This window comes from Chitinophaga caeni, assembly GCF_002557795.1.
In the GTDB taxonomy this organism is placed as follows: Bacteria; Bacteroidota; Bacteroidia; order Chitinophagales; family Chitinophagaceae; genus Chitinophaga; species Chitinophaga caeni.
The window spans coordinates 2804730-2920072 of the sequence record NZ_CP023777.1 but is presented as its reverse complement, the minus strand read 5'-3'; the positions used below and the strand labels follow the sequence as shown (position 1 = coordinate 2920072).

The 115343-nt window shown below is 42.4% G+C and carries 94 protein-coding genes, 2 tRNA genes and 1 pseudogene (2 of these 97 cut by a window edge); 48 read left to right on the top strand and 49 right to left on the bottom strand.

Features of this window, described 5'->3' with window-relative positions:
- The 7 genes from COR50_RS12375 to COR50_RS12345 form a co-directional block, all read right to left on the bottom strand.
- Window positions 1-2254: the 5' portion of an RHS repeat domain-containing protein gene (locus COR50_RS12375; protein WP_098194274.1), read on the bottom strand. The gene continues 881 nt to the left of window position 1, outside the view; 2254 of the gene's 3135 nt are visible here — the first part of the coding sequence; it begins with the start codon at window positions 2252-2254; its stop codon lies beyond the left edge, outside the window.
- Window positions 2255-2624: 370 nt separating this feature from the next.
- Window positions 2625-5072, bottom strand: coding sequence for a TonB-dependent receptor domain-containing protein (locus COR50_RS12370; protein WP_198405640.1), 2448 nt, complete (start codon window positions 5070-5072; stop codon window positions 2625-2627).
- Window positions 5073-5402: 330 nt separating this feature from the next.
- Window positions 5403-7856, bottom strand: coding sequence for a TonB-dependent receptor (locus tag COR50_RS12365; protein ID WP_098194272.1), 2454 nt, complete (start codon window positions 7854-7856; stop codon window positions 5403-5405).
- 426 nt (window positions 7857-8282) lie between these two features.
- Window positions 8283-9767: an arylsulfatase gene (locus COR50_RS12360; protein WP_098194271.1), complete on the bottom strand. Its 1485-nt coding sequence runs from the start codon at window positions 9765-9767 to the stop codon at window positions 8283-8285.
- An 83-nt stretch (window positions 9768-9850) separates the two neighbouring features.
- Window positions 9851-10273, bottom strand: coding sequence for a hemerythrin domain-containing protein (locus COR50_RS12355; protein ID WP_098194270.1), 423 nt, complete (start codon window positions 10271-10273; stop codon window positions 9851-9853).
- Between the two features lie 9 nt (window positions 10274-10282).
- Window positions 10283-11581 carry a prolipoprotein diacylglyceryl transferase gene (locus COR50_RS12350; protein ID WP_098194269.1) on the bottom strand — a complete coding sequence of 433 codons (1299 nt, stop codon included), beginning with the start codon at window positions 11579-11581 and terminating at the stop codon, window positions 10283-10285.
- Between the two features lie 190 nt (window positions 11582-11771).
- Window positions 11772-12185: a BrxA/BrxB family bacilliredoxin gene (locus tag COR50_RS12345; protein WP_098194268.1), complete on the bottom strand. Its 414-nt coding sequence runs from the start codon at window positions 12183-12185 to the stop codon at window positions 11772-11774.
- A gap of 211 nt (window positions 12186-12396) precedes the next feature.
- Between COR50_RS12345 and COR50_RS12340 the strand changes: the two genes are divergently transcribed.
- Together COR50_RS12340 and COR50_RS12335 are read left to right on the top strand one after the other, a co-directional pair.
- On the top strand, window positions 12397-12843 hold the full coding sequence (locus COR50_RS12340; protein WP_098194267.1) for an Hsp20/alpha crystallin family protein: 447 nt from the start codon (window positions 12397-12399) through the stop codon (window positions 12841-12843).
- 189 nt (window positions 12844-13032) lie between these two features.
- The gene (locus COR50_RS12335) at window positions 13033-13890 is read left to right on the top strand and encodes a hypothetical protein (protein ID WP_098194266.1); all 858 of its coding nucleotides are present in this window, start codon (window positions 13033-13035) and stop codon (window positions 13888-13890) included.
- Between the two features lie 18 nt (window positions 13891-13908).
- On the opposite strand, the gene COR50_RS12330 is transcribed toward COR50_RS12335, so the two are convergent.
- Complete coding sequence (locus tag COR50_RS12330) at window positions 13909-14373, bottom strand: nuclear transport factor 2 family protein (RefSeq protein WP_098194265.1); 465 nt, start codon at window positions 14371-14373, stop codon at window positions 13909-13911.
- 273 nt (window positions 14374-14646) lie between these two features.
- Here COR50_RS12330 and COR50_RS22315 point away from each other — a divergent pair, with 273 nt between their 5' ends.
- The gene (locus COR50_RS22315) at window positions 14647-14817 is read left to right on the top strand and encodes a hypothetical protein (RefSeq protein WP_157760799.1); all 171 of its coding nucleotides are present in this window, start codon (window positions 14647-14649) and stop codon (window positions 14815-14817) included.
- Window positions 14818-15617: 800 nt separating this feature from the next.
- Here the strand turns inward: COR50_RS22315 and COR50_RS12325 are convergent.
- Together COR50_RS12325 and COR50_RS12320 are read right to left on the bottom strand one after the other, a co-directional pair.
- Window positions 15618-17012, bottom strand: a complete 1395-nt coding sequence (locus COR50_RS12325) for a type III PLP-dependent enzyme domain-containing protein (RefSeq protein ID WP_098194264.1) — start codon at window positions 17010-17012, stop codon at window positions 15618-15620.
- Between the two features lie 316 nt (window positions 17013-17328).
- On the bottom strand, window positions 17329-17967 hold the full coding sequence (locus tag COR50_RS12320) for a WbqC family protein (protein ID WP_098194263.1): 639 nt from the start codon (window positions 17965-17967) through the stop codon (window positions 17329-17331).
- A gap of 689 nt (window positions 17968-18656) precedes the next feature.
- Between COR50_RS12320 and COR50_RS12310 the strand changes: the two genes are divergently transcribed.
- Both COR50_RS12310 and COR50_RS12305 read left to right on the top strand, forming a co-directional pair.
- Window positions 18657-19589, top strand: coding sequence for a TolB family protein (locus tag COR50_RS12310; protein WP_098194261.1), 933 nt, complete (start codon window positions 18657-18659; stop codon window positions 19587-19589).
- 123 nt (window positions 19590-19712) lie between these two features.
- Entirely contained in the window at window positions 19713-20168 is a 456-nt protein-coding gene (locus COR50_RS12305; RefSeq protein WP_157760797.1) for an LEA type 2 family protein, read from the top strand.
- A gap of 79 nt (window positions 20169-20247) precedes the next feature.
- On the opposite strand, the gene COR50_RS12300 is transcribed toward COR50_RS12305, so the two are convergent.
- Both COR50_RS12300 and pyrE read right to left on the bottom strand, forming a co-directional pair.
- Window positions 20248-20625 carry a heavy-metal-associated domain-containing protein gene (locus tag COR50_RS12300; RefSeq protein ID WP_098194259.1) on the bottom strand — a complete coding sequence of 126 codons (378 nt, stop codon included), beginning with the start codon at window positions 20623-20625 and terminating at the stop codon, window positions 20248-20250.
- Between the two features lie 50 nt (window positions 20626-20675).
- Entirely contained in the window at window positions 20676-21314 is a 639-nt protein-coding gene (pyrE, locus tag COR50_RS12295) for an orotate phosphoribosyltransferase (protein ID WP_098194258.1), read from the bottom strand.
- A gap of 91 nt (window positions 21315-21405) precedes the next feature.
- Between pyrE and COR50_RS12290 the strand changes: the two genes are divergently transcribed.
- On the top strand, window positions 21406-22032 hold the full coding sequence (locus COR50_RS12290) for an NUDIX hydrolase (protein ID WP_098194257.1): 627 nt from the start codon (window positions 21406-21408) through the stop codon (window positions 22030-22032).
- A 58-nt stretch (window positions 22033-22090) separates the two neighbouring features.
- Here the strand turns inward: COR50_RS12290 and COR50_RS12285 are convergent, their stop codons facing one another.
- From COR50_RS12285 to COR50_RS12270, 4 genes are read right to left on the bottom strand one after another with little or no spacing between them, the layout of a single operon-like run.
- Window positions 22091-22522, bottom strand: a complete 432-nt coding sequence (locus COR50_RS12285) for a hotdog fold thioesterase (protein ID WP_098194256.1) — start codon at window positions 22520-22522, stop codon at window positions 22091-22093.
- A gap of 52 nt (window positions 22523-22574) precedes the next feature.
- Window positions 22575-23057, bottom strand: a complete 483-nt coding sequence (gene coaD / locus COR50_RS12280) for a pantetheine-phosphate adenylyltransferase (RefSeq protein WP_098194255.1) — start codon at window positions 23055-23057, stop codon at window positions 22575-22577.
- Window positions 23058-23075: 18 nt separating this feature from the next.
- Window positions 23076-23630 carry an RsmD family RNA methyltransferase gene (locus tag COR50_RS12275; protein ID WP_098194254.1) on the bottom strand — a complete coding sequence of 185 codons (555 nt, stop codon included), beginning with the start codon at window positions 23628-23630 and terminating at the stop codon, window positions 23076-23078.
- Window positions 23621-24490, bottom strand: coding sequence for a DUF3822 family protein (locus tag COR50_RS12270; protein ID WP_098194253.1), 870 nt, complete (start codon window positions 24488-24490; stop codon window positions 23621-23623). Before COR50_RS12270 ends, COR50_RS12275 begins: the two co-directional genes overlap by 10 nt.
- 146 nt (window positions 24491-24636) lie before the next feature.
- On the opposite strand from COR50_RS12270, the gene COR50_RS12265 reads away from it, so the two are divergent.
- Window positions 24637-25968 (top strand): MATE family efflux transporter, encoded by a 1332-nt coding sequence (locus COR50_RS12265; protein ID WP_157760795.1) that lies wholly within the window; start codon window positions 24637-24639, stop codon window positions 25966-25968.
- Here COR50_RS12265 and COR50_RS12260 read toward each other — a convergent pair whose 3' ends face one another.
- From COR50_RS12260 to COR50_RS12245, 4 genes are all read right to left on the bottom strand, one after another.
- Entirely contained in the window at window positions 25969-26724 is a 756-nt protein-coding gene (locus COR50_RS12260) for a hypothetical protein (protein WP_098194251.1), read from the bottom strand.
- Between the two features lie 76 nt (window positions 26725-26800).
- Complete coding sequence (locus COR50_RS12255) at window positions 26801-27160, bottom strand: dihydroneopterin aldolase (protein ID WP_098194250.1); 360 nt, start codon at window positions 27158-27160, stop codon at window positions 26801-26803.
- Window positions 27161-27237: 77 nt separating this feature from the next.
- Entirely contained in the window at window positions 27238-28188 is a 951-nt protein-coding gene (gene trxB, locus COR50_RS12250; protein ID WP_098194249.1) for a thioredoxin-disulfide reductase, read from the bottom strand.
- A 335-nt stretch (window positions 28189-28523) separates the two neighbouring features.
- Window positions 28524-29381 (bottom strand): sigma-70 family RNA polymerase sigma factor, encoded by an 858-nt coding sequence (locus COR50_RS12245; protein ID WP_098194248.1) that lies wholly within the window; start codon window positions 29379-29381, stop codon window positions 28524-28526.
- Between the two features lie 327 nt (window positions 29382-29708).
- Between COR50_RS12245 and COR50_RS12240 the strand changes: the two genes are divergently transcribed.
- The 3 genes from COR50_RS12240 to COR50_RS12230 all read left to right on the top strand — a co-directional run bounded on the left by COR50_RS12240 (window position 29709) and on the right by COR50_RS12230 (window position 34560).
- Window positions 29709-30734: a threonine aldolase family protein gene (locus COR50_RS12240; RefSeq protein ID WP_098194247.1), complete on the top strand. Its 1026-nt coding sequence runs from the start codon at window positions 29709-29711 to the stop codon at window positions 30732-30734.
- A gap of 108 nt (window positions 30735-30842) precedes the next feature.
- Entirely contained in the window at window positions 30843-33461 is a 2619-nt protein-coding gene (locus COR50_RS12235; protein WP_098194246.1) for a valine--tRNA ligase, read from the top strand.
- 637 nt (window positions 33462-34098) lie between these two features.
- A complete protein-coding gene (locus tag COR50_RS12230) occupies window positions 34099-34560 on the top strand; it encodes a hypothetical protein (RefSeq protein WP_098194245.1) in 462 nt (153 codons plus the stop codon).
- A gap of 26 nt (window positions 34561-34586) precedes the next feature.
- Here COR50_RS12230 and COR50_RS12225 read toward each other — a convergent pair whose 3' ends face one another.
- A complete protein-coding gene (locus COR50_RS12225; protein WP_098194244.1) occupies window positions 34587-37400 on the bottom strand; it encodes a TolB family protein in 2814 nt (937 codons plus the stop codon).
- Between the two features lie 202 nt (window positions 37401-37602).
- Between COR50_RS12225 and COR50_RS12220 the strand changes: the two genes are divergently transcribed.
- Together COR50_RS12220 and COR50_RS12215 are read left to right on the top strand one after the other, a co-directional pair.
- The gene (locus COR50_RS12220; RefSeq protein WP_098194243.1) at window positions 37603-37941 is read left to right on the top strand and encodes a HesB/IscA family protein; all 339 of its coding nucleotides are present in this window, start codon (window positions 37603-37605) and stop codon (window positions 37939-37941) included.
- Between the two features lie 162 nt (window positions 37942-38103).
- Window positions 38104-40485, top strand: a complete 2382-nt coding sequence (locus tag COR50_RS12215) for an ABC transporter permease (protein WP_098194242.1) — start codon at window positions 38104-38106, stop codon at window positions 40483-40485.
- Window positions 40486-40806: 321 nt separating this feature from the next.
- Here the strand turns inward: COR50_RS12215 and secDF are convergent, their stop codons facing one another.
- The gene (gene secDF, locus COR50_RS12210; RefSeq protein ID WP_098194241.1) at window positions 40807-43968 is read right to left on the bottom strand and encodes a protein translocase subunit SecDF; all 3162 of its coding nucleotides are present in this window, start codon (window positions 43966-43968) and stop codon (window positions 40807-40809) included.
- Between the two features lie 210 nt (window positions 43969-44178).
- On the opposite strand from secDF, the gene COR50_RS12205 reads away from it, so the two are divergent.
- From COR50_RS12205 to COR50_RS12190, 3 genes are all read left to right on the top strand, one after another.
- Window positions 44179-45381, top strand: a complete 1203-nt coding sequence (locus COR50_RS12205; protein ID WP_157760793.1) for a serine hydrolase — start codon at window positions 44179-44181, stop codon at window positions 45379-45381.
- 34 nt (window positions 45382-45415) lie between these two features.
- The gene (locus COR50_RS12200; RefSeq protein WP_098194239.1) at window positions 45416-46126 is read left to right on the top strand and encodes a DUF4397 domain-containing protein; all 711 of its coding nucleotides are present in this window, start codon (window positions 45416-45418) and stop codon (window positions 46124-46126) included.
- 222 nt (window positions 46127-46348) lie between these two features.
- Window positions 46349-47539, top strand: a complete 1191-nt coding sequence (locus tag COR50_RS12190) for a pyridoxal phosphate-dependent aminotransferase (protein WP_098194237.1) — start codon at window positions 46349-46351, stop codon at window positions 47537-47539.
- A gap of 41 nt (window positions 47540-47580) precedes the next feature.
- On the opposite strand, the gene COR50_RS12185 is transcribed toward COR50_RS12190, so the two are convergent.
- From COR50_RS12185 to nusB, 5 genes are all read right to left on the bottom strand, one after another.
- Entirely contained in the window at window positions 47581-48324 is a 744-nt protein-coding gene (locus COR50_RS12185; protein WP_157760791.1) for a hypothetical protein, read from the bottom strand.
- A gap of 44 nt (window positions 48325-48368) precedes the next feature.
- On the bottom strand, window positions 48369-48956 hold the full coding sequence (gene coaE / locus COR50_RS12180) for a dephospho-CoA kinase (RefSeq protein WP_098194235.1): 588 nt from the start codon (window positions 48954-48956) through the stop codon (window positions 48369-48371).
- A gap of 101 nt (window positions 48957-49057) precedes the next feature.
- Window positions 49058-49399 (bottom strand): preprotein translocase subunit YajC, encoded by a 342-nt coding sequence (gene yajC, locus COR50_RS12175; RefSeq protein WP_232516158.1) that lies wholly within the window; start codon window positions 49397-49399, stop codon window positions 49058-49060.
- 79 nt (window positions 49400-49478) lie between these two features.
- Window positions 49479-49919, bottom strand: coding sequence for a DUF1573 domain-containing protein (locus COR50_RS12170; RefSeq protein ID WP_098194233.1), 441 nt, complete (start codon window positions 49917-49919; stop codon window positions 49479-49481).
- 55 nt (window positions 49920-49974) lie between these two features.
- On the bottom strand, window positions 49975-50904 hold the full coding sequence (nusB, locus tag COR50_RS12165; RefSeq protein WP_098194232.1) for a transcription antitermination factor NusB: 930 nt from the start codon (window positions 50902-50904) through the stop codon (window positions 49975-49977).
- Between the two features lie 302 nt (window positions 50905-51206).
- Between nusB and COR50_RS12160 the strand changes: the two genes are divergently transcribed.
- The 7 genes from COR50_RS12160 (at window position 51207) to COR50_RS12130 (ending at window position 59639) form a co-directional block, all read left to right on the top strand.
- The gene (locus COR50_RS12160; protein ID WP_098194231.1) at window positions 51207-51488 is read left to right on the top strand and encodes a co-chaperone GroES; all 282 of its coding nucleotides are present in this window, start codon (window positions 51207-51209) and stop codon (window positions 51486-51488) included.
- Window positions 51489-51550: 62 nt separating this feature from the next.
- The gene (gene groL, locus COR50_RS12155) at window positions 51551-53185 is read left to right on the top strand and encodes a chaperonin GroEL (RefSeq protein WP_098194230.1); all 1635 of its coding nucleotides are present in this window, start codon (window positions 51551-51553) and stop codon (window positions 53183-53185) included.
- Window positions 53186-53341: 156 nt separating this feature from the next.
- Window positions 53342-53836: an FKBP-type peptidyl-prolyl cis-trans isomerase gene (locus COR50_RS12150; protein WP_157760789.1), complete on the top strand. Its 495-nt coding sequence runs from the start codon at window positions 53342-53344 to the stop codon at window positions 53834-53836.
- Between the two features lie 33 nt (window positions 53837-53869).
- Complete coding sequence (locus COR50_RS12145) at window positions 53870-54724, top strand: FKBP-type peptidyl-prolyl cis-trans isomerase (RefSeq protein WP_098194228.1); 855 nt, start codon at window positions 53870-53872, stop codon at window positions 54722-54724.
- 321 nt (window positions 54725-55045) lie between these two features.
- On the top strand, window positions 55046-56473 hold the full coding sequence (locus COR50_RS12140; RefSeq protein WP_098194227.1) for an L-serine ammonia-lyase: 1428 nt from the start codon (window positions 55046-55048) through the stop codon (window positions 56471-56473).
- Between the two features lie 87 nt (window positions 56474-56560).
- Entirely contained in the window at window positions 56561-57100 is a 540-nt protein-coding gene (locus COR50_RS12135) for a DUF7935 family protein (protein ID WP_098194226.1), read from the top strand.
- Between the two features lie 91 nt (window positions 57101-57191).
- Window positions 57192-59639, top strand: a complete 2448-nt coding sequence (locus COR50_RS12130) for an ATP-dependent DNA helicase (RefSeq protein WP_098194225.1) — start codon at window positions 57192-57194, stop codon at window positions 59637-59639.
- On the opposite strand, the gene COR50_RS12125 is transcribed toward COR50_RS12130, so the two are convergent.
- Window positions 59623-60534 (bottom strand): M23 family metallopeptidase, encoded by a 912-nt coding sequence (locus tag COR50_RS12125; protein ID WP_098194224.1) that lies wholly within the window; start codon window positions 60532-60534, stop codon window positions 59623-59625. The two genes, COR50_RS12130 and COR50_RS12125, sit on opposite strands and share 17 nt — an antisense overlap.
- A 158-nt stretch (window positions 60535-60692) precedes the next feature.
- Here COR50_RS12125 and COR50_RS12120 point away from each other — a divergent pair, with 158 nt between their 5' ends.
- From COR50_RS12120 to COR50_RS12105, 4 genes are all read left to right on the top strand, one after another.
- Entirely contained in the window at window positions 60693-62240 is a 1548-nt protein-coding gene (locus COR50_RS12120) for an acyl-CoA mutase large subunit family protein (protein ID WP_098194223.1), read from the top strand.
- A 104-nt stretch (window positions 62241-62344) separates the two neighbouring features.
- Window positions 62345-63247: a methyltransferase domain-containing protein gene (locus COR50_RS12115; RefSeq protein ID WP_098194222.1), complete on the top strand. Its 903-nt coding sequence runs from the start codon at window positions 62345-62347 to the stop codon at window positions 63245-63247.
- An 83-nt stretch (window positions 63248-63330) separates the two neighbouring features.
- Window positions 63331-63687, top strand: coding sequence for a hypothetical protein (locus COR50_RS12110; protein ID WP_098194221.1), 357 nt, complete (start codon window positions 63331-63333; stop codon window positions 63685-63687).
- 133 nt (window positions 63688-63820) lie between these two features.
- Window positions 63821-66067 (top strand): cation:proton antiporter, encoded by a 2247-nt coding sequence (locus COR50_RS12105; RefSeq protein ID WP_098194220.1) that lies wholly within the window; start codon window positions 63821-63823, stop codon window positions 66065-66067.
- 206 nt (window positions 66068-66273) lie between these two features.
- Here the strand turns inward: COR50_RS12105 and COR50_RS12100 are convergent, their stop codons facing one another.
- Window positions 66274-68478 carry a S46 family peptidase gene (locus tag COR50_RS12100; RefSeq protein WP_098196212.1) on the bottom strand — a complete coding sequence of 735 codons (2205 nt, stop codon included), beginning with the start codon at window positions 68476-68478 and terminating at the stop codon, window positions 66274-66276.
- A gap of 123 nt (window positions 68479-68601) precedes the next feature.
- Window positions 68602-69429 carry a M57 family metalloprotease gene (locus tag COR50_RS12095; RefSeq protein WP_098194219.1) on the bottom strand — a complete coding sequence of 276 codons (828 nt, stop codon included), beginning with the start codon at window positions 69427-69429 and terminating at the stop codon, window positions 68602-68604.
- An 839-nt stretch (window positions 69430-70268) separates the two neighbouring features.
- Between COR50_RS12095 and COR50_RS12090 the strand changes: the two genes are divergently transcribed.
- The 5 genes from COR50_RS12090 to COR50_RS12070 all read left to right on the top strand — a co-directional run bounded on the left by COR50_RS12090 (window position 70269) and on the right by COR50_RS12070 (window position 75676).
- A complete protein-coding gene (locus COR50_RS12090; protein WP_098194218.1) occupies window positions 70269-73118 on the top strand; it encodes a S8 family serine peptidase in 2850 nt (949 codons plus the stop codon).
- 66 nt (window positions 73119-73184) lie between these two features.
- Window positions 73185-73484: a nucleotidyltransferase family protein gene (locus COR50_RS22750; RefSeq protein WP_098194217.1), complete on the top strand. Its 300-nt coding sequence runs from the start codon at window positions 73185-73187 to the stop codon at window positions 73482-73484.
- The gene (locus COR50_RS22745) at window positions 73477-73686 is read left to right on the top strand and encodes a HepT-like ribonuclease domain-containing protein (RefSeq protein WP_394336712.1); all 210 of its coding nucleotides are present in this window, start codon (window positions 73477-73479) and stop codon (window positions 73684-73686) included. Before COR50_RS22750 ends, COR50_RS22745 begins: the two co-directional genes overlap by 8 nt.
- A gap of 451 nt (window positions 73687-74137) precedes the next feature.
- Window positions 74138-74995 (top strand): helix-turn-helix domain-containing protein, encoded by an 858-nt coding sequence (locus tag COR50_RS12075; protein ID WP_098194216.1) that lies wholly within the window; start codon window positions 74138-74140, stop codon window positions 74993-74995.
- 78 nt (window positions 74996-75073) lie between these two features.
- Window positions 75074-75676: a short chain dehydrogenase gene (locus COR50_RS12070; RefSeq protein ID WP_098194215.1), complete on the top strand. Its 603-nt coding sequence runs from the start codon at window positions 75074-75076 to the stop codon at window positions 75674-75676.
- A gap of 74 nt (window positions 75677-75750) precedes the next feature.
- Here the strand turns inward: COR50_RS12070 and lpdA are convergent, their stop codons facing one another.
- The 7 genes from lpdA to COR50_RS12035 all read right to left on the bottom strand — a co-directional run bounded on the left by lpdA (window position 75751) and on the right by COR50_RS12035 (window position 83866).
- On the bottom strand, window positions 75751-77157 hold the full coding sequence (gene lpdA, locus COR50_RS12065) for a dihydrolipoyl dehydrogenase (protein WP_098194214.1): 1407 nt from the start codon (window positions 77155-77157) through the stop codon (window positions 75751-75753).
- A gap of 208 nt (window positions 77158-77365) precedes the next feature.
- The gene (gene lolA / locus COR50_RS12060; RefSeq protein ID WP_098194213.1) at window positions 77366-78040 is read right to left on the bottom strand and encodes an outer membrane lipoprotein chaperone LolA; all 675 of its coding nucleotides are present in this window, start codon (window positions 78038-78040) and stop codon (window positions 77366-77368) included.
- Window positions 78041-78172: 132 nt separating this feature from the next.
- Window positions 78173-80794, bottom strand: coding sequence for an FtsK/SpoIIIE family DNA translocase (locus COR50_RS12055; RefSeq protein WP_098194212.1), 2622 nt, complete (start codon window positions 80792-80794; stop codon window positions 78173-78175).
- Between the two features lie 45 nt (window positions 80795-80839).
- Window positions 80840-82279, bottom strand: a complete 1440-nt coding sequence (locus COR50_RS12050) for an alpha/beta hydrolase family protein (protein WP_098194211.1) — start codon at window positions 82277-82279, stop codon at window positions 80840-80842.
- Window positions 82280-82289: 10 nt separating this feature from the next.
- Window positions 82290-82676, bottom strand: a complete 387-nt coding sequence (locus COR50_RS12045) for a DUF423 domain-containing protein (protein ID WP_098194210.1) — start codon at window positions 82674-82676, stop codon at window positions 82290-82292.
- Complete coding sequence (locus tag COR50_RS12040) at window positions 82669-83205, bottom strand: shikimate kinase (RefSeq protein ID WP_232516157.1); 537 nt, start codon at window positions 83203-83205, stop codon at window positions 82669-82671. Before COR50_RS12040 ends, COR50_RS12045 begins: the two co-directional genes overlap by 8 nt.
- Before the next feature lie 43 nt (window positions 83206-83248).
- Window positions 83249-83866, bottom strand: coding sequence for a 4'-phosphopantetheinyl transferase family protein (locus COR50_RS12035; RefSeq protein ID WP_098196210.1), 618 nt, complete (start codon window positions 83864-83866; stop codon window positions 83249-83251).
- Between the two features lie 166 nt (window positions 83867-84032).
- Here COR50_RS12035 and dcd point away from each other — a divergent pair, with 166 nt between their 5' ends.
- Window positions 84033-84569 carry a dCTP deaminase gene (dcd, locus tag COR50_RS12030; protein ID WP_098194209.1) on the top strand — a complete coding sequence of 179 codons (537 nt, stop codon included), beginning with the start codon at window positions 84033-84035 and terminating at the stop codon, window positions 84567-84569.
- 90 nt (window positions 84570-84659) lie between these two features.
- On the opposite strand, the gene COR50_RS12025 is transcribed toward dcd, so the two are convergent.
- Together COR50_RS12025 and COR50_RS12020 are read right to left on the bottom strand one after the other, a co-directional pair.
- Window positions 84660-85889, bottom strand: coding sequence for a TlpA disulfide reductase family protein (locus COR50_RS12025; RefSeq protein ID WP_098196209.1), 1230 nt, complete (start codon window positions 85887-85889; stop codon window positions 84660-84662).
- Between the two features lie 68 nt (window positions 85890-85957).
- Complete coding sequence (locus COR50_RS12020) at window positions 85958-86641, bottom strand: YggS family pyridoxal phosphate-dependent enzyme (RefSeq protein WP_098196208.1); 684 nt, start codon at window positions 86639-86641, stop codon at window positions 85958-85960.
- Between the two features lie 298 nt (window positions 86642-86939).
- Between COR50_RS12020 and COR50_RS12015 the strand changes: the two genes are divergently transcribed.
- Together COR50_RS12015 and COR50_RS12010 are read left to right on the top strand one after the other, a co-directional pair.
- On the top strand, window positions 86940-88082 hold the full coding sequence (locus COR50_RS12015; RefSeq protein WP_098194208.1) for an acyl-CoA dehydrogenase: 1143 nt from the start codon (window positions 86940-86942) through the stop codon (window positions 88080-88082).
- Between the two features lie 115 nt (window positions 88083-88197).
- On the top strand, window positions 88198-89145 hold the full coding sequence (locus tag COR50_RS12010) for an arginase (protein ID WP_198405639.1): 948 nt from the start codon (window positions 88198-88200) through the stop codon (window positions 89143-89145).
- Here COR50_RS12010 and COR50_RS12005 read toward each other — a convergent pair.
- On the bottom strand, window positions 89110-90261 hold the full coding sequence (locus COR50_RS12005) for a DUF3810 domain-containing protein (RefSeq protein ID WP_098194206.1): 1152 nt from the start codon (window positions 90259-90261) through the stop codon (window positions 89110-89112). The genes COR50_RS12010 and COR50_RS12005 overlap by 36 nt on opposite strands.
- 15 nt (window positions 90262-90276) lie before the next feature.
- On the opposite strand from COR50_RS12005, the gene COR50_RS12000 reads away from it, so the two are divergent.
- Window positions 90277-91155 (top strand): fructosamine kinase family protein, encoded by an 879-nt coding sequence (locus tag COR50_RS12000; RefSeq protein ID WP_098194205.1) that lies wholly within the window; start codon window positions 90277-90279, stop codon window positions 91153-91155.
- A gap of 3 nt (window positions 91156-91158) precedes the next feature.
- Here the strand turns inward: COR50_RS12000 and COR50_RS11995 are convergent, their stop codons facing one another.
- A complete protein-coding gene (locus tag COR50_RS11995; RefSeq protein ID WP_098194204.1) occupies window positions 91159-93588 on the bottom strand; it encodes a PAS domain-containing hybrid sensor histidine kinase/response regulator in 2430 nt (809 codons plus the stop codon).
- A gap of 232 nt (window positions 93589-93820) precedes the next feature.
- Here COR50_RS11995 and COR50_RS11990 point away from each other — a divergent pair, with 232 nt between their 5' ends.
- Genes COR50_RS11990 through plsX form a run of 3 tightly spaced genes read left to right on the top strand, consistent with a single transcriptional unit; the run spans window position 93821 to window position 95579 of the window.
- A complete protein-coding gene (locus COR50_RS11990; RefSeq protein WP_098194203.1) occupies window positions 93821-94357 on the top strand; it encodes a YceD family protein in 537 nt (178 codons plus the stop codon).
- 31 nt (window positions 94358-94388) lie between these two features.
- Entirely contained in the window at window positions 94389-94583 is a 195-nt protein-coding gene (gene rpmF / locus COR50_RS11985; protein WP_098194202.1) for a 50S ribosomal protein L32, read from the top strand.
- Window positions 94584-94628: 45 nt separating this feature from the next.
- On the top strand, window positions 94629-95579 hold the full coding sequence (gene plsX, locus COR50_RS11980; protein WP_098194201.1) for a phosphate acyltransferase PlsX: 951 nt from the start codon (window positions 94629-94631) through the stop codon (window positions 95577-95579).
- A gap of 137 nt (window positions 95580-95716) precedes the next feature.
- Here plsX and COR50_RS11975 read toward each other — a convergent pair whose 3' ends face one another.
- The 3 genes from COR50_RS11975 to COR50_RS11965 all read right to left on the bottom strand — a co-directional run bounded on the left by COR50_RS11975 (window position 95717) and on the right by COR50_RS11965 (window position 101218).
- Window positions 95717-99301 carry a sensor histidine kinase gene (locus COR50_RS11975; RefSeq protein ID WP_098194200.1) on the bottom strand — a complete coding sequence of 1195 codons (3585 nt, stop codon included), beginning with the start codon at window positions 99299-99301 and terminating at the stop codon, window positions 95717-95719.
- Window positions 99302-99565: 264 nt separating this feature from the next.
- On the bottom strand, window positions 99566-100360 hold the full coding sequence (mazG, locus tag COR50_RS11970; protein ID WP_098194199.1) for a nucleoside triphosphate pyrophosphohydrolase: 795 nt from the start codon (window positions 100358-100360) through the stop codon (window positions 99566-99568).
- A 24-nt stretch (window positions 100361-100384) separates the two neighbouring features.
- A complete protein-coding gene (locus tag COR50_RS11965; RefSeq protein WP_098194198.1) occupies window positions 100385-101218 on the bottom strand; it encodes an AraC family transcriptional regulator in 834 nt (277 codons plus the stop codon).
- Window positions 101219-101458: 240 nt separating this feature from the next.
- On the opposite strand from COR50_RS11965, the gene COR50_RS11960 reads away from it, so the two are divergent.
- The 6 genes from COR50_RS11960 to COR50_RS11935 all read left to right on the top strand — a co-directional run bounded on the left by COR50_RS11960 (window position 101459) and on the right by COR50_RS11935 (window position 108947).
- Complete coding sequence (locus tag COR50_RS11960; RefSeq protein ID WP_098194197.1) at window positions 101459-102790, top strand: TolC family protein; 1332 nt, start codon at window positions 101459-101461, stop codon at window positions 102788-102790.
- 28 nt (window positions 102791-102818) lie between these two features.
- Window positions 102819-103877, top strand: a complete 1059-nt coding sequence (locus COR50_RS11955) for an HlyD family secretion protein (protein WP_098194196.1) — start codon at window positions 102819-102821, stop codon at window positions 103875-103877.
- A 3-nt stretch (window positions 103878-103880) separates the two neighbouring features.
- Complete coding sequence (locus COR50_RS11950; RefSeq protein WP_098194195.1) at window positions 103881-105467, top strand: MFS transporter; 1587 nt, start codon at window positions 103881-103883, stop codon at window positions 105465-105467.
- A gap of 251 nt (window positions 105468-105718) precedes the next feature.
- Entirely contained in the window at window positions 105719-107974 is a 2256-nt protein-coding gene (locus COR50_RS11945; RefSeq protein WP_098194194.1) for a Tex family protein, read from the top strand.
- Between the two features lie 358 nt (window positions 107975-108332).
- Window positions 108333-108608: an RNA recognition motif domain-containing protein gene (locus COR50_RS11940; protein WP_098194193.1), complete on the top strand. Its 276-nt coding sequence runs from the start codon at window positions 108333-108335 to the stop codon at window positions 108606-108608.
- 147 nt (window positions 108609-108755) lie between these two features.
- Window positions 108756-108947 (top strand): cold-shock protein, encoded by a 192-nt coding sequence (locus COR50_RS11935; RefSeq protein ID WP_098194192.1) that lies wholly within the window; start codon window positions 108756-108758, stop codon window positions 108945-108947.
- A 75-nt stretch (window positions 108948-109022) separates the two neighbouring features.
- On the opposite strand, the gene COR50_RS11930 is transcribed toward COR50_RS11935, so the two are convergent.
- The 4 genes from COR50_RS11930 to COR50_RS11915 all read right to left on the bottom strand — a co-directional run bounded on the left by COR50_RS11930 (window position 109023) and on the right by COR50_RS11915 (window position 112127).
- Complete coding sequence (locus COR50_RS11930) at window positions 109023-109559, bottom strand: hypothetical protein (RefSeq protein WP_157760787.1); 537 nt, start codon at window positions 109557-109559, stop codon at window positions 109023-109025.
- A gap of 93 nt (window positions 109560-109652) precedes the next feature.
- Window positions 109653-110297, bottom strand: coding sequence for a carbonic anhydrase (locus tag COR50_RS11925; protein ID WP_232516156.1), 645 nt, complete (start codon window positions 110295-110297; stop codon window positions 109653-109655).
- 49 nt (window positions 110298-110346) lie between these two features.
- A complete protein-coding gene (locus COR50_RS11920; protein ID WP_098194190.1) occupies window positions 110347-111129 on the bottom strand; it encodes an enoyl-CoA hydratase-related protein in 783 nt (260 codons plus the stop codon).
- A 17-nt stretch (window positions 111130-111146) separates the two neighbouring features.
- Window positions 111147-112127 (bottom strand): DUF3667 domain-containing protein, encoded by a 981-nt coding sequence (locus COR50_RS11915; protein WP_157760785.1) that lies wholly within the window; start codon window positions 112125-112127, stop codon window positions 111147-111149.
- Window positions 112128-112266: 139 nt separating this feature from the next.
- On the opposite strand from COR50_RS11915, the gene COR50_RS11910 reads away from it, so the two are divergent.
- The 3 genes from COR50_RS11910 to COR50_RS11900 all read left to right on the top strand — a co-directional run bounded on the left by COR50_RS11910 (window position 112267) and on the right by COR50_RS11900 (window position 113486).
- Complete coding sequence (locus COR50_RS11910) at window positions 112267-113127, top strand: hypothetical protein (protein WP_098194188.1); 861 nt, start codon at window positions 112267-112269, stop codon at window positions 113125-113127.
- Window positions 113128-113316: 189 nt separating this feature from the next.
- A tRNA-Gly gene (locus COR50_RS11905) sits at window positions 113317-113389 on the top strand.
- An 11-nt stretch (window positions 113390-113400) separates the two neighbouring features.
- Window positions 113401-113486, top strand: a tRNA-Leu gene (locus tag COR50_RS11900).
- A gap of 131 nt (window positions 113487-113617) precedes the next feature.
- On the opposite strand, the pseudogene COR50_RS11895 reads toward COR50_RS11900, so the two are convergent.
- A pseudogene (locus tag COR50_RS11895) lies at window positions 113618-114282 on the bottom strand (RteC domain-containing protein).
- Between the two features lie 290 nt (window positions 114283-114572).
- On the opposite strand from COR50_RS11895, the gene COR50_RS11890 reads away from it, so the two are divergent.
- A protein-coding gene (locus tag COR50_RS11890) for a hypothetical protein (RefSeq protein WP_157760783.1) crosses the window boundary here: on the top strand, window positions 114573-115343 show its 5' portion. The gene runs 198 nt beyond the window's last position; only the first 771 of its 969 coding nucleotides appear in the window; it begins with the start codon at window positions 114573-114575; its stop codon lies beyond the right edge, outside the window.

Genomic DNA, 115343 nt, shown 5'->3' with positions numbered 1-115343 from the left:
TATCAAGAGGTCCCAGATTACTGTAGGTATGATAATACTTCATATATGTTTGCGCAGCGGTAACCGTATCTGTAAAAATATCTTTATATTGATATGCAGTACGGGAAAAGAGGTCGTATTCTCCATCTTTATAGCGGTACTGAGCCACTTCTCTTAAGGAAGTTTCTTTCCAATCTGTTCGGTCATCGGCTTGCAGCGGTGTATTATAAATCCATGTTTCATTTTTTGAATTGATGTTGTACCGATATACTGTTTTACCTATTGATATACTATCAGGTAAGGAAATCGAATACTCAGCTACTTCAGGATATATAATTGCAGCTCCCCCCGCAAATGACATATCCAGTGTCGGCTTAGAATTAACTGTTGTTACAATGGTACGAAATTCGGTAGTTACAGATCCATCGGTGTACGGAATAATTTGAATTTGCTCCGATTTAAAATTGGCATCATAATTTTGATACCTCGTACGACCAGTTCCATCTTCATTTACCCCGTATTTATACAGCCGCATCAACGAATCCCTTCCATCCCCGGTTGTATATTTAATCTGTTTGACTCTAATGCCGCCTCCATAGTTAGGAACTGAATTATAAGAAGCCAAATACATGTTATGCTCCCATGTAAATTCTGCATAGCCCCCTGTTGGATAATTAACACGACTTAATACCCCAGGGATAATTGGATAATTAAAATTATTATCAATTCCAGGTTCTTGCCTATCCCCAATCGCCAACCATGCAGGGGTAGTATTTGAATTACCTGAAGGACTATTACTATCTGTGTTTAATAAAGCGGTATGCCAAGTGTAATAATTCATGTGATGTAAAAGCCTAGGTACAGTGCTTACTAAATGTCCATTATAAAACCCCCAAAAATCTGTATTAAAACCTCCATAAATACCTATAGACTCCTTACTACCTTGCTTATCATAATTCATTTTATACAGGAGGCCGTCAACATTAACAGAATCTAACCCCCACCGATTAAAGTTCTGATCATAATAAGCAATAGGTTGATCTGGATAATGATTAAGTTCATGCTGATATAAAGTAGCCTTCTTTACCAGTTGAAAACTGTTATTTGTTGGGTTGTTATACAGCATTACTGATACTAGCTGGGTACCATCGTATTCTAGTGCCACAACCCCACCTCTAAACGTAATATAGCTTAAAGGCAAACAATCTGTATAATTGACACGGAATACCTCATCTGCATTATTCTTATCATCTCCATAATTAATTGACCATGCTGCTTCCAACCGAGGTGTTTGCGGAGTACCACTACCATTTACAAGCATAACCCAGTCTTGAGTACTAAGTAGCGGTGGAGTAAAGTCACAGCCCTCTGGAAAATCTTGATAATAGTTTTGAGTAGCTGCCGTCGGTTTCTGTGCTTGCAATTTAGGAGTTGCGTCATAATAATAACTCATATATACATGCCCCGGGTAAGCATAGGCTCTATCCAAGGGCTGAGCATCTGGGTATTCAGTAATCTTATACTTAATGTCATAGTAAGGAACCTCATCTGTTCTACTATTTTCGTAGTGGAAAGTTATCGTATCCGATTTATCAAATGGTATTATCTCCGTGATTTTCCATGCTGTCAAAACAGTACCCGCCCATTCGGTAGCTAACCTAGTTCCGGAAGAGTATTTTCCATATTTATATATAGTCCCATCATCATCCGTGATTGAAAAACTATTAGACTCAGAGTGTGTAATTTTTATAGAAGCAAAAGGAATTGTAATGAATTCACCCTCATGATTATAAATAAAACGCCCGCTCTTCGATAATAATGAATAAAAAAAATCATCCGGCTGCTCATCTAAGGTATTCGAAGAAGCAGATTGCAAGTAAGTCAAGTCGGTACTACCAAATAAATTATTTGCAGGGAATCCCGAATTTACCCCATCTATTCCCCCCTTCACCGATCTTGTAATACCAAGATTAGGTGATAAAGTCCACCCCCAACCTACAATACCGTTGGCATTTGAAGGCTTTAAACTGCCCGGATGGTAGCTCAATTTAAACGGTAAAACACCGGCTTTGGTAGGTACTTCAAACAAGGGAATTTCAATCGAAGGAGCTCCGGAACTATAGTCAACAGGGTAAGTTTGATAAGTTGCGATAGCTGCAGCATCAGGCGAAGCGTTTATTACCCGTGTTAATGATTGTTCACCAGGTGAGATGGTTTGAGCCTGAATTCTTAACATGGCTAACAGGGTTACCGATAATAATAAATAATATCTCATAGTCTCAAGAATGTCTTTTAGGGAATTTTTAATCTGCTGAAGAGATGACACCAAAGCTTAGCTCCGATGCATAAGTTAGGTAAATCGATTATCCGTTTTGTTTGTCAATTACAAGGATAGGCTTGTTACGAATAGTGTTAATATTTCATTGGTAATAGGTTTTTAATTCAAACTGATTCTAACAGGAAGAATACAGGTTAACAGTACTAAATTACCTACAAGTCTAATAAAAAATTCTCATAAATAAAACCCTACTGAAAGAATCAATTTCCCCACCAAAAACAAAGCGCGACCTAGAAAGATCACGCTTATTATCCATCCTTATATATACCTAAAACTGTTAAATGCAGTTTTATGGGTAGCTAAAATTTTATAACCGGCTTTGCTCTTCTTCTGCCCCACCTTTACGTTTGCGGCTCTCTTTCACATTCATATTGCCAAACCGGTAAGAGAAACTTAGGGTAATAACGCGGCTCTCCCACTTGTTATTGATCTCCAGGTGTTGGTTCTCTAACTCGTAAGTGCCCCTAAATTTCCTCGTGTTGAATACATCCTGTACATTCAGGCTCAATGTTCCTTTCTTATCAAGGACTTGCTTCCGTACACCAAAGTCAACACCATGCATTGCCGACATCCTGAACAAGCCTTCGTCTGCAATCTGCGGGGAAATATAGTTGTACGATAGTTGTAAGGAGAAATGCTTAGGCAGGTCGAATGAGTTTTGAATCTGCCCGTAAAAGCCGGCCGATCCGCGATCTACTAATTGCTTTCCTACAAATGTCTTGTAATGATTATAATATAATGAGGTCGTTACAAAGGCGCTCCACCATTTCGTGAAAGGCACCTGTGCCGATATGTTCAAACTAAAATTGTCACGGTTATCTACGTTCATTACCTTGTAGCGTACAAAGGTTGTATCGCCGGTAGCCGGGTCAATATCCGGTTCAACGATCCGCATAATGGTATTATTCGTATGTGCGTAACCGATAGACGAGGTTAGAAACTTCCTGAAGGTGTGTGTTAACTCGAAATTATTGGAATATTGCGGCTTCAGGTAAGGGTTGCCGGCTTCCTTGGTATAACGATCCAAATAAAACTCAAACGGGTTTAATTGATCGTAGTTCGGCCTTCTCAAACGCCTGCTATAAGAAACTGCTAACTGGTTATTCTCGTTGGCATTCCAGCTCACGGCTAAGCTTGGGAACAGGTTTATATAGGATGTATCCGCAAATGTGTTTTTAACGGCGTAAGAGGAAGTTTCAATATTCGTTTGTTCCGCGCGAAGACCGGCCTGGATTCCCCACTTCTTGATTTGCCGGATGTAATTGATATAGGCTGCGTTGATGTTCTCCTTATAAATAAAATGATTCGTACGATTAAGGTCCACCTTCCAATCACTTTGCTTCAAGCTATCGAACACGGCATTATTATCGGAGGTAACGAAACTGGATTTTACTCCAAGTTCAAACTTGCTACCGTCCTTCAAGGGGTGTACATAATCTATTTTTGCAGATTTCAGCCTGATATCGGAAGGTTGCATGGAGCGGGTGGTATCTGCACCCGTGATGGCCTTTTCATTGCCATCCCAAACGGCGGCATGAAATAGTGAAGTCACGTCTGCCCTATGCTTGGAATAATCGATATCCACGTTAATCTCGCGACCGAGGGTATCGAGTTTCCCACGGTAGTTCAGGTTATAATTGAACCTGTCTCCCGTTGGTTTATTATATGCTATCGTACGTAAAACACTATCCACGACAACATTATCCCCGATATACGACACGGCCTTGTTATCAATATTCAAATTCCTGATAAAACCATCCACCATGAAGCCGACCGTATGATTTTTACCGATAAAATAATCGGCACCTGCCTTGAAGCTCTGGAAACGCGAAACTTTGCTCATCCTGGTGCGTTGATCAAAGCGGATGGGATGATCACCCTCTGTACCTGCACGGTCGATATGCAAATCCTGGTAATTTTGGCGGAAGGAGTAGTTATATGAACCGTACAGGTTGACATTTTTATTGCGATAATTTAAATTGATCCCGGTATTCACCTTCGGATATATGCCCATACCACCCGAAAGATTGATGTTCCCGTTGGCGCCGTAATTTTTATTTTTCTTAAGCTTTAAGTTGATAATACCCGCATTACCGGCTGCATCATACTTTGCTGAAGGATTGGAGATGAGCTCAATCTGATCAAGATTTGAGCTGGGCATGCTCCTCAACAATTGCGCGAGATCCTGCGAACTCATATTCGTAATCTTACCGTCGATCATGATGATTACACCTGATTTCCCTTTTAAACTGATATTGTCGTCTTTATCAACCAAAATGGACGGAGATTTTTCCAAAACATCCATGGCGGTACCACCGGGGCCAACGATGCTGCTTTCAACGTTCACCACGAGTTTATCGGCATGTTGTTCTATAAAAGGACGTTTGGCTACGACTTCAACAGCATTCAATTGTTGAGCTTTTTCAACCAGGGTGATTGCATCGAGTGACAAGCCTTTCTGCGCAGTCCATTGAAATGGCAAGCCAAAAACTTTTGGCATCCCTGCATGGTAACCCGCTACCAAGTATTTGCCGGGAGCTACCTTATCAAATTCGTATTTCCCTTCAATGGTAGCAATTGCTCCTTTTACAAGGCTGGAGTCTTTAGCATTTAACAAGATAACGGTCGCAAATTCAACCGGACTTTTGTCGGTACGGATAACGGTACCTGTGATTTTGGGGGCTACTTGAGCCTTTGTTTTCATAGCAAAACTGACTAATCCTATGATTGTCAATATTTTAATAAACGATTTCATACAAGGCGGAGTTATAGTATTATTAGGTATATAGTTCCTTTCTTTAACAACTACAATGCAAAAGTAGGTATTATGCATTACATAGTACATAACAATACACGAATGGTAAGTTATTAGTGATAATTGGTAGGTTTTGCCGGGATAAAATGCGGTAAAGGGTCAATAAAATGATGATTTTGAGGCTATTTCAAGCGGGATTTGCTTTGTACAATACTTATCAAAATGAAAAACGCGGCCCACGAAGGACCGCGACTTCATCCATCCTTGTATACCCCAAATAAATGATCCGGGTAACAGTTGGAACTGTTAGCGTTAGTAATTATTGCAATCTTATTGGGCGCGGTTCAATTCCGCTTGGGCACCTGTACTACGTTGCCTGGCTTCTTTCACATTCTTATTCCCGAATCGGTAGGTGAAAGAGGCGCGTACCATCCTGCTATCCCAGGTATTACTGAGAATTACGTGACGGTTCCCGTTTTTAAAATCACCTGTAAAGCGATAAGTTCTAAATATATCCTGCACGTTCAAGGTAATGGTAGCCTTTTTATCCCAGAGCTGCTTTTTAAAACCCAACTCTACCCCGCCCATGGCATGCATGCGCATCAATCCTTCGTCTGTAACTTGCGGCGAAATGTATTCCCCGCTCAACTGGATGGAATAATCTTTCGGGAGGCTGAAAGTATGTTGCATCTGTGCATAAAATGCCGCGGAAGATACTTCCAAGGGATCGCCGGAAACATTTGTTTTAAAGCTATTATAATACAATGACATCGTCGTATAGACATTCCACCACTTCTTAATTTCGTAAGGAGCGGACACGTTGAAGCTATAATTATGACGCACGGCCACATTCTGATATTTATACCTCAAGATCAAGGTGTCTCCTGAAACAGGATCAATACCAGGTTCAATAATCCTCGTGATACCATCCTTCGTATGCCCATAACTAATGGATGTAGTCAGGAAAGAGTGAAATGTGTGGGAGATCTCGAAATTGTCCATATACTGCGGTTTCAAGCCTGGATTACCCGCAGTAGTGGTATAATTATCGAGAAATAACTCGAATGGGTTTAAATTCTCGTAACTCGGTCTCTGTAATCTCCTGCTGTAAGAAAATCCGAAGGTGTTCTTCTCGCTGGGATTGTAGCTGATGAATATGCTAGGAAATAAGTTGATATAAGAAGAATCATTTTCCTGGTGTTGTTTATGCGCTGTTGACACACCTGAAATATTGGTTTGCTCCATCCGTAAACCTGCTTGCAAAGACCATTTCTTCCAGTTTTTCGAAAAATTCAGGTAAGCTGCATTCACATTTTCTTTATAGACAAAATGATTAGAACGGATCGTGTCATAAACCCAACTTTCTTTTCTTAACGAATCGAAACGAACATCGTTATCACTGGTTACCCAACTTAACTTTACACCCGCTTCAAATTTTGCCCCGTTTTTCAAAGGATGTGTATAATCCAGCTTAGCCGTCCTGATATCGATGGTTGCCGGTTGATAATTTCTCACGAATGTCGGGTCGCTTACCATTTGCCCCTTTTCATACAATGAATAAATATGAGATTTCATATCATTCTTATTCCGCGCGATGTCTAAATCGATGTTCAACTCTTTTCCCAAAGTATCTAACTTTCCTTTATAGTTTACATTTACGGTATAGCGATCCCAATTAGCCTTATTGTCGGTTGTTGTTAATAAAGTAGAGTCGAAAGAATTGAGATCCCCGATCTTGGTTGATCCATCACCATTGCCGATCCAATTACTCAATGTCCCGTCTGCCATAAAACCCAGGGTATGATTTTTATTGATAAAATAATCCATACCGATTTTTCCGCTGTAGTTATCATACTTTTTATCCAGGTCGTTGATTTGTTTCATATGGATGGTACGATCCTTTTCCTCGTTATCCCTAGATAACCTTAAATGTTCGTACTGGGTTTGATAATAACGGCTCAAGTTCCCGAAGATGTTAAAGTTTTTGTTGCGGTGGTTCAGGAAGAGGGCAGCATTATATCTTTCCTTAACCCCTTTACCACCGGAGAGGGTAAAATTCCCGTTCGTGCCGTAGTTCTTATTCTTCTTCAGTTTAATATTGATAATACCCGCCGTGCCGGAAGCATCGTATTTTGAAGAAGGATTGGAGATAAGCTCGATTTGCTCCACATTACTGCTAGGCATAGATTTGAGGTATTGCGCCAAGTCTTGCGATGTCATATTGACCATCTTTCCATCAATCATTACGTTGACGCCTGATTTGCCTTTCAGGGAGATGTTATCATCTTTGTCGACCACTACGCCGGGAGCTTTCTGTAATACTTCCATGGCGGTACTGCCGGCGCCAACAATACTTTTCTCAACATTTACAATCGTTTTATCGGCCCTTTGTTCTATAAATGGTTTCTTCTTAATGATCTCCACGGTAGACAACTTCTTAGTATCAGCATGAAGTAATATATCCGGTACCGCGATATGCTTGTTACCATCCACAACCAGTACAGCAGAATAGTTCTTTGCCATTCCCATGTTGATAGCAGCGATAATGTATTTTCCGGGTATAATATTCTCAAAGCTATAAACGCCGTTTAAATCGGCAATGGCGCCTTTAACCAAGCTAGAATCTTGCGCTTTTAATAAGGTTGCCGTAGCAAAAGGAACCGGGGCTTTCGCCGCATCGGTAATCTTGCCTGAAATATGACTGGATTTGGTTTGGGCATTAACAATGCTCGTGAATGTCATGGCAATAAAAGTCACTACCAATATTTTCATATTCGTTTTCATACAAGGGGGATGCTTTAAATTTTCTTTATAGAATTCTTTGGATAACTAAATACAAGTTGTTACAACATTTTATCACATAACAATATTATACACAACTACTATGCACAATTATTATATACAGCATTTAAACAGCAATAATACATCCTGATTATTGATCAGCAATGATGCATGGTCAAAATAAAGACGCACGAAATTGCAAATGGTTACAATAATTCTCAAAAAAATCCATCACCTCCTACAAAACTAGCGCCAGCAAAGAGTTTCAAGCAAAAAATAAAATCCCAGGTAAACAAACAATAACAAAATAAAATGGGGCATAACCCAAGTTATGCCCCAACAACAATAAAAAAATAAAATTATCAAGTAATTAAAAACAATCGCCCGACCCCTACATATAATTCGTTAAACCTGCGGAACCCCTAAAAATCATTGACCCGTCTTGGGATCGATAAATTCCCATTCCGTGATATGTGCCCTTAAATGTTCCCGCTTCACGATATCATCCAGTTGTTTAATAAATTGCGGATTTTGACTCGCGATATCATTTTTCTCATCCGGATCCTTTGACAAATCATACACTTGCCAAGGCGCGTCATGATTCTTCTTCATCCCTGTCTTGATACCTTTCATGTCCCCGACACGGATTGCTAATTGGCCACCGCGCTCGGGAAACTCGAAATACATAAAATCGTGATGTTCCTTTTGTTTCTTGCCTTCCAAAGTAGGCAAGATATTAATACCGTCATTTTCCGGCGCTTTTATGCCTGCAATAGCAGCAAAGGTTGCCATCATATCGAACTGGTTTGATAATAAATCGCTGGTTGTTCCTGCCTTAACATGCCCCGGCCAACGAACGATAAACGGCGCACGGATGCCTCCTTCGTATAATTGACCTTTATATCCCCTCATACCTAGCTTGCTATTGAAATCATCCACGTTAATGCCGCCGGTGTGGAAAGTGGGGCCATTATCGCTCGAAAACATTACGACGGTGTTATCATCTAAACCTAACTGCTGCAGCAATTCCATGATAGCGCCTACGTTATGATCGAAATAAGAAATCATTGCCGCGTAAGTAGATTTGGGATGCAAGGTTGATGCATAACCTTGGTTACCACGGTAAGGTTGTTCATCGAAAGTGCCGATATATTTGGCTACAGCTTCCTTCGGCGCCTGCAAAGAGACATGCGGCCCGGTATAAGGAAGGTATAAGAAAAAAGGTTGGTCTTTATGTTGCTTAATAAACTGCACCGATTTCTCCAGCAACTTATCCATACTATACTCTTTCCCTATAAAATGATCGTAAGCAGCCTGCCCCGTATCCGAAGGCTTCAAAGGACTGTGCACCAAGAAGAATTCATTCTCCAAAGTATCCCAATGCCCATTTTCCCAAAGATGTGTAGGATAATAATTATGAGCCTGCTTTTGATCGAGGTACCCGTAGAAGTAATCAAAGCCCTGCTTATTAGGATTGCCTGAATTATCAAACATCCCTAATCCCCATTTCCCTATAGCACCTGTAACATAGCCTGCATTTTGCAACATGTGCCCAATGGTATACGTCCCTTCCGGTAAAGGCATTTGTCCACCCTCGGTAGCATCGGTAAAGCCTCCCAGCTCATAGTTGCCGCGGATATAAGAATGCCCGCTATGCCTACCGGTAAGTAACATACACCGGGAAGGTGCACATACGGCCGTACCGCTGTAGTGCTTTGTAAACTTCATGCCTTCCGATGCGAGTTGATCGAGATGGGGCGTTTTAATCTGTTGCTGACCGTAACAGCCCAATTCCCCGATACCCATATCATCAGCATAGATGTAAATAATATTAGGTTTACGCTGGTTATTAGCCTTTTGAGCGAAGGCGATGATTGGTAGCGTGGAACATAAAAGTAGCAATAACTTCCGCATAATAACTTGTTATAGTAATGATTACGAAAGTTTGAAAATAAAAAGTTATCCGCTAAATTTTAAATGTATTTTTTACACCTAATTTAATATTTCACGTTATCGAGGATGAATGGTAACCTTTCTTGGATCATCAGGTATATTTTATCATTCTCCTTATTAATATGTTCTTCCAAGCTGGTGGCAAGATTATGGAGATCTTCATCGAGCTGGTTGCTATCCATCAGGCGGCTGTACATTTTGGATATATGGTGATGTTCTTCCATTAGTGCTTTTATACAATGGTCGATTTCAGGATCGTGGCCCATGCAAAGTTCAAAAACGTGGTCTTCCTTTTGCAAATGCGGTACCATAACGGCTTTAAAAACCGTTACCACGAAATCCAATTTCTCTTGCTCACTCATAACGTGCTGCGAAGCACCGGCCGCGTCTTTCTTAGATTTACGGCATGCTTCAAGCAAGCGCTGGTGCTCTTCTATCAAGGGCACGAGGCTGGAATGTAATTGCATAATAAATGGTTAGGATGCTAATTCTTTTTGATAGCGTTTCTTACAGTAAATAATAAATAAGGTTCCGCCGATAACCATTCCTAGGGAGATTAACTCTGCCTGTGTCGGTTGCAATGGCAAAAACTCGTACTTCGTATTCACCCTGATCAATTCCACGAAGAAACGTTCGATTCCTACCAAAATTAAGTAAAAGCCGAACATGACTCCCGGGGTCGTAATTTTTTTGCGCAATGCCATCAGCAAGATGAACATGAGCATGCAAGTAATTATTTCGTATAAAGGTGTAGGAAAAACCGGGATCGGTAATACGCTGCAATACTGCCCTTCGCAACCGGGAATAGGCGCCCCCTCATTAATTACGTTGTGGGGATAGCTATACGCGAAAAACCAGTCGGGCAAAAAGCCCAAGGCATCAGGTTTCGCGAAGGAAGCATGCGGTACGTTATCAAAAGATTGATATTGATGTAAAAAGAAATCCTTATTCTTTTCCAGCGCCGATTGGAACTCCGCTTTCGGTACTTCTACCACCGTGCCTTTTACATCGGTAACATAAGCGCTATTGTAAATACCCCAATCGCCGTCACCGGAAAAATGGCAGCCCATTCTTCCCACGGCATATGCCAACATCAATGCCGGCGCAGCGCTGTCTATTAAATGACGGGTACTGATCTTTCGCTTTTTCGCATAGCGGATAATTACGTATGAAGCGAGGATCAAGCCACCGTAAAATGTAAAACCTCCACGGGAAAACAATGATCCCATCGGGTCACTTAAAAATTCTCCGAAGTTTTCGAGGTTATGGAAAATCTTCGCCCCGATGAATCCTACTATCGCCGCCAAAACCGTAAAATCCGGTACACGTTGGTGCGGCATTATCATCACTTCTGACTCCTTAGTTCCACCGGCAGCTTCCTTTTTCTTACTGTTATAACGCAGGAAAGCCATTAAACCTCCCAATGCGATACCGCCCAGCAAGTTCCCCTTGGAAGAAAGTAAGAAATCTACATAAGCCGTATCCTGGTTGGTGGCATTGATAGAAAATAAACCGAAAATTTTATACCCGAAGATAAACCAAACTAGCCCTACCCCGATTAATTCAAGCGGCGTAGCCGGTTTACCGACCAATTGCTTTTCTTTCACCCCTTGCATCAAACCGAGCCTCTCCCTGCGTTTCAATTCGGTGGTCAATACATACGCTGCGGCAAGGAATGCCATGGCAACAAAGAACCCAAAGGTCTGGACTACTTTTAAAAATGGTAATTCTATACCGAACAAATCCTGGAAGGCGTAATATAAATTAGGATACATAGGCGAAAAAAAATGGTGATTTGTATTCTCCTATGAACAAAGCCGAATTTATCATGAAGAATATCAAACCACCAAAGTAAGTTCGTTCCATTCGAAAAACAATAGGCATCAATAAATTTTATATGAATTTAGCATTTCATATAGGAATTTGCTCCGCCTTATCGAGGAAACTCTTGTTAAAAATTAATTATTAGCAATATTCTTCGAAAGCATCCACTAAAGAAGCCGCGATCAATTGTGCCGGGCGACCTTCAATCATATGTCTCTCGATGAAATGTACTAATTGTCCATCTTTAAATAAAGCAATTGAAGGAGAAGATGGCGGGTAAGGCATCAAATGCGTACGGATTTGTTGCACGGCCGCGCTATCAAAACCTGCAAAGCTAGTCGTAAGACGATCCGGTTTCTTCTCGCTGTTAGCTACAGCCAACAATACACCAGGACGGGCAGTACCAGCAGAACAACCGCAAACAGAATTGATTACTACCAAGGTAGTACCTTCTTGTTTTAACGCTTCATCTACTGCTCCGGGTGTCAATAACTCTGTAAAACCATTATCTGTTAATTCAGCCTTCATGGGCATCACTAATTCCGCAGGATACATATTTTAATTCTTTTTTGCAAAGTTAACAATATAAACGATCGATTTCAAAGTTACAGTTAAGACTTTTTGTCATTTAATATTCATTTATATAGACATATTGTCATTAAAATTTCAGAAAAACGTACAGTTTTGCAGTTTTTGAGGCTTGGTATCTAGTTTGATTTATACCGGTTACAAAAGCAAATTTTAAAAAACAAAAAACTTAAGAGATATGACACTGGTAAAATTTAATCAACATCCTGCAAAATCATTTAACGGCTTATTTAATGATTTATTCGGCAATCACCCGCTGAACAGGTTTTGGAATGAAGACGCCAACCAATTCTTCAGCGCTTTGCCCCCTGTAAATATCGTGGAAAGCAAGGATGCTTATAAATTGGATGTAGTGGCTCCCGGATTTGAAAAGTCAGATTTCAAGATCAACCTCGAAGGTGATCAGTTGACTATCAGCGTTGAAAAGAAAGAAAATGCCATCCAGGAAGGTGACAAACAAGTGCGCCGCGAGTTCTCTTTCAAGAGCTTTAAACGTAGTTTTAGCCTTGATGAATCCGTTGACATTGAAAAGATCAACGCGAAATATGAAAATGGCGTTTTAGCCTTGGTTTTACCTAAAAAAGAGGAAAAACAAGTCGCTAACAAAGAAATTACAATTGCGTAAGCAAAAGCATATAGTGGGAATATAGTAAATAGGGTAACAGCGGCCCCCCGTTTCCGGGGGGTCTTTTTGTTAATCATTTCCCAAGCCATACCATTTATCTGCCCCGGCTGTATAATTGTATAATTCACACAAAAGTTGTGTAACAGTCCTTTCAAATTAATATACCTTTCCTTTAGAACCAGCAAATTTATGCTTGCCCTATTGAAACGCTTGAGATCATTTGCCTACAACTCTTACACGACGGCTGAACAGCGCGCCTTGAAGAGTTATATGTTTTTAGGGGCCAATGCTTACGAATTAGCAAAAGCAAAGCTGCTGTTCGATTACATCTTCTTCGTACTCTTAACATCGATAACTATATTCATTCTCGTAATTGCGAGGCAAGATTATTATAACTTAATTAATTGCTCATTTTTCACGGCTATCTTCTTCGGTTGCTTCATATCCTTACATATAGGTAAAAAACTGGTTCACATTGGTATGCTAACAGCATACAATACGGTACTCTACACCGTTGCCGCTTCCATTATCAACAACCTGGATATAGGGCCGATGTTTACCGTGCCGATGTTACTCGGTATATTATTAGCGCATATCACGAATCCCGGAAAGCATACGTTCATATTGGTAGGAATTGTTTTTCTCTACTTATCGGCCGTTTCGTATGCAGAATTTAAAGGGATATCACTGAACTTAACCCGCTTGGAGGATTCCCAGGTAATCAATAACGCGCGACCGTTTTTCAGCGCCGTATATATATTATTACTTCTGCGGGTTTTCGGCCTTCATTACAGGGATGTGATAATACTGTCCCAGCAAGAATCAACCGAACACCAGAAACAATTTTCAGCATTGGTTAACCAAAATCTCATCAAGCAATTTATCATCGTAAAGGGATTGTCCCGCTCGGGAAAATCTAAATACCTGGATGGTACCATGGAGCTGGATGAATGTTTCACCGAGATTGAAAGACAATGCGATTCCGCGATCCAATACCTAGACCATCAAGGCTACGATGATCCCGGGCATAATCAACATACTTCGTAAAAGTCCGTCCTAATAGATTTAGCGGCATGGCCCAGGGTGCCTCGAATCTACCAGGTAAATGATTTTCCACAGGCCGTTTAACCGGGCTAATTGGAATGAGTTAGCCCCGCAATGCCAAAACCGCTCCCCTATGTAAAATTCATACGGCGTCCAAACACTGGCCAGATCACCGTCAATATGAATTCCGTCAAAACGGATCCTTTCATCGTACACTTCGGGATGATCAGCCGCGACTGCTATCAAAAATTCCCGGACAGAGCCGGAGCGTACAACGTTCATACCATCTTTTCTTGAAGCAACCGTTTGCATGATTGCCCCACTGGAGAAACAAGCTGATACTAACGTGCTATCTTTCTCCTTCATCCCTTTAAACAGTTGATTAATAACCGCTTTAATACTATCAGCAGTAGTTTGTTGCGCTTTCAAGGAAGGCGAAAACGTCAGGAGCAGGGTAATTATTGCGGGGAGAAAATATTTAATCATATGAATTTTATTGTGTCCGATTCGTTAAAAAGTCGTTAATAAGGACAAAAATTACAACTATTGGGGGTATTTCAATTCAATAAGTCCTATTACTTTTGACACTGAGCAGAAATTCATAACCTATTGCCTCTATGCCTAGAAAATTATTTATCCCTAATCTATGATTTCTCGCACATACGCTTAACCTATGAAATTGGGCTCTCGAAACGGGGGCCTTTTATATTTACAGGCTAGCCCGATTTTTGTACTTTTGCCGACTTAAAAGTATAAATAATGTTGCAGAGAAATTGTAAGGCACTGGCATTCTCGCTTACTGTCGCCGTGATCTTGATAGCCTCCTCTTGCACTACCTCCAAGGAATATACGAAGCCTTACCCGGCAGGTAGCGTTTACCCCTTCCCTGTTCCAGATTCTGTCCATACGGATCGGGTTTCACCACGCTAGTTATTAGACCCAGGACGGTTCAAGTCTGCCCATGGAAGCGATGGAAAAGAAGTTGCGGGTACTAAAGCTTGCCGTTCGAAACGGAATCGAAAGGGTAATTACTCAATGAGCCAAGAATTGCAAATTGTTGGATTCCTAATGCTGTAGAACTAGATACCCTTACAGTTGAACGTTTTCCTTGCGGGAGTCCGAGCTTGGAAGCTCGAACTAGCGGGGGGGGGCAAGTAATTTCAAAATAAAACTTGCAGGTCAAAACAAGGAATACTGGTTTCCAGTAAGGGTTGCTGGAAGATCCAACCTGCGGGGGGAAACCTGGATTCGGATTGCTGGTTCGAGCTTCCAAGCTCGGACCCACGCACTATTGAGGCCATTTACAATTGTAACGGAATCGAAAAGGTAATTACTCGTTGCACCAAGAATTGCAAATTGCTGGATTCCTAATGCTGTAGAACTAGATACCCTTACAGTTGAACGTTTTCCTTGCGGGAGTCCGAGCTTGGAAGCTCGAACTAGCCGCGGTTTCAAGTAATTTCAAAATAAAACTTGCAGGTCAAAACAGGGAAAACTGGTTTCCAGTACGGGTAGCTGGAAGCTCGAACTAGCCGCGGTTTCAAGTAATTTCAAAATAAAACTCGCAGGCCCCAACAGGGAAAACTGGTTTCCTGTACGGGTAGCTGGAAGTACCAAAAATATTTTCATTGAATTTTACCCCCCAACGAAACTTAGGTTCTAGCGATATGGGCGCAAATAAAAAGCCTCCCAAAACTGGGAGGCTCGGAGTGGATTACTAACCCATTTTTTTAATAACCCAAAATCTTTAACATGCTTTGAGCGCTCTGCTCTTTAGCGTATAACCAATCTTTTAGTTGTCCGTTCTTATCATAACCAACGATCACGTGCTTAGGCGATGGGATCAGGCAATGTTTAATACCACCGTATCCGCTAAGCTGATCTTGATAGGCCCCGGTATGGAAGAAACCGATATATAATGGTTCCCCTTTACCTTGCTTGGGTAAAAACACCGCGTTGATATGTTCCTCGGAAGTATAAAAATCGTAACCGTCACAGGTCAACCCTCCTAAATGCACTTCCTGGTATTCATTATCCCATTTATTGATGGGCAGCATCAGGAATTTCTCCCCGATCCCCCATGTGTCGGGCAAGGTGGTAATGAAAGAACTATCGATCATATACCAAATCTCGCGGTCGTTCTGCATCTTTTCACCAACAACGCTGTATATAACGGAACCGCTTTCTCCCACTGTGAAGGAGCCGAACTCGGTATAAATATCCGGCACAGGCACCTTGTTCTTTTTACAAACACTCTTAATATTTGCTACGAGCTCGTTAATGATGTACTTATAATCATAATCGAAACCTAGCGAGTGCTTGATCGGGAATCCTCCACCGATGTTGATGCTGGTCAACTCGGGACTGATCTTTTTCAGTTGGCAGTAAAGGCTCAATACTTTATTGAATTGGCTCCAATAGTAAATATCATCCTTAATACCTTTATTCATAAAGAAGTGGAGCATTTTCAGCTCGAACTTCGGATTATCTTTCAGCTTATCGATATAAAACTCCAGTACATCGCGGGAGCGGATACCGAGCCGGGAAGTATAGAAATCAAATGTAGGCTCTTCTTCCGCGGCGATCCTGATCCCGATCTTTACCGGGTTACCTGATCTCACCCTGGTATAATGGTCCAGCTCTTCCTTATTATCCAAAACCGGGATAACATTTTCGAAGCCGGAATTGATCAATTTGCCGATAGCGCGGGTGTAAGGTTTTGTTTTATACCCGTTACAAATTATATAAGTGCTTTTGCTGAGCTTCTTCTTCTCATGGAGCTTATTAATAATATCCACATCGTAAGCAGAAGAAGTTTCAATATGCACATCATGCTTCAGGACCTCCTCCATGATAAAAGAGAAGTGGGAGCTTTTCGTACAATAGCAATAATAATATTTGCCATCGTATCGATTTTTCTTGATCGCTTCCTTAAACATCTCTTTAGCCCGGTTAATCTGCATACCAATTTTAGGTAAGTAGGTTAACTTGAAGGGGGTGCCATACTTATCGATGAGCGCCTTAATGTCCAACCCATTGTACTGGAGGTAATTGTCTTTTACCTCGAAGCCATCCTGGGGAAACTCGAACGTTTGATTGACGAGATCCGTGTAGGTGTTGTTCATTTAATACTGAGAATGAATTTTAGAGTTAGAAATAAAATTTAAACTTCAGGATTAATGTCCTTGATTTTCCTGGCTGGAAAACTCCTGGTTTACACACCTACGTAAGTTAATTTCTCCAGCAAAACAGGCTGCAAATCTAAGCATTTGTTTTGGCCCTTTGCCAATTTTTTTAAACTTTTTTACAAATTCAATGCAAATGCAATCACAATCTGTAAATCAATCGGTTACGCAGCTTAATTTGCAAATAATAGTTATATATCCCGGCTAATGAATTGTAAGGCTGTAAAGGCCCGGTTCCCTGCCCATACATATAATATTATTTTAAATGTGCCAGGCAGTTTTTCCCTTCGTTAAATAGCAAATCAAGGATGGATAGGTTCGGTAAAAAACCGGTTCTTTCCCCGAATACCTGCGTATATCCGGGCAGCTGTTCCCCGTAGCTTTCCATGTTGGCCGGTAGCAATGTACCCCGCATATCAGTGATACCTGCTTCTAGCTCGGAGGCTCCGCGGTATGATTCGGTTAATGAAACCGGGGTTGTAACATTTATTCTTTTATTGACCCATTCGAAGCAGGCCATGTTCCAATCCAAGAGGTATGTAAACTTTTGGGAAAACAATGCTGCCAACTGGTCTTCGAAATATTCAAACCAAGGGGAACGTCTATATGCCGATAATAACGTCTTGAAATGTAAATCCTGCCATTTCTCATCATAACTAATCTTTACATCCTTCACAACGGTTCGCTGGTTCTTCCCGTGGGTCAGCGGAACGCTCAGCAATATCCTGCCATTTGGTCCGGCAACATAGCAGCGGTTCCTAAAACTCATTTTTTGGTAGTGTTCATATCTCTCAATTAACAATATATCGCTGTTAATTAAAGTTTTATAGTAAAAAATATTCGGAAAGTATTGACTTTCAATCAATATTGCATTTTCAAACTGATGACCTGCCATATAGTCTGCATTGAGTTCTTAATATGAGTAATAGTATAAAAACCAACCAGTTGAAATTAAATATTAAATAACAATATCTAAGTGCTATTTTATTGTAATACAGATCATAGAACAATTATAAATATGCTATTAATTTTAGCATTTAAAAATTCTAATTTCAAAACTGGAAAATGCAAAAATACTAAAGATATTAGTAAGAAAAGACAAGAATTTTAGACCGTTTTTTGCCCATTTTCCAAGTAGGGAAAAGACTGACAAAACTACAGTTACAATGGTTGCTCCTATCCTTAATCCGGGGTTGTTTTACTCCTGTGAAATGGGTTGCTTCAAACCGTGTAAAGATCCCTTCCGCCTAAAAGATGCTTTCGAAAGCGGGCGCAATTTATAAATATTAATCAAAATATTTAAATTTTTATGTATTTATTTTTATTAAATATAAATTTTAATGCTGGGGCGGAATGATGAAATCCAGATTCATTTGATACTTGTAAAAATGATGAATTTAAAATTTCAAGCCGCCAACCTGTAAATGCATTTGGAGGGCAAAAGCCAAAAATATATGATATTTTATCGTTATATATTTTCGGGTAATCCCCCCTATTTCCCTTCGGCGCATTTCCATTCATCAAGCAATTTTGGGAGTAGCTCGCATAATAATTATTTTTATTGTACCTCAAAATTCCGCGTTTATGAAACATCTTTTATTTTCAGTTGCCTGCATAATGTCCTGCTCCCTGCCCCTACAATTTTTAATGGCCCAACAAAAAATTATCAGCATCCTGGAGACCGTGGAAGTTAGCAGTGGCCAGAGGACAGTTTTATGCAGGGATACGTCACATTTCGAAGCACCTAATTGGTCCAGGGACGGCAAGTACTTATTGCTGAATAAAGCGGGGAAATTGTATCAATTTCAGATCGATTCTAAACAATGGAATACCCTACCTTTCGGGGCCGGCTTGAAAGCGAATAACGATCATGGATTTTCGCCTAACGGCGAACTATTAGCCATCAGCTCCGGGATCGTTGAAAAAGATGACCCCGCTTTTGGAAAAGGCTCCGTGATTTATATTGCGGATGCCCAAGGGGGCAATTTACGGCGTATCACGTCATTATCACCCTCTTACTGGCATGGCTGGAGCCCGGATGGGAAAACCTTGGCTTTCGTCGGCCAGCGGAACGGGGAGTTCGATATTTACTCAATTCCTGCCTCCGGGGGGACAGAAAAGCGCTTAACCAACACTCCCGGCTTAGATGATGGTCCCGATTATTCTCCCGATGGTAAATACATCTATTACAATTCCTACCGGTCCGGCAAAATGGAAATCTGGCGCATGGAAGCCGATGGCAGCAATGCAGAGCAGCTAACGGATGACGGCTACGCCAACTGGTTCCCACATCCGTCGCCGGATGGGAAACAACTCGTTTTCCTCAGTTTCATGGAGGACCAGGGGCAAGATCACCCTTTCGGGAAAGATGTACGGTTAAGGATCATCGATCTTGAGACGGGTGAAACCAGGAACCTGACCGGCATTTTCTTCGGTGGACAGGGCAGTATTAACGTGCCGTCCTGGTCTCCAGATAGCAGATATGTAGCTTTCGTCAGATACGAAGTCATTAAATAAATATATGTACTTGTCTATAAATCATAATTAGCACGTTAATTTTTTCCCAATTAGCGCGTTGCCTGTTTGACAATTGGGCTGGAACTTGTAGGTTTGATGTTCTTTAAATGCAGTATGATTTCCATGAAACTAGTTAAGACCAGCTTATTAATTGTGCTCATCTGGGCGGGAGCGACCGCTTGCGGAGGGATAAAAGACCTGGAATTTGTCCGGATAGCGGATGTTACCCTAGGGCAAATGGGTTTTACGAAATCCACCGTTAAGATGAACATCGCCTATTACAATCCCAACGGTTTTGCCCTGAAAATGAAGGATGCGGCATTCGATATTTTCATTGATGATGCCAAGGTTGGTCATTCGATGCAGGATACTTTGCTTTACATCCCCGCGAGAGATACTTTTTATTTCCCTGTAAAAATTGATCTCAACATGGCAAACCTGATGAAAAATGCTGCGAATATCCTGGCCAACAAGGAAGTTACTTTAAAGGCCATGGGCAATTGCAAGGTGGGAAAAAGCGGGGTCTTCGTTCCATTCCCGATCAAGGTAGAATCTAAGCAGAAGTTCGATTTATTTTAATTTAAAACATTGGTTATCAATAAAAAAATCCCCGCAAGTATTTTGCGGGGATTTGTATTTTGGAGTTACTTACTAACCATTAATGTTTCTTTTTGGTCTCTCCGCCACCGCCACCGTCTTCCGGTTTCTTACAGCATTTCGGTAAAGCGTTGTAAGAATCGGGGTTAGCAGTTACGTTATCAGCGTCATAGCCTGCATTGGCAATAGCTGTTTTGACATATTCAATATTGGTACGATCCGCGTAAAACTTCACCGTGGTAATCTTCTTTTTATAGTCAACTTTTGAAGAGATAACTCCTTCTTCCCTTTTCAGGTAACGCTCGATCGTGTTTTTACACATCTCGCATTGAACGGTTGGTGTTTTAATTTTCGCGGTAACGATACCTTTCTTGGCTTGTGCCATGGTTACACCCGTGCCTACAAGTAACAACAGCACGATCAGTTTCAAAATACGCATTACTTATGAGTTTAGAGATCGAATATACAAAAGATTTTTTGAATATATGACTATCTACCCCATTGACCCGGGTTATCTCTCCAAGATTCCAGGATATTCATATCAGCTTCGCTCACGATCCCCTTTTCCACTGCTAATTCGATCATCGCGTTATAGTTACTCATAGACTTGAAGCCCACATCCGCTGTTGCAAATGCTTGCAAAGCTGCATCAAATCCGTAGTTAAATACGGAAACCATGCCAATTACATTGCCACCCGCGGCCCTGATCGCCTGTACAGCTTCGAGACTACTCTTACCGGTTGAAATCAAATCCTCGATCACGACTACTTCTTGCCCTTCCTGTAATACACCTTCAATTTGGTTGCCCATCCCGTGTTCCTTCGGCTTGGAGCGAACATAAATGAACGGCAGCTTCAATTGATCTGCCACCAAGGCGCCCAAGGGAATACCTCCCGTGGCTACTCCTGCAATCACGGCGGCATCCGGGTAAGTTTCAAATACCAGGTTGCACATCTCCGACTTCATAAAATCCCGTACGTACGGGTATGACAGGATCTTGCGGTTGTCGCAATAGATAGGTGATTTCCAACCCGAAGCCCAGGTAAAAGGAGCGTTGGGGCTTAACTTAACCGCTTGAATTTGCAGCAATTTCTCAGCAACTTGCTTTTCTCGAATATTTGTGTTCATAACGCGGCAAAATTATTCATTTCAGCCGAGGAAAATCAAAATTTCTAAAAATGTACAGGGTTGTATGAAATAGTATCATTTATTTTGTGTTATGAATACAGTTTTTACAATTTATATAAATGAAAGGCCCCTGTACATTGCACGAAGCGCCATGGAAGCCCTTGCCAATTACCATCAAGGCAATGTTTTCGATGTTCCATCGCAGCAAGACATTGAAGCTGTAATAGCCCGGTTGGAAAAAGGGGACCTGCCCGGAGCCGTCTTAACAAGCCCAAACCCGCAATCGCTTTTGGACCAAGTCAAAAAACTTTATACCGAATTTTTAGCTGCCGGCGGCCTCGTTCTTAAAGAGCCGGGGGGAGAAATCCTGTTAATGTTCCGCCGGGGCAAATGGGACCTACCCAAGGGAAAATTGGACGATGGCGAGGATTTACCCACCTGCGCATTAAGGGAAGTACAGGAAGAAACAGGGTTACAAAATGTAAGGATTGATTCCCCGTTGATGGAAACCTACCATTATTACCCGTTGGAAGGAAAAAAAATATTAAAACATACCTATTGGTACAAGATGAAGTTTACCGGGAACGAGTTGACCATCCCCCAAATCGAAGAAGATATCCTCGATATCCAATGGGTTAAGCCGGAAAATATCACCAAGTATATCCCTTATACTTACTTGAATATTGCCGCGGTATTGGAACAGGGATTGGGATTATAACGGAAGTAAAAATTATTATGACATACTAGCAACAAAAGGGATCCCGGGATCCCTTTTATTATTTCTTTAATAATATGGCCACGGTGAGCCTGCTTGCACAGACCAACTTATGATCATCATCTAAGATCCTGATATCCCAAACATGGGTCGAGCTTCCAAGGTGTAATGGCTTGGCAATGCCGTGTACGTAACCTACTTTAACACCCCTGATATGGTTGGCATTAATCTCCAAGCCTACGCAAATTTGTTTGGCCGGATCAATTATTAAAGCCGAAGCTACGCTTCCCAGCGTCTCTGCCAATGCAGCGGAAGCGCCGCCATGCAGGAGGCCGTAAGGCTGTGTCGTTCTTTTATCTACCGGCATAATTGCCCGCAGGTAATCGGGGCCGATCTCTGTAAACTCGATCCCGATATGCTCCCCCATCGTACCGGTATTATATTCGTTAATTTGATCCAAGGATATATCCAACGAATGCCATATAGGTTTCATAAAATCAGATTATATGCATTAAAACATTCTTGTTCGCAGCTTGTTCAATTTATCAACCAAAGTGTTTCTTAAAAGTAGCGGCAACAGCTCCCGGAACGAAACGGGACACATCTCCACCGTTTTTCAATACATCGCGCACCAAGGTAGAAGCCATCGTGGCGTGCTCTGCCGATGCAGTTAAGAAAAAGGTTTCAACATCATGATCGAGCATGCGGTTCATATCGGCAATCGCCTTTTCATATTCAAAGTCACTCACGTACCGGATTCCCCTCAAGATGTATCTAGCGCCTACTTCCTTGCAGAAATTCACCGTCAAACCTTCGTAAGCAGCAGCTTTAATTTTAGGATCGTCCTTGTATATCTCCTGGAACCAGGCAACCCGTTGTTCAACGGAGAACATGGGAACCTTACCGGAATTTATGCCGATGCCAATAATCAATTCATCAAATAAATCCTTGGCCCGGTTGATCACATCGGTATGCCCTAAAGTTACAGGGTCAAATGTGCCGGGAAAAAGACAAATACGTCGTGCCATAATAACGGTTATGATTAATTATTTTTTCAAGGATTCACGGTTAATAAAAATGGTAAAGATCGTTGTGCCGTAATTTCTTTCCGTGCGGTAGTAGCTAAATTCCTTATAATTATTCCTGGGTGTATGCTCCAGGACAAACCACCCTTCCGGCTTCAATAAACCCTTGCCGAATATAATCTTCGGCAGCTCATCTATTTCTTCCAGTGCATAAGGTGGGCCAGCGAAAATGAAATCGTAGGTTTCATTACATTGTTCCAAGTACTTGAAAACATCCATCCGCACTAATTTGAGATGATCGATATGTAATGTTTTCGCCGTATTCTGGATGAAATCAGCCATCTTGCTATCCCTTTCCACGATGGTTTGATCCGTTGCACCACGGGACGCCAATTCGTAACTGATCGCGCCGGTACCACCGAAAATATCCAGTGTTTTCAGGCTGCCGATCTCCAAATTATTCTCGATGATATTAAATAACCCCGTTTTGGCAATATCTGTCGTGGGTCGCGTATGCGGCATATGTGATGGCGGTTGAATCCGCCTTCCCCCCATTTCTCCTCCAATTATACGCATAAGGCGAGTGAAAATAAATTTTGAAAATGATGTGAAGGTAATTCCAGCATGTTGGAAAGATATAAAATCCCGGAAGGTCTATCTAACCAATCTATATCCGGAACAAATTTATTCAGTTCTGCATAGATCAAAGAATCGCCGGATAGCGATCCTCCCAATTTAATTTTCACCAATTTTTCGTTCAACTTCAACTGCCTCAGGCTGTTGATAATGTAATATACCACATCGAGCCCCGACTGGTACGAAAAAGATTGTTGTAATAACAGCTTACCTGATTTAAATACGGTTATTACGAACTGGTTAGCCTGTATATCAATAAAAGCGGCGCCATCATAGCGGTGAATATCTACGCTTTTAATATAAGAATTTAACAAGGCGGTATTGACATGCACAATTTTATCTGTAGAAAACTCCTTTCTCAAGAACCCCAATACATCTTTATCGATCGCGTACACCTGTACCAAGCCCAGTGCATCAACATGATCGTACATAATAGCCTCATGGATCGTTTCCGGTTGCACGAGATGCAGGTATTCCTTGCGGAGTGAAGGAGTGAACAGTGATTCCGGTACCATGGAAGTTACCGTGGTATCAAATGCTAATAATACTTGTTTGAATGCTGTTAACAAGATCTTATCGGCATCGAAGATATGTTCGATCATTTCCAGGTCCTCTATTGCCAAGGTTTTCGGCGCAAAATGATAGGATTTAATAGCTAAGAACTTCCGTTGTAAAGGGTTAAATACGGCATACGTGAAGCTGCCATTTCCCACCAATACCAGCAAATGACAGGTTGTTAAATCTGTTTCCAGTAAGCTCGAATCATCGATGGCAAAGGCAGGTTGTATTGTATGAACCATGTGGTGTTCTTATGTTAGATGAATCACAATAATAACCATTTTTCATAAAAATGTGCGGGCTTTATGACAAGCGTTTTGCCATTCCCGACATTCCTGTATCTTTATCCCGCAATATTCGATCAATACTTATTGCTTTAGAACGGTTTATGCAAGTTTCGCTCAGTTACCGCCAAATCGTCAAGATCGCGGCACCTATCAGTTTAGCATTGGTTGTACCCCAGGTAAACCATATGACGAACACGGCCTTCCTGGGCCGCTTGGGTGATTTTGAACTGGCAGCCAATGCCATCGCGGGCATTTATTACCTTGTCATGTATATGGTCGCATACGGGTTGAATAACGGTATTCAAATCATGATCGCCCGCCGTGCCGGTGAAAATAATTACGAGGGAATCGGCAAGGTATTTTCGAACGGGATATTTTTATGTGTTGCTTTTTCCATGTTGGCAATCGCGACAACTTACATCTTTGCACCGGCAATTTTTAAAGCCAGCTTACATGATGCCCATATTTTCGATGCGGCGGTATCGTTTATCAAGATCCGCATATGGGGTTTGCCGTTCTTAATGTTACTCGGTTTAGCCAATGCCTTTTATATCGGCAGCAGCCATACTAAAATTTTGATCGTAACATCCCTTTTCCAGGAGCTGTTTAATATATTCTTCGATTATACGTTGATCTTCGGCAAACTGGGTTTCTCACCCCTAGGCTTAAACGGGGCTGCCGTTGCTTCTATTATCGCGGAAGGGATCGGTTGCGCGGTGGCTTTCGGCATGCTCTTCATCCTGAAGTTTTACAAGCGTTATTACTTATTTAAATCCTTGCGCTTCCGTTGGAATATTGCCAAGCACACCCTGATCGTTTCTGCTCCCTTAATCGTACAATATTTATTTAGCATCGGTAGCTGGATGGTATTTTTCATATTTATCGAGCACCTGGGGCAGCGACCCTTAGCGATTTCCAACATGATGCGCAGCATCTTCGGTTTTTTCGGGATCTTCACCTGGGCTTTGGGCGCTACTTGTAATACGATGGTTAGTAACCTGATAGGTCAAGGCAGGCAAGACGATGTATTCAAGGCTATCAGGATGATCGGCGCACTTAGCTTAGGCTGCGCAGTATTCGTATGTACTTTGCTGAATATTTTTCCTTACACACTATTACATATCTATACCCCTGATAATTCACTGATCACGGAAGCCATTCCCACGATAAGGGTCGTGAGCCTGAGCACTGTCCTTACTGCCATTGCCGCGATCGTATTTAACGGGGTTACCGGCACGGGCAATACGAAGGTAAACCTCGTCATCGAATTCAGCGCGGTTATTTGTTACCTTATTTATTGTGAAATAGTGATAGAACAATGGCGCAAACCCTTGCATTGGGCCTGGGGCAGTGAATTTCTTTATTGGCTTGTGGTCATTAGCCTCTGCCTCCTTTACTTGAGATCCGGAAGATGGAAAAATAAACAGATTTAATTACTGCATCTCGTCCAACACCTTGCGACAATTGACGCGGATTTGAACATCTTCCTGGTAAATAGGGCGCAGACCTGTTGCTTTCCCGAGTATTTCCATCGCTTCAGTTTCCTGCCCGATGCTTCTCAAGGCAATTCCCAGGTCATAATAATTGATGATATAAGAAGGTTTTAACTGCAAACATTTTCGGTAATTAACGATGGCGGCTTCCACGCCCGCGTTAGGGACGCCCCCGAAGAGCACTTTCGCGGCTGCCTTTTCAACCCGGTTCATGTTCACTAACATATAATTCCATTTCCCGAGCAAGTGGTAAGCCTCGGCATATGCAGTATCGAATTTTAACGCCAGGTCTACATATTTTTTCATATCCCGGTACGCGGCTACTTTTTCCTTCGTACCCAGCTCGGCGCTTAATTTTGAAAGGGCGAATGCCAATGCGAAGTTGGCTTGCGCATCGCTGGAATTTTGTTGTAGCGCGGTTTGCGCATAATCCCTGGCGGCCGTATAATACTGGATCCTATCATCCTTTTCACTCTTCCTATCTCCATCCCTGGCGCTCAACATACTTGCTGCCACCAAGGCTGACTGGTAAGTAGGTTTCAGTTTCAAGATTTCTTTATATTGATTCAGCGCTTCCGCTTCTTTTCTAACTTTTAGTAGTTGTTGGGCCTTTTTTTCCAAATCTTCTACTGATTGCGCCATTAAGTTGATTCCATATCCACAAAGAACTATCAATAACAAGATTTTCTTAACCATAGGATGATGTATTTTAATATTTAAGGGATAGCATAAATTTACGAAGCCTGTTACGAAATGAAAAATATGGGGGAAATTATTTAGGCAAATAGTCCTTTTCGAGGCGAACCAAGGAATTTTTAATGGCTGCACCCATAGGCGGCGCTAACTTTCTAAGCGAAACACTGCTATATAAAACTTCGGGGTGCCGCTCCTTGATCCGGTTACTGATATCCGCAACTACTTCTTCCAATAGCGGCTGCGGGATTTCCATTACCTGCTTGGCAATATTATAAAGGTGCATATAGTTCACCGTTTCCGAAAGATGCTCAACGGCACCTGCGGGGTTAATCTTCACGGCAATATCCAGGATAAAATTGTTCCCCAAGATTCTTTCCTCTTCATAATAACCATGGTAAGCAAAAAATTCTATGGATTCCAGGGCGATTGTTAACATGATAAAAAGTTTAATAAAAAACCGGGAAGCTCGCTTTGACGAAGTTCCCGGCTATAAAGTTGGAATAATTTTCTTAATTAATGGTGACCTTTGGCAGATAAATATCTTTCCGCATCCAATGCAGCCATACAACCGCTACCCGCAGCCGTAACCGCTTGACGGTAGATCTTATCCTGCACATCACCACATGCGAACACACCTTCAATGCTGGTGCGGGAAGAACCCGGTTCCGTTTTAATGTATCCTTGATCGTCCATTTCCAATTGGCCGGAGAAAATACCGGAATTCGGTTGGTGACCGATGGCTACGAAGAAGGCACTTACAGGGATTTCTTGTTTTTCCCCGGTTTGATTATTCTTGATACGAACCGCTTCTACCTTGTTTTCACCTAATATCTCGTCGGTTTCGCTGTTCCAGTACACGATGATGTTAGATGTTTTCAAGACACGGTCTTGCATGATCTTGGAAGCACGCATCTCGTGGCGGCGAACCAACATGTGCACATTCGATGTCAATTTAGACAGGTACAAAGCTTCTTCAGCGGCGGTATCACCGGCGCCGACGATAGCTACTTCCTTCCCGCGGAAGAAAAATCCGTCGCAAACGGCGCAAGCGGAAACCCCGCTACCATTGAGACGCTGTTCGGAAGGCAAGTTCAACCATTTGGCCGAGGCACCCGTAGCGATAATGATCGCATCGGCAGTCAGTACTTTTTCCTCGTCGATGGTGACAGTATAAGGTTGTTTTGAAAAATCAACGGAAGTCGCCATACCATAGCGAATATCAGCACCCATCCGGGTAGCTTGCTTTTCGAAATCGACCATCATCTCCGGGCCTTGAATCCCTTCCGGGTAGCCTGGATAGTTTTCCACTTCCGTGGTGATGGTTAATTGTCCACCGGGTTGAATCCCCTGGTAAAGCACAGGTTTCAGGTTGGCGCGGGCCGCGTAGATAGCCGCGGTATACCCGGCAGGGCCGGATCCTATGATTAATACGTGAACATGTTCAATTTGATTGTTCGTTTCCATGCTGTTGGTTTATTGATTATAATGGTTTTTACCGATTGGGTTCCCCTCGCCGGCATGTGGCGTGAGCAACCGTTCCCCCATACTCCCGGTTGAAACAACCGCGGTATGCGTTTACCTTCAAAGGCCGTGCAAATTCAAAAATAAGCCAAAACGGCAGGCATAGGCTATCGACAATATTGATAGGCGAATAGATTATGCATTGGCGTAGCCTAGAAAAAGGAATGCAAAAATACAGGGTATCCAGGTAAAACGAGCAAAGTTCTTATATCAAAAAAAACCGGCCGTGTAAAAAACGGCCGGTAGCAATTAAGAATATTAAGTATTTTTTGATGATATTAACCCAGGTAGGATTTCAATGCGCCGCTATAGCGTGCTTTTTGCAAGCGCTTGATAGCCCTTTCTTTAATTTGACGAATCCTTTCCTTCGTTAAGTCATATTTTTGCCCTATTTGTTCAATAGTAGCGCCGTTTTCTCCATCCAGACCAAAATACGCGTTTACGATCTCCGCTTCGCGTGGGCTTAAAGATTTAAGCACGCGGCGAATTTCTTCGCGCAATGAATCGCGCATAACATCATCATCAGTAATATCGCCTCCTTCCAGCAAATCACCCATTGCTACGTCTTCGGCTTCGTGTACCGGAGCATCCAAACTCATGTGGCGGGTATTGCTTTGGAAGATATTGTTGATTTCCGACTCAGACATTTCCAGGATTTCCGCGAGCTCCTCGGTAGAAGGTTCACGCTCGTTTTCCTGCTCAAAAGCCATATAAGCCTTATTAGCCTTGTTATAAGTGCCAATTTTGTTTTGTGGCAAACGAACCAAACGGCCCTGTTCTGCCAAAGCCTGCAAGATGGACTGGCGAATCCACCATACGGCGTACGAGATGAATTTAAAACCTTTCGTTTCGTCGAAACGTTGCGCAGCTTTGATCAAGCCGAGATTACCTTCATTGATGAGGTCACTTAGGCTAAGGCCCTGGTGCTGATATTGCTTGGCAACGGAAACCACGAAACGTAAGTTTCCCGTAGTTAATCTTTCCAACGCCCTTTGATCGCCCATCTTAATACGTTGGGCTAAAGTCGTCTCTTCTTCTGGGGTCAACAAAGGTATCTTCGAGATCTCCTGCAGGTACTTTTCTACCGCCTGCGAATCACGATTGGTGATCTGGGTGGCAATTTTAAGTTGCCTCATAATTATTAAATATTAGTTTACGAAATATTAACGCTTAGAAAATAATTTTGTTCAGCTTGAATTTTTATCTTACCTTACAAGATTATATTTTTTATATAAATTAGTCTGCAAAGATCGTGCTAATCCCCCACTCTTCCAAATAATGATTTTAGCCTGACATATAGCAAACCCTCTTTATACAATGTACTCATTATAAACGATATTTTATAGTGTTTTAGTTCTTATTTTTGTACGCTTTAGTTAAATTTTAACAATTGATAATAAATCATATTTAAATTAGCGACTTCTCTAATCTAATAGTTCAATATTTTTATTTTCTTTAACGTCATGATAGACTTTCGCAGTGACACCTTTACCAAACCCACGCCCGGCATGATGGATGCCATGATGAAGGCACAAGTAGGTGACGATGTTTTTGGTGAAGACCCCAGTGTCAACTTATTGGAAGCCAAAATGGCTGATCTTTTCGGTATGGAAGCGGCGCTTTACTGCCCTTCGGGAACCATGAGCAACCAGGTCGCCATCAAGGTGCATACCTTGCCCGGCGACGAGGTTATTTGCAGCCATTTGGCACATGTTTACATTTACGAGGGCGGCGGCATCGCCTTCAATGCGGGCGCACAAACTCGCCCAATCAACAGTAACAGGGGCATGATCAAAGCTGCCCAAGTGGAAGCTGCCATCAACCCGGATGATGTTCATAAAGCCCGAACTTCCCTAGTTTGCCTTGAAAACACTTCCAACCGCGGCGGCGGATGCTGCTATGACTGGAATGATATCGTCCAAATCAGCGAGGTATGCGAACAATCCAACCTACAGCTTCATCTCGATGGCGCCAGGCTATTTAATGCCCTGGTGGCCACCAAACAAGAAGCCAAGGATTACGGCGGTGTATTTGACAGCATTTCCGTTTGTTTTAATAAAGGGATGGGCTGCCCGATGGGTTCCGTGCTTATGGGCTCCCGGGATTTTATCCGCGAAGCCCGACGTGTCCGTAAGAAATTAGGGGGCGGATTAAGGCAGGCCGGTTACATGGCTGCAACTTGCTTATACGCGCTCGACCATCATATCGGCCGGTTACAGGAAGATCACGATCATGCCAAGATGCTGGCTACTGCCTTGATTGAAAACCAGTACGTGGGACATATGTTCCCGGTAGATACTAATATCATTATCTTCGATGTACAAAATGGCATGACAGCCCAACGCTTTTCTGACATCCTCCGTAAAGATGACATATTAGTAATGCCGGTTGCGGCCAATCAAGTCCGCATCGTGACCCACCTGGATGTAAACCGGGAAATGGTACAACAAGCCTGCGATGCCATCGTGCAGATGCAGAATCAACTTTAAAATCCCATTTTTTCATAATTTTTTGACCCGCCCCGGTTGTTTACAACCGGGATTGGGTTTTCTGTATAATCTAATTTATTTTTGCTCCTCAACTGTTTTTAAACTTTTATGGAATTATCGAAGAACTATACACCCGCCGATAGCGAAGGGAAATGGTACCAGCACTGGATGGACAAACAATACTTCCGCTCCGTGCCGGATAAGCGCAAACCGTACACGATTGTAATTCCCCCGCCAAATGTAACAGGCGTGTTGCATATGGGGCATACCCTGAATGAAACGGTCCAGGATATACTGGTCCGCCGTGCACGAATGAGTGGATTTAACGCTTGCTGGGTACCGGGTAGCGACCATGCTTCCATTGCGACCGAGGCCAAGGTGGTAGACATGTTGAAGAAAGAGAAGGGAATCGATAAAAACCAGTTGACAAGAGAAGAATTCTTGAAATATGCCTTCGAATGGAAAGAGAAATACGGGGGCATCATTTATTCCCAAATTAAGAAATTGGGTTGCTCTTGCGACTGGGATCGCGTAACCTTCACGATGGATGACCATTATTATAATGCAGTTATCAAGGTTTTCGTGGATCTGCACCAAAAAGGCTTGATCTACAGGGGTGCGAGGATGATAAACTGGGACCCTGCCGCTAAAACTGCCCTTAGCGATGAAGAGGTTGAATACAAAGAAATTACCGGTAAACTGTTTTACCTGCAATATAAAGTGGAAGGCAGCGATGAATTAATCACCATCGCCACGGGACGCCCTGAAACAATCATGGGGGATACTGCCATTTGCGTAAACCCAACGGACGAAAGATACCAGCATTTGAAAGGGAAATTCGCGTTCGTACCACTGGTGAACCGCCGCATCCCGATCATTTTCGACGAATACGTGGAGAAAGATTTCGGTACCGGCGCGTTGAAAGTAACGCCTGCCCACGACTTGAACGACTATAACCTCGGCCTAAGGCATAACCTCGAAGTAATCGATACTTTGAATGAAGACGGTACACTAAATGAAGCCGCTCAAATATATGTTGGTGAAGATCGATTTGCAGCCCGTAAAAAGATCGTAGCCGAATTAAAAGAAAAAGGCATCCTTATTAAAGAAGAGGAATACGCAACAAAAAGCGCTATTTCCCAACGTACCCATGCCGTTGTGGAACCACGTATTTCAACACAATGGTTCCTCAAAATGGCCGATCTAGCCAAACCCGCCCTGGATGCCGTTGTTAACGGCGATGTTAAAATTCATCCCGGCGACCGCTTCATGGCAACTTACCGCTATTGGATGGAAAACGTGAAAGATTGGTGCATATCCCGCCAGCTATGGTGGGGACAAAGAATCCCTGCTTGGTACGATGAAAGCGGCAAATTTGTCGTAGCGGCAAGCTTGGAGGAGGCCCGCTCGCTGTTTGAATCTACTCATGGTAATATCTCCGGCGACCTGGTGCAAGATCCTGATTGCCTGGATACCTGGTTCTCTTCCTGGCTCTGGCCGATGGAAGTATTTAACGGTATTTCTAACCCGGGAAATCCTGATATCAACTATTATTATCCCACCAGCGTGCTGGTTACCGGGCAAGATATCATCTTTTTCTGGGTGGCCCGTATGATCATGGCAGGTTTGGAATATAAGCAGGAGAAACCGTTCCAGGACGTTTATTTCACGGGTATGGTGCGCGATAAGCAAGGCCGTAAAATGAGTAAACAACTCGGTAATTCGCCCGACCTCCTGGAGCTAATCGATAAATTTGGTGCTGATGCCGTTCGTTTCGGTATCATGATCTCCTCCCCGGCTGGAAATGATTTGTTGTATGATGACAGCAGCGTAGAGCAAGGTAAATTCTTTACCAATAAAATGTGGAACGCGCTCAAGTTGGTGAAAATGTGGAAAGTAGCAGAAGCCGGAGTAGAAAACGAGATACCATTCGCGGTAAACTGGTTTGAAAACAGGCTAAACCAGGTAAAACTCGAACTGGCGGACTTGTTCAAGGATTTCCGTTTAAGCGAAGCATTAAAAACCTTATACAGCCTTATTTGGGATGATTTCTGTAGCTGGTACCTAGAGTGGATCAAACCCGGGTTCGAACAACCGATCGATGCTGTAACATATAATAAAACGATCTACTTCTTCGAGGAATTGTTGCAATTATTGCATCCATTCATGCCTTTCGCTACCGAAGAAATCTACCATCTATTGCAAGATCGTGCCGAGGGTGATGATATTATCGTAAGACAGTTATCTGCCCCGGGTGCAGCACATCAGGCAGCATTAGTTGAAGGCGCGTTGGCAAAAGAAGTGATTACCGGTATCCGCGACGTAAGGAATAAGAACCAAGTTAAGCCGAAAGATGAAATCGAGCTGTTCATCGAAACACATCATGAAAATGCCTTTAAGAAAATAGAAGATATCCTCGCAAAACAATTGAATGCCACATCTATTTCCTATACCAAGGAAGCGGTGAGCGGCGCAATTGCCTGCGTGATTCAAAAAGATAAATTCTACCTGAAAACAGAAGTGACACTCGATCCGGCAGCACAGAAGGAATCATTGTTAAAAGATTTGAAGTATTTGCAAGGTTTCCTGGTTTCAGTAGAGAAGAAGCTGAGCAATGAACGTTTCGTTCAAAATGCGAAACCGGAAGTTGTGGAAATAGAAAGGAAGAAAAAAGAAGATGCCGAAGTGAAAATTAAGGCTATCGAGGAAAGTTTAAAACTATTGTAAAGTATTCCATAATTTTTTTAATGCCCGGGCGTTTTATGTCCGGGCATTATTAAAAAGGGCAATGCAATGATATTGAAAACGAAAAGGGATGTACTCCTGGCACCATAAACGGCCATTTGTTGGATTGCTAATACTGCCGAACACGATGTTCCACCAGTTGAACGTTATTTAACACGGGAGCCAGAGCTTGGAAGCTCGAACCAGATAGGGTTTCAAGCTATACAGAATTCAAGATTCTTTAAGATAGGTTCAAAGGAATATTTTCCAATTCTAACGGACAGCAATAATAAAAAAACTATTGTTGTCCGACTAAAAATGCTCTAAAGGTACTTGAATTCCTTACCTGGTCAAGGATATAAGCGAAGGATGATACATTCAAAATCCGCCCCCCCCGCCAAGAGAACCGTGGAACTTCGCACCGTTGATAGCGAAGGGTAGCTTGGCCATACAGTAGTAGAAAGGCCGGATCGAGCGATCAAATTGGTGGCCGTAATGGCCAATTTGTGCCCTTTTTTGGTACCTTTTTTGGGCAAGCAAAAAAGTACAAGAAACGGGCAGATGAACATTGAATCGAACTATTGAGGGATCAAAAGTCCTCCCCGGTTAAAATTTAGTCGTACAGCAATAATAAAAAACTATGAAATTTCGCTCCTATTTATTGTGTTGCAGCCTGGTCATCTTTTCATTAAACATATCTGCCCAGCAGAAGAAAGCGACAGCTGCAAAAAAGAATAAACTCAGCTTCAAAAGCTCGTGGGGCCTACTGTTGGGAGATACCGTTCCCCGGCCTGCCGTACTGAATTTATTAGATTCCGCTATCCTTGTGAGAGATAATAAAAATGTATTATACCCGGTTGTTTCCTTTGAACTGATGTACGTAAAACATGAACCGTATATCAACGATACGACCAACCAAATTTCCTTTTATACGGAAACTACCGGTGACTTTTTCAAGAGAAACAGCCTTGACACACTTTGGAGAAATCACCTGGAAGAAAGCATAGAAAGAGGTGATATCCTGATGTTTAACAACATCACCGTGCAGTATAAAGATACGATGTACTACCGCGCGCCACCTTTAAAGTTTATTATAAAATAAACTTATTGACACATCAAGCACTGTATTTAATAGCTAAACAATTGTTGTAAAGGCAATATAAAATCGAACTTATTGCTCAATCCGGCATCTTGGGGATCATCGTTCAATAAATGACTGAAGCGCAGCCCGCAAGTAAAGGGCAAAGCATTGCCCAATTTCGTATCGAAATATAATTCGCCGCCAACAGAGTTGTACCTTGTTTTTAAGGCTTGGCTACCCGATGTTCCCTCGCTATAATCATAGAAAATGTTTCCACGGATCCTGGTAAAGTACAAGGCATTGGCAAAACCCCAATCAGGATATGCAACCGGGAAATGGTAATTCACACCGATCTTGTAAATATGATCATAATAAGGCGAATTATACCCGCGGGCATAACTGAAGTTATCCGTAAAACGGTATGTACTGCTGGTATCGATATCCTGGTAAGCCAAATTAATCACGATATTATGGTTGCGGGCAAAACCCGGCAAATATAAGTCCAACCTGGCAAATAGTTGGGCAGCCTTCGCTTCGTTCAGCGAATTATTGTATTGTACATACAATGTTTGTCCAAAGTGTGAAAAAATATTCTGCCGGGCTTTCATCCGTTGATTATTGAATGAAAAACCCAAAGAATAATATTGAATTTGATCAATATTGAACCTATACTTCGAATCATTTGTCGCGTTGCGCTTTACATAATTGTAATTAGCGGATAGGCTCATTCCCCTGGAAAACTTACCGGATGACAAGTTGATCGGCACGCCTAATCCGCCGCCCCATTTAAATTCGTTCCAGATCAGGTAATTTTGTTTTGAAACAAGAACGTTTCTCCTGAAAGTATAATCTGCCGTCGTAGTTAAATATGGAAACCAGCCGCCATAAGTGAGGCTACCACCTACTTTATGGCTTTCTTCATTCCGGTTGTAAGTATATCCTATCGCGGTTTCCGTTGTATTTAAAACGTTATTGCCATATATCGTATAGCTATAATCCGGATCATCGAAAGTAGGAATCCAACTGTGCAGGTTAAAGAAACCTTTTGTTTGACGGTATTTCTTGATATCGAAGGAATAAGCGGCCGCGTTCACTGCTGTACTCGAATCCCTACCCAGCTTGGGATGCAACCAATCGCCATGATATGATCTATGCAATTGAATGCTTTCCGCGTTTGCAAACGCCGTTTCTAGCGGCATCTCCAGTATTTTGTTACCCCCGGCCGTAAATTCGCTATAACGAATTTTATTGTCGCCCACCGCGAAAGAAGAAACATAATTATCGGCATGACTTACTTGCCGTATATTTTCACCCCGTAAATCGGTTGCGTAGATATTGGTAACATCCTTAAAATTCGCCGTAAAATATAATTGTTCACCCTTGATGCGCACCGGGCCAAGGGCATCCGTTCCGAACGGGATGATAATTTTGGCTTGTCCCGTTTCAACAGGCACTTCCACGAGCGCCATTTCACCGGAGAGGTTTCTTACGGTAGTATAAATTACGCTATTGTTTTGCGCAAATACAGGGTAGGTATATACCCAGTTATCCGGGTTTTCCAATTTACGGACTTGTTCACCTGTTTGCGCATTTAAAATAACGAGCTGCGTCTTCATATCATCCGAAGATTCAACGGCAACAATTTGTTGGTTATCGCTAGACAATGCAGGAGAGAAATACCTTGATTTCCGTGTTAACTGTACCAGGTGTTTCGTCGCGACATCATATATTCTTATTACAGAATAATCTTCATACCCCCAGCGTGGATGGTTTCTACTTTCGGTGTAAACAATTTTTCCACGGTTGTAGTAAAAATAATTATCGAAGTTATAGCCCGGCGCCCACAGCTTCTCTTCTGCCCCGTTCCGCTTCAACCTGTAAAATGCCGGTATCTTCTTAAAATCCTGTTTCAACACGATCCAATCTTCTCCATCAGCTTGGATCCATTGATAATCTTCGTAATGCTTTGACGAAGGACTAACCATCGTAGCATCATTATCTTCCTTACTATTCTCTTTCCAGTTTTCTTCATAATAATCTAAGCTCGCCCGGGAAAAAGCGGCGGCATTCATCCCGGTTCTCCGTTTCAGGCTTTGAGAAAATGGGTAAAACACACCTTTATATCGCACCGCATCATCCATCACATTTCCCCAAAACTCTTTTCCGTATTTTAGCTGACCGTAAGAAGTCATGATATAACCCAATTCGTAATGATTCGGCACATAATCTTTTAACGAACCGTTCCGAATCTTCATAAATGAATAAGCTTGAGGTAATCTTGATAATGCCCTGAAACCGGCAAAGAAAGAAGGTAAACGCCCCCTGCCCTGCGCACTTAATGCCGTTTCGGTTAACACGGCATCCCCTTCCCAAAACCAATTAGGTAAGGCAATGTTGGTAATCGCCGCCTGGCCAAGCTCCCCTCCAAGGATTGAAAATAACTTGGAAACACCTTTACGGGCATTCACATTTTGCAAAACATGCCGGTATTCATGGAGCGCCAATTGATCCGCCCAAGACATTGCCCCCAAGTCCATTGAATTTGGTGGCGGGGTCATATAAAATTCCGACCTGAAAGGCCCCATCTGCACGTATCCATTGGCCAACAAGGTTTCATTCTGCAATACGATATTTATTTTGCCCCGCCGGTTTCCGAGATTAACGGGCTGTGCCGAAACATCCCTAAGCAAACTCGCCACCCTTATGCCTTCGGTTGTAAGGTGCCCCGGGAAAATAACGCGGATCGTATCGGTATTGATCTGTAACCATTTATGTGTTGGCCTGTTGGCTCCGAACTGTTGTGCTGAGGCTGCTTTGAATAGGATAATAACTAAACAAGCCAATAAAAGACGTTTAGGCATAAGATTATTTAGCGATGTATAAGTTCTAAGATAACACATTGCAGCCAATTTGAAACTACCTAATCGTTAAATCCCGGTACACTCTAGCCGGATAGAATTTTTCACCCGCGATTCCCAGGTCAATATCATATTTGGCGCTCAAACTTAACATTTCGAGCATTTCAATTGAATTTCCTAATTTTGCAATAAATTTTATTACAGTATGACTACAACAGCTCCCGTAACATTAACAGCAGGTGCCATAAAGGAACTTAAAAGCCTGATGGATGCACCAGGATTTGATCAGCAACAGGTTTTAAGAATCGGTGTAAAAGGCGGGGGATGTTCGGGTATGTCGTATGTTCTTGGTTTTGATGAAAAACAAGAAGGTGATGATTTCTTTGAGATCGAAGGCATACCGGTTGTTATCAAGAAATCTCATGGTATTTATCTATTCGGAATGGAAGTAGATTACCAAGACGGCCTTAACAACCGCGGGTTTACCTTCCAAAATCCAAATGCCAGTTCCACCTGCGGATGCGGATCTTCCTTTGCAGTCTAAGCAGCTACTCCAACGGTGTATCAAATTCGGACCCCCGTGTCCGAAAACGGACATATTCAAACTCACCAAACTAGTGCATTATATTAATAGTCAACTGGTTATGATCATGGCATAATTTTTCGGCGCCTACCGCGAAACCTTGACTTTCAATAAAGCGCTCCTATGTTTTGGAATAATCTTATTATCACGTACCGGAATTTAAAGAACAGTAAGTGGTACACATTTATTAATATCAGCGGATTAGCGATCGGTCTTGCCAGTAGCATTTTACTACTGTTATATATTTTTAACCAGTGGAATTATAACCAATCGTTTCAAAATATTGATAGAACTTACGCTGTAATAAAACATTATATGCCACCCGGGCAAGAACCCAGTACTTCCTGGTCGCAACCCAATGTGCTCGGTCCAACCCTTGCACAAGAATACCCGGAAATAGCAAGCTTTACAAGACATACATTTAATTGGACAACTTTATTTACATATAAAGAGACCGGTATTAAAGGTGCCGGTCCTTTTGTTGATAGTGCCTTCCTGGAAATGTTTGATGTGAAATTGATCAAGAAAGCGACTTCCGACATTTTCGAAGATCCGAATAGTATCATCATCTCCAGCGAATTTGCCAAGAGGATTTTTAAAGATGAAGACCCTTTAAATAAGATTATTAAACGTCAGGACCAAGATGCGTTGAAAGTTGTAGGTGTTTACGAACCCTTCACTAAAAACAGTTTCCTGGCAGGAACAGACTTCTTGCTTCCCTGGAAGTATTTTGAGCAGACTACCCCGTATATCAAGGAAGCTAACTGGGGTAACTTCAATTATGATACTTATCTAGTATTGAAGCCGAATGTAGATTATAAAGAATTCAACAAAAAGATCAAGTATTTTATTGACAAACATTCCGATGATGCAGGAGAAGAAACAATAACCGCCTTATTCCCCTTAAGCAAGAAATACCTTTATGGCAAATTTGTGAATGGCAAATCCGTCGGTGGTAGAATTGACCTTATCAGGTTACTTTTAATTTTAACGATGGGTATATTGGTTATTGCTTGTATCAATTTCATGAACCTTAGCACTGCCAGGTCAGAAAAGCGGGCCAAGGAAGTTGGAATCCGCAAATCTATCGGCGCCAGCAGGGTTTCGCTGACCAGGCAATTCCTTGTTGAGTCTATCCTGCTATCATTTTGTAGCTGTCTCCTCGCGATCTTGATCGTCTTATTAGTACTTCCTTATTTCAACCGGCTATTATCTTTACAACTTATATTGCCATTCACACGACCCGGCTTTTGGTTAGGATTAGTAGGATTAATTTTATTTACGGGCTTCCTAGCCGGTAGTTACCCTGCCATTTACCTATCATCCTTCAAACCGATAGAAGTACTTAAAAACAGGATAAAAAAGGGCAAAAACCGCTTCTCCTTGAGACAAGTATTGGTAATTACCCAGTTCACTTTTGCCGTGGGACTCATCGTTTGTTCCATTATCATTTTCAACCAGGTGAATTATATCAAGAACCTGCCGATGGGATATGATAATAAACAAATCATCCAGGTAGATATCGAAGGGGCTACAGAAAATGATGGGCAAGCAGAACTTGTGAAGCAACGAATCCTCGATGAGGGAGCCGCCACATCTGTTTGTATCACGTCCAACAACGTGTCCCGCGAAAGCAGCTCAACCTGGGGCGTGGAATGGAGCGGGATGAAAGAAGATCAAAAGTTGACCGTATTTCAACAGGTTGCATGCAGCGATGACTTTGTAAAAACTTTCGGCATGCAATTAACTGCCGGCAGGGATTTCGAGAAAAGCCACAAGTCGGATAGCACTGCCGTGATACTGAATGATGCGGCTGTAAAAACGATGGGCTTCCAGGATCCAATCGGGCAAACCATAAAATGGCAAGGAGAGAATCGTACCGTTATAGGCGTTATAAAGAATTTCACCTTAGGTTCGCCTTATGAACAGCAAAACCCGCTGATTGTAGGCTATAGACCTGACTGGAGAAGCTTGTTCAATATTAAACTGCCATCGAACCTATCAACCAGCCAAGCTTTATCCAAGATTGAAAAGATCTTCAAGGAAGTGAATCCTGCTTATCCATTCGAATATAGATTCATCGATAAACAGTTCGAAATGAAGTTTATAAATGAAACTTTGCTGGGCGACCTGGTAAAGATTTTCGGCTCTTTAGCCATCATCATTTCCTGTTTGGGTTTGTTTGGTTTAGCGGCTTTTTCAGCCGAACAGCGAACAAAAGAAATCGGTGTAAGAAAAGTACTCGGCGCATCCGTGAACAGCATCGTGGTTTTATTGTCCGGCAACTTCATCAAGCTGGTCATCGTTTCAAACATTATCGGTTGGGGCCTGTCCTATTGGGCGATGCATAACTGGTTGCAGCAGTTCACATTTAAAACGGGCATCCATTTGTGGGAGTTTGCAGTTACCGGCGTTCTATCGATCCTGATTGCCATTTTAACGGTCAGCACACAGGCTATCCGGGCAGCTTGGATGAACCCGGTTAAAAGTTTGAAATCGGAATAAATATTTTTGCATACACAGTTTTATAACGGGTATTAGCTTCTGCTTTTGCCCGTTTTTTTTATGTAGCCATGCAGTTTTATGTGGCAACATCCCTTAGTCTTTGCTGGTTCGGGTTTCCAAGCCACAAGTATTTGTAACTGGGGTTAGATTTTTTGAGGACATTGCGCAAAACCTTGCCGGTTCTGGTTTCCAAGCTCGGTTCCAATCACTATTGAGGGTATTTACTCCTGTTAATCAAGTGGGGATGGATTCAATTATAATGGTAAAAAAAATGGGTCGCCAACAATTGACAACCCATTTCTATTATTTCAATTAAGATTATTATTTCTTAGCTGTGGCAGGTTTACCGCTTACTTCTACAGCATCGCCTTCCTGGCTCAATGAATTCTTTCTATCGAAGTCAATTAAGATAGGCGCAGCAACGAAGATAGAAGAGTAAGTACCTGTTAACACACCGATCAACATCGCGAAGGCGAAACCGCGGGTAACATCACCACCGAAGATGAACAATACCAGGATGGTAATGAACACGGTAACGGAAGTCATAATTGTGCGGCTCAACGTGTCATTGATCGCAGCATTGATCACTTCCTTATTATCACCCTTTCTACGGTTGCGGAAGTACTCCCTGATACGGTCAAATACGATTACGGTATCGTTCATCGAGAAACCTATAACCGTCAGGATGGCGGCGATAAAGTGCTGGTCGATCTCTAACGGGAAACTTACCCAGCTACGGCAAAATGAGAATACTGCTAATGTTACCAATACGTCGTGCAGCAAGGCAACGATCGTACCGATAGAATACTGCCATTTGCTAAAGCGCAACAGGATGTAAACGAAGATCGCAGCTAAAGATAACAAGGTAGCGTACACGGCGCCTCTCTTCAAATCGTTCGAGATCATCGGGGAAACGGACTGCGTACCCAGTATTTGCTTTTGTACGAAAGTGTTGTATTCGATATTATCAGGATAATAACCTTTCAAACCGTTGTACAGAGCAGTCATCACTTCATGATCCACTTCTAGGCTTTGCTCTTCGATTTTATAGGCAGTAGTGATATTCAGCTTGCGGTCGTCGCCCACGGTTTTTACAACCGGCGCTTCGCCACCGAAAACTGTTTTCAGTTGTTGACGAACATCATCTACTTTCATATCCTTCGTGAACTCAACCGTATAACTACGTCCACCGGAGAAATCCACACCGTGATCGAAACCGTTGAAGAAGGAAGCTACACCGAGGATCGTGATGATCGCGGATAAGATGTAAGCATACTTACGTTTTCCAACGAAATCGAAAGTTTTATGTGTAAATATTTTCTTAGAAAGCGGTGTAAAGTATTTAAAGTGTCTGCCTTTGCGCATCCAGGCATCCGTTACCATGCGGGAAATCAAGATTCCGCAGAAAAGGGATAACAGTAAACCGATGATCTGCGTGGTTGCGAAACCTAGTACGGGTCCTAAACCGAAGTAGAAAAGGATACATGCCGTGATCAAGGAAGTAATGTGACCATCTAATACGGGGGCGTAAGAACGTTTGTAGCCGTCTTTCACCGCTTGTTCGTATGATTTACCATGGTTGAGTTCATCCTTGATCCTCTCGAAGATGATTACGTTCGTATCCACGGCCATACCGATGGTTAATACCAAACCGGCAATACCGGCCATCGTTAAAGTAGCGCCCAGGGAAGCCAGGATACCGAAAGTGAACAACAAGTTTAATATCAATGCTGTATTAGCGACCCAACCGGCAGTATTGTAATACACCAACATCAATATGAAGATGATTACAAAGGAAATGATGAAAGATTTTGCACCGGCAGCAACAGATTCAGCACCTAAAGTTGGCCCTACTACTTGATCCTGAACAATTTTTGCAGGAGCAGGCATTTTACCGGACTTCAAGATATTAGCCAAATCTTTCGCTTCTTCCAATGTGAAAGAACCGGAAATAGAAGAACTACCATTTGGAATTTCATCATTGATGCCGGGAGCGGAATATACGATACCATCCAATACGATCGCAACATAATTGCGGGCATAAGGATCATTCGGGTTTTTGGGTTTCAACTCGCCGGTCATTTTTCTCCATTCGCGGGTACCGACTTGGTCCATACTCATGAAGATTTCGGGTTGACCGTTATAGCGATCGAAATCTTGGCGGGCATCCACGATACTTTCACCACCTACCCTTGGGGCAGGGTTCAAAGGATTCACCTTTAAAACGTAAACGGAAAGAATCCCGGAATTATCATCCCCCCTTTCGGAACCGTAAGCGAATACCGCATCCCTGGGGATGGCAGCTTTTACGGCAGGTATCTGAAGGTATTTATTAAATGTAGCCGTATCCTTAGCCATGATATAACCGATGGAAGGAGAAGGAACGGGATTACCAGTTTGTTGGTCAAATAACGGTTGCAAAATCGCGTAGATCGGGTTTTGTTGAGCCATCAGTTCTCTTTGGGCATCAACATCTTTTGCGGAATCACCCGCGTTTGCACCTTCTTTAGCCAAGATATCATTCAAGCTACCGGTTTTAGAAGTATCGCCGGGAGCGGTTGTTGCAGCAATAGCTGCTGTATCGGCAGTAGCTTTTGCTGCCGTATCTTTTGCTTTATTACCACCGGTTGCCAAAGCAGCGGCCTGGTTCATTGCGCCGAGGTATTGTGCGAAATCGGAGTTTTTATAAACTTCCCTGAATTCGAGGTTCGCGCTAGCTTGTAAATATTTACGAACGCGGTCCACATCATCTACACCCGCTAATTCTACGGAGATGATACCACGGTTTTTATCGAGGTTGATGTTAGGTTGAGCCACACCAAACTTATCGATACGCTTCATCAGTACCAGGTAAGTATTTTCGATGGCAGCGGCGGCAGATTGGCGGATCACGCTCAATACTTTATCATTGGAAGAGTTAAAATCGATTTCCTTCTGATAAGAGTTGGCGAATAGGCTGGCTAATTTACCATTAGGCGCTACTTCGCTATAAGCTTGCCCGAACAAGGTAACGAAATCCGCTTGGCTTTGTTTACGTTTCTCTTTAGCCAATTCCAGCGCTTGGTTGAAGGCGGGGTCATTCGAATGACCGGACAGTGCACGGATAACATCTTCCACGCTCACTTCCAACACCACGTTGATACCACCTTGCAGGTCAAGACCCAAATTGAGTTCTTTCTCTTTAGCTTTGGTGTAAGTAGTGAACCAAGGGAAACCGGCGATTTCTAAGTTCCTGGTGCTGTCGAAATAAGCCCTTTTTCTCTCTTTTAAAACATCCTCCAGCGTATCTTGGTAGAGTGCTTGCGCTTCCTTGTTACCGGGATATTTTACATCGGCGGCAGGGAATTGTTGAGATACTGCTTTCTCTACTTTTTCGTTTACCCCCTTCTCATAGTTCCGTACCACAAACGTGAAGGACAATTGATACAAAGAGATAAGGATCAGTGCGACGGCAAAAACTTTAACCAGTCCTTTAAGTTGCATATTGTTTCGGGTTTATAATAAAAATTTTTTAAGAGTTGCAAAGATAGAATTTAAATTGATATATTAAAGCTCTCTAAAAAACTGTTCAAAAACCGCTATCTGGTTGGTTTTGAGCCATTTTAAAGATAATATATACAACCTATGTGCTACTATCGTTTATATATCCTGTTAATGCTTTATACCCTTGCATCTTGTAATAACGCTACAAAAATGGAAAAAAATAAGTCCCCTCATAGCGAAAACGGCAATTTATTAACAAGGTTGATGGAGGATCCACAACTTGCCCCAGTTACCGGGAATTTATCCAAATACAGACTACAGGTCATTTATACGCAAATAAACAGGGATGCGCAAAATAAACCAACTTTTACAGATTTTTACTATAATGTGGATACTTTACGATATTTTTACCCGGCTTCCACAGTGAAATTGCCTGCCGCCATCCTTGCGTTAGAAAAACTTAATGATCTAAATATCAACAATTTAGATAAATTTTCCGCCGCATTTACCCGGGGTTTGCCAGGCATCTCAACCGAAGTAAATTTTGATTCCACCGCCCAAGATTTTCATCCCAGCATCGCGCATTATATTAAAAAAATCTTCCTGGTAAGTGATAATGATGCATTCAACAGGTTGTATGAATTCTTAGGACAGGAAGAATTTAACCGGAAATTATGGCAAAAAGGGTTTGCTTCGGCACAAATCAGGCATAGGTTGGATGTAGATTTATCCCCGGAGGCTAATCGTCATACCAATGGCATGTTTTTTATGGATGATGGTGATACGGTTTACCAACAACCCGGAAAAATCAGCAGCCTGGTGTTCCAGGATAAACATGATTTAATCGGGAAAGCGCATTATATTGGAGATAGCTTGGTTCGGACACCGATGGATTTCTATTATAAAAACCATATCAGTTTAGTTGACCTGCACCATATACTGCGGAATATAATTTTTCCGGGGACTGTAACATCTGGGCAAGCTTTTCGTTTAAAAGAAGAGGATTACCGTTTTTTATACCGTTACATGTCGCAGTTACCAACGGAAACTACTTATCCAGCTTATGACAGTACGGAATTTTACCCTGCATATGTAAAGTTCCTATTATTCGGGGGAGATAAGAACGCGGTAATGCCACCATATATCAGGATTTTTAATAAACCGGGATGGGCTTATGGTTTTTTAACAGACCTTGCCTACGTGGTTGATTTTAAAAACAAGGTAGAATTTATGGTATCGGCCAACTTATATGTCAACGAAGACGGTGTATTGAGTAGCGGGCACTATGAGTTTGACGAAATAGGGAAACCGTTCCTGCAAAAACTGGGATCCATCATTTACCAATACGAATTAGAAAGAAAACGTTTACATGAACCTGATTTAAGTAAGTTCATGATGACATATGATCGTTAAATTTTATCATTCAATCAAATAAATGCAAGAGAGCATGTCTATCAAAAAATTCCGTTATTTGGCTTTAGTGGCCGTTGTTGCGATGTTAGGTACCACATCTTGTTTGAAAGATCCAACTCCCTCTACTCCAGATTACAGCTCGGCTGTAGCTTTCGTCTTAGCTAGCCCAACTGGGGATTCTTTGGATATCTACGATGGATCTACCAAATTAACCGGGAATGGGTCCATTATTACCCCTTCCAGCAGGTTAAACGTGGGTTATTTTGACCCTGGTAGCCACCTGATATCATTTAAAACTAGCACGGGAGCTCCTTATCCGGCTGAATCTTCGTTTGCATTAAACCTGGATTCTACAAAGAATATTTACACTGTTTTCATGTACGACAACCCGGCTAAAAGCATTTATTTCAAGGAAGATTTCAGCGACCTGAGTACTACCAAGGCCAATATCCGTTTTTATAACCTTTGCCAAGATATGCCAGCGGTAGATTTGTATATCGGGAATACGAAGATTGGCAGCGCCACTTACCCCGAGTCCCTTTCAGAAATGTCAAGGCCATTTACCGAAATTGATGCTGCTTATGGCAACTTAACAGTAAAACTTGCCGGAACCGATAGCACGGTAGCAGGTATTGTAGGCGTGCAAATGGGAGCAGGTTATGTATCCAATATTATCCTGACCGGAAAAGTAGGCGGTACAGGTAACACGGCAGTGAAATTATACAACATGTCGTATTCCAACTAAGCATTATCATATTAATAATTTTATATTTTTAAAAAGACCGAGTTGTAAATCAGCCCGGTCTTTTTACTTTTCTTTTGATGACAACCAAGCCATTTGCCAATTTTCAAGATTATTTCCAACAAATCGGTCAAAATGTTGTGATTTTTAAAAAATGTGTTGTGGCAATCCATTTTTTTGTAGTAGGTTTGCGCCCGGTCAACCCAATAAAACAAATTTTCAAACATGAAACTGGCAGAAAGACTTTCACGTATCTCCGAGCCTCAGACCATCATGATGGCCAAGTTGAGCCGGGAACTAAAGGCACAAGGCATCGATGTTGTAGATTTAAGCCTTGGTGAACCTGACTTTGACACTCCCAACCACATCCGTGCCGCCGCTAAGTCGGCCATTGATGACGGGCACACGCATTACACACCCGTAGCTGGTATTGCTGATCTTAAAAAGGCCGTTGTTCATAAGCTAAAGCGGGACAATAATCTCGACTACAGCCCCGAACAAGTAGTGGTTTCTACAGGTGCGAAGCAAAGCTTGGCAAACGTGGTATTGAGCTTGGTAGATCCAGGTGATGAAGTGATTATACCTACCCCTTACTGGGTAACTTACGCGGCATTAGTAAATTTATGCCAAGGTAAGATCGTGACGATCAAGGGTTCTTTCGAACATGATTTCAAGATCACGCCGGAGCAATTGGAAGCTGCTATCACGCCAAAAACAAAGTTGTTCATGTTCTCTTCCCCTTGTAATCCAAGTGGCGCGGTTTATACCAAGGATGAACTGGAGGCTTTGGCTGCCGTATTCAGCAAACACCCCGAAGTATTCGTTATTTCCGATGAAATATATGAATACATCAATTACGATGGTCAACATGCAAGCATCGCTCAATTTGAAAGCATGCCGGAAAGAACGATCATCGTGAACGGTTTAAGTAAAGGGTTTGCCATGACTGGCTGGCGCTTAGGCTATATCGTAGCGCCCTTGGAAATCGCGAAAGCTACCGAGAAATTGCAAGGTCAATTTACTTCCGGCACTTCTTCCATCACACAATATGCTGCCGTAGCCGCCTTGATAAATGATACAAGCACTGCCGTTGAAATGGTGAAAGCTTTCAGGGAAAGAAGGGATTTGTTCTTCGACTTGTTGAAAGATATCCCCGGGTTGAAAATCAACAAACCGGAAGGCGCATTCTATCTCTTCCCGGATATCAGCTCATTCTTCGGAAAATCATACGAAGGCCAAGTCATCAAGGATTCCAGTGATTTATGTGCGTACCTGCTGCACAGGGCACACGTAACTACCGTTTCCGGAGACGCTTTCGAAGAGCCTAATTGCATCAGGATGTCTTATGCAACCAGCACTGAGAAATTGAAATTAGCCGCCGAAAGGTTACGCACCTGGTTAGCCAAATTGCAATAATAGTTGCACATGCTTTCGCAATAAGCAATTGCTATAAAAATTCAAGATCCTCCCCTTAGAACACTATCGGGAGGATTTTTTTGCCTGGATAGGCTATCGAGAAATTGCTCTTTAGAGCTTTTGATAAATAAAGCCAGGTCATAAGCCGTAGCATTTTGTAAGAATTCATAGCTGGGGCGATATTGATGCATGAACCATTCCAATGTATCTCCCCGGAAACCGGAGTATTGTTCTACCAGTGGGCTATTATACGTTTCTTCCAGGTATGCTTCCCGCTCATGATCGAGCAAGCGTTTTTTAAATTCAAAGCGGCGTTTATTGCCTTTGAACGATAACACTTTCTGGAGATTATTTAGCTGCACGGCCGGGGGAAAAACATTCACCACCTTATACCAGGGCGGAAGCTTAAATTCCATATTCCTGCCGTAAGTAACCCGTAGCGCCAGGGAATCCGTTTTATAGTCCTTCCGCGTAAAAGTCTTTAAGCTGATACCGCTCGCGTTCATCGTAATGATTAAAGGTTGGAAGTTCTTTACAATAACCAGGGTATCCAGGAAACCCGGTGCTGTGCATGTTAACCTGTCACCAAGCTCCACGTTGATTTTAAAATTACCGTTTTTGCCGGCGGCAATTATTTCGCCGGTTCGCAGGTTTCTAACTTCGGCGGCATCGATACGGGTACCGTATTTCCCGGAAATCATTCCGAAAATAGTTTGCTGCGCCTTAGCTACCATGGGTAAGACCAAGCAAAAGAAACATGTATACAAGCGTAATATTTTCATCATACCGGGCACCCGGTAAAACTAATTGTTCATATCTTAAATCAATGTTAAACCGATTGTAGGAGTTCTTCGTGGATGCGGAGTACTTGCGGGATGACCATCTGCTGTTCATCATTATAAATAACGTAATCAGCGAGCTTTTTCTTGATGTTTTCGTCCATCTGTTTATGGATACGGGCATATACCTCATCGGCGCTTAGGCCGTCGCGGCGCATTACCCTTTGCACGCGCATGGCTTGGGGAGCAAACACGGTAATGATCTTGTAAGTATGGTGGAAAGATTCCGTCTCGAACATCAACGCAGCTTCTTTAAGAACATAAGGGGCATTTTGTTCGGAAGCCCAACGATCGGCATCCCTGATCGTTGCCGGGTGAACGAAGGAATTTAATTTTTCCAGCTGCTCATTATTATTAAATACGATGTTTGCTATGAACTTACGGTTCAATTTACCTTCCGTATTATAAGATTCTTTCCCGAAATGCGAGGATATTTGATCTATCAACAATGGATCCTTTTCCATGATGCTCTTCGCTGCATCATCCGCATAATATACAGGAATCCCCAGCACTTCAAATATTTTCGCGACCGTAGTTTTGCCAGAGCCAATTCCGCCCGTTATTCCAATAATATGCATAATAATGGTTGTAAATCGAAAGGAATAAGCAAAATAAAAAAAATCCAGTTACCAATCACGGTAACTGGATTTTTTATTGAAAATACTTGTATTAAATTTTCTTATTTCTTCTCGGCAGCAGCTTTATTCTGGGTAGTATATTCCATACTCACCGCTACGCGCTCGATTGTCAAAGTGGTACCGGGACCAACTTCGATCACCAATGTATTGTCATCATTGATTCTTTTCACTTTACCGTGAATACCAGCGATAGTTACAATTTTGTCACCTTCTTGGAGATTGTCGATAAATTGTTTTTGTTGCTTGGCTTTCTTAGTTTGAGGGCGGATCATGAAGAGCCACATTACTAAGAACATACCACCTAAAAACAGTAAAGACTGGATACCCATACCGCCACCGCTACCGCCACTTCCTGAAGGCGCTGCCATTAATAAATTAAGCATGTTGATGTACATCGAAATAGTATTTGATAGAATGAATAAATTATGTTGATTAAATATTAACTATTTACAGGAGAAATTCCTATTCTGATTTGATTACACAACGAATCCTGGGCCCCGGAAATAATGGATCTTCAGTATTCGCCTTGATGGTGATCTCCTTTTCTTGATAGCCAAACTTACCTTTACTGTTAAATACTACCTTCATAAAGCCTGTAGCGCCCGGTTTGATCGGTTCTTTAGGCCATTCTGGCACGGTGCATCCACAGCTGGTAATGGCATCTTGGATAATTAAATCTTTCGTGCCCGTGTTGGTAAACTTGAAATTATATTCCATGATAGCCCCCTGCTCGATCTCACCGAAATCATGCTCCGGCTGCTCGAAGGTCATTTCGGGGAAACCACCGGTAGTATCCTGGGTGGTTACTGCCTTGCTATCATTGTTCCCTTCTTTCGGAGATTGATTACAGGCAGTTGCCATAAGCACTGCTGCTGCAAAAACTGTATATAAAATCGTTTTCATCGGGTGTAATTTGCGTAAAAATAAGTTTCTAGACAGATGTTTGCTAAAAAAACGCCTATTTTTTTGCCCGGTCCACCTTGTTAACGAGTTTATTCGCTTCCAGGTCTTTGAGGATGTTATCAAGGATACCGTTTACAAACTGGCCGCTCTGCGGTGTGCTGTAAGCCTTAGCCAAATCGATATACTCGTTGATAGTCACCTTGGTAGGGATGGTCGGGAAGTATAAAAATTCACAAACCCCCATTTCCATCAGCAGCATATCCACGGCAGCGATTCTTTCGGGATCCCAGTTCTGTAACTTCGGTTTAATCAATTCTAGGCAATATTCCTTTTTATCGATCACCGTTAATAATAACTCCCTAGCGTAATCAATCTTTTCTTTGCTGATAAGCTGTAGAAAATTAAATAGTTGCGGTTTATTGAAATAGTTAGAGACCAATACATCCATCATGCTGGCGTCATCGCCCCAATGGAGGAAGGTATCTTCAAGATGTTGTAAGAAAAGCTCGCTTTTCATCAATATCTCTTTATAGATATATTCAACGATTTGCTTTTCCTTATTCTTTTGGCGACCCTCTTCCTGGATATATTCCTGGTAAATTTCGGAAGCCACCAACTGGGTATAGAGTTTCCGGGTAATTTCAGTATCCGGTAAATTCTTGAGTTTCCACTGGTCGAGGTTGACCTGGAAGCCCCTGTCATTCAAGAGCTGGTAAACATATTCGTTACCTGCAATCTTGGTATTTACATTTAGATCTGCCTCGCTGGGAAGGTGCTTTGAAGAGCGGGCGATGGCATCCGTTTCGGCATATAAAGCCACGTTGGTCACGGAATATAGCAGGTATGTAAATACCTGGCATGTCTGATCTAATTTCTCGTTGAGCAAACCCGTGGCGGTACCCGGTCTAAGGGTTTCCGCATCCATTGTATCAATGGCGTACAAGGTTTGCATAACTTTGACCCTGATGTTTCTTCTACTAATCATGAACTCTTATAGGAAAATGGCCGCAAATCTACGTTTAAATATGCATTTGCAAAAATTTGCTTTTCACGCAATTATCTAAATAATTGAAATCCAGCTAAAAATGTAAATCCGACCGGTTACGAAGGTAACTGACATTTTTTAGATGAAAAAATGACAATTATCACAGACATAATTTCATTTAACTATCTTTACAACCTGCAATTTTGACTAGCTCCTGCCATTGGCACAATGTTAGAGAGAGATGCAAGCATTAAATTTTCCAAAATTTTCCATAAAAACCTGTTTAAAAAAACAACATTTATATGGCTAAGAAATTAAGTATTAAACCTTTAGCTGACAGGGTAATTGTAAAACCTGCAGCAGCAGAAGAAAAAACCGCTGGTGGCATTATCATTCCGGATACCGCAAAAGAGAAGCCGCAAAAAGGTACTGTAGTCGCTGCTGGTCCTGGTAAAAAAGATGAGCCGGTTACCGTTAAGGTTGGTGATACCGTTTTGTACGGTAAATATACCGGCACAGAGATCAGCCTCGAAGGCACTGATTACTTAATCATGCGTGAATCCGATATTTTGGCTATCGTTTAATCAACGTCGTCAAAAATTAAACTGAACTCCACACACAACTTATTTAAAATTTATTACACATCATGGCAAAACAAATATTCTTCAATATCGAGGCCCGCAACAAGATGAAAAAAGGCGTGGACACTTTGGCTGACGCCGTAAAAGTGACCCTCGGTCCTAAAGGTCGTAACGTAGTTATCGAGAAAAAATTCGGTGCTCCATCTGTTACTAAAGATGGTGTTACGGTTGCTAAAGAAATCGAATTGGAAGACGCTATCGAAAATATGGGCGCCCAAATGGTGAAAGAAGTAGCTTCTAAAACAGCGGATATCGCTGGTGATGGTACTACTACCGCTACCGTTTTGGCCCAGTCAATTATCGGCGAAGGTTTAAAAAACGTAGCTGCCGGCGCTAACCCGATGGATTTGAAACGCGGTATCGACAAAGCTGTAAAAGCTGTAGTTGCCAGCCTCGCTAAACAATCTGAAAAAGTAGGTAGCGATAATAAGAAAATCGAACAAGTTGCAACGATCTCCGCTAACAACGATAACGAAATCGGTAAATTGATCGCTGAAGCTATGCAGAAAGTGACCAAAGATGGCGTTATCACCGTTGAAGAAGCAAAAGGTACAGACACTACTGTAGAAGTAGTAGAAGGTATGCAGTTCGACCGCGGTTACCTCTCCCCTTACTTCATCACCAACAGCGAAAAAATGCAAGTGGAAATGCAAAATCCTTACATCCTGATCTACGACAAGAAGATCAGCACTATGAAGGATATCTTGCATATCTTGGAAAAAGTTGCCCAACAAGGCGCTCCACTGTTGATTATCAGTGAAGATCTTGAAGGTGAAGCGTTAGCTACCCTGGTTGTGAACAAATTACGCGGTACTTTGAAAGTAGCTGCCGTAAAAGCTCCAGGCTTCGGTGACAGGAGAAAAGAAATGTTGCAAGATATCGCTACCCTGACTGCCGGTGTAGTGATCAGCGAAGAACAAGGTTACAAGTTGGAGAATGCCGACCTGACTTACTTGGGCCGTGCAGAATCCGTAACTATTGATAAAGACAATACTACGATCGTTGGCGGTAAAGGTGCTAAGAAAGATATCGCGGCACGTATCAACCAGATCAAGAGCCAAATCGAGGTGAGCACTTCCGATTATGATAAAGAAAAATTGCAAGAGCGCTTAGCTAAATTAAGCGGTGGTGTTGCCGTTCTTTACGTAGGAGCTGCTACTGAAGTGGAAATGAAAGAGAAGAAAGATCGTGTTGATGATGCATTGCACGCTACCCGCGCTGCCGTTGAAGAAGGTATCGTTCCCGGTGGTGGTGTGGCTTACATCCGCGCTGTTGATTCTTTAGATAAATTAAAAGGTGATAACGATGACGAACAAACTGGTATCGCTATCGTGAAACGCGCTATCGAAGAACCTCTTCGTCAAATTACCGCGAACGCTGGTATCGAAGGCTCTATCGTTGTTCAGAAAGTTAAAGAAGGTAAAGCTGACTTCGGTTTCAACGCCCGTACAGAGAAATATGAAAAAATGTTATCCGCAGGTGTAATCGACCCAACTAAAGTGAGCCGTATCGCCTTGGAAAACGCTGCCTCTATCGCGGGTATGTTGTTGACTACTGAATGCGTGATCGCTGACAAACCGGAACCTAAATCTGCTGCCCCTGCAATGCCAGGCGGCCCAGGTATGGGTATGGATTACTAATCAAAAATTAGTAGCACTTTATATAAGCTCCAAGGTTTCTTGCCTTGGAGCTTTTTTATGAAAAAGCCCCCGCCCCGTGTAACTTTTTGAAAGGATGACCGTTTTTACTATTATAGTGCCATCAAATTATCAGCACTGAATTAACAAGTGATGGGAATGAAACGATTTGTATATTTGTTGCTTACGGTATGCTTATGCGCCACGGCTTGTAAAAAGGAAGAGTCCGGGCTCTATGATAGTCCCGCCCAGGCTTCTGATTACGAGGCCGAAATCAAGGCTTACATAGCCAAGCATGATATCAAGGATGTGGAAAGAGATCCCTCGGGGATTTATTATAAAATCATTAATCCGGGTACGGGGCAGGATGCCGAAGTAATTGGCCCCGATGATATCCCGACGATCAATTTTACTTTAACCTCGCTCGACGGGGAAAAAGTGTTGAATTCCAGCAACGGTATCCCGACGAACTTCAATGGCCGCCCATTGAAAGATCATATTGCCGGATGGCAATTGGGGCTCAGGAAAATTAAAAAAGGTGGTATCATCTGGCTGTTTATTCCGCCGCAATACGCCTTCGGAGATGCCGGTATTTCAGGTTTGGTGCCTGCAAATACAGCCCTTTTCAGCGAATTAAAATTGATAGACTTTTAATTTAATACCTATTAATAAAACTGACATATCTGTATGAAGCAATTTCTTTGGATGACGGGCTTGGCTGTCGCAACTGTACTGGCTGCATGTAATAAGAATGATTACAATGAATTTGATCAAATTCGAATTGAAAATCAAAAGATTGAGGCTTACCTCGCGGAGAATAGCATCGATGCGCAAGAAGATCAACAATATAATTTCTATTACAAGGTCATCGATGAAGGCAGCGGCCGTTCCTTCGATGATTCCAGCATGGTAAAATTCACATATAAAGCTTCTACCCTGGGTGGACCCGTTGTGATGAACGACAGCGCTACCAGTTACCTGATTGGCATTATCCGTGGCTTGAGATACGGTATTCCCAAGGTAAAAGAAGGCGGTAAAATTGATTTATACTTGCCCTCCCCTTATGCTTTCGGGCAATCCGGTAATGGATCCATCAGCAAAAACACCCCGGTTTATTTCCAAATCGAAGCCAAAGAACTCGTTGCTTCACTGAGCAACTCCGTTGAACTGGAATTAGAAACAGAAAAAATTGAGCATTACCTTGATACCAGCAACCTGGAATACGAGAAAGATCCTTCCGGTGTATATTATAAAATTGAAGAACCGGGAACCGGTGATTCTTTCACTAGCGAGGCTACCGTAAAAGTAGCCTACAAAGGCACCTTGATGAACGGAACGGTATTCGATCAAAACGCGGGTTACACCGCTAAATTGACATCCCTGATCAAGGGCTGGCAAATCGGGGTACCAAAGGTAAAAGTTGGCGGTAAGATCAAGCTGATCATTCCTTCTACCTTGGCTTACGATGATATGAGCTCCGGCCAGGTTCAAGCACACTCCATATTATTCTTCGATGTAGAAGTATTAGAAAAAATCCAATAGTCAATTACAAGTTTGTTTGAAATAAATACGAAAGCCTGCCCATGTGGCGGGCTTTCGTATTTTGATTGCTTTGCAATTTTATCAATAATAACCAGCAAGGGTTCTAATCATGTAGGCAATTCAAAAAACGAACAACAACTAGGAAGCCCCAACCCATCAATAGTACTTTTCATAAATGAAGACATCGAGAAACATGACAGTAAATTGTCATTTTTACATAGTAAATTTGTCAAAGATACCTGCTTGTACTTATTTAGAAGATTTACAAATGGGATACCATTTTTTGATGCAATCATTGGTTAAACAATAAAATCTATTACCGTGGCACACGAGTGCATTTCTGTTTTCGACATATTCAAAATCGGGGTAGGGCCTTCCAGCTCGCATACATTAGGCCCATGGAGGGCAGCTTTACGTTTCGTAGAGGAGTTAAAAGAAAAGGGGCGTTTACAAGATACGATACAGCTAAAAGTTTTGCTATACGGCTCCCTTGCAAAAACCGGGCATGGGCACGGTACCGATATTGCCGTTTTGATGGGCTTAAGCGGTGAAGATCCCGTAACTTGCGATGTTAACTTGCTGGATTCAAAGATCGATGATATTCGCCGGCACAAAAAGTTGAAACTCGGCAGTGAAATGGAGATTGATTTTGATCCCTTGATGGATCTTGAATTTCTTTACGATGAATCACTCCCTTTCCATCCGAATGCCATGACTTTGCTGGTATCATTCTCCAATGAAGAACAAATTGCCGAAACTTATTACTCTATCGGTGGCGGGTTTGTTGTTAAAGAAGGTGACCATACGGGTACCGGCAATCAAGTAGATCTCCCCTTCCCTATTGACACGGCCCAACAATTGTTGCAATGGTGTATTAAAACAGGCTATTCCATCTCGGAATTGGTACTGGAGAATGAAAGCGCTTGGCGCCCGGAAACTGCTACGAAAGAAGGTGTACTGAATACCTGGAACGTGATGCAATCCTGCATTTACCGGGGTTGTCATACTACCGGGGAACTACCCGGCGGGTTGAAAGTTGCACGCAGGGCTGCGGCACTAAATAAAAAGTTGCTTAAGGGAAGAACTTACACGGACTTTTCCAGTTGGATCGAAGCAATCCGTGCCGGAGGCAACCATTTCGGGTATACCCTTGATTGGGTCAGTTGCTTCGCCTTGGCTGTTAACGAGGAAAATGCTTCATTCGGGCGGGTAGTTACAGCGCCGACCAATGGTGCTGCCGGTGTAATACCAGCAGTATTACAATATTTCATCGTTTTCTGTGACGGGCATGATGATCAGAAAATTATCCAATTTATATTAACCGCTTCTGAAATCGGTAGTATCTTTAAAAAACGTTCTACGATCTCCGCCGCGATGGGTGGTTGCCAAGCCGAGATCGGCGTATCATCAGCCATGGCTGCCGCTGCGCTTACCGAAGCGCTTGGAGGCACGCAAAGACAAGCTTTAATGGCAGCTGAAATAGCCATGGAACACCACCTCGGCCTTACTTGCGACCCGATTGGCGGCTTGGTTCAAGTGCCATGCATTGAAAGGAATACCATGGGCGCTATCAAGGCTATCACCGCTTCGCAACTGGCATTACAAAGTAACCCTGAACTAGCAAAAGTATCTCTCGACGCCGTGGTAAAAACCATGTGGGATACCGCGCTAGACATGAACTCTAAATACAAGGAAACTTCCGATGGCGGGTTAGCTGTCAACATACCGATCAGTTTACCGGAATGTTAGAATTACCGCGGCAGATAGATAAATTTACAGATAAACATATAAATTAACTACTATATTTGTAGTCTAAATCAATAAAGTAGTCAAACTGTGAGCCAGGAAAAATTATTATACATCGTTCTCGGGGTCGGGGCAGCATTCTTAATCTTTATTACCGTGAAGGATCTAATTAAGAAACCTAAAAACCTGGTAGATAAAGACACTGATACGGCAAAAGCTTCGGCCGGCAGCCACAGCCAAGTATTATCGTTAAAGTTGCAGGCATACGAGCGGATGGTACTATTAGTTGACCGCTTAACACCTCAAAATTTAATCAGCCGCTTATATACAAGTGGCATGACGGTGAACGATATGCACCAAGTATTAGTGCATACGATTAAAACCGAGTTTGAACATAACATTACACAACAAATTTATGTATCCGCTGCTTCCTGGGATGCTGTCAAAACGATGAAAGATCAAACGATCGCGTTGATCCATCACGTGGCGGCAAGTTTTCCGGGCGATGCTCCAGCCTTGGAACTGAATAAAAAATTGTTGGAATTATTTAGCCAAACACAGGACGGAGCCACCGCTTCAGATATCGTATCAAGTATACTGAATGATGAAGCGAAAAAAATAATGGTCTAATTCGATTTTTATCTTCGAGATAGCAGGGCGATCCTTTACCGGGTTGCCCTTCTTTTTATAACACGGTTTAGAATGGTTATATTTGTGCGGGATGACAACTGCACAACAGCTAGAAAAACAATGGATATCAGCCTTTAGCCAATCGAACCTGGTAGATGGGAATACGAAGCAATTTAACCCTTTGATTGCCCACCAGCTATTTTATGGCAAACAACATGCAGAATACCCGGCGGAATACCCGGATCATTTCCTGGAACTTTACCAAGAATTGGAAGAACGGGAACAGGCGGATGCCGTTCAACAACTGTTAGTATTCTTGGCTTTCGTTGGTATCAACATTCCTGCCGACACGATTCAAATATTTATCGAGAAATATCCACATCAATACAAGCATATTTTCAAAAGAGCTTATTATATACTGAAAACGTTAGCCCACCGCGATACGAACTTAGATATAAACCAGCCGTTCACCGAGAACCGCGATGATATTTATTACCTGATTAACCTCGTGCTGGCAGATGCCCCGAAGGAATTACAATTGGAATTATTCGAGGATGTAGATTTGCCCACGCTGTATAATCGTTATGTGAATATTCCCGAAGGCTACGATCAAGATCCCGTTATCAAGGATTTATTTAATAGTCTTGAACAATCTAATACATCATTTTTTATAACGGGGAAAGCGGGCACCGGGAAATCAACTTTCCTGCATTACTTTGCACAGCATTCGAAGAAAACCGTGTTGATGACTGCCTTCACGGGTATCGCGGCGATTAATGTTGGCGGCGTAACTTTACATTCATTTTTCAAATTTCCTTTGAAACCCTTGTTGCCGGGAGATGATGAGATTCCGATCTTCAAGAGAAACGCGCCGAATCGAAAAATTATCGAGAAAACCGATACTATCGTTATCGATGAGGTGTCTATGCTCCGCGCGGATTTAATGCAAGCCATCGATTATTCATTAAGACATAACGGCGGCAACCCGCATTTACCTTTCGGGGGCAAACAGGTATTGCTAGTTGGCGATTTATTCCAACTCCCCCCGGTTGTTGATCAAAAGGATGAAGTAGAACGGTTTATATTCAAAGAAATTTATAAAAGTGAATATTTCTTCGATGCCCCCGCTTTCGAAGAACTGAACCCGGTATTCTTCGAATTTCAGAAAATCCACCGCCAAAAAGATGATCATCACTTCATTAAATTACTCAATGAAATCAGGGTATACGAATCATCCGAAGAAACACTGCGGCAAATCAATGCGCAACATCAACCTAATTATAGTGCTAAGCAAGACGAATTTGCCATTACGTTAACCAGCAATAATGCGATTGCTAACAAGGAAAACGCATATAAACTGGAAGCTTTACCCTTCGTGGAACACGTGTTTGAAGCTACGATCAACGGTGATTTCAAAACGGATCGTTACCCTACGCATAAAAGCCTGGTACTGAAAAAAAATGCACAGGTGATACTTGTTAAAAATGATATCACGACACCGGAATCGCCCGTTCGCCGCTGGGTAAACGGCACGATTGCCAAAGTAGATTTTATTTCGAGTGATATCATCGAAATACGCTTGCAAGATGGTACCACGCATAAAATTGTACCTGAAACTTGGGAAAACAGGCAATATACTTACGACAGGGAAAAAGGCCGCGTCATGTCGAAGGTCATCGGTACATTTACACAGTACCCGGTTAAACTGGCATGGGCCATCACGATCCATAAAAGTCAAGGCTTGAGCTTTGATAACGTCGTGATTGACCTGGGGCGCGGGGCATTCGTGAACGGGCAGGTTTACGTGGCCTTGAGCCGATGCAGGAGCTTGCAAGGCATCCATTTGAAAAATCCTATCCGCCAGCAAGATATTATTCCGGACAGGCGCATCGCTCAATTTTATTTAAGGCAGCCCGATATGCCGCAACATTATCAAGGCATTGAAGATTTCTTTAGCAGGCACCAGGATTTTGCTTTACAGTACTTATCATTGCATTACCCGTTTACCGATCAACAAGTTGAAAAATACTTCAACCTCCTGAGTGATGGCAGCGCGTATTATACGCATTTTATCGATCGCGAAGCCCGCATCGTGCAATCTAAGCTGGATATAAAGTTTAATCCTACCATCCAATGGACACCCGGCTTGCTACAAAAAATTCAAATGGGTATTACTGATCCCGCTAGCGGACAATTGAAAGGGTTACATGACGATACCCGGCCGCCGCTGTTGTTGAACGAAGAGTTGAAAGCTTGGAATCAAAGTTTGTGGGCCTTGGCATACAGCCAAGATTATGTTTCTGAAAGTACAAGGGATATCAACTTCGGTTTGCCTCCGCAAATTCTCGACCCGAAAGGATACGGGAAGCTTTCGGTTGAAGAGATCGTCGGTATGTACCCGAAGAAGAAGCTGGAATTATTAACTAACAAAAGCATTTGGCTGAAAACTGTCAAGCCTTTATTACGGCAGGAATTCGTAGTACAATTGCTCGACAACATGGTTCAACAACCGAAGTTACCCATCATCGACGTTTTATGATATCATTCAGTAAGTAAGCCTTTCCATCGAACTCAATATAAAGTGGTTTCCCCCGGTACCAGGCTTTCCCTCTTTCTTTTAGATGAACTTGGATATGTAAATGCGGCTCCATGCTGAAACCAGAATTTCCCACGCATCCCAAGGGATCACCGGTATTGACATATTGACCTTCCTTTACAAAGACCTTGTTTTGACCTAAATGCCCCATGAAAACAAAGAAGCTGTCCGTCTCAATCAACACCTGGTTGGTATTCTTAGGGCCGCGATTCATATTTGGGGGAATATTATCCGGATTCGCTGATTCGGTGCGCGCTACGATCCCGGCGCAAGGACTGTAAACCGTATCATTGTAAATATGGTAATCCCGTAAATCCTTTGAAAAAATCTTGTCTGCCCTTCTGCCATAAGTATCTAACTTCACGATGTCCATCGCGTAAATAGCCCCCCTCAGGCTGGAATGGAAAAAATTCGTAGGCAGGCCTTTACCACCTTGTAATACGTAATAAGTTCCCTTTTTAAAAGGCAATTGAAGATTTACCACCCCCGGCGTGCCGGTAGTTCCTGTAAAATACAGGATATTGAAAGTGTTTAATACTAAAATCCAAACAACAAACAACACCAACCGCCATCTTGGCAACACGCTGATCACTTCCTTAACCCGCCCCTTCCAAGTTCCATATAGCGCAACTAAGCAATACACGATCCAGAAGGCATATTTTAAATATACCGTTGTATAAACCCAGGTGCCGTAAAGGTATACGAAAACACCGAGGGAAAGAGACATCAACCAGCCCATCCGCCGTGCAAAGCCCTCCCTGCCAGAAGCTTTCAGCCATAAAATACATGACCAGGAGGCCAAGCACAATGTGATCAATAATAGGATATAAACAATCATAAATCTATCGTATAGTCGGTACTGTTAGAAGCTTAAATAAATTTACAGAATATTGCGTTCTACTATCATAAGGCTTCGTTAAATTTTACAAAAGCCGGTTGGAAGCTAACTTCGACTAATTGCTACGCATTCACCCAAATTTCAGTAACATTGCAATTATGGAAAAGATCATAAAGACAGATGCCGGGATCGAGATAAAACCCGTTTATACGACGCCTGTTCCCATGGATGAATTACCGGGAAAATTTCCCTTTACCCGGGGCATACATGCAACCATGTACCGTGATAAACTCTGGACTATGCGGCAGTACGCCGGGTTTAGTACCGCGGAAGCATCGAATCAAAGGTATCATTACCTGCTTAGCCAAGGGGTAATGGGACTAAGCGTAGCTTTTGATCTTCCTACACAAATAGGGTATGACAGCGATCACCCGATGGCCGAAGGTGAAGTAGGGAAAGTGGGTGTGGCCATCGACTCTATTGAAGACATGGAAGTACTTTTCCGGGGAATTTCCCTCGAAAATGTATCTACTTCTATGACTATCAATGCCACCGCTTATATTTTATTAGCATTTTACATAGCCTTGGCAAAGAAACAAGGCGCCGATCTTAAGAAAATCTCGGGCACCATACAGAACGATATCCTAAAGGAATATGCGGCCAGGGGAACATTTATCTATCCCCCGAAGCCATCCATGAGATTAATTACTGATATATTCGACTTTTGTAGCAAGGAAGTTCCGAAATGGAATACGATTTCCATTTCCGGTTACCATATCCGGGAAGCGGGGGCAAATGCAGTACAGGAACTTGCTTTCACCTTGGCCAACGGCAAAGCTTACCTACAAGCCGCCATGGAAAAAGGCCTGGACATTAACGTGTTTGCAAAACGTTTATCATTTTTCTTCAATGCGCATAATCATTTATTTGAAGAAGTGGCCAAATTCCGTGCTGCAAGGAAGATGTGGGCCAATATTACCAGCTCGCTCGGTGCAACTGATCCCAAGGCACAAATGTTGCGCTTCCATACCCAAACCGGGGGCAGCACTTTAACAGCTCAACAGCCGCATAATAATATTGTAAGGGTAGCTATTCAATCCATGGCCGCAACTTTAGGCGGAACGCAATCCTTACATACTAATGGTTACGATGAAGCGATCTCCTTACCTACGGAGGAAGCAGCAAGGATCGCTTTACGTACACAACAAATTATCGGGTTCGAAAGTGGGATTCCAGATACGGTAGATCCATTAGCCGGCTCTTTTTACGTGGAATCGCTTACACAGGAAATCGAAAACCGCGCCTGGGATTTGATTGCCAAAATCGATGCTATGGGCGGTGCAGTAAGTGCCATTGAGCAAGGATTTATCCAAGATGAGATCGCCAGGAGCGCTTATGAATACCAAAGAGCTATAGAGAACGGTGAAAAAATTATCGTAGGCGTAAACAAATTTACGGTAGAAGAAGGTATAAGCCCGGAACCGTTCCGCATCGACGATAGTATCCGTAAAGTGCAATCCGAAAAATTGGAGTCATTGCGATGCCGGCGCGATAGTGCCAAAGTAGTAGCAGTCCTGTCCAAATTAGAAGAAACAGCCCGCGGAACCGAGAACATTATGCCCATTGTTATCGAGGCGGTTGAAAATTATTGTACCCTTGGAGAAATAGCGGATACATTAAGAAAAGTTTTCGGGGAATACCATTAATACCCGAAGTATTCCAAATTTAACTAGGAAATTATATTTTCGCGGGGTTAATTTATTTTTAATTTATCGCCTTTGATGGCTCATCAGCGGCTCTTATATATACAATGCAATCCATCCACCATCAACATTGCCCTGTATGCCAGGGAAAAAATATAGCGTTCAAATTAAAAGCCGAGGATTACACGGTATCGCATCAACTATTCGAAATTTGGCAATGTTCGCAATGCAATGCCCGTTTTACGCAGGGCATCCCCTCCCCGGATGCCATCGGCCAATATTACCAATCTGAAGATTATATTTCCCATACGGAAACTAAATCGGGCCTGATAAACCGGATGTACCACAGCGTCAGGAAAATCACCTTGCGTTCCAAGCAAAATTGGGTAAAATCATCAGTGGGACTAAAACACGGCAGCATTTTGGATGTTGGTTGCGGAACGGGTTCTTTTCTCAGTTATATGAAACAGATCGGTTGGGATATTACCGGGCTAGAGCCGGATGCCGGCGCACGGCAAGTTGCCAAACAACTATATCAACTCGATATTCAACCGATAGATGAACTGTTTACATTACCGGCAGCTTCATTTGATGTAATTACACTATGGCATGTACTGGAACATGTACACGGGTTACATGCTTATATGGAACAGTTGCACCGGTTACTGAAACCGGGTGGTTCTTTATTAATTGCCGTACCGAATTATACATCGTTGGATGCTGCTCATTACGGAAAATATTGGGCTGCTTACGATGTTCCCAGGCATTTATACCATTTTTCGCCGCAGTCCATGCAATGGCTATTAGAAAAACATCATTTCAAATTGCATAAGAAGCACCCTATGGTGTTCGATTCATTTTATGTAAGCTTACTTAGTGAAAAATACAAAAGTGGCAAAAGCAGGTTATTAAGCGGGGGATGGAACGGATTTTTATCGTACCTCAAGGGGTTGAAATATGTTGATACTTGTAGTTCGATTGTTTACGAATCCAAATTAGGAAATTTGTAGCCGGGGTCGCGACCCCGGCACGCACCCCGGCGACAGGGGCGATACCCGGTAATTATTCCGACGAAATCATTATATTTACGCATATGCGGAATGGAATTGTTACCATATGGTTGATGTGTTTAATGATAGTGACGAGCTTTTCGGCTATAGCGCAACCACGCCCCCCAAAACAAAATCCATCAGAACATAAAGAACAAATCATACGCAGCGCCTATAAAAACCGGGCGTTGACAACCGCGCCAGGCAATTCCTGGGAAGCAGTAAACAATACCCAGCGGCCGGCCGGTCATTGTACCTGGGTTAAAAGAGCCGCGGACTATCCTTACGGATTTACTAAAGGGAATGCCGTTGCGAAGGATGAACCTTTTATCATCATCGAAGTAAATTCCCATTTAACATACCGCTATGGAATAATATTCCCGGTTCATTTCTTCTGGTGATATCCCTTATACAAAGGTGTAAAATTCACCTCATGCTTTCTAATTAGAGTAATCAAACGTGGGATTTTAATCGTTATATATTATATACGGTTGAACTTGTCATATATAAAATCATAAGTATTTAAATAAACGGATGCTTCATTTACCAAATTTAATAGTAGACCTCGCCTTGATATTAGGTGCCGCCGGCATCACGACACTGATTTTCAAAAAGCTGAAACAACCTCTCGTGCTGGGGTATATCATCGCGGGCATATTGGTTGGCCCCCATTTTACCTTGGTTCCCTCCATTACGGATATTGAAAATGTAAAAGTGTGGGCAGATATCGGTGTTATATTCTTGTTATTTAGCCTCGGTTTAGAATTTAGTTTTAAAAAACTAGTAAAAGTTGGCGGATCTGCTTCGATTTCTGCCATTGTAGAAGTGGCCGTAATGTTGGTATTGGGTTATGTTACCGGCCGTTTTATGGGTTGGTCATCGATGGATAGCATTTTCCTAGGCGGTATTTTGTCTATTTCTTCCACCACGATCATCATCCGGGCCTTTGATGAACTGGGTGTTAAAAACCAATTATTTGCCCGGCTCGTTTTCGGTATCTTGGTGGTAGAGGACTTGGTGGCAATTTTACTATTAGTATTATTATCCACGCTGGCAATTAGCCAAAAATTTGCCGGTGGAGAAATGGCGATGTCTGTAGGAAAACTTAGTTTCTTCTTGGTACTTTGGTTCCTAGCAGGCATATTCATAATACCAACTTTCTTGAAAAGAACGAAAAAGTTGATGAGCGATGAAACTTTGCTGATCGTTTCGTTAGCCTTGTGTTTATCGATGGTTATCCTCGCTACACAAGTCGGCTTCTCCCCTGCCCTCGGTGCCTTTATCATGGGTTCTATCCTTGCGGAAACGACCTCCGCAGAAAAGATCGAACACCTCACGATGTCGGTTAAAGATTTATTCGGCGCCATATTTTTCGTTTCCGTAGGTATGTTGATCGAGCCGAAAATGATCGTGGATTACGCGGGCCCTATCGGCATTATTATCGTTGTAACGATTATAGGGAAAACGCTTAGCACGGCAACGGGCGCTTTACTATCCGGGCAGGGCTTAAAACAGAGCTTGCAGGCAGGAATGAGCTTAGCCCAGATCGGGGAGTTCTCCTTTATCATCGCTACTTTGGGTATGACCTTAAACGTAACAAGTGATTTTCTATACCCGATCGCGGTGGCAGTTTCTGCATTGACAACCTTTACCACTCCTTACATGATAAGGTTTGCAGCCCCTTTCTATGATTGGCTGGAATCAAAAATGCCGGTCAAACTCAAACGGAAATTATCGCGCTACACATCCGGTACACAAACGATCAATAAGGAAAGCGACTGGCAAGCGATGTTGAAATCTTACGTAATTCACGTGGTCGTGCTGGGTGTAATTTTGATTGGTATTATCCTGGTTTCAAGTAGATACCTTGCTCCATTCCTTTTTGAAACCATGGAAAATATTGCCGCTGCAAAAGTATTGGCGACGGGGATTACCCTGCTGGCGATGACGCCTTTTTTATGGGCATTAACCATGCGTCCTATCAATAAATCGGCCAGGAACAGGATTTGGCTCAACAAATTACAACGGGCGCCACTCTTGGCATTGGATTTTTCACGCATATTGATCGCCGTGTTTTTGATTGGATTCTTACTAGATCAATTTTATACAACCGCTACCGCTATCGTAGTCACGTTGGTATTGATTGTTATTATCGTGATTCTTAATAAAAGGCTTCAGAAATTATACCAAGGGATCGAGGAAAGGTTTATCACCAATTTAAATGATCGCGAGATACAAGCTGCAAAAAGACACCGCAATATTACTCCCTGGGATGCCCACTTAACGAGCTTTATCGTTCCCGCGGAATCATTAGTTGTTGGACATACCTTGTCCGAATTGGAATTAAGGGAAAAATTCGGTGCAAATGTGGCTATGATCGAAAGAGGTAGCCTCATCATCATGCCACCGAGCCGGGATGAAAGACTTTTTCCCGGTGATAAGATATCGGTTATCAGCACGGACGATCAACTTCAAGGCATACAGGCATACCTCGAATCTCCGATCCAACAAATTTCGCCTGAACAAGCAAAAGAAGATATTACACTGGAGAATTTTGTTATCCAGGATGACTCGCCATTACTCGGGAAAACAATCCGCCAGTCCAGCGTGCGGGAAACAACACAAGGATTAATTGTAGGGATCGAACGCAGGGGCAATCGACTGTTAAACCCACCATCAGACTTCATCTTCCAAGAAGGAGATATCATCTGGATCGTGGGTCGCAAACAAAAGATCAAACAATTAATCAAACCCAGCAACAACCCGGTAACACCCGGATAATAAAGAAATAAAAAGAATTAAGAAACATAAAAAGGAAGACTTGCTTCTGCTTCTGCAATAGTCTTCCTTTTTACTTAGGTAAATTCCCGTAATCTTTATTTTGATGATCAAACTTAACGCAGCCCCCGTCATTTTGTCCCACATGCTAAAATAAGCTCCCGTGCGCACCTATCCCTTAATCCGGATAAACCCGTGAACGGGCAACTTTAGGCACGTTTCCGCTCCATCATCGGTCGAACTTTAGCCTTAGGATGCACCAATTTCATTTCATCTACCAAATGCTTTGCCCCTGCATATTTATCTATGATAAATAATACATAACGGATATCAACCATAATATTCCTACAAATCTTCGCATCGTAATTGATATCACTCATCGTACCTTCCCAAGTACGATCGAAGTTCAGCCCAACCAGGTTGCCGTAAGCATCTAAAGCGGGACTACCGGAATTTCCGCCCGTAGTATGATTAGAAGCAATGAAGCAAACCGGCATTTTGCCATCACTCCTTTTATATGGACCGTAATCTTTATCCCGGTATAAATCCCTCAATTTCCCTGGAACATCAAACTCATAATCACCCGGTTTATATTTCTCCATAACGCCTTCCAAGGTTGTTGAAATATTATATTGCACTGCATCTCTTGGACTATAGCCATCAACCTTACCGTAAGTAATACGCATGGTACTATTGGCATCAGGATAAAAGCGACGCTCATTCATAACTTCCATCTGCGCTTTCATATAAACACGCTGTAACTGATCGATTTCGTCCTGGATATCCTTGTTAACGTTATAAACATTTTCAACAAATCCATTTCTCAAAGCCATCATAAAGCGGGTCGCAGGATCCTGGTAAACTAGGTTCTGTATTTTTTCATATGGCTGGTCCAAAAAAGCTTCAAATTTTTCATAACTGGATAAGGCTGTCAACGCGAATATTTTGTTTGCCGTCATTTTCCCATCCTTATTGTTTTCCATCCAGATTTGGTACGCTTCTCCACCGATATAGCGACTTTTAACAGTACTGAAATATAAATCCAGTAAAGCCACCGCCACTTGTTGATCTACCTTCATAGAATAATCCTGGAAAATCCCCTTCATCGTTTTTAAAAGCAGCTCCTTATGTTCCGTGTAAGAATCAGGGCCATCCTTCTTCACCTTGTTCAACATATTCAATAACCGGTTCGAGAATGAAAATAGCTCGATATTCCGGGTCAACTCGTTATAATAATCCTGCGCCACCACGTATGGACCCGCTTTTATATACAAAGCGTTCAAACTATCCAGTACGCCGGCATATAATTGTTTCAGCGCGTTATTGTTGTTCAACCTCTTCGTATATTCTGTTTCATAAGCCACCTTACGATCTAAGCCTTTCGTTCTTTCAACACCCTGCATCTCCCCGATCCATTTTTTCCAGCCGTTAGCCGTAGAAGCATATTTTGCTGCGTATTGAATCTTGATTTGCTCATCTTCGCGCATAAAACCATCGATAATTTTCAAGGCTGCATCGCGCATACTGACACGTGCGGGATCTTGTCCTTCCACGATTAATCGCATACCTTCAGACGGCAAATATTCGTTTGTTCTTCCCGGGAAACCGAAGACCATTGTAAAATCATTTTTTTCAATTCCATCTATTGAAATAGGCAAGAAATGCTTGGGACTTAATGGTACATTGTCCGCAGCATATTCGGCAGGCAGACCATCTTTACCTGCATAAATTCTAAATAGGGAGAAGTCGCCGGTATGCCTTGGCCACATCCAGTTATCGGTATCCGCACCGAATTTCCCGATAGAAGATGGAGGCGCTCCCACTAGCCTGATATCCTTGTAAGTTTGTGTCACGAACAAAAAATACTGGTTGCCTTCAAACATCGGCTTCACCAGTACATCCTGGTATGCTTCCTTCTTGATTGAAGGTTTCAAAGCTTCAATATTTTTATTAATAAGCGCGGCCCTGTCCTTTTCATCCATGCCGTTTTGCACACCCGCCAAAGCCTGCTTGGTAATATCTTCAATACGCACGATGAAAGTAGCAGTCAAGCCCGGGTTCGGCAATTCCTGTTGCCTGTTCATAGCCCAGAAACCATCTGCCAGGTAATTACTTCCCACGGAAGAATGTTGCTGGATAGACCTGTACCCGCAATGATGGTTTGTTAATAATAAGCCTTGCGATGAAATGACTTCCCCGGTACAAAAACCGCCGAAGCTAACGATAGCATCTTTTAGGCTCCCCCTATTAACGTTATAAATATCTGCCGCGGAGATTTTCATTCCCATAGCTTTCATTTCCTTTTCGTTCAGTTGCCCCAAGAGTTGCGGCAACCACATTCCTTCCGTAGCGGAAGCAGCTTGTTGTAATAGTAAGCAAGACGCGAAAAGTAAGCCTTTTACAAATCGTAGCATATTGTTTTGGTTTTGTAGACCTGGCAATTTAGCAAAATCTGGCGGAATATCACCGGTTGAAAAAATTGCACCGCGGCGCTCACTACCACCGCGGCACAGATTTGCCGGGAAAACCGGCATAGATTAATACAAGTAATTCAAAGCAATGATATCATTTGCATTGAACGTAGCATTACCACCGCTGGAACAAGCCAACATCCATGATCCTGCATCCGGACCTGTCGGTGTACTGTTGATATGCACTGCTCCAACGCCGGCAGAACCTTCGTTGCCACCGGAACCGCAACTATAAGAACGGTTCATGTAATCCGTATGACGGAAACCGATCGTATGACCAATTTCATGCTGGATCACGGAACCCACGTAATTCACGTTCGGGTTTGAACCGTACGCGTAAGGATGCGTGTTCATCAGGATTTGAGGATAAGGATCCCCCCCGGATGGGAAACCGGCAGAACCCAAGGTGATATATCCACCGCTGGGACCCTGGTAAAATCCTTGGATGGTGATATCAGCAGATCCGCTGGTAACGCGCCTGAACGTAATAGATAATCCCAGGTTGTTGTAACGGGTAATCGCCAAATCCGCGCCCTGCACATAAGCAGTGCCTAAACCGCTTACTTTAACCGTAATTTCGCGGGGTAAGCTGGAAACTAAATTCCAGGTGCGGTATTGCTCTACTTCAGCAATTCTTAAAGTAGGCGATGTGACTTCCGATTGTAGGTACGCATCATTTAAAAAAATGTCTCCTTCTACAACATAGCCCCCATCAACTTTCTGGGCTTTATCTGTGCTGAATCCCCGGTCTTTAATTTTAGCGAGGACTTCCGATGAAATGTCTGAACTAGCTGTAGTTGGGGTTTCTACTTGGGTATCTTTTTGACAAGAAACCACTAAAGCTGATGCCAACAAGATAGTAAAGCCAACGGCTAGTGTGATTTGTTTGGTCATAACAATAGATTTTGGTTTATGAATTAATGAAACAATAGTGAGCTGTATAAAAAATTATGCATGGCTTCTCCCTTACGACCGGGATGTAGATCGATCGTTCACGCAAACAGGTTCCCTACCCGGTTTGCGACCGGGTTAAGGCAAAAGAAATCTATATCGAATGCAGCCATGCTTTCGACCATAAGGGCCATACTATTACTAGCCGGTACGATATGGTTACTTCGTACGGTTTAAAACAGGCTTAGACGATACTTTCGGCTACGTTGGGCGACAAACTAACATTACATAAAGTGATTTGAAATTGTTAACGAATGCTCTCTCTGACGATCTTGGCCATTAAAACGCTCCTTTTTTCATACACTAGTAAAAGCAGGTTCTATATTACAATATGCTCTTTAAAACGGAATCTTCCAGGCGGACAGATAGGTTCCGCTATGAATAATGATTATGATTAAGATCAACTACCCAAGCTTGGGTATATAGTTTTTCAATTTTTGATTGCTATATCAATATTACAATATTAATTACAAACCACCATAAAAAAAATAAAATTAAAAAAATAGATTGCAAGAAATATCGCAGTTACAAATTCCGATGTAATAAAATTTTTAGCCTTTGTAAACAGGCTATAGCAAAGGAATACATATAAACTTAATTATTTTAAATCGATTAATTAGGTTAAATTCAATTTCAGAACTACCCGCAGCGGTTATGACCAAAATCTAAATTAGCGAATCGATTGTCATGTAATATTCTGTCAGGAATCCTTTATATGTAATCAATATTTTTATAACTATTTACATCAATTACCATATAAATCACCGGGCAATATAATTTTTATGAAAAATATTGTTGTTAGCCATTTATTATTGATCCTAGGTTTTTTATTTCATTCCAATCACTGCATTGGTCAGTTGCAAGCTATCCACCAATCGAAAGACAGTTTATTGCAACTTTATGGCGCGGATACCACTGGCAAGAATTGGGCGAAAGGAACAATTGAAAATCTTCTCATCAAATTCAAAGAAATTCCTCCCGCGGGGCAACAATTTCCCTTCCATGTTCTAAAAAGAATCAGCCCTGTTCATTTTATTATTAATGGAAACTTCGATAACAGCTGGCAACAGAAAATCCTCTACGCTGTTCCGGCCAACTCAATGTGGAAAGCGAGTCCAGCCTTGCTGAATGCCTTACACAAAAGTACCCCGGGGCAATCTTTAAAACTGACTATCGTATTTAACAACAATCTTGAAAACCTTGATAGCAATTGGATGGGTAATGTTCAAACTATCCACTGGCATACCACTGCTCCTTATGGAATTTTCATTGTAAAAGTGAAAGACATTCCCGGGATTCTTTCTGAAAATTCTATAAAATTCTGCGACATTGCCAGGGCTCCGCAAATAGAAGGTCCCATAAAAGAAAAGGATTTCGGTTTGAATAATATAGAAAGTGCTCAATCTGCCTTCCCGAATTTCGCGAATCCACGCAGCACGATCAGCATTAAGGAAAATATGTTTGATACGACGGATATAGATTTACTATATAAACAAGTTGCCAATTCAAGGGCATCAAAAATATTTTCCTTACATGCTACAGATATGGCTGTAATCATGTCCGGTATTGGCAATAGCGGCTATCATGGAAAAGGAATTAGTCCCGGCGCCAATTTATTACCATCGAATTTTGAAGTATTACTCCCCGATGATGATGCCTTTTTCCTACACTGGCATTGCCTCTTACAAAATCATTCTTACGGGGTGGGTATCGAGAACTATTACGGGGCCGAAGCCCTTGCCTACGACCAACAAGTCAACCGCATCGATAGCCTGGTACATATATTTTCCAGCGGCAATAGCGGCACCACCACGCCCGATGCCGGTTTATATAAAGGCATTCACGGGTTTGCAAATCTTACAGGGACGTTCAAACAGGCAAAAAATGTTATTACAGTCGGTGCAACAGATCTTGACGGGCAGGTATCAACACTGAGTTCCAGGGGCCCGGGTTTCGATGGAAGGATCCAACCATTCATTGTTGCTTACGGTCCTGGAGGCACTTCCGAAGCAGCTGCGATGGTATCCGGAAGCGTCAACATCCTACAGAATGCTTACAGGTACCTATTTCAAGAATCTCCGTCTATTGCTTTGATAAAAGCCTTATTGATGAATACCGCCGACACGCCGCTCAATAACCCGCTCTCCTACCAATCGGGTTACGGTTCATTGAATACAAGGAGAGCGCTCAACAGCTTGCTGGAGCAACATTTCATAAAGGCAAGTTTAAATCCGGGCGGGAACTTTCAAAATACCATCCCTGTTCCACCGGGAACAGCCATTTTAAAAGTAAGCATTGCCTGGAACGACCCCGCGGCAAACATCGATACAGACCTCTCGCTTATAAATGATCTTGATCTACAGCTCGTAGATCCCGCTGGAAAAGTTTACCATCCCTGGGTATTAAGTTATTTTCCAAGTAAAGATTCCCTGGCTGCCAGCTCCAGGAGAGGCATTGATCATTTGAACAACCAGGAACTCACCAGTGTTCAAAACCCGGTAGCAGGAGATTACTTGGTTAACGTGCACAGTCAACAACTATCCGCGAACAATCAAGAATTTTACATGGCATGGGACATTGTTCCTAGCAATTATTTTGAGTGGGAGTTTCCGAACAAAAACTTGATCCTCACTCCCGGCGAAAGTAATACCATCCGCTGGCATTCCAATATCGGGGAAGCAGCGAATTTATATTATAGTTTAGACGCCGGTATTACCTGGAAGTCCATCGGAAGCAATATCCGGCTTAAGGACGGCGCAGTTAACTGGGAAATCCCGGAAGGGATATTTCACAAGGCATTGCTTAAAATAGAAAATAACGCCCGATCATTTACCAGCGATACATTCCGGATCAGCCCCAAACCAGATATTTCAGTTTTATATAACTGTAAAGAAAACCTAGCACTGCAATGGGCAGGTATTGAACAAGCAACGGCTTATACAATTTACGCGATCATTGGAAACCGCCTGCTTCCTATACAAGAAACCGAAGCTACTGAAATCGTCCTCCCGAAGCAAGATCAATTACCATTGTATTATTCCGTGGCGCCGGTTTCTAAAGATGGTTGGGTCGGACAAACCGGGAATGTAATCAATTATCAAATGCAGGGAGTAGGTTGTTTTGTAAAACAGATATTGGCGGATAAAATAACCGGGAGTACAGTGCATCTACAATTAAGATTGAGCGCAGCACACCTGCTGGAAGAAATGAGTTGGGAAAAATTACAGCATCAAAGCTTCAAGAAAATTTCCGGGGAGCGGGTTAACGGCAATAATTTTTTTCAAAGGATAGATACCGTATTACAACCCGGCGTGGTATATTATAGAGCTAAGCTCACTACCAAATCCGGACAAACGATTTATACAGATACGGTTGCCGTAGATATGGTAGGTAGTGGTCAATATTTTCTTTATCCCAATCCTGTACAGGATGTTTTCACATTACTCAATGCCGATTACGGGGATGACATCGTAGTTAGAATAATGGATGCAAAAGGTATAACAAGAAGAATGCGCTTACTAACGGGTTTGAGGCAGTCATTCGATGTCAAACAGCTCCCTGCCGGGCAATACTGGTGTGTTATCTATAGAAAAGGGCGGTTGGAGTTTAAAATTCCTTTTATTAAGTTATGATAACCGGAGCTTTGGGTGTAAAAAGATATTCAAAATTTCCGTAAATTTGATAAAGAAAATTAGGAATTGGACAGACTCGCAGCATACATAAAGGATATTAACAAGCTTTGTGAAACTCACAAGGTAAAAAGCTTGTACGCTTTCGGGTCCATTTTGACAGAAAAATTTAACGCAGACAGCGATATTGATCTAATTGTTGATTTCTCCAATATCAACGTAGAAGATTATGCGGACAATTATTTTGATCTCAAATTTTCGCTTCAAGACTTATTGAAAAGACCAGTTGATCTATTGGAAAGAAAAGCTATAAAAAACCCATATTTCAAGCAAGCTATAAACCAACAAATGCAACTCGTGTATAGATAAAATACAAACATGGCTTTATGACATTCTCAATGCAATAATAGAAATTGAAAGTTTTATCGAGGACACGGAGAGAAGTTTTGGAAGATATCAAGATGACTTGCGGACAAGGCGTGCGGTTGAAAGAAACATTGAAATTATTGGTGAAGCTCTTAGTAAAATCCTGAAATTAAACAGTAACATTGCCATTTCCAACTCTAGGTAAATTGTTGACGCAAGGAATAGAATAATGGTTACGACACCGTATCTGATGAGGTGTTTGGGGAATAATTGTAAACCATCTTCCAATTTTAAAAACAGAAGTTGAATCCTTGTTAGGTGAATAAATAACTTGAATGTATCTTACAATCTCATATTAAGTTTCCCCCTATAAGTTCGGTCGGATCGGTATTGAACCATGATTTCGTTGTAACAGTTTTTCCTAAACGAAGATAATTTCTAGCTAATTAGCCAATAGTACATTGTTCATTCTCGATTTGCATCGCAAGATTTTCCCGGAAAAACTACAAGAGTACCATAAGCTTTTACATGAAAGCATTATAAGTCGAATTTCAAGAATGATCACTTTAAATTAATAAGCCTAACTTCCCGGTTTAAATGATATACCGCGGATTGCTGTATATATTTGCTACATATCATAGAAACTTATTATTAACATGATATATCATTTTCCGCCTAAGGAAATAGACCCGGTAGACAGCTCCTTCCTGGTTGTTGAAAATACTTTTTTCGCCAAACATAAAATAGAAAACAAAACGGCCCTGCGCAACATATTTCTTACGGAAAATGTGTTGATTTTTATATTGAAGGGATACAAGCATTTACATATTCAAAATGAAACAGTAGAAGTTACACCGCAAGAAATTATATTCTTAAAAAAAGGCATTTACGCCATGGCGGAATATTTTGAAGAAAAGAGTGAATTTGAAGCCATTTTACTTTTTCTAAAACCCAAAATTGTCCAAGAGGTCACCGCTGAATACAACATAAAATCTTCTAATAATCTTTCAAATATTCCCTTCTTAAAGATAAAAAGTAACCCCGTTATAGAAACATACAAAAGTCAACTGGGTCAATATTTCATTCAAGAGCCGTTGAAAGAAAAAAATATTTTACTGCTCAAACAAAAAGAGATTTTACTCTACATCTTTAAAACCATTCCACTCTCGGAAACCATTCCATTTTGGGACGCTATCATCTCCACTTCAACTGAAAACATAACATACGTAATGGATAAATACTTATTCCATAAACTATCCCTTAAAGACTATGCAAACCTTACTAACAGGAGCTTATCATCTTTTAAAAGGGATTTCGCCACGATATATAGTTCTTCACCTGCAAAATGGATTAACCAAAAGCGTTTAGAATATTCATGCTTACTTTTAAAAAATACACAGGAGAGAATTTCAGAGATATCTGAAAAATGCGGCTTTGAAAGCCTTTCCTATTTCACTAGGATTTTTAAAAAAACCTATCATATGACGCCCTCCGAATTTAGAGCTGAAAGTTAAAATAACTGAACTTTTTGTAATAACAACCGCTCTATTACTAAGTATACTTTTGCTGTACAAGAAATACAAACAAAGTATATGAAAATTTTAATTGTAGGTGGTTGCGGAACCATAGGAAAAAAGATAGTTGATGCGCTACAGCCGAAGCATCAAGTTATTACGGCCGGAAGAAACAGCGGCGATATCCATGTTGATATTACCGATCCTAAGTCCATCCAAAAAATGTTTGAAGACATCAAACAAGTTGATGCCTGCGTATGTACGGCAGGAACCGGATTTTACGGCGATTATAACACGATGACAGCGGATGACTTTATGCCGGGCATACAGGGCAAAATGCTGGGGCAGATCAACCTTGTATTAACCGGTAAAAAGTATATATCCCGAGAAGGATCATTTACACTAACATCGGGCATCGCGGCAGAACACCCGGCAAAAAACGGCGCCGTCGTCGCAACCATAAATGGCGCTATCAATAGTTTTGTTTTGGCCTCCGCGCAAGAATTAAAAAATGACTTAAGGATTAATGCCGTTAGCCCGGGGCTTGTTGAAGACAGTTTCGAAAGGTATGGCAATTTATTTCCCGGCTTTAATCTTGCCCCGATGAGGAAGGTTGTTAATGCCTATATCTTAAGCATTGAAGGAGCTGTCAACGGTGAAATATTGAAAGTATATTCATAAATCCGCTAGTAAAATAAAAATCCCGGTGTTGCCACCGGGATCTATCATCTAAAAAGGAATATTATTATTCGTTACTACAGGTGAATCGCTTCACCGTAAGCCACTTCGATCGCATCTTTCACGGATTCGCTCATAGTCGGGTGCGGGTGAATTGAGTTCAACACCTCGTGGTAAGTAGTTTCCAGCTTACGTGCCACTACGGTTTCAGCGATGATTTCAGTAACGTTAGCACCAATCATGTGCGTACCTAACCATTCACCGTATTTAGCATCGAAGATCACTTTTACGAAACCTTCAGGAGCACCGGCAGCAGAAGCTTTACCGGAAGCTGAGAATGGGAATTTACCCACTTTAATTTCGTAACCGGCTTCTTTCGCAGCTTTTTCAGTATAACCAACAGAAGCAATCTCAGGCGCACAATAGGTACAACCCGGGATGTTCATATAATCGATCGCTTCAGGTTGATGCGCAAATTTCTTCTCGTTATAAGCGATATTTTCAACACAAACAATCGCTTCTTTAGAGGCAACGTGTGCCAAAGCTTGACCCGGCACCATATCACCGATAGCGTAGATACCGTTCACATTTGTTTGATAGAATTTATCAACCAAGACTTTACCTTTATCGGTTTTCACACCTAATGTTTCCAGGCCGATATTCTCGATATTAGCAGCGATCCCTACAGCGCTCAACACGACGTCTGCTTCCAAGGTGATTTCACCGTTGGCAGTTTTCACTTTCGCTTTAACGCCGTCACCACTTTTTTCAACAGCTTCCACGCTGGAATTAGTCATGATTTCGATACCTTTTTTCTTGTAGATTTTCTCCAGTTCTTTAGAGATATCTTCATCTTCTACAGGCACGATACGCGGCATAAATTCCACGATAGTAACCTTGGTACCCAAACTATTATAGAAGTAAGCAAATTCAACGCCGATAGCGCCAGAACCCACAACGATCATGGATTTAGGTTGTTTTGGCAATACCAATGCTTCACGGTAGCCGATCACGCCTTTACCATCGATTTTAAGATTAGGCAATTCACGGGAACGAGCGCCTGTAGCCAAGATGATGTGTTTAGCATCGTAAGTAGTTGCTTTACCGTCTTTATCAGTAACTTCTACTTGACCTTTGGCTTTCACTTTACCGTTACCCATCAGCACATCGATCTTGTTTTTCTTCATCAAGAACTGAACACCACGGCTCATCTTGTCGGCAACACCGCGGGAACGTTTGATGATGGCATCAAAATCAACCTGGGCATCATTCACGGTAAAACCGTAATCTTTTGAATGTTGGATATATTCAAACACCTGGGCAGATTTCAATAATGCTTTAGTTGGGATACAGCCCCAGTTCAAACAAATACCACCCAAATTCTCCCTTTCTACGATTGCTGTTTTAAGTCCCAGTTGCGAAGCACGGATAGCAGCTACATAGCCACCAGGGCCGCTACCAATTACGATTACGTCGTATGCCATATTGCTTAATTTTTATTTAAAACTTGCCAAAGGTAGTAAGAAAATAGCAAAATTACTGCTAAATATACAGGACTTACATCCGCGTGATAAAACCAACGCCCATGGCCAATTTTGATTCAAAAATATGTTTATATAAAATTAAAAATGGATGTATAGCTCTTTTAAAATGAGTGGCCATACATCCATTTTTAGAATATCATGCACCCGGTTAGCGCAAGTCCACCACTTCTACGCCGGGATATTTCTTGGCATCGAAAGTAAATAGGCTTTCACTGACCGCTCCATTCGGTTTCAAATCGGTGATCTCGTAAGTAAAACGGTTACCGTTTTTCTCGAAAATTTTCATTCTAACGATTGTTTGTGCCTTTTTGTCTACATCCACCATCGCTTTAAACACGTTTTTGGATTTATCCACCGGCGTCAACTCGATCTGTTGCAAAACTTTGCCTTTCTCGGTTGTCTCACCTAACAAGCGGTACAAATAATCTTTATCATAAAAATTAGTAAACAATTTGGCCGGCGTCATGGATTGACCATTTTGATCTATCGTATTGACAGTCACCTCGTTAACATCCTTGGAATATGTCCAAGAAGTTTTATTATCACATATAATTTCTCGGTCGGCCATCGTAACTTTATACTTTGAACCTTTAACGTACACGGTACCTTTTTGGGAATCCATCACGTTATTTCCGCTTCCACCTTCAATTTTTAATACAAAGTTGGCCACCAATGATTTCAGGGATTGTAATTTTTTACTAACGCCATCGAGGATAGCTTTAGCTTTCGGGTCGCTTTTACCTATAGAATTTGCCGTGCTTTGCGCAACACTCATAAATGATAATCCTAACAGCAAAGTCCCTAGTATGACCGTTTTCTTCATTGTACTTGTTTTTGATTTTATACCGGCTATAAGACAAAAGTTATGCCGATACTAGTTATGACAGTTGTTAAAGGAATGCAAAAGTCGCCTTTTTCAATGAAAGACGGAAACGATCGATCAAATAATAAAAATTTATAACAAATCATTAAGAATTTCTTCTAAATCGGCCTCGGTTTTAACATGTACCTCCCGGGCTTTACTGCCCATGCTAGGGCCAACAATACCTGCCGCTTCCAGCTGATCCATTAATCTACCGGCGCGGTTATAGCCTAACTTCATTCTTCTTTGTAGCAATGATGTAGATCCTTGTTGGGATTGTACGATTACCCTGGCGGCATCTTCGAACAGCGAATCCCTTTCGGATAAAGCAAATTCCTTGCTCTCCATATCCTTTTCATCCACGTATTCGGGTAACATGTAGGCGTCTGTATAGCCGCGTTGCTGCCCGATAAATTCCGCGATCTCCTCCACCTCGGGCGTGTCTACGAAAGCACATTGCAAACGCACCAATTCCCCGTTATACGAGATCAACATATCCCCCTGCCCGATTAACTGCTCTGCTCCACCGGTATCCAGGATCGTCCTGGAATCAACTTTCGAGGAAACCTTGAAGGCGATACGGGCCGGGAAGTTAGCTTTGATCGTACCGGTGATAATATTTACGGAAGGTCTTTGCGTCGCGATTATTAAATGGATACCCACCGCGCGCGCCAATTGCGCTAAACGTGCGATCGGCATCTCCACTTCTTTACCCGCGGTCATGATCAGGTCGGCAAACTCATCCACTACCAATACTATAAAGGGTAAATAGCGATGCCCCTTTTGCGGGTTGAGTTTACGTTGTACGAATTTGTTATTGTATTCACGGATATTACGGGTACCGGCTTCCTTGAGAAGATCGTACCGCAGATCCATCTCGATACAAAGAGCATTCAAAGTATGGATTACCTTCTTCGTATCGGTGATGATGGCATCTTCTTCACCCGGCAATTTGGCCAGGAAATGCTTTTCGATCAATTTATATAAAGAAAGCTCTACCTTCTTGGGGTCTACCAAGATAAATTTCAATTGTGAAGGATGCTTTTTGTACAACAAGGAAACCAGTAAAGTATTGATACCAACAGATTTACCTTGCCCTGTTGCACCGGCCATCAACAAGTGCGGCATCTTGGCGAGATCGGCTATAAAGTTTTCGTTATCGATTTTTTTACCGATAGCCACCGGTAAATCCATCGTACTGTTTTGGAATTTATCCGAAGCGATCAAATTACGAAGCGATACGATGGTTTTCTTAACATTCGGCACCTCGATACCGATCGTTCCTTTACCCGGTATTGGCGCTATGATACGGATACCGAGCGCCGCCAAACTCAAGGCGATATCATCTTCCAGGTTCTTGATCTTGGAAATCCTTACACCTGCTGCGGGAACGATTTCGTACAAAGTAACCGTCGGCCCCACCGTCGCGCTGATTTTTTGGATATGTATATCGTAATTTTTGAGCGTTTCGATGATTTGATTCTTATTCTTTTCGAGCTCGGAAGTATCCTGCGTGATTTTCTCTGATCCATGCACGGCAAGCAGGTCGATTCCCGGGTGCTTGTAATCCCGAAGGTCCAAAGTGGGTTCGTATGGATCAAGAGGATCCGCGCTGGTAGTAATAGGCGTTAATTCCTCATGCACTGCATCATTTTCTGCCGCTGCTGCTTCCTCGCGGCCCGGATTTATTTCCAAAGACAATTCTTCATCCAGGGGTACCGCATGCTTTGCTTTTGATGCAGGCGTTGTTTCAAAGGGGGGAATAGCAAGTTCTTTCGCAGGCAATTCTTCATCCGCATCAGCGGAATCATGCGGGGAACTCTTCGGCGGAACATAACTAATATGATGTTCTTCCTGGTCCTTTTCTACGAGTTCATATCCATCTTCAAATCCATCTTCTTGGTTTGGAAAACTTACATGGATATTACCGTTATCTTTGAGTTTATTAGGTTTAGCCGGCAACATTTCTTCTACTACCCCTTCTCCAGCCGGGTCATCTTCTTGCAGCATGGGGTTAAGTTCCAGCTCCTCTTGCGGCAATACGATTTTCGATTTCTCTTTCGGCGGTTTTACTTTCTTTTCAGGCCATTTAAAATCCACGTTAAACTTGTAGATTACCCACGCGAAACCCGCAACAAATATCAACAAGGCCATTCCAATTTTACCGATGAATCCAGTGATCCAATGATTAATCGCGTCGCCTAATGCGCCGCCAAAAGGAAATTCTGCGGTATGTGCCAGGAAAGATGCCGTTGTGCTGATATAAATTAAACCGAATAAAATATACTTAATATTTCTCCAGGGGCGAAATACTCTCCTACCAACGATGGCATTTATCCCGAAGATAAAAAACAGGTAACAGAAAAGATATGATGCAATACCGAAACCGTTGAAGAAAAACCAGTTGGATAAAAAAGCGCCCAAACGGCCCAGCGCATTTTCAACTACTACATCGTCTCTAAAAAGAATATTAGGGCAAGCCTTGCAAAGTAGGCTTTGATCTTCATCCCAGGTGAAAAGGTAAGATGTAAAGGCTATTAAAAGGTATACTGATAATAACAACAAGATCGTACCCACCACTTTATGCGTACGCTCATCTTTTACCAGTTCCTTCATTTTTACATCCGCTTCCTTATCCGGTTTTAATACGCCCGGATCCGGTGGTGGCGGACTTTTCTTCTCTACTTTTTTGCTCTTTAATTTATTTCCAGCCATAATTATATTACCAAAATTAACAATTGCTTCCCGTATAAAACAGGATTATTTGTCCCCAGCGGTAATCTTGGAGATCCAACCGGTTACAAATTCCAGCACTTCGGGCGCTACCGTTTCATCAATCTCGGCATATTCCCCGATGGTGCAAGTTTTACAATGTTGGAATAAATGGTTCAGTTGATCAAATATCTTGGTTGTAACCTGTTTATTCCCACCTTTTGCCAACCAATATTGAAATCCTTCGATATTCTCTTTTGCCGGCACTTGAATATCCTTGGAACCATTTACCGCGAGAACGGGACAAGTTACTTTAGGTAAATACGTAGATGGATCCGTTTTTAGTATACCGAGCATTGAAGCTGTGCTAACGGCTAAAGCTGTTTGCGCATTATAAGCCACGCGGCTTTGTTTTGCCTTTTCACCCGGTTTCAGCGAAATATCGTACAACTTATCAAGAACATGGGCGGCAAGTTTAGGAATTTCATTTCTATTCGGTGCCCGGATCACGATCTGCCCCAACTCCTTGATATACTGTTGCCTTAACCGGCTGGTATCCTCGCTGATGCCTTCAGATTTGTAAATCCAGTAATTTTGGTCGGCCAACAAATCTACGCCATTAATACCTAAACCGGCCAAGCTTACCACGAATGCTACCGCGTGATTTCGGGATGCGAGCATGGGCGCAACAATGCCGCCCTCGCTATGCCCGATCAGGCCAATTTTTGTTACATCAATTAAAGAATCTTGTTGTTGTAAAAATTTAAAAGCGGCTTCCGCGTCCTTTACAAATTCAGGTATCCCTGCACTCGCGTAATTCCCTCCGGATTCGGCCGTCCCGCGATCATCATAGCGGAGCACGGCAATACCGTGTTTCGTGAGGTAATCAGCCCAGACAGCAAACGGGCGGTGGTTCATTAATTCTTCGTTGCGGTTCTGCGGGCCGGAGCCGGAAATGAGGATCACCGCAGGGAATGGCCCCTTTTTGATAGCCGGATAAGTAAGTGTTCCGGCTAAAGTTACATGGTCCTCTTCATTTATAAACTTAACCTCCTTCCTGAAATAACCAGCATACGGTGATGGATCTTGTGGCCGCCTAAGCCGGGAGTCCATCTTGGTAACGAAGCTCCTGCCGAATTTCAAAGGATTTGGATGTCTCCTTTGTATAAAAGTGCCCTCAATTGAATCCCGGTTCGCAACAAAAGCGCCCTCGTATTCGATGTAAAACGCTTTAATAATAAAAAAAAGTTGCCCGTTTTCCAGGCGAATCGAATCAACAGGTATTTTATCTCGAGACTGATCCAAACTAATCATCGTGGCCTTTAAGCCTTCAGCGGTTGAGTCAACGGTAAGCTGAAGCCTCAAGGGTGAACTCCGGATTTCCAACACCCCGTACCAATTTCCTGTTATAGACTGCGCTTTCAAGCCGAAAGACATTAAGCAAAATATAAACAAACAGCCAAATAGATACCGGGTTAAAAATCTCATGGGGTCATTTTTATTTCTTTAAGAACGAAAGCAATAGGCAGATCCAACCGGCGATAAAGAACAACCCTCCGATCGGCGTAATGATTCCAAGCTTGCGCAGGCCAACATCACCCGTAGTTTTCATTAATGTCATTACATATAGCGAACCGGAAAATAACAAGATACCGATCAAGAAACACCTGCCTGCCCAGATCATGCTGGATGTTGGATAAGAAGCATACAAGATGCCTACGGCCAACAGGGCAAAAACGTGGTAAAACTGGTATGTCACCCCGGTTTGAAAAGTATGAACATCTTTTTCAGAAACCAGCTCCTGCAATTTATGAGCGCCGAAAGCGCCCAGTATCACTGCCAATGCGCCTAATATCGCCGCCCAAATCAAAAAAGTCTTATGCATTTGTTATCTCGTTTATTAAATAATCTAAGCTCAGTTCATCCGCCGTAATTATCTTTTGTGACAGCTGGTAAAACTGTATTCTCTCGTTCAATTTTTTCTCAACGAAAGCAGACAGATCGTCATCGGTAAGATCTTGGATCAGCGGACGTTTATATTTTTTTCTTTGCAAGCGCTCCACCATAGTTTCTATACTAGGATTGATCCATACGGTTATGCCTTGGTTGTTCATCCAATCCATATTATCCGAAAAACAGGGTGTTCCGCCGCCGCAGGAAACGAGGAACTCCGGTTGTTCGCTGACATCTTTGAGTACCTCGGTTTCACGCATGCGGAAATAATCTTCGCCTTTCTCGGCAAAAATATCGCTTACCGGCATCCCTTCTTCTTCCACGATCACTTCATCAATGTCATAAAACGGCAGACCTAAATGTTCGGCTAACTGCTTTCCCCAGTAAGTTTTGCCGGCTCCCATGAAGCCGAGCAAAAATATCCTGCGTCCCATGTTCTTGTTGTTGTTGTTCAATTCCATATACCATGCTAATTGAAGGTGATAGGGGCTATTATATTTAAATTTAAGATATAACCCATGCCAATGATAGGTCATTCTCGTAAATGTATTGCAAATTTAAACGCGATGGGGTAGCAGATTTCATAAAATTACAATAAATACTACCGACTACGCCAAATGGAAACGGTTCGAGGGGCATGTCTTCTTTAAAATCTAACTTACCTAGCCCGTACCACTTAAATATAGCTTCCTTCGCACTCCAGCAAACTGTTTTGTGGGCCAGGGAGTGGGCCGGATCAATAAATGATCGCTCTACAGGTGATAGGAACTTATGGCTGACCTTCTCGATTTTCTCCTGCGCAAACTCAATATCTATGCCAACTGCGGCTTCCTTACTCACGATCGCTGCCGCATAATCTCCACAATGGGAGATTGAGAAATGAAAGGAATTGCAAACCAGGTGTGGTTTGCGGCTTTCCATCACGCGGATTTCCTCCAATGGAAATGAAGGGAACAAGGTCTTTAGCAACATCCGGCCAGCGAAATGCTGCAACCGCTTGTGCGGGTGATGGATGGCCGGGTCAATACTCACCTGCTGCCGGAAAAAGGACTCCTGTTCGCTAATTTTCCACACCCCGAGCTTTGTAGCTTCATTAATTTGTATCGTACGTATTAATGGCATATCTTGCCGCATTATTTGCGAATGTAACTGTTTTCATGTCGCATCAACCCAAACATCAGCAGAATTTACTATCTTGTTTCATGCAGGGCGAATGCAATATGTGGCAATGATACAATACATGTCGTAAAGATTCAAATCTAACATATCACAATTCAACAAGCAAACTATGATTTTGTCGGATACGCGCATCCTGGAAGAAATTGAAAAAGGGACGATCGTCATAGAACCGTATGACAGGAAATACCTGGGAACCAACTCGTATGATGTGCACTTGGGCAAATACTTAGCCACGTACAAGAACCGTGTCCTGGACGCCAAGCAACATAACGAAATCGTGCATTTTGAAATCCCGGGAGAAGGGTTTGTATTAGAACCCAACACGCTTTACCTCGGCGTAACTGAAGAGTATACAGAAACCCATGCGCATGTACCCTTCCTGGAGGGAAAATCCAGCACGGGGCGTCTCGGTATAGATATCCACGCTACCGCCGGTAAAGGCGATGTTGGTTTTTGCAATACCTGGACCCTTGAAATCTCTTGCGCTCAACCCGTGAGGATATACGCAGGAATGCCGATCGGTCAACTCATATATTTTGTCGTGGAAGGTGAAATAGAAACTTTTTACAACAAGAAAGGTAATGCTAAGTATAATAACCGTACCGTTCGCCCGGTAGAAAGCATGATGTGGAAGAATGAGTTTTAGTATGGTAAACTAATATTTTATATAAGATATTTTTAAAAATCCCTTGCATTGTATATGTATGCAAGGGATTTTTATACTTGGATGTTGCTGTTATTCAGCCAGTAATTTATCGATCAAGGCATTAAAATTCCTTTTAAATTCCTCGTAATGCTCCCCTGTCCCGGGACCTGAAAAGCCGGTATGTACCTCCCGGACCTCACCTTTCTTATCAATGAATATCGAAGTGGGGAAACCTTTCAATCCCGTTAGTTGCGGTAAAGTTTTCTCCGTTTTCTTTGGATCCCCGGGCGTTACCTGGGTAATTAAAACTGGGTAGGTAACCCGGAACCTTTCTGCGAATTTCGCAGCGGATTGCCTTGACTTTTCAAAATCGGTGGTACGTTCGTATGCTAATGCAATTACTTCTACCCCCCTTTGTTTATTTTCTTTATACCATTTGCTGAGGTAGGCCGTTTCATCCATACAGTTAGGACACCAGGAACCGCCAATGCTTACGATCACGACCTTGTTCCTAAACCTGGGATCATTAATACTTACTTTATGGCCGTTTAGATCCGGGAAGACAAAATCCAGGCGGCTTTCACCCGGACGCATTGTATTGAGCGTACGTTCATCGGGTAGTTTCGCAGCGGGATCATTCTTGGCTATCCAATGCTCCTTGGCGGTGATGCCCGCATAGAAAATACCCTCTTTCATTGTTTTACCCTCGACCCTGGCCGTGAACAAGTAGGCATGGGAGCCGTCAAAAGTAGATAACTTCAATTGGTTACCGTCTACAACTCCTTGCAAATACCTGTAATCACCGCTACTGGTAAGGAAAGTGCCGTATACGGTATTGCCATTTTGCTCGAACTCACCGATGGCGAAAGAAGAATCCGCTTCGCCCGGTTTATAGAAATATGTAGGCCAGCGACCGCTAACATCAGCAGCCGGCTTATTGCGAACTGGGAAGCGCACTTTTACACCGGGTTTAGCCGTAAATGGAATCGTTTGATCTCCCGTGGGTAAATGCCTGGTCCAAATCCCTTGTAAGCTACCATCCTTTAAGATGGCCGCTTTGAAGTCATTATCAAAAAAGGGCATTTTTATCCAAGCTGAATCCGCGGAAGTAGTTATTTCATCCACGCGCATCCTTTCTTTGGCATTGATAATATATATGACGGGCTTGCCTGACTCCCGTACCAAGTCAAAATTGAAAACGATATCCGCGCCATCGCTTCGATGGAGTTTCGCCTGCCAAATGCCTTTGGTTAAGCGTTGTTGCGCATGTAAACTTAGGCCGGCGAATAATGCCAGCGCTACAATCAGAAAATGCTTCATTAGATCGATGATGATTATGCCTTGCAAATTAAAAGCATTTATCCTACTCCACCTATAGACTAATTAAATTATGGTCGAATCCTGGCACCGAATAGTAAACTGCCGATGCGAACCAATGTGCTACCTTCTTCTAAAGCCAAGTGATAATCTCCACTCATGCCCATCGACAATTCCTTGAATGCCGGCTCATCAGCGAAGAAATCCGCTTTAATCTTGCCATGCAATGTTTTCAGCCCTGCAAATTCTTTGCGCACTTGTTCCAAGTTATCGGTATTGGTGGCCATCCCCATTAGCCCGGCAATTTTAACATATGGCCAAGCAGCAGCTTGGGTTTTATAATCGTTCAGCAAGTTCATCAACTCCGCTTCATCCAAGCCGAACTTGGTTTCCTCTTCAGCGATATGGATTTGAAGCAGGCAATAAATTACCCGGTTCGATTTAGCGGCTTGTTTATTAATTTCCTGTAATAGTTTCAAGCTATCGACCGCGTGGATCATCGTTACAAAGGGAGCAATGTATTTCACCTTGTTACTTTGAAGATGCCCGATAAAATGCCATTGTATATCTGCCGGGAGCTGGCTTTGCTTGTCTACCATCTCCTGAACATAGTTTTCGCCGAAAATTCTTTGTCCCGCATCGTATAACTCCCGGATATCGCTTGCCGGCTTCACCTTCGAAACAGCCACCAAGGCCGCTGCAAATGGTTGTAATTCCTTTAAAACAGATTGATAAGCTGATAAATTTACTGACATAAGCCTCAAAATTAAAGAAAAGCGACCATTGCTCATGCGTTTTGGCCACGGATTTTGTTCACGGATTTTAGGGGGATTTAAGGATTGCACGGATCGTTTTTTGTTTTTGAGCGGTACGGAAACAAAGGAGGGGGTAAAGATGTTTATCAAAAGAAATGTGGCTTTGTCCTTGTGTTTATTCAAAAATTTTCGCTGAAACTTGGATGTTGCCGAATTATGGAAGGCGTATTTTTTTAGATGCCCAAGAATAAATAGGTTTGTAAACATCATAAAGCAGGATACAATTAAACAATCTTATATGAATTTCCAGTTATCAGAAGAACATTTAATGATTCAGAAAGCGGCCAGGGATTTCGCTAATAACGAGTTACTACCCGGGGTTATCGAAAGGGATGAATTACAAAAATTCCCGGCTGAACAGGTGAAACAGTTAGGCGAGCTCGGTTTTCTCGGTATGATGGTTGATCCCAAATACGGGGGATCCGGTTTAGATACCATCTCTTATGTTTTGGCAATGGAAGAAATTTCCAAGATCGATGCCTCTGCCGCCGTGGTGATGAGCGTTAATAATTCTTTGGTATGCTGGGGTTTAGAACACTTTGGCAATGAAGAACAGAAACAAAAATACCTCGTACCCTTAGCTAAGGGCGAAGTGATCGGCGCATTCCTCTTAAGTGAGCCGGAAGCAGGTTCTGACGCAACATCACAAAGAACTACCGCCGAAGATAAAGGGGATCACTATTTATTAAACGGTACCAAGAACTGGATCACTAACGGTAACTCTGCCAGCACTTACCTCGTAATAGCTCAAACTCATCCTGAAAAAGGCAGTAAAGGCATCAATGCCCTGATCGTAGAGAAAAACAGTCCCGGCATTACCATCGGGGTAAAAGAAAATAAGCTGGGGATCCGTGGTAGTGATACACATAGTATCATGTTCCAAGATGTTAAAGTTCCGAAGGAAAACAGGATCGGTGAAGATGGGTTCGGATTTAAGTTTGCTATGAAAACTCTTGGTGGCGGCAGAATTGGTATTGCCAGCCAAGCTTTGGGAATTGCCAGCGGTGCTTACGAATTAGCCTTGAAATATTCCAAATCTCGCAAGGCTTTCGGAACTGAAATATGTAACCACCAAGCTATACAGTTTAAATTGGCCGACATGGCCACCCAGATCGAAGCAGCACGCCTGCTTTGCCTCAAGGCGGCATGGGAAAAAGATAATGGCTTAGATTATACACTGAGCGGCTCCATGGCCAAAGTATTTGCATCAGAAACAGCCATGTGGGTTGCTACCGAGGCAGTACAGGTACATGGCGGCTACGGCTATGTTAAAGAATACCACGTGGAACGCTTGATGAGAGATGCCAAGATCACCCAGATCTACGAAGGCACTTCCGAAGTACAACGGATCGTTATCGGTAGAAGTATTATTGGAAAATAAAAAATTATCGTTTAGGCAAGACCGTTGGAGCATTAGCCTGCGGCGGTTGGCGCTTACTTCATTTTGTAACTGCCTTGGGACTTCCGTTAAATTCCCGTAGCTTGCCAATAGTATTATGAAAAACATAAAAATCATAGAAGTAAAGTCGGAAATCGGAGCCGGAACACGGGGCGCCAGTCTCGGTGTAGATGCTATCAAAATAGCCGCACTGGATTTTATGAGTAGCTTTTTTGTTCATTTTCCAACCGAGGAAATCGAAACGGAGAACAAGCTCCTATTTGAACCGATCGAATCCCCTTATGCCAAGCGCATTAAAGGTACGTACACCATGTATGACAGGATCAGCAAAAGTGTATGTGATACAGTTAAGCAAAATTGGTTCCCGGTAGTTTTAAGTGGCGACCACAGTACCGCGGGAGCTACCATCGCCGGGCTTAAAATGGCGCATCCACAAGCTAAACTGGGCGTGATCTGGATAGATGCGCATGCCGATTTGCATACGCCGTATACCACGCCTTCCGGAAACATGCACGGGATGCCCCTGGCAACCGCTATTGCAGAAGATAACCTGGATTGCAAGGTCCATGAGTTGGATGAAAATACGACCAAAGCTTGGAGCGCCTTAAAAAATATCGGCAAAATCTCTCCGAAGGTATTACCTGAAGACATCGTCTTTATTTCATTAAGAGATTATGAAAAGGAAGAAGATTACCTGATAAAAAAATATGGCATGAAGGTGATCACGACCAGCGAAGTGCGAAGAAAAGGTCCGGAAAATGTTGCCAGGAGCGTATTTCGCTATTTAAGTGATTGCGATTTAATTTATATCTCGTTCGATGTGGACAGCCTGGATTCCTCGATTTCGAAAGGAACCGGCACCCCCGTTAGTAACGGTTTGAGGGAAAGGGAAGCGGAAGACCTGATCTCCAAGTTCATGCAGCACCGTAAAATTTGCTGCTTTGAAATAACAGAGGTCAACCCTACCCTGGATCGTGAAAACCTGATGGCAGAAATTGCGTTCAACATCTTACAACGTAGTGTCAACGTATTGATGATGAACTGACTGTAAAGTGTCAATCGGGATCGGTGGCGCCGCGGCGCTTATTCCATAGTAAACCAACAACCAGCGTACAACTTCGCTATAGCTCTGTACCCCCATTTCCTGTTGGTTTGCTTTTAAATATTGATCATACAGCAACCTCGAATAATCATCTACAGGACCTTGATAATTTTCATAGAAAGTTCTCAAGGTCTTGTAATCTTCCCGGATACCCGGCAAGGTTTTTTCCAAGATCACCTGCGCCAACGAGTCATTTTGTCGCCCCAGCATACGCACGCTGTACAGTAGCATTTCGAAATGCGCCGAGTACCGGAAGCGGGGATCTTTACTTTGGCTAGCTACGACGAAACCTACGAAATTAGCATCCTCTTCCGGTGCATAACCGAGCTGGTGGGCGATTTCATGGCAAGTAGTAAAAGGTAAAGTGAAACCCGGCACAGAGGTATTTACCTGCGCTTCGTTGGTAAAGGGGTTTAAATAACCGGTTACCCCGATATAATTCAACCACTTGTTATATAACGAAGGTTTAATAGAAGTATAAGTATAATTTAGATGTACATTTTCTGTAGCTAAGCGATCATATGCTGCTGCCGCCATCCCGAACAACTGTTCCTTGGGAAGATCGCGATCTAACTTTTCCCGGAAGATCATTTCCAGTTCCCCGTTAGCCATGTTGACCAGCGTATCCGATAAACGGTATAAAGAATTTGCATCATAATGGGCTGACGGCGGCAAATTAAAATCCTCCTCCACGGAGTTCCTCTGGTAATTATATCCCCATAAAAGCAGGAAAGCCAGGTAAATATGCAATACCGAGTGAACCGCTTGTAAGAGTATATACGCGGCCTCCCTCCATTTTACGCGTACAGCATTAAATACGATCTTAAATAAAAAAACAATCCCTATTATGATCCATGTTGTGTATATTACGTCACCTATACTAAACGGGACATTACCCAAAACATACCTTAAACCCTTACTTATAGAAACGTACCATCTATGGAAATAAAAATCAGCGAGCCGTATATTTGCATTGAGTAAAAACTGTACTATTGCAATCACCAATAAAGAAAGTGCAATCCTTATAAACTTGATTTTAAAATTGACGCGGTTCTCCATAATTATTTTAGGAACATGATCGATGATAAATTACTCCAAGATATTGCAATAAAACTCTCTGCAAAATTCGGGGTGAAAATACAGATAATTCAATCAGAAAAGTTATATGGCGGCGATATTAATTTCACATATAAAATCGCCACCAATGAAGGTGACTATTTTCTAAAAATAAACGATCATAAAAAATTCCCTAAAATCTTTCAAAAAGAATTACATGGATTACAGGCCTTGAGAGCGGCCAGAAGCATCGCGGTTCCCGAGCCTTACCTGTATGGCCATGTGGGCAATGCCGCTTACCTCGTAACGGAGTACATTCCCAAAGAAGCTGCCAGGCATGATTTCTGGGAGCATTTTGGCGCCGGTTTAGCGCAGCTTCACCGGCAATCGCAGCCTTATTTCGGCTTAAATGAATCGAATTATATCGGTTCTATAAAGCAATACAATACCCCTTATAACAACTGGCCCGTTTTTTATGCATTCAACCGTATTATGCCCCTGGTAAAGCTGGCTTACGATGAGCATCAGCTCGACAAAACGTTGGCGCAGCAATTAGAAGCACTTTGCAAGCGCTTTCCGCAGATTTTCCCCGGTGAACCGTCGTCATTATTGCATGGCGATCTATGGTCAGGTAATTTTATGGTTGGCAAAAAAGGACAGGCATATGTTTACGATCCCGCTATTTATTACGGTTACCGCGAGATGGATTTGGCTATGACCCGCTTGTTCGGCGGTTTCGACAACCGTTTTTACCAGGCCTACGATAAAACTTACCCGTTGCAACCGGGTTGGCAACAGCGGATCGGCATTTGCCAGTTATACCCATTGCTGGTGCATTATATCCTCTTTGGCGGCAGCTATTATAACAGCATCCGCGAGATCGTAAGGGCTTTCTAAAATTTATTTCTTGATAAAGTCTTGCATCTTTCCCAGTTCTTCCTTGATGATCGGGAAAAATTCAATTACTTCTTGCTGAACGGAAGTCAACATTTCAGTAACTACGTCTACATCATTATTTTTGCGCAGGTAATCTTCTAAGGTTTCCATTTTCCCGGTTATCCAGGTCAGTCCCACCATCGAAAAGTTGGGTTTGATTTTATGTACTTGGAATTTCAGTTGTTCCAAATCCTTGTTCTTCGCCGTATTGAGCAACTTTTGCATCTCCTCTTCCATCGTCATTACGAATATTTCAAACAGATCGACCGCGTACCCGATATTACTTTCGTATAAAGAGTTCAGGTATCGAACATCCAGTTTCGGATGAAATTCATAACCACTGTAGTTGGGAACTTCCATTATTAGTTCAGTTTCGTCTTCGTTCAAATATTTATTCAGGATCAGTAACAGTTGATCCGGTGTATATGGTTTTGTTAATATATCGGTGATACCGATGACCCTCGCCTTCGTAATGGTACTGGGCACCGCGGCAGCCGTGGTAGCAATAACAGGTGTGGCTACATTTGGTTTACTTTCATCTTCCCGGATCTTCTTGGCCAATTCGAAACCATCCATCCCGGGTATACGGATATCCATCAGTACCAGGTCAAATTGTTTAGAATTCAGGAAATAAAGCGCATCCGGGCCATTGGTTGCGAGTTGGTAATCGATCTTATATTTTTCGAGTAAACTCAAGATATACTTCAGGTTCATCTGGTTGTCTTCCACTACCAATACCTTGGAGCTACCGAAATTGATCCTGGCATATTTCTGTTCCAGCTCGCTGGTAGGCATCAACGGTTTTCCCGTATCGGCCAGTGGCAAAGTAAAAGTGAAACAAGTATTAAATACGGGCGCTTCCTCGATATAGATTTGTCCGCCCTGCAATTCTACCAATTGTTTGGCGATGGCCAGGCCTAAACCGGTTCCCCCGTAACGCTCACGGATATCCTTTTCGGCCTGTTTATAATTTTGGAAGATTAGTTCCAGTTTATCTTTCTTTATCCCGATGCCGGTATCGCAAACCCTGAATTTAGCCCACACCGTATTACCGATGCGCCGGTCCAGGTCCACGGAAAGGGCAATTTCCCCTTCCTTTGTGAACTTTTCAGCATTTCCGAGTAAATTCATCAGGATTTGGTTCAATAACTTATCATCTCCGACCAATAAGGAATCCAGCTGCTTGTCAAATTCGACCGTCAACTTGATCGGTCTTTGCCCCAATTTCAGTTGGAAGGTTTCCGTCATGGACTGTACCAATTCCCTCAAATCAAATTCCCTCGGATTCACATCCAGCTTACCGGCTTCGATCTTGCTGATATCCAAGATATCGGTGATAAGGTCGTGCAAGATGCCGGAGGAATGTTTTAATATCTTGATATATTCCTTCTGATCTTCATCGAGCGCCGTTTCATTCAACAAATGTATCATACCGATGATGGCGTTCAACGGTGTGCGGATTTCATGGCTCATATTAGCCAGGAACTCTTTCTGGATACGCTGGGCCTCTTCCGCGGCATGGCGGGCTTTCTCCAGTTCAATTTGCTGGAGTTTTTGCGCCGTGATATCCATATGGATCCCAACGCCGCCAACGGGTTTGCCGGCAGCATCGTAAATATTGCTGGAACTGGCCAGCACCCATTTGCGGGTACCGTCTTTCAAAATAATTTCCAGGTCGTACAATAGCGGCACATTGTTATCTACCCGGTACTTCCTCAAGTTCCTAGCATATTCGCGGCTTTCCTGGGGAACGAATAGTTCCGTGATATTCTGACCGATTAATTCCTCTTCGGAATAGCCTGAAAGGCGGCAAAAGCTATGGTGAACATGGGTGATATTTCCGTCGACATCAGTTTCGCAAACAGCCGCGTTCAGGTGATTTAAGACAACACTATATTTATTCGCATAATCGCGGACAGCCATTTGTTCGCGTTTTTGCTTGGTAACATCCACGATTTGCCATACGCTGCCCTGGAAAGATTTTTTTTCAAAAATGGGGATATAGCTAACTTCGCGGATAGCGCCGTCTGAAAAGAGAAGCTCCCAACCGAAATACGGTTTTTTCTTTCTCCGTAACTCTTTCATTTTCATTTCGAAAGCATCGGGAAAGAGTACGTAAGGCTTCATATATTCGATTACGCCGTTATAGGGTTGATGAAAGAAGTCATCAAGAAATGTAGGAAGAGCGGAGAAATAATCCAGGTAAATCTCGTTGGCCCAAATAAAACGGTGTTTTTCGTCGGTTACCAGCATCCCGGCATTCGAGTTTTGCAGGAAAGACAGGATGGGTAGGGACAAAACACCGGTTGGCGGCACGTTGTTGGCGCCACGTTGGAGGGGATTTTCTGGAGTTCTTTTAGATTTTTTGATACCGGGTCTTCCTTTAAAAGTCATAATTCAAATAAAAAATCAAATAGGGATATTTACAGGGCTTCATAGAATCTGGTCCAGTCGTAAGTTCTTAAAGCTTATGCTCGAAACAATGCTATATGATTAGCGGTAAATATCTGATTTTTTTGCAATAAATAATATATTAAATTTAAAAGCAAACAGGTTTTTCGCTAAATTTTTGCATTTGCAAATATTTAATTACCTTTGCATCCCTCTTAAAGCGAGGTTTTTTGTTATGAAACAACTCCGAGAATTTGATATAGCCTTTGTAGGACTAAAACCCGGGGTTCATACGTTTCAGTACGAAATTAATGATAGTTTCTTTGAAAACTATGGCCAACAGGACTTTAGTAATTGTAAAGCTACGGTGAAGTTACAATTTGACAAAAAAAGTAACTTCTTCATGCTAAAGTTCGAAATTGGCGGTACGGTTACTGTAACGTGCGACCGTTGCGGTCAGCCGTTCGAAATGCAACTATGGGATGATTTTGACCAGGTGGTAAAACTGGTTGAAAACCCCGGCGAGATGAACGACACCGGCGATCCTGATGTGAAATATATTTCGCAGACAGATTCCCATGTCAACGTAGCCGATTGGATCTACGAATTCATCAACCTGAGTATTCCCATGCAGCGCATTCACCCGGACAACAGCGAGGGTAAGAGCGGTTGCGATCCAAAGGTAATAGAAATGCTGGAAAAGATGCGCCAGCAAGCAAACGATGCATCAAATCCAATCTGGAAAGACTTGGAAAAATTTAGAGACAATTAATTTTAATTCGGACAATTAAAAATTAAATAAAATGCCAAATCCTAAACGCAGACATTCTCAGCAAAGATCAGCTAAGAGAAGAACGCATTACAAGGCAGTTGCTGACACATTAAGCACAGACAGTGCTACTGGCGAAGTGCATTTGAGACACCGTGCTCATTGGGTAGAAAACAAGTTATTCTACAAGGGTAAAGTTGTATTGGAAAAACAAGCCAACACTAAATAATTTTACTATTTTTACACCCGAGCTAACAGACAAATACATAGTTGCATGAGAATCGGGCTAGATATGATGGGTGGCGATTTTGCGCCCCTGGAAGCAGTAAAAGGAGTAAAACTATTTTTAGACACCGTTGCTACAAATGTGCACCTGGTGCTGATTGGTGACGAACAAGCTTTGTTACCTCTTATCGCTGATGCCCAGTTGGACCAATCAAAATATTCGATCGTTCATTCATCCCAAGTAATCGGGATGAATGAACATCCTACCAAAGCGCTGAAGGAAAAACAACAATCCTCTATCGCGATAGGTTTCTATCTCTTACAGCATAAGAAAATAGATGCCTTTATCAGCGCCGGTAATACGGGGGCTATGATGGTAGGCGCTATCTATTCTATCAAACCTATTGATGGTATACAAAGACCTACAATCTCTACTCCCCTCCCCCGCGAAGACGGCTCCGCTAATACTTTATTAGATGCGGGTATCAATGCCGATTGTAAACCGGAAAATCTCGTTCAATTCGCTGTTTTGGGTTCTTTATACTCGCAGTACATCCTCGGGGTGCCACAACCCAAAGTTGGATTATTGAATATCGGTGAAGAAGAAGGTAAAGGAAACTTGCTAGCGCAAGCGACTTACCCACTGCTGAAAGAAAACGAGCAAATCCATTTCATCGGTAACGTCGAAGGTAGGGATGTATTTACGGATAAAGCGGATGTAGTCGTTTGTGAAGGCTTTACTGGGAACGTAATCCTAAAAATGGCCGAATCATTCTATGACCTCTCCGTGAGAAGGAATATCCAGGATGAATACATCGCCCGTTTTGATTTTGAGACTTACGGTGGCACTCCCGTTCTCGGTGTATCCGAACCTGTTATCATCGGTCACGGCATCTCTAAAGCTACCGCTTTTAAGAACATGATCGTACTGGCAGAAAAGATGATCGAAACGAAATTGCTGGATAAAATAAAGGAAAGCTTTCCTACTAAGGTTGAATAACCTTTTCCGGGGATGACTTTGTCCATCTGCCTTGAAAATATTTAACGCTGCCGGTATAACCGGTAGCGTTTTTTTATTTGAGGGAGGCTAGAACGGGGAGGAAGGACGCGAATGTAGAGACGAGGCATGCCTTGTCTCTACGCTAGAACACCTTCCATCAAGGGCAATTTCACGTAAAAGGTCGTTCCTTGGCCGGTAGCGGTCACGAACCATATCTCCCCATGGGCATGTTCAACAATGTTTTTACACATCGCCAAACCGAGCCCCGTACCGGATGATTTCGTCGTGAAATTAGGTTCAAAAATTTTAGGGCGAACGTCTTCCGGGATCCCCTGGCCATTATCGCGGATGGCTACCGTTACATATGGAGGTTCCCCGCCGAGTTCCTGTATTCCTACATCGATTCGGCCAACAACCGTTTCATCCATGGCTTGAATGGCGTTCTGCAACAGGTTGGTAAATAAACGGTTCAACTGGGTTTTATCGGCCCAAACGTAAAGATCCTTAGCCGGTTCATGGTAATGCACGCTGCATTCCGGCAAACTTTGGTATAAGCCCGTTAAGGAGCGGAGCATTTCGTTTAAATGCACCGCTTCGTTATTTCCCTCGCTGATCTTGGCAAACGCCGAGAAGTCTGACGCGATATTGGCCAAGTGTTCAATCTGTTCTACCAATGTGTTAGCAACGTTCTTAGAAAGATCCTTAACATTAGGGGAATCATTGGCAATGGCCCGTTGAAGGTACTGGATGCTCAGCTTCATCGGCGTTAAAGGGTTCTTTATTTCGTGGGCCACCTGCCGAGCCATTTCTCTCCAAGCTCCTTCCCTTTCACTTTTAGCCAATTGGTTGGCACTGATTTCCAATTGTAAAACCATCTTGTTATACTCCTTTACAAGGGCGCCAATCTCGTCGTTGCGGTTCCATTCGATCTGATCATTTGCTTGATCCAGGTTGACACCGCGCAATTTCTCTGCTACCAATGAGAACGACTTGGTAATGCTATTGGTGATCAATATTGCCAGTATGCCCGCGATCAGGAATATAAAAGCGTTAATATTTATTAATGCCACGAGGAAAGTGGAAATCTGTTGATTCAATTCTGTCTGCGTAGCAAAATAAGGGATATTGATATAAGCGAATACTTCCCCTTGTTCACGCAGTGGCATGTAACCGGATAGGTATTGCATCTTACCGATCTTCTCGGACTGTATAAATTGAATTTTATTCAATCCCGATAATTCGTAAAATGCCATCGGGTTAATCTTTGTTGAGATCAAACCTTTCTGGTTAATTAAAGGCTGCGTACCGAGTTGTAGCTTCCCGTCTGTATCGTAAACGTTGATATCTACATTATGTTCGTCCGCAATCTTAGTAATGGAATTTGACAACTTTGCTTGGAAGATCGGATCATAAATACCTTCCAATGCATCAAACATCCTTTGCGTAGCAAAAATGTTTTCTATCTCTACAGAAATGTCATGTAGCGACTTGCTCAACATTTTCTTATTATCAACCTGGTACCTATCGATGTAAAAAAGGATTGTAGTAACACCAAGTACGATGAATGCAAACAACACCACGAAAATAATAGTCCCCTGCACTTTCCGGCGTATCGTGATGTTCAACATATCCTTGATATTGGCCATCCGCATCCTCGCTTTCACCAGTAAATCCAGGATGCTGTAAATAGCGATAATCAATAAGAACAGGCAAAACATGTATGCAAATAAGGTGATAAACTCCACGAAGTCCCGGTTCTTCTTTACTATGATCACGAGCTTGTCCTTCGATGCCTTGTAATATAGTTTTGAATACCCCGATATATCTTTCACCGCGTAATCTGTTGTAGGAATATCAGCTGCATAAAGCTTCACCGGAAATTGGAAATCATTATAATTGGTAACTAAATCCCCCTTGTCATAAACTGCATAAGAATAATTGCTAGTCAATTCGACCTCGTTATCCAATGTTTCACCGTCAATTAGCAATTCGGGATAAAGTTTCTCCTTTTGGGCAACTTCCGGCGTGACGATGTACATAATATAACCCAGTGTCGAGCTATCTTCTGAATTGATAACTTTTTTACTGCCGATATAACTGTAATCACCGTAACTTCTTTCGTGGTAATATAAATCTTTGTCTGCCTGCTTCGCCATCAAATCGGAAGTAGGCTGAAACTCTTCAAGGAAATTAATATAACTCGTTGTATCGCTATTATATACCGCTTTACCTTTTTCATCGAATGTATACAGTTTGCTATCAAATTTTGCCAGGTAACCGGTAAAATATTTTTTATCCAGTTCTGTTCGCAATACTTCTTTATAACGTCTCGACTTATTTAAAAAGAATGCAATTACAAAATCGTCGTGCTGCATCCTGTCCCCGACATCCATCAATAAGGTTTCGAGGTAGGGATCCTTCTGCTGGGAGATAATATCTGCCATCCGCATGCGCTGTGTCAACTCCTTTTGGCCATTGTAATAAATCAATACCGCGGAAGTCGTGATAGTCATCACCAGCATCCAAAACAGGAATGGCACGGAGGCCGGGCTGCTTTCGAACTTCTGGGTCAACAGGTCGAGCATCACCACGTAACCTAACAGCCAAATCATCAATGCAACCGAGTATCCGAACTCTGGATCTTTTATTCTCAATAACAACCACAACAGGCCAGTAATAGCTAGGAAAAGGTATTTACTCCTGAATTGGAAATCTGTTAATTGGTTTAATAAATAGTTTACTATCTGGGAAAAAAACAAGAAGTTGATAGCAATAAAACCTACGACAATCGTACCGATTACGCTGTATTCAGTAAGGCTCAAAAAATCCGTTACTGCAAAAGAAATACGGGAGTCAATCACCAAGCTACGCATCAGGTCAGAGAGAAACTGTCCTACCACGTACATCATGAATCCCGACAATACGATTACCGACCACAATTGCCATTTCTTCTTCAATACAGGCGGTTTAATCGTTCGGACATGCTGCCTGAAGAAGAGCACGAGCCAGGTTACAAGCAACACATTTAATAATAGGTCCCCCAGTGATCTAAAAACATCATCGCGGGCATAGATCGTAGGCGAGAACAAATTTAGCGCCCTCCAATCGAACGGGAAAGGGTATAAATAGGTAATTACCCTGAAGCTGATGACGACTACCAGCAATAGCAAGAAGCCCCATAAAGGATTAAAACGCTTAGCTAAGAAACTTCCCACGAGGTTGATAAACACCAGGATGCAGATACAGCCCAACGAAATCAAGATAATACTTGCTAAGCTGGGGGTATTATATAGCGTGGTGGGATTATAGTATAGGTAAAATAATACATCATTGTTTTTACTATAAACCGGCATGCCCGGCGGGCCGTCATGGATAGAATAAGAATCGCTGATAGCCGGCTTCTTATAAAAAGTATTCGCTAAATAATTATTGTTAATAGAATATTCAAACTTTACCGGGATCAAACCCACTAAAAATTGCGTATGCCCATCTTCATGTCCAATCTGCTTGGATAGCTCTACGTAAAAACCATTGTTGAGCTTTTTAAAATAGGTACCAACTTTTGGCCTCTTGGCCCAATCATCGGGAACGATACTGTTGGTACTCCAGAAAGTTAAGCGGTTACCTTCCTCGCTAACATCGTAAGTATATACATAAATATCCCGCTGGTATAATGATTTTAATTCGCTTTCAGAATATTTCCTTTGCAATAGCTGTTGCATCAAGATGGTATCTGAAGCTATCTCCTGGAACTTGGTTTCCTGCTCCTGGATTCCTTTTTCAATGCTTCTTTTAACTCCCTGCGGCGAAGAGTAATACGTCCAATAGTTATTAAACCCGAACGCGATGGTGAATAACCATGCCGCGATAATCAGCAGGTAGCCATTTCTAAAAATAAAAAGCCGTATTTCCTTGATTTCTATCAGTGTTTGAAAATTTTACAGGGATCATGAAAAGGGTATCTCGCTAGGGCACAAAGAATATGCCTATTTTTCGCCCGCCTTTTCACGGCGCTTTACCTCGTTCCAAAGTTCGTCCATAGCGGCGAGATCAAGGGAAGACAGGCTGAGTCCCTTTTCCCTTGCCATATCTTCAATCTTTTGAAAGCGGGAAATGAATTTTTTATTGGTTCTTTCCAATGCGTTCTCGGCATCTACCCCTAGAAAGCGGGAATAATTCACCAATGCAAACATTACATCCCCAAACTCATCTTCCATGGCATCCTGGTCCCCTTGGGCAACCGCGGATTGGAGCTCCGCCAGTTCTTCCTGCACTTTATCCCAAACCTGGTGCGTATGTTCCCATTCAAAGCCGACCTGCTTGGCCTTTTCTTGCAAGCGCATTGCCTTCACTAGCGCCGGCAATGATTTCGGTACGCCGGAAAGGACACTTTTCTTTCCTTCCTTCAGTTTCAGCTTTTCCCAATTCTGTTTTACCTGTTCCGCATCTTCCAATTTCACATCACCGTAAATATGGGGGTGGCGGGCCACCAGTTTATCACAAACGGCATTTATTACATCATCTATATTAAATTGTGATTGTTCGGAAGCTATCTTGGCATAAAAAACGATATGTAACAGGATGTCCCCCAACTCTTCCTTGATCCCCGGCCAATCCTCTACCGTTATCCCATCTACCAATTCGTATAGCTCCTCAATTGTCAATTGCCGGAGTGACTGTATCGTCTGCTTACGATCCCATGGACATTTCTCCCTGAGATCTTCCATAATTGTCAATAATCTTTCGAACGAGTATCCCAATGCTTTGTTTTCTGTTTTCATATCGATCAGCAAGTTAAAATAAAATTAGCGAGCTTTCGGTGTACCGTCTTTATTATTACGTACTCCCCTCAATTTTACATATTCAGTGGGCCTGACACCCAGGATGCTGTTAAATGTATTACTAAAAGTAGGCAAACTTGAATATCCGACCATCATGGCAATCTCGCTGATGGCATATTTCCCATCTAAAAGCAATTCCAAGGCCCTCAACAACCTTTGAATTTTAAAAAATTGTAAGAAAGACATCCCGACATCCTGCTGGAAGAGCCGCGATAACGAACGCTCGCTAAACCCGAATTGCTTCGCCAGGGCAGGTAATTGCAAAGGGTCATCGATATGCCGGTACATATAGCGAATCACTTCCAACAAGCGTTCATCCTTAGGGTAAGGCAAGGCTAAAGGTACACTGTATTTGCTAATATCGGGCAAGATGGCCTTGATAGCCATGATGAAAGTAAAATCGCGGGGATCACTTCTATCAATATGCCGCCCGCTCCAAGGCTTCGTATATGTAAGCATTTCCAGCAACAGGTCGCTCGCAGGATAAATGCCGATATTACGGTAAAATTCCTGGTCTTGTTTACTAACAGGATAATAAAGATTCCGTAGCATGACCGTAGATTTATTTGCCGTAATGCTATGGTTTAATCCCGGCGGAATCCACATAAAATGCCGGGCGGGGATAAAATAGGTCTTCGCTTCCGTTTCCAGGTGAACGATTCCTCCTTCAGTATACAAAAATTGGCCTTTCAGATGCTTATGGGTAGGTAAATGAATTTCCTGCATGCGGCTGTGGCTGCAATAAACATCGGTAGGATTCATGTCAACTTCCAACAAATAATCGGGCGCTCTCAACATGGCAGAAATGAATAAATGATTGTCAAATTTAAATAATTATACCTTTCCAACATTCCGTAATTTTGCATTAGAAATTCAAGGGTCCCCAAAAGGATGACAACCCATCCCAAATTTCACTGATCTCAACTTAATACGCTAACATATTACATCTTTTTTCATCATTCATGTATCGATTCATGGATATGAACTTGTATTGTCATGTTGGGAAAAGCCGGGGTACAATAAGGAGGAATAGTAAACATGGGCAAAAGCATATTTTATATTAACAAAATCATTTACTTGTTCGCGTTGTGCATCATACATTCTACTGTAAAAGCACAAGCGCCTGTAAAACATATTTCCGTGCAGGAAGCCATTTCATTAAGCATGGATATTAACAAACATATCCGTAATGCCCGGTTGCAAACCGGCATCGCTAAAACAAAGGCGGGGCAGCTTGCGGATGAAAAAGTACCGGAGGTCGGATTCCATGGCAACTACATGCGCCTGGGCAACCTGGTTCAATACGACCGGGGTTTAAAAGACCCGGTAACCTATAAAACGATCCATGATAAAGTTGATTTTACGATGGAAGCCAAACTTCCCATTTACAAGGGTGGCAAAATTCAACAGATGATCAAGAAAGGCGCCCAAGAAGTGGATTTATCCGTTCTGAAAACAGCGCAAACAGAAAGACAAGTACGCCTACAAATCCATGAACTATACTTGGACATTTATAAACTCATGGAAATGCAACGCTTGGTAGAAGAACATATCAAGGAAGAACAAACCCGGTTGGAACAGGTTAAATCATTGAAGAACAACGGCCTGGTTACGAAGAATGAAATATTGAGGGCACAACTTCAATTGTCTGAGCAGCAGATGAATTTACTATCGGTAAAAAATGATATTGAAATCAGTTTACACCAATTGCAACTTTGGCTGGAGCTGGATGAAAATACAGCCGTTACTATTGATACGCCGGGCTTGGTGAAAGCAGCTTTTAGCAGGGCATCCGTTAATAAAAATTTGCAGTTATCATACGGGCAACAAGATGATATCAAAATATTGAAACAGGAAAAAAGTATCCTGGAAACAGAAAGGAAGATCATTAAAGGTAATATATTACCCACCGTTGATCTCGTTGGTTCATACGGGTTAAATTACCCTAATTATTACTTCTTCCCACCCGATCCGAACTGGTACCATCTTGGTATGGCCGGGGTTGATATCAACTTTAGCATTACAAAATTATTTACCAATAAGAAAAAAGTAAAAATGGCAGCGCAAGAACTCAGCTTGCAGGATTTACGGATAGAAATTGCCAAGGAACAAGTTTCGCAACAAGTCCATACGGCGGTCACCAAGTACAATGAATATATTGACAAGATTGATATCACGGAGCATGCTATCCGGCAGGCGACAGAAAATTACAGGATCGTAAAACAAAAATATTTGAACCAACTGGCTTTAATTACCGATATGATCGATGCGGATAACGAATTACTCGCCGCGCAATTCAATGCTTCATCCACCAGGATCGAAACGCAGAAAAAATGGTATGAATTGCAATACATCACCGGTTCTCTTTAAATCATACTACAATTGAGCTATTAATATTATGAACAATATAAAAACATCGAAAAATTTACTTGCAAAGATCACGAACGCTATTGCTGTGATCCTAGCAAGTATTATAGTGCTTGCCGGTTTAGTAACAGGTATATGGTTTTATATCTATTACCGTAACCATGAACAAACAAATGATGCACAGGTAGATCAATATATCACACCGGTTGCCAGTAGGGTAAATGGTTATATCAAGGAAATAAAGTTCCGGGAACACCAGTTTGTTCACGCCGGCGATACACTGGTTATTATCGACGACCGAGAATATAAAGCAAAACTAGCCATGGCGGAGGCCGACCTTGAAAATGCCAAGATGAACATCCACGTATTGCAGGAAGGCGCTGCCGCTTCAGCCAGTAACATCCCCGTGCGAAAAGCACAATTGGAAGCAGCCGAAGCACAAGCCTGGAAAGCCGGGCAAGATTATAAACGTTTTCAAAATTTATTGAAGGACGAAGCTGTAACGGAGCAACAATTCGAACAAGCTAAAACAGCATACGTATCGGCGCAAGCGCATTTAAAGGAAATTGAAAACAGTATTACCAGCACGGAAATCGGCAGCAACGAAGCCGCCTCGCGCATTCCCACGGCAACCGCCTTGGTCAAAGCGCGGGAAGCAGCCAAAAACAATGCCGCACTCTACCTTTCTTATACGGTGATCACCGCTCCTTTCGATGGTTACGTGGGTAAACGTACCATTCAACCCGGCCAACTGCTGCGTGAAGGACAAACCTTGGTTGCGATGGTAAGTGACGAAAAATGGATCACCGCCAATTTCAAAGAAACACAAATTCAACATTTACACGAGGGACAAGCCGTTAAAATCAAGGTGGATGCTTTCGGATCCCATGTATTCCAAGGGAAGATCGGCAGTTTATCACCGGCGAGCGGCGCTATGTTTTCGTTATTACCACCCGACAATGCTACCGGTAATTTCGTAAAAATCGAACAACGGATCCCCGTCAGGATTGAGCTGGCAGGACAAGATAGCCTACAACAATATTTAAGGGCGGGAATGAATGCCGTGGTAACAGTAAAAGATAAGGAGTAAGCGATGATAAAAACAGGTTCTATATTCAGGGAATGGCTGCCCGGATGGGCTATTAAAGCTGGTTTGATATTTTGCATTTTACCAGCCATGCTGCTGTTGGGTTTGTATAATTCCAACTCGACCTATACTGCCAGTTACCTCGGAATAGAACCGGAAGACATGCAATTTACGATGTCATTAACATACGGCACCTTGATAGCCACGATGTTGATCGAACAACGTTTTGCCAGGTTCTTTGCCGCCAGGAATTATTTAATCGGCATTAACTTATTAACGATCGTCGTATTATTTGCAAGCGCCTTCGTTAAAAACATGACAATGTTTGTTGTGCTAAGAATGATCGATGGGTTTATCATGGCATTACCAGGCGGCGTCATGATACAACTTTTATTTACCCGCTTCCCCTCTAAGTTTGGCCGCGTGATTGTTTATTCATTCTTCTATTGCGTGCTCTTATGCTCTCCCGCTATCATCAATTTCCTCGTAGGTTTTACTTTAGATCAATGGGACTGGAGGTACATGATTTACGGCGCGATCGGTGTTCAGATCATAGGTTTAGCCATCATTATCTTACTTTTTAACAATAAGCGATTAGAGCGGAAATTACCATTATACCAAGTTGATTTTGCCGGTTATATAATCCTGGTAGCGCTATTGGTAGCAGGCACGTATGTACTGGTTTACGGTGAAAAAAGATATTGGTTAAACGCCTGGGACATCCGCTTGGGAATTACCATATTTATTATTTTCAGCGGGTTATTCATCACCAGGCAAAAAACCAGTAAACGGCCCTTGTTTAACCTGGACATCTTGAAAAGCGCAAACCTGAGATCGGGCTTATTACTATTCATCATTTTATATATTGGCCGGGCAACCCTGAATGTTTGTCACGCTACGATGGTGCAGGTTTGGCATTGGGAACAACTTTACCTTGCCAAAATACAATGGATCAATGCCGCTGGCAGCGCCACGGGGGTCATCATCGCAGCTACCCTATTAATAAGAAAATTTCCCGTAAAATATATCTTTGCCGCTTCTTTCGGCATCATGGCTATATACCTTTATTGGTTCCGCTTCCTGTTCAAACTGGAAGTTGGCATCGGGGAAATCGCGTTGCCATACTACCTGCAAGGCCTTAGCGTGGGACTGATATTCACGCCCCTAATCATGTTTATATTGGCACAAGCGCCGTCTCACCTGGCAATTTTTGGTTCCCGGGCCGGGGCTTCGACACGCTTTTGGGCTACTTCCCTCGGTTTTTGCCTGATCCATAATGCGCAGGTTTTCTTACAACGCTCGCATTACATTTCCCTATCGCGTAATATTACGGCAACCAACCCCTTGGCAGAAGAGCGGCTCAGCACATTAACGGCTACATTCATTTCGAAGGGGTACAGTTCCGGCGCCGCGGGACAGTTGGCTTATAAACAGCTCGATGCTTCGATCCGTACACAAAGCTTCTTATTAGGCAACATGGAAATATTCACCTGGTTAGCCATAGTATTTATCATTTTCATGATCCTTATCCTGCTCAATAAGCATTTGCAACAAACCTATAACCTATTCCGCAACAGGGTTTTCGGTTATTAACCGGAACGGCAGAATCGTTATATTTGTATCCCCGTTGGAATGTACTTCCCAATAGGGATGGACAAGTAACATGAAAGCGGGATTTACCGGGCCTGTTCAAATTGTAAAAATTCCTAAAGTAAAAAATCGATTTACAGATATTTTTCACTATTAGATTGTCATTTTAAGTAGATTTGCCGCCCCGGCATTCCGGAGACAATCGATTCGTTACCATCAAAAAAGTTGCATCAAGATTCCAAAATTAAGTGAATATGAATTTAAAGCACATTGAGCTTATCTCGGCAGAATTGGGCATTTCAAAGAAGCAAGCAGAAAACACGATGAACTTGCTCAATGAAGGTTCCACCGTTCCTTTTATTAGCCGCTACCGTAAAGAAGTTACCGGGAGCCTCGACGAAGTGCAAATTGCCCGCATTGAAGATCTTCAAAAGAGATATAAAGAGGTGGATGATCGCCGGGCTTTCATTATTAAAACCATCACGGAGCAAGAGAAAATGACGCCGGAATTGCTGGAGAAAATAGAAAGCACCTGGCAATTGAATGAACTGGAAGACATTTACTTACCATATAAACCCAAGCGTAAAACCAGGGCTACAGTGGCCATCGAGAAAGGCTTGGAACCCCTTGCAAAAATTTTGTTCGAGCAGGAAGACATTAACCTAGATGAAATTGCACAAACATTTATTAACGAACAGGTTGCCAGCAATGATGAAGCTTTAAAAGGCGCCCGCGATATCATCGCGGAATGGGTGAACGAGAATGCTGAGGCACGTGATAAGGTGCGTAAAATATTTACAAATACAGGAAAATTATCCGCGAAAGTTATCGAGGGCAAAGAAGAAGAAGCCGCCAAATACAAGGATTATTTCAACTTCAACGAGGACATTATGGAAATGCCTTCGCACAGGGTGTTAGCCATCTTGCGCGGGGAAGCGGAAGGTTTCCTTTACGGGACAATCGCGCCGGCCGAGGAAGATGCGCTCGAAATATTGACCAAGCAGTTCGTGAAAAAGAAAAATGCAGCGGGAGAACAAATCACCAAGGCCATCACGGATGCTTATAAACGACTGATGCGCCCCTCCTTGGAAAATGAATTCCGGGCTCTTATAAAGGAACGTGCAGATGGGGAAGCCATCGATGTATTCGCTGAAAATTTACGCCAACTTTTATTAGCCGCTCCATTGGGGCCGAAACCCGTTTTGGCAATCGATCCGGGCTACCGTACGGGATGTAAATTAGTTGCGCTCGACAGCCAGGGAAACATGTTAGATCACGATGTGATCTTCCCGCTGGAGAAAAACTATAAGAGGGATGATGCGGAAAAGCTACTCCAATCTTGGGTAAACCGCTACGATTCTGCCGCCATCGCCGTAGGTAACGGAACCGCCGGAAGGGAAACAGAAGAATTTGTAAAGAAAATTGATTTCGGTAAAAAGGTAATCGTGTTCATGGTAAACGAAAGCGGGGCATCCGTTTACTCCGCATCGGAAGTGGCCAGGGAAGAGTTCCCCGACCAGGATGTTACCGTGAGGGGCGCCGTATCGATCGGTAGAAGGCTAATTGACCCATTGGCAGAGTTGGTGAAGATCGACCCTAAATCAATCGGCGTTGGGCAATACCAACACGATGTCAATCAAAGCAGCTTGAAACAAAGCCTGGATCGCGTAGTTGTGAGCTGCGTGAATAATGTCGGCGTAAACCTCAATACCGCATCAAAACACCTGCTAGCTTACGTATCTGGCCTCGGACCATCCTTGGCAGATAATATCGTTAAGTTCCGCAAGGAAAACGGCGTCTTCAGAAACAGGTTGGAGCTTAAAAAAGTGCCGCGACTGGGAGAAAAAGCCTTCGAACAATGCGCCGGTTTCTTGAGAATCGAAAATGGGGATAACCCGCTCGACAACTCTGCCGTTCACCCGGAACGCTACCCGCTGGTAGAACAGATGGCACAGCAACTGAATAGCACCGTGCAGGACCTTATGAGCCAGGAGCCATTGCGTAAAAAAATCAATGTAAAAGAATATGTCAGCGAAGAAGTAGGCTTGCTTACCTTGGAAGATATACTCAAAGAATTGGATAAACCTAGCCGTGACCCAAGGGACGAGATATCAATATTCGAATACGCGGAAGGTATTCACAAGATGGAAGACTTGAAAGTGGGCATGCAATTACCGGGCGTCGTAACCAATATTACGGCCTTCGGTGCATTCGTAGATGTCGGCGTAAAACAAGACGGCCTGGTGCATATCTCCCATTTATCTAATAAATTCATTAGCAATCCTAACGAAGCGGTTAAATTAAACCAGAAAGTTACCGTTACCGTTCTCGAAATTGACATCGCTAGAAAAAGAATTTCACTTTCTATGAAAGATAGCGAACCGGCAGCTTCCAGGAACAGGGAGCCGAGAAAAGAAGGAAGAAGGGAGCCCGCGAAATCACAGAAAAAAGAAGCGCCGGTTAATGACTTTAAAGCAAGCTTGGAAGCGTTAAAAAATAAATTTAAATAACCAGGCAGTAGAGATATTAATATTTTATGCAAACCCGGCAACTATGATTGCCGGGTTTCTTGTTATCTTTCAACAGTAATATAAGCAATTGAATTTAACCTCTTCATCACAGCTAACAACGTACCGCGGATGACAAAACTTCATAACACATAAGAGCAGCATCCCGATAAACGGTAACACCAATAGCAGTTCCAGGTAAATAATAAAAAATAAATATTGGAATATCAATTATTAACAGTAACTTCACCAAATAACAGGCTCCTGCCTTTGCTACTTCTGATACAGCATTGAATACTTTCTCTTCTCACTCAGTCTTCGCTTTTACAGACGCCATATTTTTAACATTTAATAGCATACAATGAATATTTATGTAGGGAATTTAAGCAATTCCACGACCCCGGAACAATTAGAAGATATATTTACTCCATTTGGCACCGTTAGCTCCGTGAAAATCATCGTTGACGGCTTTACAAAACGCCCCAAGGGCTTTGCTTTCGTGGAAATGCTTGATGAAGCATCAGCCGAAAAAGCAATCTCGGATTTGCAAAATACGATGCTTAACGAGCAAGTATTAACCGTAAATACCGCCCGCTCAAACGGCCAAAACGCAAGCCTTAACAGGAGACGTTACTAAAGCAATTTTTTCGAAGACCATTCAATTGGAAAGTAGCTGTTCATGCTTTCGGCAACAAGCAATAATTCTGAGATATACAATTTATTAGAAAAAAAACATAAAGTTTCCAATCTATAACTTTCAATTAACTAAATAAAATTATTACAAATGCAAGAAGGTACCGTTAAATTTTTCAACACGAGTAAAGGTTTCGGATTCATCACACCAAAAGATAATGGTAAAGATATATTCGTACATATTTCCGGACTTAAAAACGATATCCAGGAAAATGACCATGTACTCTTTGATATTCAAAATGGAGAAAAAGGATTGAGCGCGGTTAACGTAAGACTCGCGTAATTCCTGTTTTCAATATTGAGCAAAAAAATATAGTCCCGAAACGGGGCTATATTTTTATATAGTAATAAACACGTTTTACTTCGTTAAAGCGCCCGGCTCCATGAATTTCTTCATCCACTGTTTCAATTTCCCCGGGTAAATGGTATCGGACTTCTCACTATAAATCGATACATTTTTATGCCTGGCAATACCGATATAAATAATATCTTTTTTCATGTCAATAGCGATAGCAGCTTCGTCTTCCATACAATTATGCGGCTTGCAGCCATCATTGAATAATACCCCTTCCTGGATTTCAATCGGGGGAGTCACCTTGTACCTGTCCTGAAAATCTTGTAATTCTTTCTTCGAAAGTAAAACTGACAGCCGTTTTTTAAGCGGTTCTTTCTGTAACAACCCGATTTCATGCGCATATTTTCCATTCAAGGACTGCAAATGCTTCCAAGATTCAACCATCACCGGGGTTAAAGTAGTATCGGTAGCCACGATCATCGTATCGGAAGGAACCATAACCATCGAGTCCGGTAGCATTACTTTCTGCTCTGGTTTAACAGCAGGCTGACACGCAGCCAATAAACCAACCAGGCATCCTAATATTAGCTTGTTTCTCATATCGAAAGCACCAAGTTATTAAATTGCAAGGGTAACTAGGTCCCGCTTTATACGGCGGCACTACCGTTTCTGCAAACACCCGGCTTTTAAAGATTATTTTATATCATACTCATACAATGGATCAATATGCGTACCCGGCGCCATATGAAATACCGGGTTGATCAAACCATCCTTCAAGCCGTAGACCCAGCCATGCAGATGCGGGCGGTTCTCCTTCTTCCAAGCAGTTTGAATAATTTCCGTTTTGGCTAGGTTCATTACTTGTTCCTTTACATTCAGCTCTACCAACCGATCCGTTTTAGCCTCTTCATCTTTGATAGCGTCCAATTCATTCCTATGGAACCGGTAAACATCCTTAATATTATTGAGCCACCTGTTAAGAATACCGAAATCCTGGTTAGTCATAGCCGCCTTTACACCGCCGCAGCCATAATGTCCAACAACCAGTACGTGTTCCACTTTAAGGTGATCTACAGCATAAGCCATTACCGTTAGCAAGTTCAAATCTGTATGCACTACCATATTGGCGATATTCCGATGAACGAATATTTCACCTGGTTCGGTATTGGTAATTTCATTTGCCGGGACGCGGCTGTCGGAGCAACCAATCCACAAAAATTTGGGTGATTGCAAAAGGGATAGCCGTTTGAAATATTCAGGGTCTTGCTGTACCCTATCCCCAGCCCATAACTTGTTATTTTTTAATAACTGTTCAAAATCTAGCATGAGTAAAGGCATAATTTATTATACTAACAAAAGTTAACCGCAGATGTTGTAGAAAATCCATTTACTTGCCTTTAAATACCGGCGGCCGTTTTTCTACGAAAGCCTGCATGCCTTCCTTCTGATCTTCAGAAGCAAACAACAGGTAAAAGTTCTTCCTTTCGAAATGCAATCCTTCCTCCAGGCTGCTATCAAAAGCTTTTAATACGGATTCTTTTGCCAACTTGATTGCTACCGGCGACATTTCCGCAACCCCTGCGGCCAAACGGAAAGCTTCTTCCAGGAACAATTCTACCGGCACCACCCTGTTGATCAGACCCACGCGGTAAGCTTCAGCAGCATCGATAAATTTCCCGGTAAGCACCATTTCCATTGCCAAAGCCTTGCCGACAGCGCGTGTTAACCTTTGCGTACCACCTGCGCCGGGCATCACCCCGATCTTAATCTCCGGCTGCCCGAACTTGGCAGTTTCACTAGCCACGATCATATCGCAAAGCATGGCCAGTTCACAGCCCCCACCGAGGGCAAAGCCGCTTACAGCCGCAATAATGGGTTTCTTTATTTTCTTAATAGCATCCCAGGTACTAAACTGATCTACTTCGTACATATCGATGGCAGACTTCCCCGCCATCTGTTTAATATCTGCCCCGGCAGCGAATGCCTTTTCATTACCACTTAAAACGATCACCTTCACCGCTTCATTTTTGTCTAGCCCCTGCAAAGCCGATTTCAGTTCAGACATTAGCTCCAGGTTCAATGCATTCAACTCCTTGGGGCGATTAAGTTGTATATGCGCAATTCCCCCGGGTTGCGCATCTGGATTCACGGTAATAAATTCGTATTGCATGGTGTATGATTTTTGATTTATATCATGGAGAAAGTAAGTCCCAGGTAACCAACAATTGAAAACAGTACGATTACCAGGTATATAAAGTAGATAAAAATGCCTTTCAAAACCGATGTAAACCAACTTTGATCATAAGCAGTTTTCAACCCGTACACCAGGTAAACCGGGAATATCAATATCAATAACCCGGTCGCAATGTCGGTATGCGTCAATTGATTGATAATAATCGTTACTGTAAGGTAAAGAAATACGAAACTATGCAGGTGCAATGCGAAGATTCCATGTTGCGTATAAAACCATTTCTTCTTATCATAAAATAGTTTTAATAACAACGCGAATACGGGCAACAGGAAAAACATCAATTTCGGAATATTGTGATTGAATTTTTCCCCGATAACTTCCGTTGCCTTATCGCCGTATTTATGCCGCGCATATAAGTATTGGCGCATCAAATTCCTGGGTAAAAATCCATCCCGCTCCGGTTTCGATGCTTGGATAGAGTCGTATTGCGCTACCGTCATCAATTGACCGTTAATAAATAACGCGCTTTTCTTTCCATCCCCGATCTGCATGCTGTCTTTTTGTGCCAGCGTATCCTTCCCGGCAGACAGTTTGCCCATGGCGCCATCCATTTTTTCTATCTTCTCCGAATTTTCCTCGTCCTGCACCTTCAGTCCATAAGAAGCATGGAAAGTAAAAGACAGGAAAAAGAATACGAAAGAAATGAATATGTAGAGCTTGATAGGATTTACGTACCGCATCCTTTGACCTTGGTTATATGCCTTGGTAAGCAAGCCGGGTTGCGTAATTAAATATTTGAAGGTCACCAGCGATTTGGAGTCATAATGTAACACGTCCGCCACAAAATGCCCTACCATATGGACAAATGACTCCTTCGTTTCAATATTTTCCTGCCCGCAATGGGTACAGTACCTTTCCGGAACATGGTGACCACAATTCAAACAAGTCGGGTCAGGGCGTAACTGTTGGTGACTCAAGGATATTTAAAATTTAGATTTTGGGAAAATTCCAGGCAGAAAATTAAGCAAAATGACAACAACACGGAAATTTAGGCATGATTTATACGTTTTTATTACTAAGAAACGTTAGTACTTTTGCAAAACAGAAAATATATCCATGAACAAAATTGTCCTATACATTGTCTTAGCAACATTGATTTATATTCCTTCGAAAGCACAGCATTATTACCAGGATATATATTCCACGCAACAAACTGTCAACAACTTGTTGTTGCTCAAGGAACACCAAGTAAAAGAACAATACGTTCAAAGTTTCGATGCCAACATGGAATCCGACCAGGATTTCAGGGGCATCCGTATGTTGAACAGCAACTACCGGCAATTACGCAGCATCACCGGTTCCCCTTCTACCGGAACCTCCTCCCTAACTTCCTTTTTTAATAATAAGGGATGGTTATTGCGTACTCTCGACAGCAGCACCAGCAGCCTGAATCAAACCAAGTATAAATACGATCCTGAAGGTAAAATTGTCCTGATCGAAAGCAGCTCCGAATCTCAAGCCACGGAATATAAATATGAAATTACGGAAAGCCGCCGTTACGAGTATGATGCGAACGGCTTCCTATCGAGGATGATCCATAAAAAAAGTTTATCGCCCAATGATTCAACCGTAGTTACTTTCACGCTGGATCCGCAAGGCAGGGTGATCGAAGAATATGAAAGCGGCAGGAATTTTCAAGGCGATAAAGTATATTACAGGTACGACGACCAGGGGCGCCTTTCCGATGTATACCGCTATAACGCGGCGCGTAAACGCCTGCTGCCAGATTATATGTTTGAATATAACCGCGGTGGGCAACTATCCAGCATGACCATCGTTAACTCGCAGGATGGTGATTACACGATCTGGAAGTATACTTACATGGAAAATGGCTTACCTTTGAACGAGAAGGTTTACGGCAAGGAAAAGTCGCTGTTAGGTATGATAAAATATAATTATACTTACTATAAAAAATAAATTAAATCCGTACTAAACCCTTGGCTATAAGACTTTTCGAAAGATTTGATCAAAATAATTATAGAAAAAAACAGAAAAATAATTTGCAGAATCAAAACAATTCATATCTTTGCAATCCCAACGAAATAACACACAGACAAACAAGCAGTTGAGTGTAAAAATTGAAGGGAAAAGTTCTTAAAAAATCATGCGGAAGTAGCTCATTTGGTAGAGCACAACCTTGCCAAGGTTGGGGTGGCCGGTTCGAGCCCGGTCTTCCGCTCTAAGTTTTACACCCGGGTGGTGGAATTGGTAGACACGCAGGACTTAAAATCCTGTGGCCAGCAATGGCTGTACGGGTTCGACCCCCGTCCCGGGTACTGTAGAACAAAAGGCTTCCGAAAGGAGGCCTTTTTTATTTTACAGTTTTCAGTAAAAAGCCCTATCAGTTGAATACAAGGCTCTTATGTAGATAATCAAAGATTACAAGGTAACGATTTGGTAACGGTGCTTATTGCTTGTCAATGAATTTGGTACGGTTTATCTTTCGGGATTTAAGTTCCAAAAATGTATGGTAAAAATCGCCTAAGTCAATATTAAAAGTCTTTTCAAAAATTTTGACAATGAGGACAATATCTGTATTTCCGTTATTAAATACACCCTGTGAATGTAATGCGTAAATCAATTCGGTTGCTGCGGTTTTACTGCTTGTCCAATTTAATTGCGGCAGGTCTGTGGATTTATCCCTATACGTTATATGGTTTAGCTGGTCTTCCAGATAAACCTGTATTAAATCGTTCGCCAGTATCTTACCCGCTTTATAATCGCCAATGGTAGAAAAAGAATGGTCTGTTTCAAAATAAAAAGGTCTAAATTTAATTTGATATCATATTTCCCCCTAACAAACAGTTGGTCATCAATAAAGGTATTATTGGTGCGGTAGTATTTATAAAACTCCAGATTGTTATCGAAGTATCTTTTGAGCTTGTTTAATTCTTCGTTAAGGTATTTTTTTACTGCCTTTGCCCCCTGTGGCTTTTTGGTTTCTATTTTATAAACGGTATTGTAGTATATCAGCTTTGCAATAAACTTCGGCTTGATGTGCTTAAAGAAATGTATCTCTTCCTGCGTGTTTTTAAAACCTGTTTTGAGTACATATTCTTTTAGCTTGGTCATCTTCTGCAAAATAATTTCAATTACCTGCTCATAGGATGTTAATTGATTTTCCTGTTCAAAGAGCAGTTCATTAATCTGATTTTCTAATTCATTAAAGGCTTTCTTGTAATATCCTGTCATTATACTATTGAAGTTTGTTAATACGCTTCTTGTGCAAGCTATCCGCTTTGCTGTTTTTGTGCCCCAAAAGTAAAGATTGCACCCACGCCAAAAAATGGTGCATCTGCCCTATTTTCCGGCATTGCCCTTATGGGTAATATTGCAGTATCAACAATTCAAATAAGAAAGTTATGAAAACAAGACTAATCATTACAATGGCACTTTTGATGGGAATATCAACAGTAAACGCTCAAACTTTAGGAGATTTTAAACCGGGAAAAGCTGGTCCTAAAAGTTTGGAAAGACCAAAATTTGATAACAAAAACGTATATATCGCCGATTTTGCGGTGCACTATCAAGTGTATAGCGAGAAATCTGCTTCTAAAAAAGGAGGCTCGGGAATATATGGGAAAGTGATGGGTGGGGCAAAAGCCTCACTCGCAGTCGGTTTGGATATTTCGCAGGAAACACTTCAAAAAATTACAGATGAAGCGTATGCTAAATTTATAGCAGATTTAAAGGCTAATGGATTTAATGTAATGCAGGGCGATGAGGCAAAAAACACCAATTTTTATAAAGGATATAAATACAGTACAAACTTGGGTATGACCCCATCAAACACAATGGAAGGTGCTGTTACTGTCCATCCGCAAAACGTTGGATTTTTTTACAACGAAAAAGGCTCAAGTACGAATACCACAAAACTTTCTAAAGAGCTTAACGATGCGGCTGTTGCCCGCATTGATTTGTATGTGGAATTTGTTAAAACAAAAGAGTCTAACAAAAGTGGTATCGGGGCAAATGTAGTAGCCAAAACCAATTTGGTTTTGTCAGACAACAATACAATTGCACATTTTATAGTGGGGCGAAACAAAATCGGCGGTTCGCCATTGGGCGAATATCAGGGAGTTCTGAAGAAAGATTTGGACATTGATGGCGTTATCAAAGAAGAAAAAATAACC

Excerpts from the sequence above, each read along its gene's own strand:
- COR50_RS12045 (WP_098194210.1), bottom strand. The coding sequence starts at position 82,676 with ATGCATAAGACTTTTTTGATTTGGGCGGCGATATTAGGCGCATTGGCA.
- COR50_RS12115 (WP_098194222.1), top strand. The coding sequence starts at position 62,345 with ATGCAATCCATCCACCATCAACATTGCCCTGTATGCCAGGGAAAAAAT.
- COR50_RS11950 (WP_098194195.1), top strand. The coding sequence starts at position 103,881 with ATGATAAAAACAGGTTCTATATTCAGGGAATGGCTGCCCGGATGGGCT.
- COR50_RS11945 (WP_098194194.1), top strand. The coding sequence starts at position 105,719 with ATGAATTTAAAGCACATTGAGCTTATCTCGGCAGAATTGGGCATTTCA.
- yajC (WP_232516158.1), bottom strand. The coding sequence starts at position 49,399 with ATGCTTAATTTATTAATGGCAGCGCCTTCAGGAAGTGGCGGTAGCGGT.
- lpdA (WP_098194214.1), bottom strand. The coding sequence starts at position 77,157 with ATGGCATACGACGTAATCGTAATTGGTAGCGGCCCTGGTGGCTATGTA.
- nusB (WP_098194232.1), bottom strand. The coding sequence starts at position 50,904 with ATGATTAGTAGAAGAAACATCAGGGTCAAAGTTATGCAAACCTTGTAC.
- COR50_RS12130 (WP_098194225.1), top strand. The coding sequence starts at position 57,192 with ATGACAACTGCACAACAGCTAGAAAAACAATGGATATCAGCCTTTAGC.
- COR50_RS12020 (WP_098196208.1), bottom strand. The coding sequence starts at position 86,641 with ATGTCAGTAAATTTATCAGCTTATCAATCTGTTTTAAAGGAATTACAA.
- plsX (WP_098194201.1), top strand. The coding sequence starts at position 94,629 with ATGAGAATCGGGCTAGATATGATGGGTGGCGATTTTGCGCCCCTGGAA.
- COR50_RS12310 (WP_098194261.1), top strand. The coding sequence starts at position 18,657 with ATGAAACATCTTTTATTTTCAGTTGCCTGCATAATGTCCTGCTCCCTG.
- COR50_RS12095 (WP_098194219.1), bottom strand. The coding sequence starts at position 69,429 with ATGACCAAACAAATCACACTAGCCGTTGGCTTTACTATCTTGTTGGCA.
- COR50_RS12050 (WP_098194211.1), bottom strand. The coding sequence starts at position 82,279 with ATGAGATTTTTAACCCGGTATCTATTTGGCTGTTTGTTTATATTTTGC.
- COR50_RS12330 (WP_098194265.1), bottom strand. The coding sequence starts at position 14,373 with ATGATTAAATATTTTCTCCCCGCAATAATTACCCTGCTCCTGACGTTT.
- trxB (WP_098194249.1), bottom strand. The coding sequence starts at position 28,188 with ATGGAAACGAACAATCAAATTGAACATGTTCACGTATTAATCATAGGA.
- COR50_RS12370 (WP_198405640.1), bottom strand. The coding sequence starts at position 5,072 with ATGAAATCGTTTATTAAAATATTGACAATCATAGGATTAGTCAGTTTT.
- COR50_RS11935 (WP_098194192.1), top strand. The coding sequence starts at position 108,756 with ATGCAAGAAGGTACCGTTAAATTTTTCAACACGAGTAAAGGTTTCGGA.
- COR50_RS12365 (WP_098194272.1), bottom strand. The coding sequence starts at position 7,856 with ATGAAAACGAATATGAAAATATTGGTAGTGACTTTTATTGCCATGACA.
- COR50_RS12220 (WP_098194243.1), top strand. The coding sequence starts at position 37,603 with ATGACTACAACAGCTCCCGTAACATTAACAGCAGGTGCCATAAAGGAA.
- COR50_RS11940 (WP_098194193.1), top strand. The coding sequence starts at position 108,333 with ATGAATATTTATGTAGGGAATTTAAGCAATTCCACGACCCCGGAACAA.
- COR50_RS12090 (WP_098194218.1), top strand. The coding sequence starts at position 70,269 with ATGAAAAATATTGTTGTTAGCCATTTATTATTGATCCTAGGTTTTTTA.
- COR50_RS12070 (WP_098194215.1), top strand. The coding sequence starts at position 75,074 with ATGAAAATTTTAATTGTAGGTGGTTGCGGAACCATAGGAAAAAAGATA.
- COR50_RS12110 (WP_098194221.1), top strand. The coding sequence starts at position 63,331 with ATGCGGAATGGAATTGTTACCATATGGTTGATGTGTTTAATGATAGTG.
- COR50_RS12340 (WP_098194267.1), top strand. The coding sequence starts at position 12,397 with ATGACACTGGTAAAATTTAATCAACATCCTGCAAAATCATTTAACGGC.
- COR50_RS12145 (WP_098194228.1), top strand. The coding sequence starts at position 53,870 with ATGAAGCAATTTCTTTGGATGACGGGCTTGGCTGTCGCAACTGTACTG.
- COR50_RS12035 (WP_098196210.1), bottom strand. The coding sequence starts at position 83,866 with ATGCCATTAATACGTACGATACAAATTAATGAAGCTACAAAGCTCGGG.
- COR50_RS12360 (WP_098194271.1), bottom strand. The coding sequence starts at position 9,767 with ATGCGGAAGTTATTGCTACTTTTATGTTCCACGCTACCAATCATCGCC.
- COR50_RS12005 (WP_098194206.1), bottom strand. The coding sequence starts at position 90,261 with ATGGAGAACCGCGTCAATTTTAAAATCAAGTTTATAAGGATTGCACTT.
- COR50_RS12215 (WP_098194242.1), top strand. The coding sequence starts at position 38,104 with ATGTTTTGGAATAATCTTATTATCACGTACCGGAATTTAAAGAACAGT.
- COR50_RS12075 (WP_098194216.1), top strand. The coding sequence starts at position 74,138 with ATGATATATCATTTTCCGCCTAAGGAAATAGACCCGGTAGACAGCTCC.
- COR50_RS12105 (WP_098194220.1), top strand. The coding sequence starts at position 63,821 with ATGCTTCATTTACCAAATTTAATAGTAGACCTCGCCTTGATATTAGGT.
- COR50_RS12160 (WP_098194231.1), top strand. The coding sequence starts at position 51,207 with ATGGCTAAGAAATTAAGTATTAAACCTTTAGCTGACAGGGTAATTGTA.
- COR50_RS12320 (WP_098194263.1), bottom strand. The coding sequence starts at position 17,967 with ATGGCAGGTCATCAGTTTGAAAATGCAATATTGATTGAAAGTCAATAC.
- COR50_RS11975 (WP_098194200.1), bottom strand. The coding sequence starts at position 99,301 with ATGCAACAGCTATTGCAAAGGAAATATTCTGAAAGCGAATTAAAATCA.
- COR50_RS12305 (WP_157760797.1), top strand. The coding sequence starts at position 19,713 with ATGAAACTAGTTAAGACCAGCTTATTAATTGTGCTCATCTGGGCGGGA.
- COR50_RS12355 (WP_098194270.1), bottom strand. The coding sequence starts at position 10,273 with ATGCAATTACATTCCAGCCTCGTGCCCTTGATAGAAGAGCACCAGCGC.
- secDF (WP_098194241.1), bottom strand. The coding sequence starts at position 43,968 with ATGCAACTTAAAGGACTGGTTAAAGTTTTTGCCGTCGCACTGATCCTT.
- COR50_RS12125 (WP_098194224.1), bottom strand. The coding sequence starts at position 60,534 with ATGATTGTTTATATCCTATTATTGATCACATTGTGCTTGGCCTCCTGG.
- mazG (WP_098194199.1), bottom strand. The coding sequence starts at position 100,360 with ATGAAAACAGAAAACAAAGCATTGGGATACTCGTTCGAAAGATTATTG.
- COR50_RS12225 (WP_098194244.1), bottom strand. The coding sequence starts at position 37,400 with ATGCCTAAACGTCTTTTATTGGCTTGTTTAGTTATTATCCTATTCAAA.
- COR50_RS12255 (WP_098194250.1), bottom strand. The coding sequence starts at position 27,160 with ATGTTAACAATCGCCCTGGAATCCATAGAATTTTTTGCTTACCATGGT.
- COR50_RS12100 (WP_098196212.1), bottom strand. The coding sequence starts at position 68,478 with ATGCTACGATTTGTAAAAGGCTTACTTTTCGCGTCTTGCTTACTATTA.
- dcd (WP_098194209.1), top strand. The coding sequence starts at position 84,033 with ATGATTTTGTCGGATACGCGCATCCTGGAAGAAATTGAAAAAGGGACG.
- COR50_RS12150 (WP_157760789.1), top strand. The coding sequence starts at position 53,342 with ATGAAACGATTTGTATATTTGTTGCTTACGGTATGCTTATGCGCCACG.
- COR50_RS12290 (WP_098194257.1), top strand. The coding sequence starts at position 21,406 with ATGAATACAGTTTTTACAATTTATATAAATGAAAGGCCCCTGTACATT.
- COR50_RS11995 (WP_098194204.1), bottom strand. The coding sequence starts at position 93,588 with ATGACTTTTAAAGGAAGACCCGGTATCAAAAAATCTAAAAGAACTCCA.
- COR50_RS11990 (WP_098194203.1), top strand. The coding sequence starts at position 93,821 with ATGAAACAACTCCGAGAATTTGATATAGCCTTTGTAGGACTAAAACCC.
- COR50_RS12275 (WP_098194254.1), bottom strand. The coding sequence starts at position 23,630 with ATGCGTATAATTGGAGGAGAAATGGGGGGAAGGCGGATTCAACCGCCA.
- COR50_RS11960 (WP_098194197.1), top strand. The coding sequence starts at position 101,459 with ATGGGCAAAAGCATATTTTATATTAACAAAATCATTTACTTGTTCGCG.
- COR50_RS12285 (WP_098194256.1), bottom strand. The coding sequence starts at position 22,522 with ATGAAACCTATATGGCATTCGTTGGATATATCCTTGGATCAAATTAAC.
- COR50_RS12265 (WP_157760795.1), top strand. The coding sequence starts at position 24,637 with ATGCAAGTTTCGCTCAGTTACCGCCAAATCGTCAAGATCGCGGCACCT.
- COR50_RS12325 (WP_098194264.1), bottom strand. The coding sequence starts at position 17,012 with ATGAACAACACCTACACGGATCTCGTCAATCAAACGTTCGAGTTTCCC.
- COR50_RS12040 (WP_232516157.1), bottom strand. The coding sequence starts at position 83,205 with ATGGAATTGAACAACAACAACAAGAACATGGGACGCAGGATATTTTTG.
- lolA (WP_098194213.1), bottom strand. The coding sequence starts at position 78,040 with ATGAAGAAAACGGTCATACTAGGGACTTTGCTGTTAGGATTATCATTT.
- COR50_RS11955 (WP_098194196.1), top strand. The coding sequence starts at position 102,819 with ATGAACAATATAAAAACATCGAAAAATTTACTTGCAAAGATCACGAAC.
- coaE (WP_098194235.1), bottom strand. The coding sequence starts at position 48,956 with ATGCATATTATTGGAATAACGGGCGGAATTGGCTCTGGCAAAACTACG.
- pyrE (WP_098194258.1), bottom strand. The coding sequence starts at position 21,314 with ATGAACACAAATATTCGAGAAAAGCAAGTTGCTGAGAAATTGCTGCAA.
- COR50_RS11965 (WP_098194198.1), bottom strand. The coding sequence starts at position 101,218 with ATGTTGAGAGCGCCCGATTATTTGTTGGAAGTTGACATGAATCCTACC.
- COR50_RS11920 (WP_098194190.1), bottom strand. The coding sequence starts at position 111,129 with ATGCAATACGAATTTATTACCGTGAATCCAGATGCGCAACCCGGGGGA.
- COR50_RS11930 (WP_157760787.1), bottom strand. The coding sequence starts at position 109,559 with ATGAGAAACAAGCTAATATTAGGATGCCTGGTTGGTTTATTGGCTGCG.
- COR50_RS11925 (WP_232516156.1), bottom strand. The coding sequence starts at position 110,297 with ATGCCTTTACTCATGCTAGATTTTGAACAGTTATTAAAAAATAACAAG.
- COR50_RS12200 (WP_098194239.1), top strand. The coding sequence starts at position 45,416 with ATGTCTATCAAAAAATTCCGTTATTTGGCTTTAGTGGCCGTTGTTGCG.
- COR50_RS12230 (WP_098194245.1), top strand. The coding sequence starts at position 34,099 with ATGAAATTTCGCTCCTATTTATTGTGTTGCAGCCTGGTCATCTTTTCA.
- COR50_RS12245 (WP_098194248.1), bottom strand. The coding sequence starts at position 29,381 with ATGAGGCAACTTAAAATTGCCACCCAGATCACCAATCGTGATTCGCAG.
- coaD (WP_098194255.1), bottom strand. The coding sequence starts at position 23,057 with ATGGCACGACGTATTTGTCTTTTTCCCGGCACATTTGACCCTGTAACT.
- COR50_RS12190 (WP_098194237.1), top strand. The coding sequence starts at position 46,349 with ATGAAACTGGCAGAAAGACTTTCACGTATCTCCGAGCCTCAGACCATC.
- COR50_RS12120 (WP_098194223.1), top strand. The coding sequence starts at position 60,693 with ATGGAAAAGATCATAAAGACAGATGCCGGGATCGAGATAAAACCCGTT.
- COR50_RS12240 (WP_098194247.1), top strand. The coding sequence starts at position 29,709 with ATGATAGACTTTCGCAGTGACACCTTTACCAAACCCACGCCCGGCATG.
- COR50_RS12025 (WP_098196209.1), bottom strand. The coding sequence starts at position 85,889 with ATGAAGCATTTTCTGATTGTAGCGCTGGCATTATTCGCCGGCCTAAGT.
- COR50_RS12345 (WP_098194268.1), bottom strand. The coding sequence starts at position 12,185 with ATGTATCCTGCGGAATTAGTGATGCCCATGAAGGCTGAATTAACAGAT.
- COR50_RS12335 (WP_098194266.1), top strand. The coding sequence starts at position 13,033 with ATGCTTGCCCTATTGAAACGCTTGAGATCATTTGCCTACAACTCTTAC.
- COR50_RS12185 (WP_157760791.1), bottom strand. The coding sequence starts at position 48,324 with ATGATGAAAATATTACGCTTGTATACATGTTTCTTTTGCTTGGTCTTA.
- COR50_RS12235 (WP_098194246.1), top strand. The coding sequence starts at position 30,843 with ATGGAATTATCGAAGAACTATACACCCGCCGATAGCGAAGGGAAATGG.
- COR50_RS11910 (WP_098194188.1), top strand. The coding sequence starts at position 112,267 with ATGAACAAAATTGTCCTATACATTGTCTTAGCAACATTGATTTATATT.
- COR50_RS22315 (WP_157760799.1), top strand. The coding sequence starts at position 14,647 with ATGTTGCAGAGAAATTGTAAGGCACTGGCATTCTCGCTTACTGTCGCC.
- COR50_RS12170 (WP_098194233.1), bottom strand. The coding sequence starts at position 49,919 with ATGAAAACGATTTTATATACAGTTTTTGCAGCAGCAGTGCTTATGGCA.
- COR50_RS12055 (WP_098194212.1), bottom strand. The coding sequence starts at position 80,794 with ATGGCTGGAAATAAATTAAAGAGCAAAAAAGTAGAGAAGAAAAGTCCG.
- COR50_RS12260 (WP_098194251.1), bottom strand. The coding sequence starts at position 26,724 with ATGGTTAAGAAAATCTTGTTATTGATAGTTCTTTGTGGATATGGAATC.
- COR50_RS12300 (WP_098194259.1), bottom strand. The coding sequence starts at position 20,625 with ATGCGTATTTTGAAACTGATCGTGCTGTTGTTACTTGTAGGCACGGGT.
- COR50_RS12350 (WP_098194269.1), bottom strand. The coding sequence starts at position 11,581 with ATGTATCCTAATTTATATTACGCCTTCCAGGATTTGTTCGGTATAGAA.
- COR50_RS12000 (WP_098194205.1), top strand. The coding sequence starts at position 90,277 with ATGATCGATGATAAATTACTCCAAGATATTGCAATAAAACTCTCTGCA.
- COR50_RS12010 (WP_198405639.1), top strand. The coding sequence starts at position 88,198 with ATGAAAAACATAAAAATCATAGAAGTAAAGTCGGAAATCGGAGCCGGA.
- rpmF (WP_098194202.1), top strand. The coding sequence starts at position 94,389 with ATGCCAAATCCTAAACGCAGACATTCTCAGCAAAGATCAGCTAAGAGA.
- COR50_RS12015 (WP_098194208.1), top strand. The coding sequence starts at position 86,940 with ATGAATTTCCAGTTATCAGAAGAACATTTAATGATTCAGAAAGCGGCC.
- COR50_RS12270 (WP_098194253.1), bottom strand. The coding sequence starts at position 24,490 with ATGGTTCATACAATACAACCTGCCTTTGCCATCGATGATTCGAGCTTA.
- COR50_RS12205 (WP_157760793.1), top strand. The coding sequence starts at position 44,179 with ATGGAAAAAAATAAGTCCCCTCATAGCGAAAACGGCAATTTATTAACA.
- groL (WP_098194230.1), top strand. The coding sequence starts at position 51,551 with ATGGCAAAACAAATATTCTTCAATATCGAGGCCCGCAACAAGATGAAA.